Below are 114,725 nucleotides of genomic sequence, written 5' to 3'. Positions count from 1 at the left end.
CCTTCCAGCAATGGTGCTTTTTCCTTCTCCGGCACCTCAAGCAACGAGGCCTGGGCCGGGACTTTGTCGCCACGGCGCTGGAGGATCTTGTAATAGTTGTATTGGTATTCACGTTCCAGTCGCTGTGCGGCCAGGAACGGCCCGTCGCTGCTGGCGGCGGCTGTGCCTTCAATTTCCAGACGCAGGGCAGGGCGTTCTTTCAGCGCCTTGGCCAGGGTGTTCAGGGCGCCTTCGGCGTCTTTGTTCAGTTCACTGGAGCCTGCGGCGAACGACACATTGCCCAAGTCTTCAGAGCCGCCACCAGTGACCAGCCCACCAATGAACTTGAAGGGCGCGGTTGCCGCGCGCACCACGAGGTTGCGCAGGGTCTGCCATACAATCGGCATCACGCTGAATTGCGGGTTGTTCAGGTCGCCGCTTACCGGCAGTTCGATGGAGATCTTGCCGTCGGAGTCCTTGAGCAGGGCGACAGCCAGGCGAATCGGTAAGTCGACGGCATCAGAGCTGTCGACTTTTTCACCCAACTGCAGTTGCTCGACCACCACTTTGTTTTCAGCCTTCAATTGGCCTTTGGTGATCACGTAGTGCAGATCGAGATTCAGGCGGCCCTTGCGGATGCGGAAGCCTGCGAATTTACCTGAGTAAGGCGTCAGGTTGGTCAGCTCGACACGCTTGAAGCTGGTGGCGATGTCCAGCGCGGCCATCGGATCAAACGGATTCACGCTGCCTTTGATCGTCACTGGCGCGTAACGGTCCACCTTGCCTTTGATATCGACGCTGGCCGGTTTGGCCTGGCGACTGTCGATGGTGCCAATCTGGCCGTTGAGCTGTTGAATCGCGGTGGCAAAGTTGGGGGTGAGGCTGAAGTCGGCAAAGTTGGCCGAACCGTCGTTGATCGCGATCTGCCCGATATGAATGCCCAGGGGCTTGTCGTTACTGGCGGCAGGTTTGGCTGCCGACTTGCTGCCGCTGTCGGCCGGCTGCGGAATCAGCAGGTCGTCGATGTTAGTGGTGCGATCTTCGTTGATCATGAAACGCGCATACGGCTGCAACAGGTTGACCTTGTCGATCGACAGGCTTTGGCCGTGCTGGTAGTTCACGCCCTCTAGCACCAGGCGCTGCCACTTGAGGAAGTCGCGGGTCTTCAGGGTGTCCAGGGTATGCAACTGGTCAACCTGGGCGCGGCCGGTGACCTGGAGGGCCAATGGCTCGGTGCTTTTGAGGTTTACGTCCAGGTTGCTGCCCAGCATGCCGCTGCGCAATTCCAGGCGAATAAACGGGCTGATATAGGCCTGGGCGACCCGCAGGTCGATGTCCTGGGTGTTCACTTTCAGCTTGGCACTGACCGGGTTGAGGTTAACCTCGCCGGTTGCCTGGATCTTGCCTTGCTTACCCAGGCCGGTGTCGACCTTCAAGGCGAAGGGGCTCTGATTGAGGCTGTCGAAGTTCTGTACGTCGACATTCAACGGGCCCAGTTCCAGCGCGACCGCAGGTTTAGCCTGGCGGTCGGCCAGGTGCACCTGATAGTTACGCAGTTGCACGTCCTTGAGCAGCACTTGCCACGGCTTGCTCGGGGCCGCCGGTTGTGCCGACGGCGCGTCGGCAGCGGTTGGTTCCGGAGTCTTGGCCGGTTTGCTCGGTTGGCTGGCGAACAGCTTCTGCCAATCCAGTTGACCATCGGCCTCACGGGCGGCCCAGGTTTCCAGCTTGTTACTGCGGATTTTGCCGACAATGACCTGCTGCTTGGCCAGGTCTACCGTGGTTTCGCTGACGTCCAGGCGCTCCAGGCGTGCCAGTGGCCGGCCATCGGGGGCCTTTATAGCAAAGGGGGCGATGCTGGCGGCGGTGTTGGTCAGGTTCAGCTCGGTCTCTTTGGCCAGGCTGAATTTGTAGTCAGTGCTGAAGTTGAGCACCCCGTCTTCCAGCACCAGTGGCAGGGCGTCACGCACATACGGCCACCAGGCTTTCATTTTACCGTCGGTAACCTTCAAGGTGCCTTCGGAGGTGATCGGTACCAGGCTGAAGTTGCCTTTCCAGTCGATCTGCCCGCCTTCGGGGCCGGCAGCAACCAGGGTCATGTCGGCATTGTCGTCGGGCAAGGTGCTGAGGTTTTTCAGCTCGAAGTCGAGTTCGTCGTAGAGGAATTCGATGGGCTCGCTGGGGCGCAGGTCCTGGAAGTGCAGGTTACCGCCCGCCAGCTTGATGCTGTCGATACGCAGTGGGAACGGCTTGGCATCGGGATCGTCCGGGGTTGGCTCGCTCGGTGGCAGTTTGAACAACTGCGCCAGGTTCAGTTGGCCGGACTTGTCGAACAGCAGTTCGGTCTTGGGCTTGTCCAGTTGCACATCGGCCAAGTGCAGGGCGCGGGTCCAGAGGCTGTCGATCTGCAGGTTGGCGTAGAGGCGTTCGAAACCTACTTGCTCTTTGCCTGGCTCACCGATCTTCAGGCCCCACAGCGTCAGTTCCAGGCTGAAGGGGTTGAGCTCGATGCGCTCGATTCGCGACGGCACCGTGGCGTAATTGGCCAACTGTTGGTTGGCAATGCGAAGGGCGATGCCGGGTAATATCAGAAAGCCCAGCAAGCTGTACAAAGCAAGGGCGGTCAACAAGGCGCCTACGGCGCGGATCAATCCTTTGGGCATGGGTGAACGCCATCTATGTCGAACGAGAGTGCCTTGGAGTATGGCACGGGAATTCGGTTCCGAAGAACCGTGGGCGCTGGGAAACTTCCTACAAATGCAGGATCAGCGTCTTCAGCGGAGGCTGTTGGTCCCTGGAGGGAAAGTCGGCTCCGGGTGTCATAACCTGCCATTCGCGCACCGGGCGCCCGGCTTTTTCTGCGCAGCGCAGCACCTGTTCACGCCAGTCCTCCATGCTGACCTTTGCCAGGTTGTTGCAGCAAATCAGCACGCCATTGTCGGCGGTGGTCAGCAGTGCGGGTTTGAGCAGGCTTTGATAGTCGCGCAACAGGTCGACAGTGCCGAAAGCGCTCTTGGCCCAGGCGGGAGGATCGAGCAGTACCAGGTCGTACTGGCGCTGCTCCAGGCGTGGATAGCTCGGCAGCTTCTGCCCGCGCCGCTGGGTGATGGGCAGGCCCGCCAGTTGGCGAATCGCCGGGAAGTAATCGGACTGTACAAACTCCATGCTCGGCAACTGCGGGTTGAGCTGGCCGTTTTCACGCCCTACTGCCAGGTTGCCCTCGGCAAAATCCAGGTTGCACACCTCGCGTGCGCCGCCCGCTGCCGCGCTCAAACCTACACCGCAGGTATAGGCGAACAGGTTCAGCACGCTTTTGCCGGCGCTGTGGTCCTTGACCCAGCCCCGGGTGTTGCGCAGGTCGAGGAACAGCAGTGGGTCTTGCCCGGCGTGGCGCCCACGCACACGGTAGTTGAGGCCCCACTCGTGGCCGACCAGGTCTTCCAATGCGCCAGGCTCCGCGCGGTACACCGTGTCTTCGCGGTCGATGCGCGAGTTGCCGCGGGCACGGTCGTTGTACACCAGCAACAATTCCAGGCCCATGTATTGGTTGATCAGTTGGTGCAGGTCCAGCAGGTCTGCCGTTTCCAGGGACTGGTGGAAGCTTTGTACCAGCAATTGCGGACCGTAGCGGTCGATGGTCAAGCCACCGGCGCCTTCCTGGCTGCCGTGAAACAGCCGATAGCAGTCCGTACCCTGGGCGTGCAGCGTGTTGATCAGGTCTTGGCGGTGATCGAGGGCGGCGCGCAGCGCCTGATTCAAGGGAGTCATGGAGCGCGCCTTGGGTAAGGGTCAATAAAAAATGGGGCGCGAAGTTTAACAGCTAACCCCGGCCTGCACAGGCCGGGGATAATCCTGGCGCTATCGGTTGAGGCGTTTGTCGATCAAACCGTCCACCACGCTGGGGTCTGCCAGGGTCGAGGTGTCGCCCAGGCTGTCCAGTTCGTTACAGGCGATCTTGCGCAAGATGCGCCGCATGATCTTGCCGGAGCGGGTTTTCGGCAGGGCAGGGGCCCATTGGATCAATTCCGGTTTGGCGAAGCTGCCAATCTCCTTGCTGACCAACTCCAGCAGGTGCTTTTTCAACGCGTCGCTGGGTTCGACGCCATTCATGGGGGTGACAAAGGCGTAGATGCCCTGGCCCTTGACGTCGTGGGGGTAGCCCACCACGGCGGCTTCGGCGACCTGATCATGCAGCACCAGGGCGCTCTCCACTTCAGCGGTGCCGATGCGATGGCCCGAGACGTTGATCACATCGTCGATCCGCCCGGTGATCCAGTAGTCGCCGTCTTCATCGCGCCGTGCGCCATCCCCGGTGAAGTAGTAGCCGGGGTAGGGCTTGAAGTAGGTGTCGATCATGCGCTGCGGGTCGCCGTAGACGCTGCGAATCTGCCCCGGCCAGCTTGATCTGATGGCGAGTACACCACTGCCGGCGCCACTGATTTCCTTGCCATGTTCATCGAGCAACACCGGTTGTACGCCGAACATGGGCTGTGTCGCGCAGCCCGGTTTGATGCGCTGGGCGCTGACCAGCGGGCTGAGCATGATGCCGCCGGTTTCGGTCTGCCACCAGGTATCGACAATCGGGCAGCGCTGTTCGCCGACGGCGTTGAAATACCAGTCCCAGGCTTCCGGGTTGATCGGCTCACCTACGCTGCCCAGCAGGCGCAGGCTGGCGCGCGATGTGCTCTGCAGCGGGCCGTGTCCTTCACGCATCAGGGCGCGCAAGGCGGTGGGTGCTGTGTAGAAGATATTCACCTGGTGTTTATCGATGACCTGCCAGAAGCGCGAACTGTCCGGATAACTCGGCACGCCTTCGAACATCAGCGAGGTGGCGCCATTGGCCAGCGGGCCGTAGACGATATAGCTGTGGCCGGTGACCCAGCCCACGTCGGCGGTGCACCAGAACACTTCGCCTTCTTGGTAATCGAGCACGTACTTGAAGGTCATCGCCGCTTGCAGCAGGTAGCCAGCGGTGGTGTGCAACACGCCTTTGGGTTTGCCGGTGCTGCCGGAGGTATAGAGGATGAACAGCGGGTCTTCAGCGTCCATCGGCTCGGGTGGGCAGTTGTCGCTGGCGGCGTCCAGGGCAGCTTGGTACTTGAGGTCGCGGCCCTCGTGCCAATTCACGCCCGCCCCGGTGCGCTCCACCACCAGTACCGTGCTGACGTTCGGGCAACTGGCCAGGGCTTTGTCGACGTTCTGTTTCAACGCCACGGGCTTGCCACCGCGTACGCCCTCGTCGGCGGTGATCACGGTGCGGCAATCAGCGTCGAGGATGCGGTCGCGCAGGGCGTCAGGAGAGAAACCACCAAACACCACCGAGTGCACTGCGCCAATTCGCGTGCAGGCCAGCATGGCGTAGGCCGCCTCGGGGATCATCGGCATGTAGATGCACACGCGATCACCTTTGTTCACGCCACGGCTTTTCAACACATTGGCCAGGCGGCTGACGTTTTGGTGCAGTTGACGGTAAGTAATCGTGCAGGATTTTGACGGATCATCGCCTTCCCAGATGAAGGCCGGCTGATCGGCGCGTTGCGCCAGGTGGCGGTCGATGCAGTTGTAGCTGACGTTCAATTGGCCACCGGCAAACCATTGGGCGGCACCGGTGTGGATGTCTGACTGCTGGACGTTGTGCCAAGGTTTTATCCAGTCGAGAAAGCCCTTGGCCTGTTCGGCCCAGAAGGTGTCTGGCTGGTCGATGGATTGGCGATAGAGGCGCTGGTAGTCCTCTTGACTGAGTTGCGCAGCCCGGCGGACGGCATCGGCGGTGGGAAAGGTGCTGATATCGAACATGAGCGCTCCTTATTCTTGTTTTTGCGACAAGTCATAAAGATGCACCCTGGGGCGGGAGGGTTCAAGGCCAACGTCCAAACGCACGTTGGCCTTGAATGAACGGCTTCAGCCGCGGTGACGACCACGGAAGTAGTTGATCAAGCCCTGGGTCGAAGCATCTTCGGCCAAGGTTTCTTCGGCGCCGGTCAGGCGGTTGTACACGCCTTTGCCCAACTCCTTGCCCAGTTCAACGCCCCATTGGTCAAAGGCATTGATGCCCCACACCACGCTCTGCACGAACACCTTGTGTTCATACATAGCCACCAGCGCGCCAAGGCGACGCGGGCTGATGCGCTCGACCACCAGGGTGTTGCTCGGACGGTTACCCGGGATCACCTTGTGCGGTGCCAGCTTCTGTACTTCGGCTTCCGGCAGGCCCTTCTCACGCAGCTCGGTTTCGGCCTCGCTGCGGGTCTTGCCGAGCATCAGCGCCTGGCTCTGGGACAGGCAGTTGGCGTACAGCCACTGGTGATGATCAGAGACCGGGTTGAAGCTGACGATCGGCACGATGAAGTCGGCCGGGATCAGTTGAGTCCCTTGGTGCAGCAACTGGTGGTAAGCGTGCTGGCCGTTGCAGCCTACGCCGCCCCAGATCACCGGGCCGGTATCGGTGGACACTGGCGTACCGTCCTGGCGCACGCTCTTGCCATTGGATTCCATGTCCAACTGCTGCAAATGCTTGGTGATGTTACGCAGGTAATGGTCGTACGGCAGGATCGCATGGCTCTGCGCACCCCAGAAGTTGCCGTACCACACCCCCAGCAAGCCCAGCAGCACGGGCATGTTGGCTTCGAACGGCGCGTTCAGGAAGTGCTGATCCATGGTGTAGGCACCCGACAGCAGTTCCTTGAAGTTGGACATGCCGATAGCCAGGGCAATTGGCAAGCCGATGGCAGACCACAGCGAGTAGCGCCCACCGACCCAGTCCCACATTGGGAAGATGTTTTCTTCGCGAATACCGAAAGCCACGGCCGCGGCATTGTTGCTCGAGACGGCGATGAAGTGGCGATACAGCTCGGCTTCCGAGCCCCCCTGGGCCAGGTACCAGGCGCGGGCGGCCTGGGCGTTTTTCAGGGTTTCCAGGGTGTTGAAGGATTTGGACGAGACGATAAACAGCGTGGTCTCGGCGCGCAGCTTCATGGTCAGTTCGTGGAACTCGCTGCCGTCGATGTTCGCCAGGTAGTGGCAACGCACGCCTTTATGGGCGTAGGACAGCAAGGCCTCCGAGACCAGTTCCGGGCCGAGGAATGAGCCACCGATACCGATGTTCACCACGTCGGTGATCGGCTTCTCGGTGTAGCCGCGCCACAGGCCGTCGTGGATACGGCCGACCAGGTCAGTGATCTGGTTCAGCACCTTGTGCACGTCCGGCATGATGTTCACGCCGTTGACCGACAGCTTGTCGCCCACCGGGCGGCGCAGGGCGGTGTGCAGGGCAGGGCGGCCCTCGGAGGAGTTGACCGGTTCGCCAGCGTACTGCGCGTCGATCGCCGCCTTGAGATTGACTTCCTTGGCCAGGCCCACCAACAGGTCGCGGGTTTCGCTGGTGATCAGGTTTTTCGAGTAATCGAGGAAAAGTCCGCAGCTGCTCAAGGTGAACTGGGAAAAACGCTGAGGATCGGCATTGAACGCCTCGCGCATGCTGAAATCCTGCATGGCTTGGCGATGTTGAACAAGCGCTTGCCAGGCGGGCAGCGCGGTAACGTCATGAGGGGTGCGGTAGTACGCCATCGCTGCGGGTTTCCTTTTATTACGGGGACTGCCTTTAGGACATTTCAAAGCCCGGAACATCCAGTCTTATCGCAAGGATTGGGTTCCAGACAGCGCTAACCATAGCGCAGGGCAGTTACATTAAACCTAGCGTGTGGATATGTCTTGGCTTTGTCTGCGCTGTGGCCGGTACTTTTTTATACCGGCACAGCCGTCGGGGCAACAGGTTGAGGGGAAAGCGGGCGTCAGGCGAGGTTCAGGTGCAGGTTATCGATGAGGCGCGTTGCCCCCAGATAAGCGGCGACCAGGATCACCACATCACGATCTTCAGCCGTGGCCGGGCGCAGATGCACGCCTTGGCGCACTTCCAGGTAGTCCATGCGCAGCCCTGCGGCTTCAATCTGCTGGATGTGCTCGGCGCGAAGCCTGGCAAAATCGTGATTGCCGCCTTGGATGGCCGTGGCGATCTGGCTGAGCGCGCGGTACAGCACTGGCGCGACCGCCCGTTGCTCCTCGGAGAGGTAACCGTTGCGTGATGACAGCGCGAGGCCGTCCTCGGCGCGCACGGTGGGCTCGCCGATGATCTGGATCGGCATGTTCAGGTCGCGAACCATGGCGCGGATCACCGCCAACTGCTGATAGTCCTTCTGGCCAAATACGGCCATGTCCGGCTGGACCATGTTGAACAGCTTGCTGACCACTGTGGCCACCCCTTCGAAATGCCCTGGGCGGCTGGCGCCGCACAAGCCTTCGGACAGATTAGGTACGCTGACGCGGGTCTGGCCGTTCATGCCATCGGGGTACATTTCCTCGACCGTGGGCGCGAACAGCAGGTTGCAGCCGGCCTGCAGGAGCTTTTCCTGATCGGCGGCCAATGTGCGTGGGTATTTGTCCAGGTCTTCGCCAGCGCCGAATTGCAGTGGGTTGACGAAAATGCTCGCCACCACGAAATCCGCTTGCTGCGCGGCCTTGGTCACCAGGGTGGCGTGGCCGCTGTGCAGGTTGCCCATGGTGGGTACAAAGCCGATGCGCTTGCCGGCGCTACGGGCGTGGGTTACGGCAGCCCGCAGTTCGCGGACGGTTTTAACGGTGTTCATGCCGAGAATCCGTGTTCAACGCCTGGGAACGTCACGTTTTTGACTTCGCTGACGTAGGCGCTCAAGGCGGCGTGGATGCTGTCCTGGCCAGCCATGAAGTTCTTCACGAACTTCGGCACGTGGCCGGTGATCGACAGGCCGAGCATGTCGTGCAGGACCAGCACCTGGCCGTCGGTGGCGGAACCGGCGCCAATCCCGATCACGGGCACTTTGACGGCCTGGGTGATTTCGGCAGCCAGTTCGCTAGGCACGCACTCCAGCAGAATCATCGCTGCACCGGCCTGTTCCAGGGCGATGGCATCGGCGCGCATCTGGCGGGCCTGGGCTTCATTGCGGCCCTGCACTTTGTAGCCACCGAGGATATTCACCGACTGCGGTGTCAGGCCCATGTGTGCGCACACTGGCACGCCGCGCTCGGCCAGCAGCCGGATCGACTCGGCCAGCCACACGGCACCTTCGACTTTGATCATGTGCGCGCCGGCCTGCATCAGCTTGCCGGCGTTCAGGAAGGTTTGCTCAAGGGTGGCGTAACCCATGAACGGCAGGTCCGCGATGATAAAGGCGCCATCGTTGCCACGCTTGACGCTGGCGGTGTGGTAGGCGAGTTCATCGGTGGTCACAGGCAGCGTGCTGTCATTCCCTTGAAGAACCATGCCCAGGGAGTCGCCCACCAGCAGCACTTCGACTCCAGCCTGGCAGCTGGCGTGGGCGAAAGTGGCGTCATAGCAGGTCAGCATGGTGATTTTTTCACCTTTGAGCTTGAGGCTCTGCAAGGTGGTCAGGGTAATGTCTGGCATGAAAGGGTCCTCGTTCAGGCGCTTGGAAACAGCGAGTAACGCGCGTGAGTCTTCGTTTATACAGGCGCACTGTCTTGAAAGCAGTGCTTATATGGCCTGGATTGCGCCCTGTCGCGCCGGGTTGGCGGCAGCGGGACGCCTATAGTCGTGAGGAGGACACGGGAAGTCAATTGGATGTGTTACCGCATTGTTACGATGGCGGTGTTACCGCTGTTACTGACGCGATTCAGCAAGATGGGCACAGGTTGGGGGCGCACTGAATATCTGATGTGGGAGCTGGCTTGCCTGCGATGGCATCACCTCGGTGTGGCTGATACACCGTGTCGCTAGCATCGCAGGCAAGCCAGCTCCCACATTGACCGAGTCATTCTTGAGTGAGGCGTTCCAGGCCGACGAACGGGCAGGCGGTGAGCAGGTCGCTCAAACGCTGGCCGTCAGGTAGCTGCAGGTCGGCAGGCGCCAACTCAGCCAACGGATACAGCACAAACGCGCGCAGATGCATCTGGTAGTGCGGCACCTTGAGGCGCGGCTCGTCGATCAGGCGATCACCGAACAGCAGGATATCCAGGTCCAAGGTGCGCGGGCCCCAGCGTTCCAGGCGTTCGCGGCCCTGATCGTTCTCGATGGCTTGCAGCGCATCAAGCAGGTCCAATGGCGCCAGGTGACTGTCCAGCGCCGCAACCGCGTTGGTGTAGCGCGGTTGGCCTGGCAGCAACGAGTCGCTTTGATAGAAGGCGGACACACCGGCGAGGTGGGTGCCAGGCAGTTGCGCCAGCGCCTCGACCGCGCTGCGCAATTGTTGTTGCGGGGCAGCCAGGTTGCTGCCCATGCCGATGTAGATACGTTCCACGTTTATTCGCCCGCAGCGCCCGACGCATCGGCACTGCTGCGTTTACGCTTGGTGCCGCTACGGCGACGCTTTTTCGGCCCTTCGCCGGCGCTATCGCCTTTGCTGCCCAGCTCACGAATCATTTCGCGGCGCTGGCTGTCATTGGCGTCCTGATAATCGGTCCACCATTCGCCCAGGCCATCGGTCTGCTCGCCCGCGCTTTCACGTAGCAGCAGGAAGTCGTAGCCGGCACGGAAACGCGGGTTGTCCAGCAACAGATCGGCGCGTTTGCCGCTGCGGCGTGGCAGGCGCTCCTGCATGTCCCAGATTTCGCGGATCGGCATGGTGAAACGTTTGGGGATGGCGATGCGTTGGCACTGTTCGGCGATCAGCTCGTGAGCCGCTTCCTGCATGGCTGGGATCGGCGGCATGCCACGGTCCTGCAGGCGCAGTACGCGTTTGGGCAGGGCCGGCCACAACAAGGCGGCAAACAGGAATGCCGGGGTCACCGGTTTGTTCTGCTTGATGCGCAGGTCGGTGTTGATCAAGGCTTCGCTGATCAAGGTGTGGGTGTACGTCGGGTTGTACTCCAAGGCCTCGGCGCTGGCCGGGAACAGGGGGTCGAACAACTGCAGGTCCACCAGCATTTCAAAGGTGTCGGCGGCGTAGCCCGAAAGGAACAGCTTGAGCACTTCTTCAAACAGGCGTGCCGAGGGGATTTCCCGCAGCATCGGCGCCAGTTCGCGAATCGGCGCGGCGGTGTGTTTTTCGATGCCGAAGTTGAGCTTGGCGGCGAATCGCACGGCACGCAGCATGCGCACCGGGTCTTCCTGGTAGCGCTGCGTCGGGTCGCCGATCAGCCGGATCAGGTTGTTGCGAATGTCGTGTATGCCGTTGGCGTAATCGAGGATGCGCTCGCTGACCGGGTCGTAATACAAGGCGTTGATGGTGAAGTCGCGACGTTGCGCGTCCTCTTCCAGGGTGCCATAGACGTTATCGCGCAGGATGCGCCCGCTTTCGTTACGGGAAGACTGGTTAGTGTCCTCCTCTTCATCGTTTTGCGGGTGACCGGCGCGGAAGGTCGCGACCTCGATGATTTCGCGACCAAAGTGGATATGCACCAGCTTGAAGCGCCGACCGATGATTCGTGCATTACGAAACTCGGCGCGCACTTGTTCAGGCGTGGCGCTGGTGGCGACGTCGAAATCCTTGGGCGTGATATTGAGCAGCATGTCGCGTACGCAACCACCCACCAGGTAGGCCTGGTAACCGGCGTTCTGCAAACGTTCGACGATGTTCACTGCATAACGGCTGAATTGAGCGCGCTGCAGCGAATGCTGGCTGCTATTGAGCACTTCAGGCGTGCTGCGTTTGTGTTGCGTTCGACGCAAGGGAGAACGGAATGACTGGAACAACTTCTTCAGCATGGGATGCACTGTTTGAAGGAATGTTCGGCCATAACGAAGAATGACCGCATGATGGGCGGGGATTCTAGCATTTAGTCAGGGGATGGTGTAGGAACAAGCTAAAGGCATTGCGCCATAAGCGTTTGCAGGTCAAATCCCGGAAACTACAAGGGGAGCCGAAGCTCCCCCAGAAGTAGTTGCGTGCTCTATTTTTATTATTGATGTCGGGCTTCTTGTTTTTGTTGATCGCCCTCGCCACGAAGCTTCACCTTCATGACACTCCCAATCGGGAGCCAAGAGCAAACGGATTGCTTTGGTCGCTGTGTTGCTGATCTACGATCCAACCAGTTCAGGCTCTGCCTTAGGGCAGTTTTTGTTGTTCTCGGCCTGGTTGCGGGGCAAGCCCCAAATGCAACGCCTCTCCAAAAGAATCAGTTAGCTGCGCCTCCGCCGTGTTGTTTTTGTTATGCGTGAGTCGATTCGTCTTATTTTTATTGTCTTGTACAAAGCTTGTTATTGTTTTTGTACTAAGCATATAGCAGGGTGCGTGCCAACTTTTGCGCCGTCCAGCAAAACCGGGGGGTTGGGCTGGTTTGGCCAGATTGAGGGCCAAAAAAAAGCCGGGGCTTCGTTACCGTAAGCCCCGGCTTTTGTTACGTGAAAAGTCAGCGGTAACAGTTTTTTCACATCAGCAGGTGTTACCTGTGGGGCTGCACCCTCAGCTTTCGCTGGCCACCCCGGTCTTGCGCCGCGGAATGCCCAGGCGCTGACGCCGTTCCCACAGGCATTTGCGACTCACGCCCAGCTTGCGTGCCAGCTCTGTCTCGGTCATATGGTCCTGATGCTCGAGCACGAAGTGCTGGAAGTAGTCTTCCAGTGACAAATCTTCCGTCGGCTCATGGCTGGTATTGCTACCGCCGCCCTGCTGCGGGGCCAGGCCAATGAAGTCGTCGTCATCCAGGTCGCTGAGCTCAATGTCGATGCCCAGCAACTCGGCCGAGATCTCCGGGCTCTCCGACAGAATCACGGCGCGCTCGACGGCGTTCTCCAGCTCACGCACGTTCCCTGGCCACGAGTAGTGACGGATCGCCTGTTCGGCGTCCGCGGCAAACTTCAGGTCGGTGCGGTCAATGCGTGCGCCTTGGCGCAACAGGAACGCGTTGGCGATTTCGTTGACGTCGGCGCCACGCTCGCGCAGGGCCGGCAGTTTGAGCGCGATGACATGCAGGCGGTAATACAAGTCCTCACGGAACTGGCCGATCTTGGCCAGGCTCTTCAGGTCTCGGTGTGTCGCCGCGATCAATCGAACATCGACCTTCTGCGATTGCACCGAGCCGACCCGGCGAATTTCGCCTTCCTGCAGCACGCGCAGCAAACGCGCCTGTGCTTCCAGGGGCAACTCGCCAATTTCATCAAGGAACAAGGTGCCGCCGTCCGCGGCCTCCACCAGGCCCGCACGACCGGCGCTCGCACCGGTGAACGCACCTTTCTCGTGGCCGAACAGCTCGGACTCGATCAGGGATTCGGGGATCGCCGCGCAGTTCACCGAGATCATCGGCGCCTTGGCGCGCTTGGACAGGTTGTGCAGGGCGCGGGCCACCAGCTCTTTGCCGGTGCCCGACTCGCCCTGGATCAATACATTGGAGTCAGTCGGCGCCACCTTGCGGATCTTGCTGTACAAGTCCTGCATCGGAGGGCAGGAGCCGATAATGCCGATCTCGCCATTGCTGTTGTTGGCACCTGGTTTTTCGGCGCCGCTGGTCTTGCCGGTGGGGCGTGGCTCGGCAGGCGCGCTGCTGGCCGACACACGGTCACGCAGGATGCGGGCCACGGCCTGGAGCATCTCGTCGTGATCGAAAGGCTTGGCGATGTAATCCACCGCGCCCATCTTCATCGAGTCCACCGCCGAGCGCAGGCTGGCGTAGCTGGTCATGATCAGCACCGGGGTGCCCTGGCCCAGCTTGATCAGCTCGGTGCCCGGGGCGCCTGGCAGGCGCAGGTCACTGACAATCAGGTCGAACGTGGGAATGCTGAATCGCTCTTGGGCTTCCTGCACCGAGCCGGCTTCGCTGACCTGGTACTGATTACGTTCAAGCAGGCGACGCAAGGCAGAGCGGATAATGGTTTCGTCTTCGACGATCAAAATGTGCGGCATTGATTCAATTCTCTCGACGGTCTCAGTTCACAGCGGACGTCGCTTCGACATGACGCGGCAAGGTCACCCGGATACGGGTGCCGCGTTGGCTTTGTGTGTCAGCCGGGCTGTCGATGGTGATTTGTCCATAATGCTCTTCAACGATGGAATAGACCAGTGCAAGGCCCAGACCGGTACCTTCACCGGGGTCCTTGGTGGTGAAGAAGGGTTCGAACAATCGGTCCATGATGTTCTGCGGGATGCCGCTGCCTTCGTCTTCCACGATCAGGTCGACCGTGTGCTCGAAAGCCTCGCTCTTGACGCGTACAGCACTGCCGGCCGGCGACGCGTCGCGGGCGTTGGACAGCAGGTTGATCAGCACCTGGGCCAGGCGTTGTGAGTCGCCATCGACCCAATGGTCCGGGTCGCACAGGTTAAAGAACTGTACTTCGAAATTGCGCCGGTTCAAGGCCAACAGCCCAATGGCATCCTGGGCCACTTCGGCCAGGCACACCGCTTCGTCCTGATTCTGATGGGCGCCGGAGTGGGCAAAGCTCATCAACGACTGGACGATGCGTGAAACCCGCTTGGTCTGTTCAAGGATTTGCCCGCTGATTTCGGTGATTTCCCCGTCTTCTTCACGCTCTTCCCGCAGGTTTTGCGCCAGGCAGGCGATACCGGTGATCGGGTTACCGATTTCATGAGCCACGCCGGCCGCCAGGCGCCCAATGCTGGCCAGGCGTTCGGAGTGCACCAGCTTGTCTTCGAGCATCTGTGTATCGGTCAAATCCTCTACCAGCAGCACCAGGCCGCTGTTACCCGGCGCCAGAGGTTCGTCGATGGCCGCTTTGTGCAAGTTGAGCCAGCGGGTCTGGCCGTCGAGGGCCAAGTGCTGTTTGTGCAAGTGCTCGTCCGGCAGGTTGATGAAACCCTGCAGCAGCTCTTTCCAGGGATCGCCCAGGGTATTGAGGCGCGAACCCACCACCCGCTGGGCGGCGATGCCGGTGAGTTCTTCCATGGCCTTGTTCCACATCAGGATTTCCTGGTCCTTGGCCAGGGAACACACGCCCATCGGCAGTTCCTGCAGAGTCTGGCGGTGGTAACGGCGCAGGGCATCGAGTTCGGCCGCCAGGCCCGTGAGGCGCGAGTGGTAATCCTCCAGCCGGCTTTCGATGAAGTGGATGTCTTCGGTAACGTAGTTTTCGCCACCGGCCTTGTAGGGCAAGAAGGTTTCCACCATGTCCTGGGACACGCTCGGCCCCATCAACCCGGACAGGTTGGCTTCGATACGGTCACGCAGGCGGCGCAGGGCATAGGGGCGGCGCTCGTCAAATGGCAGGTAGAGGTCGCGCAGCGCCTGTTCAACTTCCTTTTGTGCGGCCTTGGCACCCAGGGGCTTGGCCAGTTGTGTGGCGAACTCCTGGGGCGAGGCCGCATGCAGTTCGCGGCGTTGCGGGCGGCGCACGTTATCCACCGCGCAGGCTTCGGCGGCGCTGGTTTCTTCGGCGCTGGCGTTGGTGAACAGCGAGATCAGGGTAAACATCAGTACGTTGGCGGCCAGCGAGGCGATGGCAGCCATGTGCCAACTGGTGTCGTCCAGCACGTAAATCATGTTCAGCAACGGGATATAGAAGCCCTGCAAGTTGCCGACCAGCGGTAGCAGCATGGTCACGGTCCACACCAGGATCCCGGCCAGCAGCCCGGCAATAAAGCCACGGCGATTGGCGGTCGGCCAGTACAGCACCGACAACACGCCCGGCAGGAACTGCAAGGTGGCGACAAACGCGACGATGCCGAGGTTGGCCAGGTCTTGCCCGGCGCCCAGCAGCAGATAAAACGCGTAGCCGGCCATGATGATCGCGACGATCAGCGCGCGTCGGGTCCATTTCAACCAACGGTAGATATTACCCTCAGCCGGCGGCTGGTACAGCGGCAGTACCAAGTGGTTGAGCGCCATGCCCGAGAGTGCCAGCGTGGTGACGATGATCAACCCGCTGGCGGCCGACAACCCCCCGACATAGGCCAGCAGCGCCAGAGCCGGGCTGTTGGCGGCAATACCGATGCCCAGGGTGAAATACTCAGGGTTGGTGGTGGCCCCCAGTTTCAGGCCGGCCCACAGGATCAGCGGCACCGCCAGGCTCATCAGCAACAGGAACAGCGGCAAGCCCCAGCTGGCGCTGACCAGCGAGCGCGGGTTGAGGTTCTCGGTGAAGGTCATGTGGTACATGTGCGGCATCACGATCGCCGAGGCGAAGAACACCAGCAGCAGCGTACGCCATGGTCCCTCCTGCAAGGGCGTATGCAAGGCGGCGAGGGCGGTCTGGTTTTGCAGCAGCCACAGCTCCAACTGTTGCGGCCCGTCGAACACGCCGTAAAGCGCATAAAGGCCGACGCCGCCGATGGCGATCAGCTTGATGACCGACTCAAAGGCAATCGCAAACACCAGGCCCTGGTGTTTCTCACGGGTGGCGATATGGCGAGAGCCAAAGAAGATGGTGAACAAGGTGATCAGCGCGCAGAACGCCAGGGCAACCCGATGTTGCACGGGCTCGCGGGTCAGGATGCTGATGGAGTCGGCCACCGCCTGGATCTGCAGGGCCAGCAACGGCAGCACGCCGATCAACATGAAGATCGTGGTCAGCGCGCCGGCCCAGGTGCTGCGAAAGCGAAAGGCAAACAGGTCTGCCAGGGAGGACAGTTGGTAAGTCCGGGTGATTTTCAGGATCGGATACAGCAGCACCGGCGCCAGCAGGAACGCGCCGGACACCCCCAGGTAACTGGAGAGAAAGCCGTAGCCGTACTGATAGGCCAGCCCCACCGTGCCGTAGAACGCCCAGGCACTGGCGTAGACGCCCAGGGACAAGGTGTAGGTCAACGGATGGCGAATGATCGCCCGCGGAATCATTCCGCGCTCACTGATCCAGGCCACGCCGAATAACGCAGCCAGGTAGGCGGCGCTGATCAGCAGCATCTGGGTGAGACTAAAGCTCATCGGCATCTTTTTGGCTCTGCAGGATGAAGGTCACGACGATCAGGATCAGCCATAGCAGATAAGGGCGATACCAGGCGCCCGTGGCGTCGATCCACCAATCCATGATGGCGGGGGAGAACAGGTAGATCCCGACGACCAGCAGCAGGACCAAACGATAGATGTACATGTTGGCCTCTGATTAAAAATCTGCCGCGATGTTAACGGATGATGGGCAACCTGCAAGCGCCTTCAACTCAATTGCGCTTCGGCCAGGGTCAGTGTGCGCGGGATGCGGGTGGCGTCCCAGTGTGCGATGCCCCAATCCAGCAGTTCTCGTGGGCTGGCGTACTGCAACTGCGCGTCGGGCTGTTGGCCAAGGGCACGCAGTGCTCTGAGCAGCAAAGGCGTGGCCTGGTCGGCTGTCAACGGTGGAGAGCGGTAGGACTTGCCCAGCTTGTTGCCGTCTGGCTGCACGATCAGCGGCACGTGCAAGTAGCGGGGTTGGCGCAGGCCGAGCAGTTCTTGCAAGTAAAGCTGGCGCGGCGTGGAGTCGAGCAGGTCGGCGCCGCGTACGATATCGGTTACACCTTGCCAGGCGTCGTCGAGCACCACCGCCAGTTGGTAGGCGTAGAGGCCATCGCGCCGACGAATGATGAAGTCGCCGGCATCGCGACCCAGATGTTGCCGGAACTCGCCCTGGACGCGGTCGACAAAGTGATATTCCAACTCGGGCACGCGCAGGCGGATCGCGGCATCCTGCTGTTCGTGGCCGGCATTGCGGCACAAGCCTGGGTAAATCCCGTTGTAGGGCTCCAATTGCTTGCGCGAGCAGGTGCAGGCGTAGGCCAGGCCGTGGTTGAAGAGGTCGTTGAGCACTTTAGCGTAGGCATCATGCCGCTCGCTCTGGCGAAGCAGTTCGCCATCCCATTCAAAGCCGTAGCTTTCCAGCGCATGCAGGATCGCCGCCTGAGCGCCGGGCTCTTCACGGGGAGGGTCAAGGTCTTCCATGCGCATCAACCAACGGCCGTGGTGGGCGCGTGCATCGAGGTAGGAGGCGAGGGCGGCAACCAGGGAGCCGAAGTGCAAATGGCCGCTGGGTGTGGGGGCGAAACGCCCAATATAGGTAGAGGCTGTCATGGGCCGGATACTACTGCATAACCGGTAAACGCCAGAAACAAAAATGGAGCGTTCGCACGCTCCATTCGTTCAACTCGGCAAAGTTACTTGCCGACCTGTTTTTCCTTGATTTCAGCCAAGGTCTTGCAGTCTACGCACAGGTCCGCGGTTGGACGGGCTTCCAGTCGGCGAATACCGATTTCGACGCCGCAGGATTCACACCAGCCGTATTCTTCGTCTTTGATCAGTTGCAGGGTCTTGTCGATCTTCTTGATCAACTTGCGCTCGCGATCGCGGGCGCGCAGTTCGAGGGCGAACTCTTCTTCCTGGCTGGCGCGATCGGCCGGGTCAGGGAAGTTGGCCGCTTCATCCTTCATATGGTCAACCGTACGGTCGACTTCCTGCATCAAGTCCTGTTTCCACTTGTTGAGGATCTTGGTGAAGTGCTCGCGCATGGGCTCGCCCATGTACTCCTCGCCCTTTTTTTCGACATAGGGTTCGAAGCCGCCGAGGCCTTGAGTCTGCTGTTGCTTTGCTTGGGTGGACATGAATAGACCGCCTCTCACTCTTCTAATCCATTGCGCAGGATTGCAACGTCACCGACACCTGCCGGCCCTGCGGCTGCAAGCGGGCGAACTTACCAGATAGATTCAGGGTGCGCTACTCCCGGTTGTCGAGGCCCAAGGCAAAGGGGTTGCAAACTGCAGCAGCCCGCCATGACTGGGTATGTATCGCCTCGAATGTTGATTTTAGCTGTTTTACGAGCGCGCGCAGGGTGCACTTGCAGCCCCAATCAGGCAATAGAGCATGTTTTACCGTGAGGGTTCGGTAGAATCCAGGTTTTGTCCTCACCGTCTAAGGAAGGCTAATGGCTCAGCCCTACAGTGCGCGTAGTCGCGCCATCGAACCTTTTCATGTCATGGCGTTACTGGCGCGTGCCAATGAGCTGCAGGCCGCCGGTCACGACGTGATCCACCTGGAAATCGGCGAGCCGGACTTCACCACCGCCGAACCGATCATCCAGGCCGGCCAAGCGGCGTTGGCAAACGGTAAGACGCGCTACACCGCCGCCCGCGGCTTGCCCGAGTTGCGCGAAGCCATCAGTGGCTTCTACCAGCAACGCTACGGTTTGAGCATCGACCCGCAGCGCATTCTGATCACCCCCGGTGGCTCCGGCGCGTTATTGCTGGCCAGCAGTTTGCTGGTGGATCCGGGTAAGCACTGGCTGCTTGCGGACCCAGGCTACCCCTGCAACCGACACTTCCTGCGCCTTGTGGAAGGCGCGGCGCAGTTGGTGCCGGTCGGCCCAGACGTACGCTACCAGTTGACCGCCGATCTGGTGGCCAGGCATTGGGACCAGGACAGTGTCGGCGCGCTGGTGGCATCGCCCGCCAACCCCACCGGCACGATCCTCACCCGGGACGAGTTGGCTGGGCTGTCGGGCGCCATCAAGGCGCGCAACGGTCACTTGGTGGTCGACGAGATTTATCACGGCCTCACCTACGGCACCGACGCCGCCAGCGTGCTGGAAGTTGATGATGACGCCTTTGTCCTGAATAGTTTTTCGAAGTATTTCGGCATGACCGGCTGGCGCCTCGGTTGGCTGGTGGCGCCCCCTGAGGCGGTGGGTGAACTGGAAAAATTGGCCCAGAACCTCTACATCAGTGCGCCAAGCATGGCCCAACATGCCGCCTTGGCTTGTTTCACCCCGCAAACCCTGGAGATTCTGGAGCAGCGCCGTGCCGAATTTGGTCGCCGCCGTGACTTCCTGCTGCCGGCTCTGCGTGAGCTGGGGTTCGGTATCGCCGTGGAGCCCGAAGGAGCCTTTTATCTGTATGCCGATATCAGCGCGTTCGGCGGCGATGCCTTCGCGTTTTGCCGTCATTTCCTCGAAACCGAGCATGTGGCCTTTACGCCCGGGTTGGATTTCGGCCGCTACCAGGCGGGGCACCATGTGCGTTTTGCCTACACGCAAAACCTCGATCGGCTGCAAGAAGCGGTGGAGCGGATTGCCCGTGGTTTGCGGAGTTGGCAAGCCTGATGCGTTTTAATCCTCCTCTTGAAGAAGGGCGGCTGATCCGCCGCTACAAGCGCTTTCTCACCGATATCGAAACCGTTACCGGCGAGTTGCTCACCATTCACTGCCCTAACACCGGTTCGATGCTCAACTGCATGGTCGAAGGTGGCCAGGTCTGGTTCAGCCGTTCTACGGATCCCAAGCGCAAGCTGCCGGGCACGTGGGAAATTGCCGAAACGCCCCAGGGCCGGCTGGCGTGCGTCAACACCGCGCGTGCCAACCAGTTGGTGGAAGAAGCCTTGCTGGCCGGTGTGATCACTGAGCTCAACGGCTTTACTGCGTTGAAGCGTGAGGTGCCTTATGGCCAGGAGAAAAGCCGCATCGACTTTCGCCTGGATTACCCCCAGGGCGCTGCGTTTGTCGAGGTCAAAAGCGTCACCCTGGGCTTTGATGGCAGCTCGGTAGCGGCTTTCCCCGATGCGGTGACGCAGCGCGGTGCCAAGCACTTGCGTGAGCTGGCCCACCTGGCGCGCGACGGTATACGGGCGGTGCAGCTGTATTGCGTGAACCTGTCGGGGATCGACGCGGTGCGCCCGGCGGTGGAAATCGACGCCGGTTATGCGGCGGCGCTACGTGAGGCCAAGGCCGCAGGTGTGGAGGTGCTGGCCTACGGCGTACGCGTCACGCCTCAGGAGATTTACGTCGAGCGTCGGCTGAAGGTGCTGCTGGGCGACTAGAGGTCGACCCACAATCCCTGTTCGTCTTCACGGCCGGGCAGGGCAGTGAGGTGTTGGCCTGCGCAGGGCCCGGCGATGCACTCGCCGCTTTCAATCAGAAACAATGCGCCATGGGTGGCGCATTGGATCAGGCTGGCGCTGTCGTCGAGGAAGCGATCAGGTTGCCATTCCAGCGGGATGCCACGATGGGGGCAGCGGTTGAGATAGAAGTACGCAATGCCGTCCCGACGCACCGCCAACAGCCTGTTGCCATCGATATCAAAACCGCGGCTGCTGTTGGGGGCGAGGTCGCCTGAGGTGCAGAGAAACTTCATTTCAATCCTTAAGTGCCTTGACGTTCAAATGCAAACAATTATCAAATGCCCGCTTCGCCCGTCAGTTGACTGGGTGCTCAATACGATGCCTGGCAGGGGTTATCTGTCACATCAATGAGTGCTTGAGTGGCCCTGCCCTAGGAAGGAAACCCTGTTATGCGCCTGAGTACCAGCGCTATTGCGCTTGTTGCCTCACTGCTGGTCAACCCTGGGGCGCACGCCTCTGAACTGCCGCAACGCTGGGTGAGTGCCGGTGGGGCGCTGTCGGAGTGGGTGACGGCCCTGGGCGGTGAATCGAAGTTGGTGGGAGTGGATACCACCAGTCAGCATCCCGCCTCGCTCAAGGCCTTGCCAAGCATTGGTTACCAGCGGCAGTTGTCGGCCGAAGGCATTCTCAGCCTGCGCCCGCAAATCCTTGTGGGCACGGAGGAAATGGGGCCACCGCCGGTGCTGGCGCAGATTCGCAGTGCCGGGGTGCAGGTGGATATGTTCTCGGCCCAGCCGGATTTGCCCACGCTCAAAGGCAACCTTGCACACTTGGGGAAACTGCTCGGCAGTGAGGCCCAGGCTAATGCCTTGTTTGCCGGGTATGAGCAGGCGCTGGCACAGCAAAAAAATTGGGTGGCCAAGGCCCAGGCCACACAAAAAGCTCCAGGCGTGCTGTTGCTGCTCGGCCATGCCGGTGGCAAGCCGCTGATCGCGGGTAAGGACACGGCTGCTGACTGGATGTTGCAGCAGGCTGGGGGGCGTAATCTCGCCACGCATGTGGGCTACAAGCCGTTTTCCGTCGAATCGCTGGCGGGGTTGAGCCCTGAGGTGCTGGTATTTGCCGATCGCGCCTTGACCGGTGACGCGGCGCGCGCAGCCTTGTTCAAGGAAAATCCGATCCTTGCCTCTACGCCGGCAGCCAAGAGTGGCCGTGTCTTCGAACTGGATCCGACCTTGCTGGTAGGCGGCCTTGGGCCCCGACTGCCGCAAAGCCTGGAGAAACTGTCTGCCGGTTTTTATCCGTCCCAGCCTAAGCCTGCTCCATGACCACTCTGGTTAAGCCAAAAACGCTGTTTATCGGGCTGTCGCTGCTGTGTGTATTGGCGATCTGGCTCTCATTGGCACTGGGGCCCGTCAGCCTGCCGTTAGTGGACACGCTCAGGGCTGCGTTAAGGCTGATGGGCGTACCGATTGAGGCCCAGGGGTTGGAGCAGGCCGAGTTGATCCTGGGGCAGATTCGCCTGCCGCGAACCCTGTTGGGGCTGGCGGTCGGCGGTGTGCTGGCGTTGTCGGGCGTGGCGATGCAGGGGTTGTTCCGCAACCCGCTGGCCGACCCTGGCTTGGTCGGCGTGTCCAGCGGCGCAGCGCTGGGTGCGGCGGTGGCGATTGTCGGTGGTTCGTTCTTTGGCGGGCTGCCGGATGCCTTCGGGCCGTATCTGTTGTCGCTGTGCGCATTTCTCGGTGGCCTGGGCGTCACGGCACTGGTCTATCGCCTGGGGCGTCGCAATGGCCAGACCAATGTCGCGACGATGTTGCTTGCCGGTATCGCGCTGACGGCCCTGGCCAGTTCAACCGTGGGCCTGTTTACCTATCTGGCAGACGATGCCACCTTGCGCACCCTGACGTTCTGGAACCTGGGCAGCCTCAATGGCGCAAGTTATTCGCGGTTGTGGCCCTTGCTGCTGGTGAGTGCGGGCGTGGCGCTATGGCTGCCGCGCCGGGCCAAGGCGCTGAACGCGCTGCTGTTGGGGGAGTCCGAGGCCAACCATCTGGGTATTGATGTTGAAGGGCTCAAGCGCGAGTTGGTTTTCTGCACGGCCCTGGGCGTCGGCGCCGCAGTGGCAGCGGCGGGCATGATTGGTTTTGTCGGTTTGGTGGTACCACATCTGGTGCGGCTGCTGGCGGGGCCGGATCATCGGGTATTGTTACCGGCCTCGGTGTTGGCGGGCGCGAGCCTGCTGTTGTTTGCGGACCTGGTGGCGCGCCTGGCGTTGGCGCCGGCGGAACTGCCAATCGGTATTGTCACTGCGTTTATCGGTGCGCCGTTTTTCCTCTATTTATTGTTACGAGGGCGCGCCTGATGTTGCGGGTAGAAGCGTTGCAGATCCGGCGCGGTGGTAAGACTGTGCTGGCCGATGTCACTTTGGACCTATTGCCGGGCGAAGTGCTGGGCGTGCTGGGCCCCAATGGCGCCGGCAAAAGTACCTTGCTTGGGGCGCTGTGCGGGGAGTTGCAGCCGGATCAGGGCAAGGTCTGGCTGGATCAGCAGGTGCTCAAGCACATGACCGGTGTGCAGCGTGCCCAGCGCCTGGCGGTGCTGCCGCAATCCTCCACCCTGGACTTTGCCTTTCGTGTCGAAGAAGTGGTGGGCATGGGCCGCTTGCCTCATCAGACCGGGCGAGTGCGCGACGACGAAATCATCAACGCCGCGCTGCAGGCTGCTGATGTAGGCCACCTGAGTGGCCGCAGTTACCTGGCTTTGTCGGGTGGCGAGCGGCAGCGTGTGCACCTGGCACGGGTATTGGCGCAGTTATGGCCGGGTGAGGCAGGGCAGACGTTGCTGCTGGATGAGCCCACATCAATGCTCGACCCTCTGCACCAACACACTACCTTGCAAGCTATCCGACATTTTGCCGACAGAGGCGCTGCGGTGCTGGTCATCCTGCATGACTTGAACCTGGCGGCGCGCTACTGCGACCGGATCCTGTTGCTGGAAAACGGCCGCCCCCACGCGTTGGATACGCCCTCTAAAGTCCTGCAACCAGAGCCACTGAAGGCTGTATTCGGTCTGGATGTATTGGTACAGCCGCATCCGGAGCGTGGGCATCCGTTGATCATTGCGCGTTAAGGCCGGTTAATTCGCGGGCAAAAAAAGACCCGGCAAGAGCCGGGTCAAATAACCGTGATTAGCCTGATGAGGAGATAATCTGAGAGTCCGAACCAATGGTCTTTCAGTTATCGGCTGATCTCGCGACCAGTTGTGATAATCATAACGATTCTCATTTGAGAGTCAACATTTGTTTTTCTGCGTCATCCAGTTTTCTCAAACGCACGTTTGTAATGCCCATCAACACTGGGTTTGAGCGCCACTCTAGTTCTTCTGATGCACTGAGATCGCTTCCAACTGACGGTTCAATGCCTCCTTGCGCTCCGTGGGTATGTCGTTCCAGTGCACATCCATCAATGCCCCTTCAATGGCATACAGCAGAACCTTCGAAGCTCGAAACCCGCGCGTGCGCACGGCTCGGTAGGCATCGACCGCCCCTAGCCGACGCAAGTCGGACGCGCTGTGGATGCCCACCGCATGCAGCCACTGTGCTGACGTCTTGCCAAGGTTTTTCAGGTGTTGCAGCTCATCGTTCATCAAGCCTCCTTGCGTTGGCCGAATGGTGCGGTGGGTGTCGTGACCAGGCAGCCTGAAAATGAGTGTAGCGCTCAGTAGGAAAAGCGTGGTTCTTTGGTCAGAAAGGGCTGAAAAGCTTATAAGGATGGCGCGACGGCGCTTGCTCGCAGGCAGGCGCAAAGTGCCCGGCAGGCAGGGGGGCTGGCCGGAACTCGGTGTGTGGGGTTACTTGGTGCGGTAGCGCAGGCGAGTACCGAAATTGACCGACATGAGTATTTCGTCAGCCGTGAGTTCGGGCGGGAAATAAGCCCCCGAAATCTGCGCATGGGCCAGGCTGGCGCCTTCCAGTGAGCAGCCACGCAAGTCCAGGCCGCGCAGGTCGGCAGAGCGAAAATAGGCGTCGGTGAAGTCAATACCGGTGGCGTTCAGGTCGCGCAGGTCCAGCCCTCGAAAGTCGCCACCGCGCATGTCGATCGTGCCGTTTTCAGGGCGCTCCTGGTTGAAGCCGCGAATGTCGTCCTTGTGCAGAAGGGCGTAGAGCGGGGTATCAAGAAGCTTTGGCTGACTCATGATCGCGACTCTGGCTGGCGTTATGGAGCCAGTATAGTGCCACTATCGCTGGGTCGCGCGCCGAAGACGACGACGCGACCAAGAAATATTTCTTACAGGCCCGGCAAGTGCTGACGGATATGCCCGACCAACGCGTCGAGCGTCCCGCTTTCATTGGTCTCCACACGCTTGCTGAGCAGCAGCTCCTCGGCAGTCAGCGGATCACGACTGGCTTGTTGTTCTTCGATAACGGCCAGTGTGGCGTCAGACGGATCGTTTTTATCCGCCTGACGTTGTGCCAGCCAACTGGTGATAACGGCTTGCGGGGCGTTGCAGTCGAGGATCAGGAACGGCGCGCCAGTGGCTTCGGCAACCTGGGCGGCGGCGTCACGCTGTGCGCGTTTCAGGAAAGTGGCATCCAGCACCACCGGGTAGCCGGCGCGCAGCACGGTGTCGGCAATCTCGTTCAGACGTGTGTAGGTGGCAGCGCTGGCGTCCTGATTGTAGATACCGGCCTGCAGGCTGTTCTCTACCTGTTGTTCGCCAAACAGGCGCTTGCGCTCTACATCCGAACGCAGGCGCACCGCGCCCAGGGCTTCGACCAGGCGCATGGCCACATGGCTCTTGCCCACCGCTGAAACGCCATGGGTGATTGCCAGGAAGCGCGAGGGGATGGTGCTGTAGCTTTCCGCCAGGTTGGCGTAGTTGCGGTACTGGCGCAGGGTGTTAGCGCGTTGCACCGGGTTGGCTTCGCTCGGCATGCTGAACAGCGCAACCTTGGCGCGCACCAATGCACGGTAGGCTTTATAGAAGTTCAGGAGTTCCAGGCCCTGGTAGTCTCCGGTCAATTCCAGGTACTGGCTTATGAAGCGCCGTGCCAGGCATTTCAGGCCGCGATCTTCCAGGTCCATCGCCAAAAAAGCGGTGTCGGCGTACACGTCGGTAAAGCGGAAAGGCTCGTTGAACTCGATGCAGTCGAAGATCACCACGCGGCCATCGATCAGCGTGGCGTTGCCCAGGTGAATGTCGCCGTGGCATTCGCGGGTATAGCCATCGAGCTTGCGCTGCGCAAGCAAAGGCTTGAGGCGTTCGAAGCTGCTTTCAGCCCAGGCTTGCAGAGCCTCCAACTGAGTCAGGTCGGCCTTGTCGCTGAGGAACGGGCGGATCTGGTCAAAGTTCTGGCGTACCGGAGCCATCACCTCTTCCGGCGTGCCGGCGGGGTGATCTTGCGGGACTTTGGGGGCGTTGAGGTGGAACTGGGCGATCTGCTTGGCCATCTCATCGATGTGCGCGCTGGTCAGTTCGCCGTTGGCTTGTAGGGTGCTGAGCATCTGGCTTTGCGGGAACTGGCGCATTTTCAGCGCGTACTCGATGGCCGGGCCGTCGCCACCCAGTTGCGGCGCCTCGGCAGTGCCGGTAATCGGCAACACTTCAAGATACAAATCTTCGGTCAGGCGCTGGTTGAGGCGCAGTTCCTCGCGGCAGAAATGTCCACGATCATCCAGGTGGGTGAAGTCCAGGAAGCCGAAGTTCATCGGTTTCTTCAGCTTATAAGCGTAGGGCCCCGTCAGTATCACCCAGGAAATATGGGTCTCGATGACTTGAAACGCTTCAACCGGATGAGGGTACAAGGCCGGGTTTTGCAGGGCAGCGATCAGGGTCTGGCTCACGGGCGATCCTTCAAAGTCTGGGGAAAATCATGGGGGGCATTATGGCTGCTGATGCCAGTCGTGCAAACCGCTGTCCGGCTCATGTTGATCATCAATAAAGTGCGTATAATCCGCCGCCATGACTCGAACCCGATCTCCCCGTTCCCGTAAAAAACCTCCTTCCCGCGGCCCGCGCCCTTGGCTGGGCTGGGTGATCAAGCTTGGCCTGGTGGGCCTTGTGGCGGTCGCCGGCCTTGCGGTGTACCTCGATGCCGTGGTGCAGGAAAAATTCTCCGGCAAGCGCTGGACGATTCCGGCCAAGGTGTATGCACGCCCGCTGGAGCTGTTCTCTGGCCAGAAGCTGAGCAAGGAAGACTTCCTTACCGAGCTCGATGCGCTGGGCTACCGCCGCGAACCCGTGAGCAATGGCCCTGGCGCTGCGGCGGTCAGCGGTAATACCGTCGACCTGAACACCCGTGGCTTCCAGTTCTACGAAGGCCTGGAAAAAGCCCAGCCGGTGCGCGTGCGTTTCTCTGGCGACTATGTGGCTGAGCTGTCGTCGCTCAATGGCTCCAAGCTGCCGGTGGTGCGTCTTGAACCGTTGCTGATCGGCGGTATTTATCCGAAGAATCTTGAAGATCGCATCCTGATCAAGCTCGATCAGGTGCCGCCGTATCTGCTGGAAACCCTGGTCGCTGTCGAAGACCGCGATTTCTATAGCCACTGGGGTGTGTCGCCGAAGTCGATCGCCCGTGCTATCTGGGTCAACACCTCCGGCGGCAAGATGACCCAGGGCGGCAGTACGCTGACGCAGCAACTGGTCAAGAACTTCTACCTGACCAACGAACGCAGCCTGACCCGTAAACTCACCGAAGCCATGATGGCGATGTTGCTGGAGCTGCATTACAGCAAGCAGGAAATCCTCGAGGCTTACCTCAACGAGGTATTCGTCGGTCAGGATGGCCAGCGCGCCGTGCACGGTTTTGGCCTGGCCAGCCAGTTCTTCTTCGGGCAGCCGTTGTCTGAGTTGAAATTGCATCAGGTCGCGTTGCTGGTGGGGATGGTCAAGGGGCCGTCCTATTACAACCCGCGCCGCAACCCGGAGCGTGCGCTTGAACGGCGCAACCTGGTGCTCGATGTATTGGAGCAGCAGGGTGTCGCCACCGCTGAGCAAGTGGCCGCTGCCAAGAAAATGCCACTGGGTGTGACAACCCGCGGCAAGCTGGCGGATAGCTCATTCCCGGGCTTTATCGACCTGGTCAAGCGCCAACTGCGCGAAGACTACCGCGACGAAGACTTGACCGAAGAGGGGCTGCGGATCTTCACTAGCTTCGACCCCATCTTGCAGATGAAGGCCGAAGCGTCGGTCAACGACACCTTCAAGCGCCTGACTGGCCGTAAGGGCTCGGATGAAGTCGAGGCCGCAATGGTTGTGACCAACCCGGAAACCGGGGAGGTCCAGGCCATGATCGGCAGCCGCCAGGCCAGTTTCGCCGGCTTCAACCGCGCACTGGATGCCGTGCGGCCGATTGGCTCGCTGGTCAAGCCTGCGGTTTATCTCACAGCACTGGAAAAACCCAGCAAGTACACGCTGACCAGTTGGCTGTCCGATGACCCTCTGTCGATCAAAGGCGCGGATGGCCAGGTATGGACGCCCAAGAACTTCGACCGCCGTTCCCATGGCACGGTGTTCCTGTATCAAGGATTGGCGCATTCCTACAACATCTCGACCTCGCGTCTGGGGCTTGAAGTGGGTGTGCCGAACGTGCTGAAGACTCTGGCGCGACTGGGAGTCGAGCGTGAATTCCCGGCGTTTCCGTCCATGCTCCTGGGCGCTGCGGCCATGACGCCGATGGAAGTGACCACCATGTACCAGACCCTGGCCAATGGTGGCTTCAATACGCCGATGCGCGGTATTCGCAGTGTGCTGACCGCCGATGGCGAACCGCTCAAGCGTTACCCGTTCCAGATTCAGCAGCGCTTCGACGCGGGCTCCATCTACCTGATCCAGAACGCCATGCAGCGCGTGATGCGCGAGGGTACGGGGCGTTCGGTCTACAGCGTGCTGCCGTCGAACCTGACCCTGGCGGGCAAGACCGGTACCAGTAACGACTCCCGCGACAGCTGGTTCGCAGGTTTCGGCCAGGATGTACTGGCCGTGGTATGGCTGGGGCGCGACGACAATGGCAAGACGCCGTTCACCGGTGCCACCGGCGCGCTGCAGGTATGGACCAGTTTCATGCGCAAGGCTGATCCGTTACCGCTCAACATGCCGCAGCCGGACAATATTGTGCAGGCCTGGATTGATCCGCACACCGGCCAAGGCTCCGATGCCAACTGTCCGGGCGCGGTGCAGATGCCGTATATTCGCGGCAGCGAACCACCACCCGGCCCTGCGTGCGGTGGCAGTGCCCCTGCTGACGCGGATTCGGTGATGGATTGGGTCAAGGGCTGGATGAATTAAGCAAAGAGGGTTTCAAGTGAACAAGTTGTGGATTCCAGCGATTGCGGCTCTGGCTTTGCTCGGCGGTTGCTCCAGCGTGCAGCGCGGCTCTATACCCGTGGTGGACGCGAGCACGTCCGTCTCCAACAACGACCGCATTTCGGCCAATGGCGGCTTCCGTCAGACCGTGGTCAAACGGCCTGCCCAGGCTGCAACCCAGGCAATTCCCCAGGATTCCGGCGTCGTAGTGATGGTGCCCGGCAGTGGGGCTGCAACCTCGGCGCCTATCAGTGCCGAGCCATGGACGCCAGGCCCGAGCACTTCCGGGCCGGTGAACTCCACGCCGATTCAAACTGCGCCGGTCAACCAGGGCACCTACAACATGCCTTCGACGCCGAGCGGTATTCCGCCATCGTCCAATGCGGGCGGGTTATCGGCGGACGAACAACTCGATGGCCCGGTGCTGGCGTTGCTCACCACCGCTCAGCAGCAGCAGGCGGGTGGCGATTTGAATGGCGCCTCGTCGAGCCTTGAACGTGCCCAGCGCGTGGCGCCGCGTGAGCCACAAGTGCTCTATCGCCTGGCCCAGGTGCGCATGGCCCAGGGCGATGCGCCCCAGGCGGAGCAATTCGCTCGCCGTGGCCTGAGCCTGGCCAATGGGCGCCCAGACCTGCAAGCCAGCCTGTGGGCCTTGATCGGGGATGCGCGTGCCGCCCAGGGCGATGCAGCGGGTGCCGCCCAGGCGCGGCAAAAAGCCAAGGTCAGCCTCTGATGGATGCGCGTTTTCCCGCGATTGCCGAGCAGTTATTGCTGATCGAGCGCGAACTGCGCGTGCAGGGCTGGTGGGATGAAGTATCCCCCAGTGTTGAAGCCCTCAGCAGTGTCGAACCCTTTTCTGTCGATACTCTGGACTTCCACCAGTGGCTGCAGTGGATCTTCCTCGCGCGTATGAAGCAGATCCTGGAACAGGACCTGCCCTTGCCGAATGCGTCGGGGATCCTGGAAATGGCCGAGATGGTCTACGCCGACCGGCCGCGGGAGAGCCTCGGCTTGCGTAACGCGCTGAAAAAGTTCGATCAATTGATCGCCGACGCTCGTTAATTGCCTGACTGCCGGTTTTTCCGGCAGTCTTGCGCACATTTCTACCGCTTGACGACATTCAGGCGAGTTTTATCCCTCCTCAAAGCCCTTTCTTCTGCGTTCTCATGCGCTTAGTTGGAAAAAAGCGCAATTATTGCTTGACTTGAAGGGCGTGAAACAGAAGAATCCAAAGTCCGCTGTATCGGGACTGCCAGAAGCAGGCCCGCTCAGCAGATCATGAGGCGCACATCCGCGCCGACCTGTAACACCCGCAACGCGTTACCTCGCGCTGGGTGGGAAAAGCCCGCAACACTTGGGACGATCCCAATACTTGCTCAGTCAGTGCTGACGTAGTCGGCGACCACCGTCGCTCATGCTCTGTTGAGAAGTAAACCTATTAAGACCCGTCGGTTTTTTAACGGACGGTATTCTGGCGTTTTAGAGGTGAACAACGTGGAGCTTTTATCTGGCGGTGAGATGCTCGTCCGCTTTTTGCGTGACGAAGGCGTCGACTATATCTACGGGTACCCAGGTGGTGCTCTGCTGCATGTCTACGACGCACTGTTCAAGGAACCGGCTGTTACCCACATCCTGGTTCGCCACGAACAGGCCGCGACCCATATGGCTGACGGTTACGCCCGTGCCACCGGTAAAGCCGGCGTGGTACTGGTAACGTCCGGCCCAGGCGCAACCAATGCCATTACCGGCATCGCGACTGCGTATATGGACTCCATCCCGATGGTGATCATCTCTGGCCAGGTGCCTAGCACCATGGTCGGCACCGACGCTTTCCAGGAAACCGACATGATCGGTATTTCCCGGCCGATCGTGAAACACAGCTTCATGATCAAGCACGCGTCGGAAATCCCGGAAGTCATGAAAAAGGCGTTCTACCTCGCACAGTCCGGTCGCCCGGGCCCTGTGGTGGTCGATATCCCGAAAGACATGACCAACCCGGCCGAAAAATTCGAATACGTTTTCCCCAAGAAAGCCAAGCTGCGTTCCTACAGTCCGGCCGTCCGTGGGCACTCGGGGCAGATCCGCAAGGCGGCAGAAATGCTCCTGGCGGCCAAGCGCCCCGTGTTGTACTCCGGCGGTGGCGTGATTCTGGGCGGCGGTTCCGCGCCACTCACCGAGCTGGCCAAGCTGCTCAACCTGCCGGTGACCAACACCCTGATGGGCCTCGGCGCATTCCCGGGTTCGGACCGTCAGTTTGTCGGCATGCTCGGTATGCACGGCAGCTACACCGCCAACCTCACCATGCACCACGCCGATGTGATCCTGGCCGTGGGCGCGCGGTTCGATGACCGAGTGATCAACGGCGCGAGCAAATTCTGCCCGAATGCCAAGATCATCCACATCGACATCGACCCGGCGTCCATCTCCAAAACCATCAAGGCCGATGTGCCAATCGTGGGGCCTGTAGAAAGTGTACTGACCGAAATGGTCGCTGCACTCAAGGACATCGGCGAAACGCCGAACAAGGAGTCCGTTGCCAGCTGGTGGAAGCAGATCGACGAATGGCGCGGTGATCGCGGCCTGTTCCCTTATGACAAGGGCGACGGCAGCATCATCAAGCCACAAACCGTGATCGAAACCCTGTGCGAAGTGACCAAGGGCGACGCCTTTGTGACCTCCGACGTGGGCCAGCACCAGATGTTCGCGGCGCAGTACTACAAGTTCGACAAACCTAACCGCTGGATCAACTCCGGTGGCCTGGGCACGATGGGCTTTGGTTTCCCTGCGGCCATGGGTGTGAAACTGAGTTTCCCGGATGCCGACGTTGCTTGCGTCACTGGCGAAGGCAGCATCCAGATGAACATCCAGGAACTGTCGACGTGCCTGCAATACGGTCTTCCAGTGAAGATCGTTTGCTTGAACAACGGCGTGCTCGGCATGGTTCGTCAATGGCAGGACATGAGCTACGGTAGCCGTCACTCCCATTCCTACATGGAATCGTTGCCGGACTTCATCAAGTTGGTTGAAGCCTATGGCCACGTCGGCATTCGCATCACTGATTTGAAAGATCTGAAGCCGAAGATGGAAGAAGCGTTCGCCATGAAGGACCGCCTGGTGTTCATCGATATTCAGGTGGATACCAGCGAGCACGTCTACCCGATGCAGATCAAAGACGGCTCTATGCGCGACATGTGGCTGAACAAGACGGAGCGTACTTAATCATGCGGCATATTATCTCCCTGCTTCTGGAGAACGAACCCGGCGCTCTGTCTCGTGTTGTCGGCCTGTTTTCGCAACGCAACTACAACATCGAAAGCCTGACCGTGGCCCCGACCGAAGACCCGACCCTGTCGCGCCTGACGTTGACCACCGTAGGCCACGATGAGGTGATCGAGCAGATCACCAAGAACCTCAACAAGCTGATCGAAGTGGTCAAGCTGGTCGACCTGTCGGAAAGCGCTCACATCGAGCGCGAACTGATGCTGGTCAAGGTCAAGGCCACGGGTGCCCAACGCGCCGAGATCAAACGCACTACCGATATTTATCGCGGGCAGATCGTCGATGTGAGCGCCAGCGTTTATACCGTTCAACTGACCGGTACCAGCGACAAACTGGATAGCTTCATCCAGTCGATCGGGACGGCCTCGATTCTGGAAACCGTACGCAGTGGTGTCACCGGGATTGCCCGTGGCGACAAAGTACTCAGCATCTAACCCAATTAGCGAATGGCCTTACGGCCTGGATATATAGAGGAACCTCATGAAAGTTTATTACGATAAAGATTGTGACCTGTCGATCATCCAGGGCAAGAAAGTCGCCATCATCGGCTACGGTTCCCAGGGCCACGCCCAAGCGTGCAACCTGAAAGATTCCGGCGTGGACGTGACTGTTGGCCTGCGTAAAGGCTCGGCCACTGTCGCCAAGGCTGAAGCCCATGGCCTGAAAGTGACTGACGTTGCTTCTGCTGTCGCGGCTGCCGACCTGGTCATGATTCTGACCCCGGACGAGTTCCAGTCTTCGCTGTACAAGAACGAAATCGAGCCGAACATCAAGAAGGGCGCCACCCTGGCCTTTTCCCACGGCTTCGCGATTCACTACAACCAGGTTGTGCCACGCGCTGACCTCGACGTGATCATGATCGCGCCGAAAGCACCGGGCCACACTGTGCGTTCCGAGTTCGTCAAAGGCGGCGGTATCCCTGACCTGATCGCGATCTACCAGGATGCGTCGGGCAATGCCAAGAACGTTGCACTGTCCTACGCTGCTGGCGTGGGTGGCGGTCGTACCGGCATCATCGAAACCACCTTCAAGGACGAGACCGAAACCGACCTGTTCGGTGAGCAAGCCGTTCTGTGCGGCGGTACCGTTGAGCTGGTAAAAGCTGGTTTCGAAACCCTGGTTGAAGCTGGCTACGCGCCGGAAATGGCCTACTTCGAATGCCTGCATGAACTGAAGCTGATCGTTGACCTCATGTACGAAGGCGGCATCGCCAACATGAACTACTCGATCTCCAACAACGCCGAATACGGCGAGTACGTGACCGGCCCTGAAGTGATCAACGCCGAGTCCCGCCAAGCCATGCGCAACGCCCTGAAACGTATTCAGGACGGCGAATACGCCAAAATGTTCATCAGCGAAGGCGCTACCGGCTACCCTTCGATGACCGCCAAGCGTCGTAACAACGCCGCTCACGGTATCGAAGTCATCGGCGAGCAACTGCGCTCCATGATGCCGTGGATCGGTGCCAACAAGATCGTCGACAAAGCCAAGAACTAAGTCGTACGCATCAAGGGAAAACGCGGCTTAGGCCGCGTTTTTTCGTTTGAGGGGTTGGTTCTGGTATAAAGCTGCATCGTTTGCAGGCGAACACTCGCTGCAAGTATCTGTCGAATTTTTTCACACCGTTGCAAGGTAAAGTCCATGAGCGAACGTCCCGAAGAGCCAAACCAGGCTTCCGACGCCGAAAGCATGCTGCCGATCGATGAACATGTCGAAGAAGGGCATGACGCCGAAGGCCGCAAGGTCCGGCATCGTGGCATCTATCTGCTGCCCAACCTGTTCACCACGGCGAATCTGTTCGCCGGCTTCTACTCCATCATCAACTCCATGAGTGCCCAGAGCGCGCTGGCGGCGGGTGATGCGGCGAGTGCCAGCAAATACTTCGGTTTTGCTGCTATCGCAATCTTCGTGGCCATGGTGCTCGACGGCCTGGACGGGCGCGTGGCGCGCATGACCAATACTCAAAGTGCTTTTGGCGCCGAGTACGACTCGTTGTCGGACATGGTTGCCTTTGGTGTTGCCCCCGCACTGCTGGCGTTTGCCTGGGCATTGGGTGACATGGGCAAGGTCGGCTGGATGGTTGCCTTCATCTATGTCGCGGGTGCCGCTTTGCGCCTGGCGCGCTTCAACACCCAGGTAGGGACTGCCGACAAGCGCTACTTCATCGGCCTTGCCAGCCCGGCAGCGGCGGGTGTTGTCGCGGGGATTGTATGGGCGTTCAGTGACTACGGGATTCAGGGATCGAAGATGTCGTTCCTGGTTGCCCTGATGGTGGCAGCGGCCGGCATGCTGATGGTCAGCAACATCAAGTACAACAGCTTCAAGGAATTTGACCTCAAGGGGCGCGTGCCTTTCGTGGCCATCCTTGTTGTGGTGCTGGTGTTCGCGGTCGTGTTCAGTGATCCGCCGCGTATCCTGCTGCTGGCGTTTCTGGCCTACGCGGCTTCGGGTCCGATTCAGTACTTGTTGCGTCTGCGTCGGGACAAAACATTGTCTTAATGTAATTTCCCCCATACTCCGCAGTCTATTGGTGCATCAGTTCTCCAACGCTGCGGAGTTACCATGTTAATCAAATTACCCAAAGCGTCCGATTGTCACGAATCGGATGTCACGCCTGAATCCTTCTATCTCTCTCGCCGCAGCCTGCTCGGTGGTGCGCTTGCCGGTATTGCCGCCAGCAGCTTGCCGCGTTGGGCCAGTGCCGGCGATGCTTCGCGGTATGCCGACGTCGAGCCGGGCAGCGCGCCCAACTGGTTTACGGAAAAACTTCCGAATGCGAAGTGGCAGTCGGTGACGGTCAAAGATGAGGCCATCACGCCATTCAAGGATGCAACTCACTACAACAACTTCTATGAGTTCGGGACAGGCAAGGGCGACCCGGCAACGAATGCGGGCTCGCTCAAGACGCAGCCCTGGAGTGTGGTGATTGATGGTGAAGTCGCAAAACCTGGGCGCTATGCCCTGGAGGACTTCATGAAACCCTATGCGCTGGAAGAGCGCATCTACCGCCTGCGTTGCGTCGAGGCATGGTCCATGGTGATTCCGTGGATAGGTTTTCCCATCTCGGCGTTGCTCAAGCAGGTCGAGCCAACCTCCAAAGCCAAGTACATCCGTTTTGAAACCCTCCAGGATCCCAAGAGCATGCCTGGGCAACGCTCAAGTTTCGGCTTGATCGACTGGCCTTATGTGGAAGGGCTGCGCCTGGATGAGGCGATGAATCCGTTGGCGATCCTCGCCGTGGGCATGTACGGACGGGAGTTGCCTAACCAGAACGGCGCACCGTTGCGCTTGGTGGTGCCGTGGAAGTATGGCTTCAAGAGTGTGAAGTCCATCGTACGTATCAGTCTGGTCAGTGAGCAGCCGAAAACGACTTGGCAGAGTATTGCTGCCGATGAGTATGGGTTTTATGCGAATGTGAATCCTACGGTCGATCACCCGCGCTGGACCCAGGCGCGGGAGCGCCGCCTGCCGAGCGGCCTGTTTAGTCCGAATGTGCGCGAGACGCAGATGTTCAATGGCTATTCGGATGAGGTCGCTTCTTTATATACAGGCCTCGATCTGCGGAAGAACTACTGATGCGCTATCCCATCTGGCGCACCGGCGTGTTTGTAGCCGCAGCAGTGTGGCCATTGCTCTGGCTGTATGAAGCGTGGAGTTCTGCGCTGGGGCCTGATCCAGGCAAGGTGCTCGTTGATCGCCTGGGTTTGGGGACGCTCATTTTATTGCTGATCACACTTGCTATGACGCCGCTGCAGAAGTTGAGCGGGTGGGCGGGGTGGATAGCGGTGCGGCGACAGTTGGGGCTGTGGTGCTTTGCTTATGTTGTGCTGCACCTGGCGGCCTATTGTGTGTTTGTCCTGGGGCTGGATTGGTCGCAGCTCGGCGTAGAGTTGAGCAAGCGGCCCTACATCATTGTGGGTGCGCTGGGGTTTGTTGCTCTCCTTATGTTGGCTGTCACGTCGAACCGCTATAGCCAGCGTCGGTTGGGGAGTCGCTGGAAGAAGCTGCATCGTCTGGTCTATGTGATTCTTGGGCTCGGTTTGCTGCACATGCTATGGATAGTGCGGGCGGATCTGAAGGAGTGGGCCATCTACGCTTCTATAGGTGCGCTACTTCTGTTGATGCGGGTGCCGCCGGTAATGCGTCGAATCCCTCACCTTATTGCTAAAAAAGCGCCTTCTGCCACAAAAGCGTAATTAAGCCTTGACGGCAGATTCTGGAAGCCTATAATTCGCCCCACTTCCGGCGCAGTCGAAACGGAAAACTCCTTGGTAAACAACGAGTTATGCAGTTTTCGGCAGCGGGTTGCTTCAGTTTATCGAAGCCGAAAGGGAGTTGAAAAAGAGGTGTTGACAGCAGCGTGTAACGCTGTAGAATTCGCCTCCCGCTTACGAGAGATCGCAAGCGCAAGTGGTTGAAGTTGTTGAAGAAATCTTCGAAAACTTCTGAAAATAACCACTTGACAGCAAATGAGGCTGCTGTAGAATGCGCGCCTCGGTTGAGACGAAAGATCTTAACCAACCGCTCTTTAACAACTGAATCAAGCAATTCGTGTGGGTGCTTGTGGGGTCAGACTGATAGTCAACAAGATTATCAGCATCACAAGTTACTCCGCGAGAAATCAAAGATGTAACCAACGATTGCTGAGCCAAGTTTAGGGTTTCTTAAAAACCCAAAGATGTTTGAACTGAAGAGTTTGATCATGGCTCAGATTGAACGCTGGCGGCAGGCCTAACACATGCAAGTCGAGCGGTAGAGAGAAGCTTGCTTCTCTTGAGAGCGGCGGACGGGTGAGTAATGCCTAGGAATCTGCCTGGTAGTGGGGGATAACGTTCGGAAACGGACGCTAATACCGCATACGTCCTACGGGAGAAAGCAGGGGACCTTCGGGCCTTGCGCTATCAGATGAGCCTAGGTCGGATTAGCTAGTTGGTGGGGTAATGGCTCACCAAGGCGACGATCCGTAACTGGTCTGAGAGGATGATCAGTCACACTGGAACTGAGACACGGTCCAGACTCCTACGGGAGGCAGCAGTGGGGAATATTGGACAATGGGCGAAAGCCTGATCCAGCCATGCCGCGTGTGTGAAGAAGGTCTTCGGATTGTAAAGCACTTTAAGTTGGGAGGAAGGGTTGTAGATTAATACTCTGCAATTTTGACGTTACCGACAGAATAAGCACCGGCTAACTCTGTGCCAGCAGCCGCGGTAATACAGAGGGTGCAAGCGTTAATCGGAATTACTGGGCGTAAAGCGCGCGTAGGTGGTTTGTTAAGTTGGATGTGAAATCCCCGGGCTCAACCTGGGAACTGCATTCAAAACTGACTGACTAGAGTATGGTAGAGGGTGGTGGAATTTCCTGTGTAGCGGTGAAATGCGTAGATATAGGAAGGAACACCAGTGGCGAAGGCGACCACCTGGACTAATACTGACACTGAGGTGCGAAAGCGTGGGGAGCAAACAGGATTAGATACCCTGGTAGTCCACGCCGTAAACGATGTCAACTAGCCGTTGGAAGCCTTGAGCTTTTAGTGGCGCAGCTAACGCATTAAGTTGACCGCCTGGGGAGTACGGCCGCAAGGTTAAAACTCAAATGAATTGACGGGGGCCCGCACAAGCGGTGGAGCATGTGGTTTAATTCGAAGCAACGCGAAGAACCTTACCAGGCCTTGACATCCAATGAACTTTCCAGAGATGGATTGGTGCCTTCGGGAACATTGAGACAGGTGCTGCATGGCTGTCGTCAGCTCGTGTCGTGAGATGTTGGGTTAAGTCCCGTAACGAGCGCAACCCTTGTCCTTAGTTACCAGCACGTAATGGTGGGCACTCTAAGGAGACTGCCGGTGACAAACCGGAGGAAGGTGGGGATGACGTCAAGTCATCATGGCCCTTACGGCCTGGGCTACACACGTGCTACAATGGTCGGTACAGAGGGTTGCCAAGCCGCGAGGTGGAGCTAATCCCATAAAACCGATCGTAGTCCGGATCGCAGTCTGCAACTCGACTGCGTGAAGTCGGAATCGCTAGTAATCGCGAATCAGAATGTCGCGGTGAATACGTTCCCGGGCCTTGTACACACCGCCCGTCACACCATGGGAGTGGGTTGCACCAGAAGTAGCTAGTCTAACCTTCGGGAGGACGGTTACCACGGTGTGATTCATGACTGGGGTGAAGTCGTAACAAGGTAGCCGTAGGGGAACCTGCGGCTGGATCACCTCCTTAATCGACGACATCAGCTGCTCCATAAGTTCCCACACGAATTGCTTGATTCATTGAAGAAGACGATAGAAGCAGCTTTAAGCTCCAAGCTGATAGCTCTTAGCTAATCAGTTACGCGCTCGAAATTGGGTCTGTAGCTCAGTTGGTTAGAGCGCACCCCTGATAAGGGTGAGGTCGGCAGTTCGAATCTGCCCAGACCCACCAATTTTGTTATGGGGCCATAGCTCAGCTGGGAGAGCGCCTGCCTTGCACGCAGGAGGTCAACGGTTCGATCCCGTTTGGCTCCACCATTAACTGCTTCTACTTGTTAGAGTTTAGAAATGAATATTCTGAAGTGAATATTGATTTCTAGTCTTTGATTAGATCGTTCTTTAAAAATTTGGGTATGTGATAGAAAGATAGACTGAACGTTACTTTCACTGGTAACGGATCAGGCTAAGGTAAAATTTGTGAGTTCTCTTAATTGAGAAATTCGAATTTTCGGCGAATGTCGTCTTCACAGTATAACCAGATTGCTTGGGGTTATATGGTCAAGTGAAGAAGCGCATACGGTGGATGCCTTGGCAGTCAGAGGCGATGAAAGACGTGGTAGCCTGCGAAAAGCTTCGGGGAGTCGGCAAACAGACTTTGATCCGGAGATGTCTGAATGGGGGAACCCAGCCATCATAAGATGGTTATCTTGTACTGAATACATAGGTGCAAGAGGCGAACCAGGGGAACTGAAACATCTAAGTACCCTGAGGAAAAGAAATCAACCGAGATTCCCTTAGTAGTGGCGAGCGAACGGGGACTAGCCCTTAAGTGGCTTTGAGATTAGCGGAACGCTCTGGAAAGTGCGGCCATAGTGGGTGATAGCCCTGTACGCGAAAATCTCTTAGTCATGAAATCGAGTAGGACGGAGCACGAGAAACTTTGTCTGAATATGGGGGGACCATCCTCCAAGGCTAAATACTACTGACTGACCGATAGTGAACTAGTACCGTGAGGGAAAGGCGAAAAGAACCCCGGAGAGGGGAGTGAAATAGATCCTGAAACCGTATGCGTACAAGCAGTGGGAGCCCACTTTGTTGGGTGACTGCGTACCTTTTGTATAATGGGTCAGCGACTTATTTTCAGTGGCGAGCTTAACCGAATAGGGGAGGCGTAGCGAAAGCGAGTCTTAATAGGGCGTCTAGTCGCTGGGAATAGACCCGAAACCGGGCGATCTATCCATGGGCAGGTTGAAGGTTGGGTAACACTAACTGGAGGACCGAACCGACTACCGTTGAAAAGTTAGCGGATGACCTGTGGATCGGAGTGAAAGGCTAATCAAGCTCGGAGATAGCTGGTTCTCCTCGAAAGCTATTTAGGTAGCGCCTCATGTATCACTGTAGGGGGTAGAGCACTGTTTCGGCTAGGGGGTCATCCCGACTTACCAAACCGATGCAAACTCCGAATACCTACAAGTGCCGAGCATGGGAGACACACGGCGGGTGCTAACGTCCGTCGTGAAAAGGGAAACAACCCAGACCGTCAGCTAAGGTCCCAAAGTTATGGTTAAGTGGGAAACGATGTGGGAAGGCTTAGACAGCTAGGAGGTTGGCTTAGAAGCAGCCACCCTTTAAAGAAAGCGTAATAGCTCACTAGTCGAGTCGGCCTGCGCGGAAGATGTAACGGGGCTCAAACCATACACCGAAGCTACGGGTATCACGTAAGTGATGCGGTAGAGGAGCGTTCTGTAAGCCTGTGAAGGTGAGTTGAGAAGCTTGCTGGAGGTATCAGAAGTGCGAATGCTGACATGAGTAACGATAATGGGTGTGAAAAACACCCACGCCGAAAGACCAAGGTTTCCTGCGCAACGTTAATCGACGCAGGGTTAGTCGGTCCCTAAGGCGAGGCTGAAAAGCGTAGTCGATGGAAAACAGGTTAATATTCCTGTACTTCTGGTTATTGCGATGGAGGGACGGAGAAGGCTAGGCCAGCTTGGCGTTGGTTGTCCAAGTTTAAGGTGGTAGGCTGAAATCTTAGGTAAATCCGGGATTTCAAGGCCGAGAGCTGATGACGAGTTACCTTTTAGGTAACGAAGTGGTTGATGCCATGCTTCCAAGAAAAGCTTCTAAGCTTCAGGTAACCAGGAACCGTACCCCAAACCGACACAGGTGGTTGGGTAGAGAATACCAAGGCGCTTGAGAGAACTCGGGTGAAGGAACTAGGCAAAATGGCACCGTAACTTCGGGAGAAGGTGCGCCGGTGAGGGTGAAGGACTTGCTCCGTAAGCTCATGCCGGTCGAAGATACCAGGCCGCTGCGACTGTTTATTAAAAACACAGCACTCTGCAAACACGAAAGTGGACGTATAGGGTGTGACGCCTGCCCGGTGCCGGAAGGTTAATTGATGGGGTTAGCTAACGCGAAGCTCTTGATCGAAGCCCCGGTAAACGGCGGCCGTAACTATAACGGTCCTAAGGTAGCGAAATTCCTTGTCGGGTAAGTTCCGACCTGCACGAATGGCGTAACGATGGCGGCGCTGTCTCCACCCGAGACTCAGTGAAATTGAAATCGCTGTGAAGATGCAGTGTATCCGCGGCTAGACGGAAAGACCCCGTGAACCTTTACTATAGCTTTGCACTGGACTTTGAATTTGCTTGTGTAGGATAGGTGGGAGGCTTTGAAGCGTGGACGCCAGTCTGCGTGGAGCCATCCTTGAAATACCACCCTGGCAACTTTGAGGTTCTAACTCAGGTCCGTTATCCGGATCGAGGACAGTGTATGGTGGGTAGTTTGACTGGGGCGGTCTCCTCCTAAAGAGTAACGGAGGAGTACGAAGGTGCGCTCAGACCGGTCGGAAATCGGTCGTAGAGTATAAAGGCAAAAGCGCGCTTGACTGCGAGACAGACACGTCGAGCAGGTACGAAAGTAGGTCTTAGTGATCCGGTGGTTCTGTATGGAAGGGCCATCGCTCAACGGATAAAAGGTACTCCGGGGATAACAGGCTGATACCGCCCAAGAGTTCATATCGACGGCGGTGTTTGGCACCTCGATGTCGGCTCATCACATCCTGGGGCTGAAGCCGGTCCCAAGGGTATGGCTGTTCGCCATTTAAAGTGGTACGCGAGCTGGGTTTAGAACGTCGTGAGACAGTTCGGTCCCTATCTGCCGTGGACGTTTGAGATTTGAGAGGGGCTGCTCCTAGTACGAGAGGACCGGAGTGGACGAACCTCTGGTGTTCCGGTTGTCACGCCAGTGGCATTGCCGGGTAGCTATGTTCGGAATAGATAACCGCTGAAAGCATCTAAGCGGGAAACTAGCCTCAAGATGAGATCTCACTGGAACCTTGAGTTCCCTGAAGGGCCGTCGAAGACTACGACGTTGATAGGTTGGGTGTGTAAGCGCTGTGAGGCGTTGAGCTAACCAATACTAATTGCCCGTGAGGCTTGACCATATAACACCCAAGCAATTTGAGTCGAAAGGCCAGATTGCGGTGTGTGAAGACGCAATGAACCGAAAGTTCGACGCTCACAAAACACCACGATCTATCACATACCCAATTTGCTGAAGCGAGGCCAACTGGCCACGACTCAGTACCCGAATTTCTTGACGACCATAGAGCATTGGAACCACCTGATCCCATCCCGAACTCAGCAGTGAAACGATGCATCGCCGATGGTAGTGTGGGGTTTCCCCATGTGAGAGTAGGTCATCGTCAAGATTAAATTCCGAAACCCCAATTGCGAAAGCAGTTGGGGTTTTGTTTTGGGCGCTCGAAAAGTGTCCAGCTTGTCCCCCTACACTTGTTCGCCTTGTGTTCGCCCCGTGCACCACAGTGCTAAAGTCCATCCCTCGATTTTGCTTTTCCCAAGGAAACCGTTATGCCGGACGCGACGTCCCTCAGTCCTGGATTCATGGTGGTTCATGGCAACCGCCTGGACGAGCTGCGAAGCCTGGTGGTCAGTTGGATGCGCCGCTACCCACTGGCGCCTTTGGAAAACGAAATCGCCCTGGTACAAAGCAACGGCATCGCCCAATGGCTCAAGCTGGCCTTGGCCGAAGACCCGCAAGCCGATGATATGGGCGGCTGTGGCATTGCCGCAGCCATCGACGTGCAACTGCCTGGCAGCTTTATGTGGCAGCTTTATCGTATGGTTTTGGGGCGTGACGAAATCCCGCCCAAGTCTCTGCTTGATAAAGCCCCGCTGACCTGGCGCCTCATGCGGCTGTTACCCGAGCTGATCGACCAACCGCACTTCGAGCCTCTGCAACGCTTCCTGACGCAAGACGCCGACCTGCGCAAACGCTACCAACTCGCCGAGCGCCTGGCTGACCTCTTCGATCAATACCAGGTCTACCGTGCCGACTGGCTGGAAGATTGGGCCGCAGGCCGGCACCAACTGCGCAATGGTCGAGGCGAGTCCAAACCGCTCAACCCAGCCAACTGCTGGCAAGCCGAGCTATGGCGCGCGCTGCTGCTGGATGTGGGTGAAGCAGGCATGGCCGAAAGCCGGGCCGGCGTGCATCAACGCTTCATCGAGCGCATCAACAACCTTGAACACGCACCGCCCGGCTTGCCTTCTCGGGTGATCGTCTTTGGCATCTCATCGCTGCCGGCCCAGGCGCTGGAAGCCTTGGCGGGCCTGGCCCGTTTCAGTCAAGTCCTGCTCTGCGTGCATAACCCCTGCCGCCATCATTGGTCGGACATCGTCGCCGACAAGGACTTGCTGCGTAACGAATACAAACGCCAGGCGCGCAAAACGGGCATGCCCGTCACTATCGACCCACAAACTTTGCACCAGCACGCCCATCCGCTGCTCGCTGCCTGGGGCAAGCAGGGCCGTGATTACATCAGTCTGCTGGACAGCTACGATGACCCCAACAGCTACCGCGCCGCATTTCGCGACGGTCGTATTGACCTGTTCAGCGACAGCGAACCCACCACGCTCCTCAACCAACTCCAGGACGATATCCTCGAGCTGCGCCCGTTGAATGAAACCCGTGAGCTCTGGCCCGCTGTCGACTTGCAACGCGATACGTCGATCCGTTTCCATATCGCCCACAGCGCCCAACGCGAAGTGGAAATCCTCCACGACCAATTACTTCATCGCTTCAGCGCTGACCCCACCCTGCGCCCTCGGGACGTCATCGTCATGGTCCCCGACGTCGACAGCTATGCACCGCATATTCGCGCGGTCTTCGGCCAGCTCGAACGGCATGACCCACGCTTCATCCCCTTCACCCTTACAGACCAAGGCCAACGTGGTCGCGACCCGCTGTTGATCGCCGTCGAGCACTTGCTCAAACTTCCCGACAGCCGCTTCCCTGTCAGCGAAATCCTCGACCTGCTCGACGTCCCGGCCCTGCGCGAACGCTTCGCCATCAAAGAGCGTGACCTGCCCACCTTGCATCGCTGGATCGAAGGCGCCGGCATCCGCTGGGGCCTGAACGCCGAGCAACGCGCCGGTTTGGGCCTGCCCACGGAACTGGAGCAAAACAGTTGGCGATTTGGCCTGCGCCGTATGCTGCTGGGCTATGCCGTCGGCACCGGCACGGCCTGCGACGGTATTGAGCCTTATGACGAAATCGGTGGCCTCGATGCGGCCTTGATCGGCCCACTGGTCGCCTTGCTTGACGCCTTGAACGATGCCCATCAAGCGTTATCGGAACCCGCGTCGCCACAAACCTGGGGCGAGCGTCTACAACGGTTGATGCAGCTGTTTTTCCTACCCAGCAGCGAGCACGATGACTACCTGCTGGGCCAGCTCGAACAATTAAGAGAAACCTGGCTGGAAACCTGCGAGTCCGTTGGTCTGCAAGACGAGTTACCCCTTACGGTCGTGCGTGAGGCATGGTTGGCCGGATTGGATCAGGGGCGCCTATCCCAGCGCTTCCTGGCGGGGGCGGTCAATTTCTGTACGCTGATGCCCATGCGTGCGATCCCGTTCAAGTTGGTTTGCCTGCTGGGCATGAACGACGGCGATTACCCGCGGGCCCAGCCTCCCCTGGATTTTGACCTGATGGGCAGCGATTACCGCCCCGGCGACCGTTCTCGCCGCGAAGACGACCGCTACTTACTGCTCGAAGCGCTGCTGTCAGCCCGTGACCAGCTGTATATCAGCTGGGTAGGCCGCAGCATCCGTGACAACAGCGATCGCCCGGCCTCGGTGCTGATCGGCCAACTACGCGACCACCTCGCCAGCGGCTGGCAGCACGCCAGAAACGATCTGCCGCTGATCGACGCAATGACCCAGGAGCACCCGCTGCAACCCTTCAGCGCCCGCTACTTCCACGAAGGCGATTCGCTGTTCAGCTATGCGCGCGAATGGCAATTGCTGCATCAGGCACCGGCGGTCATCACCCAAGAGCAAGGCTTGACTCCTCACCAACAGGAAGAACCCCTGAGCCTTGGCCAGTTACAGGACTTCCTGCGCAATCCGGTCAAACACTTCTTCAGCCAGCGCCTGAAAGTATTCTTCGAAGCCGCTGAAGTGCCCTTGGCTGACGAAGAACCCTTCGTGCTGGACGCATTGCAACGCTACAGCTTAAGCGACAGCCTGCTGAACGCGGCACTCACCCAACCCGACCAACTCGATCAGGCGCTCACCGCCCAGGCCCTGCGCCTGCAAGGCAGCGGGCTGCTGCCGATGGTGGGTTTCGGTGAATGCCTGCGTAACGAACTGATCGAGCCGCTGCCGGACCTGGTGCAACGCTATCAACACCTTCTGGCGTTGTGGCCCACTCCGCATACTGGCGCTGAACCGATCAGCTTTGCGTACCAGGGCATCCAGCTGGAAGGTTGGATCAGCGGTCTGCACCGACGCAGTGATGGCGGACTTTTAAGCGTCACCACCATCCCCAACAGTATTGGTTCGATCAAGACACGCAAGTGGCACCGCCTCATCCGCCCCTGGGTCAATCACGTGGTGGCCTGCGCCTGTGGCCTGCCCTTGAGTACCGGCCTGGTAGCCAGTGACGACACCTTGCTCTTGGCCCCACTGGACAAGGCCGGCGCCGAGGACATTCTCGGTAACCTGCTGTTGGCCTGGCACACGGGAATGAGCGCGCCGCTTCCGGTCGCAGTGAAAACCGCGTTCGCCTGGCTCGGCCAGGCTGATCCCGCCAAGGCCCAAGCGGCTGCGAGCAAAGCCTATGAAGGCGATGGCATCACCACTGACGGCGAACGCCGCGAAACGCCTGCCCTTACGCGGCAATTTCCCGACTACGCGGCCCTGGTCGCCAGTGAAGAGTTCGAAGGTTGGTGCGAAACCCTGTATCGCCCGCTGATCAACGCCCCCTGGCGATCGCTTTCCAGCACGGAGGCTGACGCATGATCGGCAAACCCTTGGCCCTGGCGTTCCCGCTCAAAGGCAGCCAGTTGATTGAAGCCAGTGCTGGCACCGGCAAGACCTTCACCATCTCCGCCCTGTACCTGCGTCTGGTGCTCGGCCACGGCGGTGATGAATCCGGTTTCGGCCGCGAACTGCTGCCACCGCAAATCCTCGTGGTGACGTTCACCGACGCCGCCACCAAGGAACTGCGTGAACGTATCCGCATCCGCCTGGCTGAGGCCGCGCGCTTCTTCCGTGACGAAATCGAACAGCCTGATGCGCTGATTGCCGACCTGCGCGAGCAATATGATCCGCAGCAATGGCCCGCCTGTGCCAATCGCCTGGACATCGCCGCGCAATGGATGGATGAAGCCGCAGTCTCCACGATCCACAGTTGGTGCCAGCGCATGCTGCGCGAACATGCGTTCGACAGCGGCAGCCTGTTCACACAAACCCTGGAAACCGACCATAGCGACCTGCTGGGCGAAGTGCTGCGCGACTACTGGCGATTGTTCTGCTACCCAATGCACGACGATGCCCTCAACTGGGTGCGCAACCATTGGGGCGGCCCCGCGGCGCTGATGCCACGGGTGCGTGCGTTGTTCGGCAGCGAGCGGCCCACCGACGAAACCCGCGAGCCAGCCGAACTGATCAACGCCTGCCTGCAAGAACGCCGTGCCGCGCTGGTTGCCCTCAAGGCACCCTGGCAACAATGGGCTGCCGAGCTGCGGGATATCTGCCTGCAAGCCGTCGCCGCCAAAGCGGTCGATGGGCGCAAGATGCAAGCGCGCTACTTCGAGCCCTGGTTCGAAAAGATCAGCGCCTGGGCCGCTGACGAAACCCTGGAACAACTGGACATCGGCACCGGCTTCACCCGCCTGACGCCCGACGGAATGGCCGAAGCGTGGAAAGGTGAGCCGCCGCAGCACCCTGGCATCGAGGCTATGGCCAGCCTCAAAGCCAGCCTCGACGCCTTGCCAACGCCCGACGCGGCGGTGCTGCAACACGCTGCCGGCTGGGTCGGCAAACGCTTCGAGGAAGAGAAACGTCGCCGCGCAGAGATGGGGTTTGACGATATGCTGATCCGCCTCAACGCCGCCCTCCAGGCAGACGGTGGCGAGCGCCTGGCCAGTGTGATCCGCGAGCAATTCCCGGTGGCCCTGATCGATGAATTCCAGGACACCGACCCGGTGCAATACAGCATCTTCGACAGCATCTACCGCATCGAAGAAAACCACCTCGACAGCGGCCTGTTCCTGATCGGCGACCCCAAGCAGGCGATCTACGCCTTTCGCGGCGCCGACATCTACACCTACCTGCGCGCCCGGCAGGCCACCACCGGCCGCCATCACACCCTGGGCACCAACTTCCGCTCCAGCCATGCGATGGTCGAGGCGGTGAACCATGTGTTCCAGCGTGCGGAAACCGGCCGTGGTGCGTTCCTGTTTCGCCAGCCTGATGGCGATAACCCGGTGCCGTTCCATTCGGTACTGTCCCAAGGCCGCAGCGAGCAGTTGCAGGTCGACGGCCACACGCTACCGGCCATGAACCTTTGGCACCTGCCCACCGACCAGCCGATTTCCAACGCGGTTTATCGTCAACACCTTGCCGCCGCCTGCGCCACGCAAATCGTTGCGCTGCTCAATGGTGGGCAGCAAGGCACCGCGGGCTTTGTAAAAGAGGGCACCCTCAAGGGCGTGTTGCCGTCAGACATCGCCATCCTCGTGCGCGACGGCAAGGAAGCCCAAGCTGTACGTGCCGAACTGGCAAGCCGTGGCGTGCGCAGTGTGTACCTGTCGGATAAAGACTCGGTGTTTGCCGCCCAGGAAGCCCATGACCTGTTGGCCTGGTTGAAGGCTTGCGCCGAACCGGATGTCGAACGCCCGCTGCGTGCCGCCCTGGCCTGCGTCACCCTGAACCTGTCCCTGTCGGAGCTGGAGCGTCTGAATCAGGACGAACTGGCGTGGGAGTCGCGGGTGATGCAGTTCCGTGGCTACCGTGCCATCTGGCGTACCCAAGGCGTGTTGCCGATGCTGCGTCGCCTGCTCCACGACTTCAAGCTGCCGCAAACCCTCATCGCCCGCAGTGATGGCGAGCGTGTGCTGACCAACCTGTTGCACCTCAGTGAATTGTTGCAACAGGCCGCCTCGGAACTGGATGGCGAGCAGGCGTTGATCCGTCATTTGGCCGAGCATCTGGCGCTGTCGGGGCAGGCCGGTGAAGAGCAGATCCTGCGCCTGGAAAGCGACGAGCAATTGGTCAAAGTGGTGACCATCCACAAATCCAAGGGCCTGGAGTACGACTTGGTGTTCTTGCCGTTCATCTGCTCGGCCAAGCCCGTGGATGGCAGTCGCTTGCCGCTGCATTACCACGATGAACAGGGCAAGTCCCACGTCAGCCTGCGACCCACGGCCGAGTTGATCGCCCAAGCCGACGATGAGCGCCTGGCCGAAGACCTGCGTTTGTTGTACGTGGCCTTGACCCGCGCCAAACACGCCTGCTGGCTGGGCGTCGCCGACCTCAAGCGCGGCAATAACAGCAGCTCGGTCTTGCACCTGTCGGCATTGGGCTATTTGCTCGGTGCCGGCGCGTCGTTGGGCGAATCAGCGGAGCTGGCGCGCTGGTTGCTGGACTTGCAGCAAGGCTGCGTGGCCATCGGTTATGACCTTGTGCCGGACGCCCAAGACATCTTGTTCCACCCGCCGCGCAACCAAGCGACCCTGCTCGCGCCGTTGCTGCCTGCACGCAAGGCCGCAGAAAACTGGTGGATTGCCTCCTACAGCGCCTTGCGCATTGGCGACAGCATGAGCGCCGCCAACCTCGAAGCCCCCGAAAGCCCACAGGCCCAGAAGCTGTTCGATGACGAACGCCTCGACCCCGATGCCCCTCGGGAAACGGTCGCGTCCGGCGGGGATATTCACCGTTTCCCACGCGGTCCCAACCCGGGCACCTTCCTTCACGGCTTGTTGGAATGGGCCGGTGAAGAAGGTTTCAACGTGACCCCGGAGGCGATCGAAAAAGCCGTGGGCGCACGCTGTAACCGCCGCAACTGGGAAGGCTGGATCGTCACTCTCAGCGGCTGGCTGGAGCACTTGCTGCACACGCCACTGCCCCTGTACAACGAGCGCTTCACCCTCAGTGGCCTGCAGCAGTACCAGATCGAGATGGAATTCTGGTTTGCCAGTCACACCGTCGACGTACTCGCCCTCGACAAACTGGTGTGCCAGCACACCCATGGCGGCGTGTCCCGTGTGGCCGCCGAACCGGTGCTGCTCAACGGCATGTTCAAAGGCTTTATCGACCTGACGTTCGAGCGCGATGGCCGTTACTACGTGGCCGACTACAAATCCAATTGGCTCGGCCCTGACGACTCGGCCTACACCCAGGACGCCATGGAGCACTCGATCCTCGAGCATCGGTACGACCTGCAATACGTACTTTACCTGCTGGCCCTGCACCGCCAACTCAAGGCGCGCCTGCCGCATTACGATTATGACCAGCACGTCGGCGGTGCCCTGTACCTGTTCCTGCGCGGTAGCCAGTCGGTGAGCCAGGGCGCGTATTTCACCCGACCGCCTCGTGAGTTGATCGAGAGCCTGGACCTGTTGTTCCAGGGCAAGCCCATCCCACCCAAGGTTGAGCCCGCCTGGGAACAAGGAGTGCTCTTATGAGCCTGTCGCCGTTACCGCTGGAGGCGCTTTTGCCCCTCGACCGTGCTGCCGACCTGCTGCAGTTGCTTGCACGTTGGGTCGAGCGGGGTTGGCTGCGGGCCTTGGACAAAGCCTTCGTCGGCTTCCTGTACGAGCTGGACCCAAAGGCCGATCCCCTGGTGCTGCTGGCGGCGGCCTTGACCAGCCATCAACTGGGCCATGGCCACGTCTGCCTGGATGTGTTCGAAACCCTCAAGGCGCCGGATTTCGCCCTGTCATTGCCGCCCGAAGGCGACCTGCACACCGGCGCCATGCTGCTACCCTCACAGTTGCTGCACGGCCTGGATGGTGCGCATTGGTGCCATGCCCTGGCTTCAAGCCCGTTGGTTGCGCTGGCCGTCGATGGCAGCGAGGAGGCTCGTAGCCGCCCGTTGGTGTTGTCCGGCAAGCGCCTGTACCTGCGCCGCTACTGGGCCTACGAGCGGCGTATCGACCGCGCCCTGCGCCTGCGCCTTGCCAGCGTGGAAGACACCGCCGCCGATCTGCCGCAACGGCTCAATCGCCTGTTCGACCAACCGGCGCCCGATGGGGTGATTGACTGGCAAAAGCTCGCCTGCGCCCTGGCGACCCGCGGCGCCTTCAGCATCGTCACCGGCGGCCCCGGTACCGGTAAAACCACCACCGTGGTGCGCCTGCTCGCGCTGTTGCAGGCGCCCGCCGTGGAGTCCGGCAGCCCGTTGCGCATTCGTCTGGCTGCGCCCACCGGTAAAGCCGCTGCGCGCCTGACCGAATCCATCAGTCAGCAAGTGCTGTCACTGACAGTGCCCGACAACGTGCGGGAAAAAATCCCGACCCAGGTCACCACAGTCCACCGCTTGTTGGGCAGCCGTCCGGGTACCCGGCACTTCCGTCATCACTTGGGCAACCCGTTGCCCTTGGATGTGCTGGTGGTGGACGAAGCCTCGATGATCGACCTGGAAATGATGGCCAACCTGCTCGACGCCCTGCCGCCCCATGCACGCCTGGTATTGCTGGGCGACAAGGACCAACTGGCCTCGGTAGAAGCGGGGGCCGTACTCGGCGACTTGTGCCGCGATGCCGAAGCCGGCTGGTACAGCCCGCAGACTCGCCACTGGCTACAAGCCGTCAGCGGTGAAGACCTCAGTTGCAGCGGCTTGCAAGAAGACCTCGATGGTAGCCATCCCCTGGCCCAGCAAGTGGTGATGCTGCGCTATTCGCGCCGCTTCGGTGAGGGCAGCGGTATTGGCCAACTGGCGCGTTGGGTCAACCAGCAAAACGCCGAAGAGGCCCGCCAGCTGCTAGCCGCAGGCCGTCACGACGACCTGTTCTGCGTCAGCCTCAAGGGCGAGCATGACCACGCCCTTGAGCGCCTGGTACTGGACGGGCAGGGCGATGGCGCCCAAGGTTATCGCTACTACCTGAACCTGCTGCAATCGGCACGCCCCTCTGCGGACACACCGCGTGACGATCCAGCCTGGACCGATTGGGCGCAACAGTTGCTGCAAGCCTTCGACGCGTTTCAACTGCTTTGCGCCGTGCGGAAGGGCCCGTGGGGCGTCGAAGGGCTCAACCTGCGCATCACTGCGGCGTTGCGCAAGGTACGTCTGATCGAGGGTGACGAGCAGTGGTACGAAGGCCGCCCCGTGCTGATGACCCGCAACGATTACGGCCTGGGCCTGATGAACGGCGACATCGGCATCGCGCTGAAATTGCCCGAAAGCGACGGCGGCCCCCACGTCCTGCGGGTGGCCTTTCCACGTAACGATGGCCAGGGCGGCGTGCGCTTTGTATTGCCCAGCCGCTTGAATGATGTGGAAACCGTGTACGCCATGACCGTGCACAAATCCCAGGGCTCGGAGTTCACTCACACCGCGCTGATCCTGCCGGATGCCCTCAACCCGGTGCTGACCAAAGAGCTTATCTATACCGGTATTACCCGCGCCAAGCGTTGGTTCAGCCTGGTTGAGCCGCGCGGCGGCGTGTTTGAGGAAGCGGTGCGGCGCAAGGTCAAACGTCTGAGCGGATTGATGTTGGAGTTGGACCTTCCGTCTGAAAAAAATGACTGGTAGGTCAGGCGATATTTCTTATTCAGACGTCTGATTTTTCTGAAAAAATAGCGAACCCCTCGAATGCTGTGCTTCGTGGGGATGTCCGCCGCTGTGCTATCGTTGCGGCATCATCCTGAAAACACTTGAGAGTATCGCTGCATGAACGTGGCTGTCTCGCCCAAAGCGCGCAGTTTGAGTTGGAGACGCCTGTTACTGGTGACAGTGCTGTGCCTGCTTGCGCCGCGCCTATTTGCGCAGACGCCCAGCCTGGCCGAGCACCGTGCGCAGGCGGTCACCCAAGTGGTGCTCGGTATCCTCAGCTACGCCCGTTGGCCGGTTGAGCCTGCGCAATTGCGGCTGTGCATTGTCGGGCCGACTCAGTACACCGATGATCTGGTCAAAGGCACTACCCAGGCCACCGGTCGTCCGGTGCGGGTGCGGCGCCTGCTGGTCGATCATCCGGATATCGTCAATGCCTGTGATGCCGTCTACATCGGCAAAATCACCCCCGACGAACGCAACCGCCTGTTTACCTCATTGATCGGCCATCCCGTACTCAGCATCAGCGAAGGGGGCGACCAATGCACGGTGGTCAGCCTGTTCTGCCTGCGCGTCAGCGATGAGCAGGTGTCGTTCGAGGTCAACCTGGATTCCGTCGCCCGTAGCGGCGTGCGCATCCATCCCAGTGTGTTGCAGTTGTCCCGTCGTCGAGCGCCTGGCTCATGAGTCGCGATAAAGTGCGGCCGACCCTGCGCTCGGTAATTGCCCGCGGGCATATGATCCTGGCGCTGGTAGCAGTGACCCTGGCCAGTGTGTCCCTGACCCTGCTGGGCGTACTTGCCCTGCGGGTTTACGCCGAGCACAACCTGCACCTGATCGCCCGCTCGATCAACTACACCGTGGAAGCAGCCGTGGTGTTCAACGACAGTGCGGCGGCCACCGAAGCCCTGAGCCTGATTGCCTCGACCGAAGAAGTGGCCCAGGCAGAAGTATTCGATATCAACGGCAAGCTGCTGGCGCGCTGGGTTCGCCCGGAAACCGGCATGTTGTCGCGGGTCGAGTTGCAAATAGCGCACGCCCTGCTCGAACAGCCCATCAGCCAGCCGATCCTGCGCCAGGGGCAAACCGTCGGTAGCATCCATCTGGTCGGCCACGGTGGCAGCCTGTTGCGCTTCTTGCTCAGTGGCTTGATCGGGATTCTGATCTGCACCGCCCTCAGCGCCTGGGTGGCGTTGCATCTGTCACGGCGTCTGTTAAATGGTATCACCGTGCCATTGCAACGCCTGGCTGCCGTTGCCCACGCCGCCCGCAGCGAGCGAGACTTCGACCGCCGCGTACCCTCGGCGCAGATCGCCGAACTCGACAGCCTGGGCAGCGACTTCAACGCCCTGCTCGGCGAGATGGAGGCCTGGCAGAGCCACTTGCAAAGCGAAAACGAAACCCTGGCCCACCAGGCCAGCCACGACAGCCTCACCGGCCTGCCCAACCGCGCGTTCTTCGAAGGCCGGCTGATCCGTGCCTTGCGCAGCGCGGCCAAGGTCAACGAGCGGGTGGCGGTGCTGTTCCTCGACAGCGACCGCTTCAAAGACATTAACGACAGCTTCGGTCACGCCGCTGGCGATGCCGTGCTGGTGGCCGTTGCCGACCGCGTGCGGGCGCAACTGCGCGAGGACGACCTGGTGGCGCGCCTGGGCGGTGATGAATTCGCGGTATTGCTGGCGCCCCTGCACAAGGCCGAAGACGCCCAGCGTATCGCCGACAAAATCATTGCCAGCATGGACATGCCGATTCCACTGCCTGGAGACACTCAGGTGTTGACCTCCCTCAGTATCGGCATTGCGATTTATCCCGAGCATGGTGCCACGCCAGGGACCTTGCTCAACGCTGCCGACGCGGCGATGTACCAGGCCAAACGATTGTCTTCGGGCGGCCAGCAAACGGCGGAGTCGGAGCACCCCGTCGCCAACGTTCAACACAGGAGTTGATTCCCTTGTTCGCTAACACACGCGTTTTATTTATTTCTTTGCTCGTCGCCTTCCTGGCCCTCAGCGGCTGCCAGACGCCACCCAAAGGCCTGACCCCGGCGCAAGTCGCCGTGCTCAAGCAACAAGGCTTTGAGCTGACCGATGAAGGCTGGGCCTTCGGCCTGTCCGGCAAAGTGCTGTTTGGCAGCGACGTCGAAACCCTCAACAAACCCAGCACCGACATCGTCGAACGCATCGGTAGCGCCCTGGTTGGCGCCGGCATTGAGCGCGTGCGCGTTGACGGCCACACCGACGCCTCGGGCAAAGAGCCCTACAACGTGGCCCTGTCCCTGCGCCGCGCCAAAAGCGTGGGCAAGGTGCTGACCCGCGTGGGCATGAAAGAAGAAAACATCCAACTGCGCGGCCTGGGCAGCAGCGAGCCGGTAGCGCCGAATACGACCACAGCAGGCCGCACCGAGAATCGCCGGGTGTCGATCGTAGTGATCGCAGACTAAGCGGGTTCACCTTTCCCAAGCTGAAATGCAATCCAATGTGGGAGGGGGCAAGCCCCTCTCACAGTTGTTCTGCGATGTGCTAGCAAGAATGTTCGCTCAACAGCTCGGTGTCATCGCCTGCGTCAAGTCATCCACCACGGCCTTGCCCCTCTCATACAGATAATGCGCGGCCCATGCGTATTGGTCGCCGCGAAAACCTACCAACGACCATTAGGAGTTTTCTCTGTAGGAAAGACCTGTCATGACGAATTTTAATGGCTGGGCTGATGAAGTTTCGCTTTTTCGCAAATGGTGGGCTTAGTTAAATGGACGCTATAAGTAACTACCGTAAAGGATTGCGATGACTATAAATGTCAGTCATTTTCGCCAGGAAGTATCTAAAGTCAGGCTTTCAAAAGATGCATTTGCTGAGCTATTGACGATAAGAGAGTTATTCGAGACGGTAAGTCAAGGTGTTAGATTCGATACCAAGGTCGCCTGCATTAATCCTTTACAGTCAAGCGTGCTGAGAGAGGAGCTGAATAGAATACGAAATATGATCGATCATGAAAGTCACGTCTTGATTCTCGATGGCTTTAAGGTGGATAAACTTTCAACGTTCAAATCTCTGGTGTGGACATTCGGTTCATTACTCGGTGTCCCAATGGTACAGAATCATCTTGGTCATAAAGTGATTGAGGTTTATGACCGAGGTGGCAAAAGCATTGAGGAAGGTGCGAGATACCATCAGACCCGTCAAGGCGCCTATGTACATAACGATGGTGTGAGCGACCCGTTGCCTATCGATTACTTGATCCTGGCCTGTGGACAGAAAGCACTTTTAGGAGGTGAGAGCATTCTCATCGATGCAAGCGCGGTATACGCCGAGCTGATGGCGTTCCCAGAAGTATTGGAAGCGCTCAAATGCGACTTCTTTTTTGAGAATCGCGGCATGTCAGAGGATGAAAAACTGTTTAAAGCCCCCATCCTCAGCTTTTCCAGTGAAGGTATTCCACTGATCAGATACTTTCGAGTCTACATTGAGTCAGCTCACCTTAAGGCAGGAGTGCCTTTAACAGCAGCTCAAACTCAGGCACTGGACTTTCTGGATACCGTTCTCGATCAGTCATCGGTTCAGCATCGAGTACTGCTGGAGCCAGGGCAAGTGCTTATTTCAGCCGATAACAAGTTTCTGCATACGCGCACGCACTTCATTGATATGAACGCTCCACGTTCCGAGATCAATGATGCTGAGTCTTTGAGTGGTCTCAATCGTTATATGCTACGGCTGTGGTTACGCAAACGATGATGCATCGGTATTCATAACGTAAGTCCTCCCATATCCGCCATAAGCCGAGCCCCATGGACAACTCCGATATCGCGATCACGTTGGTCTTGATTTCTGCCTTTATGCACGCCACTTGGAATGCCGTAGTTCGCGCCGGTAGCAGTCGCTTCATGACCTTGGCCATGGTCGACGGCACCGCGCTAGTGATATGTCTGCTGGCGTTGCCGTTTGTAAGTGTGCCTAGCCTGGAGGTATGGGGCTATATACTCGTCTCTGTGGTGCTCAATACGGTCTACCGGCTATTTTTGATTAAAGCGTACGAAACGGGTGACTTCGGTCAGGTTTACCCGGTGATGCGTGGGGTGCCGCCCGTATTGGTCGTGCTGTTTTCTTACTTTCTGCTGCATGAACAGTTGTCCTCCCAGGCGTTGACGGGAGTGTTGCTGATTTGTGCGGGGATTATCAGCTTGACCTTTGTGCGCAGGATGACGGCGCAGATGTTCAAGCCGATCCTGATGGCGGTGTGTGCCGGTGCGTTTATTGCGTCTTACACGGTGGTGGATGCTAAAGGTGTAAGAGCCAGTGAGACGGTGCTGCAGTACATTATTTACCTGACAGTATTCCAAAGTATCCCGATCCCGATGCTGGCGTTTTCCAAAGAACGTTCAACCTTGGCTCGTGCGATACGTGGGCACTGGCGAGTTGGGCTATTAGGCGGTGTTTTTTACCTGGCGTCTTACGGATTGGTGTTGTTTGCCTTGTCGCTGGACGCGGTGGCCAAGGTCTCAGCTCTGCGGGAAACCAGTGTTATTATCGGCGCCATTATTGCAGCGCTGTTCTTTCACGAACGGTTCGGTTGGCGACGGATGCTTTCGGCGTTCGTCATTGTTTGCGGGATCATTTTGATCAAAGTGAGCACCTGATGGCCCAGCGTCCGCCCCCCACACCTATGCTTCAGGCGTTCGTCAGCGCAGCGCAAACCGGTAGTTTCGCCCGTGCAGCGTCTGAGCTTAACCTCACCGCCAGTGCCATTAGCCATCAAATCGCGGGCTTGGAGGAATGGTGGGGCGTGTCGTTGTTTGAGCGGCACTCACGCGGCGTCAAGCTGACTGCAGCAGGGCAGGCTCTGTTGCCAGTTACCGATGAGTTTTTCAAGGCGCTGGATGAGGTATTGCATTCACTCAATCCCGGTAAGTCCCAACCGTTATACCTATCATGCACGTCTTCCCTCTGTTCGACGTGGCTAATCCCCAGGATGCACGGCTCTCACACGCAGGCTTCATTCAACCTGGATCTGGTGTTGACCAGCGCCGACATGAGCAGCACCAGCCTGGAGGCCCATCAATACGATGTCGCCGTGGTGATGGGGTACGGTGACTATCCGGATCATTATGTCGAACTGTTGATGCGCGACGCCGTATTCCCCGTGTGTTCGCCCGATTTTCTAAGGTTGAAGGGCGGCATTGTTCTGGAGGATGTCGCCCGCTATCCGCTGATTCATCGGGTGGACGATCAGGTATGTCCGGGGTGGGAAAGCTGGTTTGCGTTTCAGGGGCTGGCGCCGCCGCCTTATCACCACGGGCCGAGATTTCCGGATTCGAGCCTGGCGATCAGCCTGGCGGTGAAGGGCGGAGGGATTGCGCTGGGCAGGACTGCGTTGGTGTATGACCAACTGGAAGACGGTGCGTTAGTTGCGTTGAATAGCCCTGTGATGATGTCCCCTGCGGCCTACTACATCATTTGTCGAAACGGGCGTCAGTCGGAGCCGGATATTGCTCGGCTGATTGAATGGCTCAAGAACAGCGCGGGTGAGTTTCTGCGCGAAGTTCGGCTTCGGCATCCGCAAATTGCTGCAGCAGGAGCGGTCTAAATGTAGGAAGCCTCCGTTGCTCCTTTTAGCACCTCATTTCGCAAACCTGATCTCCCGCGTCTGCCCCATTAACAACCCCTGATTCTGCTCCGTCACTTCCCGAATGTAATCCCACAACAACGTAATCCGCTTCAACTTCCTCAAATCCTCCCGGCAATACATCCAGAACTGCCGCGTAATCGCAATTTGATCCCCCAGCACCGGCAGCAAGCGCGGGTCCTGCGCGGCCAGAAAGCACGGCAATATCGCCATCGACCGGCCTTGCTGGGCCGCCACGTACTGCGCGATCACGCTGGTACTGCGCAAACTCGCGCTGGCGCCGGGCACGACGTTGGCCAGGTACAGCAACTCCGAACTGAAGGCCAAATCATCCACATAGCTGATAAACGGATGCTCGGCCAAATCCGCAGGCTTGCGGATCGGCGGGTGTTGGTCGAGGTAGTCCTGAGTGGCGTACAACTGCAATTTGTAATCGCACAGTTTGCAGCACACATACGGCCCGTGTTCCGGGCGTTCCAGGGCGATGACGATGTCGGCTTCGCGCTTGGACAGGCTGATGAAGTGGGGCAGGGGCAGGATATCCACCGAGATCGCAGGATAAGTATCGACGAAGTGGCTCAGTTGCGGGGTGACGAAGAAGCTGCCGAAGCCTTCGGTGCAGCCCATGCGCACATGGCCGGACAGCGCCACGCCGGACCCGGACACCTGTTCGCAGGCCATGTGCAGCGTGCTTTCAATGGATTCGGCATAACCCAGCAACCGCTGGCCTTCGCTGGTGAGCACGAAGCCGTTGGTCCGGGATTTTTCGAACAGCAGCGTGCCGAGGGACACTTCCAGAGAGCTGATGCGCCGCGACACGGTGGTGTAGTCCACCGCCAGGCGCTTGGCGGCCACGCTGGCCTTGCGGGTGCGGGCAACTTCGAGAAAAAACTTCAGGTCATCCCAGTTCAGGGCGCCCAGGGAGGTGATGTTTTTTTGCATATTGGACCGGCTTTTATGTGCGTTCTTATTAGAGATTTGCACATCTATACTCCAAAAACAGTCCGAACGCCTCATTCTTCAAGGCGATTCAACGCCTTGGTTCTCTGCATAACTACAAGATTCTGGAGACCCCATGAACGCATCTGCCGATATTTCCGTGCAACAGGTCAAGTTGCTGATCAACGGCGAGTGGGTCGAGTCCAAGACCACCGAGTGGCAAGACATCGTCAACCCGGCCACCCAGCAAGTGCTGGCCAAAGTCCCGTTTGCCACGGCCGATGAAGTCAACGCGGCCATCGACGCTGCCCATCAAGCGTTCCAGACCTGGAAACTCACGCCGATCGGCGCGCGCATGCGCATCATGCTTAAGCTGCAAGCCTTGATCCGCGAACATTCCAAGCGCATTGCTGTAGTCCTCAGCGCCGAGCAGGGCAAGACCATTGCCGATGCCGAGGGTGATATTTTCCGTGGCCTGGAAGTGGTGGAGCACGCTTGTTCCATTGGCACCCTGCAAATGGGTGAGTTCGCCGAGAACGTGGCCGGCGGCGTGGACACCTACACCCTGCGCCAGCCTATCGGCGTGTGCGCCGGCATCACCCCGTTCAACTTCCCGGCGATGATTCCGCTGTGGATGTTCCCGATGGCGATTGCCTGCGGTAACACCTTTGTACTCAAGCCTTCCGAGCAAGACCCGTTGTCGACCATGCTGCTGGTGGAGCTGGCGCTGGAAGCCGGTGTGCCAGCCGGCGTGCTCAACGTGGTGCATGGCGGCAAGGAGGTGGTGGATGCGCTGTGCACTCACAAAGACATCAAGGCGGTGTCCTTCGTCGGTTCGACGGCTGTGGGCACCCATGTCTACGACCTGGCCGGCAAACACGGCAAGCGTGTGCAGTCGATGATGGGCGCCAAGAATCATGCGGTGGTGCTGCCGGATGCCAACCGTGAGCACACCCTCAATGCCCTGGTCGGTGCCGGTTTCGGCGCGGCGGGCCAGCGTTGCATGGCCACCTCGGTGGTGGTGCTGGTGGGCGCCTCCAAGCAATGGCTGCCGGACCTCAAGGCGCTGGCGCAAAAGCTCAAGGTCAATGCCGGCAGTGAAGCCGGCACGGACGTTGGCCCGGTGATTTCCAAGCGCGCCAAGGCACGTATCCTTGAACTGATCGAAAGCGGCGTGAAACAAGGCGCCAAGCTGGAGCTGGACGGCCGCGACATCCAAGTGCCGGGCTTTGAACAAGGCAACTTTGTCGGCCCGACGCTGTTCTCGGGCGTAACCACAGACATGCGCATCTACACCGAGGAAATCTTCGGCCCGGTGCTGGTGGTACTGGAAGTCGAGACACTCGATCAAGCCATCGCCCTGGTCAACGCCAATCCGTTTGGCAACGGTACAGGCCTGTTCACCCAGAGCGGTGCGGCGGCGCGTAAATTCCAGAGCGAAATCGATGTGGGCCAGGTCGGCATCAACATCCCCATCCCGGTGCCAGTGCCGTTCTTCAGCTTCACCGGCTCCCGCGGTTCCAAGCTCGGCGACCTGGGCCCTTACGGCAAGCAAGTGGTGCAGTTCTACACTCAGACCAAAACCGTCACCAGCCGCTGGTTCGACGATGACACGGTCAACGATGGCGTCAACACTACCATCAACCTGCGCTGAACTCGGGAGACGACCATGAAAATTGCATTCATCGGCCTGGGCAATATGGGTGCGCCCATGGCCCGCAACCTGATCAAGGCTGGGCACGCGCTTAACCTGTTCGACCTGAACCAGGCGGTACTCAAGGAACTCTCCGAACTGGGCGGCACCATCAGCCACTCACCGCGTGATGCGGCCCAAGGCGCCGAACTGGTGATTACCATGCTGCCGGCCGCCGCCCACGTGCGCAGCGTGTGGCTCAATGACGACGGTGTGCTCGCGGGCATCGGCAAAGGCATCCCAGCGGTGGATTGCAGCACCATCGATCCGCAAACCATCCGTGATGTCGCGGCAGCGGCGGCGAAACAAGGTGTGGCCGTGGCCGATGCACCGGTCTCCGGTGGCACCGGCGGTGCCCAGGCCGGGACGCTGACCTTTATGGTTGGCGCCAACCCGGAACTGTTCGCCACCCTGCAACCGGTGCTGGCGCAGATGGGCCGCAACATCGTGCACTGTGGTGATGTCGGCACTGGGCAAATCGCCAAGATCTGCAACAACCTGCTGCTGGGTATCAGCATGGTCGGCGTCAGTGAAGCCATGGCCTTGGGCGATGCACTTGGCATCGATACACAAGTGCTGGCCGGCATCATCAACAGCTCCACGGGGCGCTGCTGGAGTTCCGATACCTACAATCCTTGGCCAGGCGTGATCGAGACCGCGCCATCATCGCGTGGCTATACCGGTGGTTTTGGTGCCGACCTGATGCTCAAGGACCTGGGCCTTGCGACTGAGGCTGCGCGCCAGGCGCATCAGCCGGTGATTCTCGGCGCAGTGGCCCAGCAGTTATATCAATCGATGAGCCAGCGAGGGGAAGGGGGCAAGGACTTCTCGGCGATCATCAACAGCTATCGCAAGCCCAAATAAATACCTGTGGCGAGGGAGCAAGCTCCCTCGCCACAGGTTTTGCTGGGTCAGGCAAACACAAAATACTTACGCACTGTCTCGACCACTTCCCACGTCCCCTTCATCCCCGGCTCCACCACAAAGATATCCCCAGCGCGCAGATGGATCGGCTCCATGCCTTCAGGCGTGATCACGCAGTAGCCTTCCTGGAAATGGCAGTATTCCCACTTCACGTATTCCACGTACCACTTGCCCGGTGTGCAGATCCAGGTGCCCATGATCTTGCTGCCGTCTTCGCTGGTGTAGGCGTTGAGGTTGACAGTGTGCGGGTCGCCTTCGAGCTTTTCCCATTTGCAGGCATCCAGGACCGGCAGTGGGTGGGTGTCGCGCAGTACGGTGATGGGCTTGGACATGATGACTCCGAGGCAGGGAAGGGAAAGCTCAACCCTAAGGCCTCGGGCGTTGCGCCAGTGGTCTGAACTCGACATTGGGATGCCCAGAAGCGCAGTCACCTGAACACCGCAGTCCCCTGTGGGAGCCGGGCTTGCCCGCGATGACGCTGGCACAACAAGCATCTCCATTGCCTGACACTCCGCTATCGCGGGCAAGCCCGGCTCCCACAGGAGGTCTTGGTGTATCTGAGCGACAGATCTGTGCATCAAACCGCTGTTTCCTCGCAGTAACTGCGAAATATTTCCCGTGGCGCGCCAGAATTCGCAAGAAAATTCAGAGCTGGCCCTCGTATCATTCACCTCAGTACCCCGTGAGAGCCTTGCAATGAACCCAATAAAAACGTGGTGGGATATCAGCCCGCCCTTGAGCACGGCCACCCCGACCTGGCCGGGCGATACACCGTTCCAGGAAGAGCGCGTGTGGCAGTTCGGCCCGGAGTGCCCGGTGAATGTGGGGCGCGTGACCCTGTCGCCGCACACCGGCGCCCATGTGGATGCGCCGCTGCATTACAGCGCTGATGGCGCGCCGATTGGCGAGGTGTCGCTGGACGTGTACATGGGCCCTTGCCGCGTGTTGCATTGCCTGGGCAGCGGCGCATTGGTTGAGCCCCATCAGTTGCAAGGGCGTGTGGATAACCTGCCCGAGCGCGTGCTGCTGCGCACTTATCCACAAGCGCCACTCACCGACTGGGATTCGAATTTCACCGCCATCGCCCCCCAGACCATTGAGCTACTGGCCAGCCTGGGTGTGCGCCTGATCGGTATCGACACGCCGTCTCTGGACCCGCAACAGTCCAAGACCATGGATTCGCACAACGTCGTGGCGCGCCATGGCATGGCGATCCTCGAAGGCATCGTGCTCGATGACGTACCGGAGGGCGACTATGAACTGATCGCGTTGCCGCTGCGCTTCGCCAACCTGGACGCGAGCCCCGTGCGCGCCATTCTCCGCCCGCTCAAGGAGCCCACGCGATGAGCCAATGTCCTTTTTCAGCTGATTACCAACCGCCGGAAGAATGGCATAACGCCGAATTGAATTTCTCCGAGTCCATGAGCTATGGCGACTACCTGGACCTGGGCAAAGTCCTCAGCGCCCAGCACCCGCTGTCGCCAGACCACAACGAAATGCTCTTCATCATCCAGCACCAGACCTCTGAGCTGTGGATGAAACTGATGCTTCACGAACTCAAGGCCGCCCGCGAACATGTGCGCCTGGGTGAGCTGCCGCCGGCGTTCAAGATGCTGGCGCGGGTGTCGCGGATCTTCGATCAACTGGTGCACGCCTGGGCGGTGCTGGCCACCATGACACCCTCGGAATACAAGGCAATTCGCCCGTTCCTGGGGCAGTCGTCGGGGTTCCAGTCGTTCCAGTACCGCGAGATAGAATTCATCCTCGGCAACAAAAGCCCGGCGCTGCTGCGGCCCCATGCCCATCGCCCGGAGTTGCTGCAGCAATTGCAGGTGGCGATTGCCACGCCGTCGCTGTATGACGAGGCCGTAAACCTGATGATCAAGGCGGGGTTGGCGATTGATCCCAAACGCGCCGAGCGCGACCCGACCGCAGCCACGGTGCACGATGAATCGGTGGAAGCGGCCTGGCGCGAGGTGTATCGCGACCCGAGCCGTTACTGGGATTTGTATCAGTTGGCCGAGAAGTTTATCGACCTGGAAGATTCGTTCCGCCAGTGGCGCTTCCGGCATGTCACCACGGTGGAGCGCATCATCGGCTTCCAGCCGGGTACCGGCGGTACTGAAGGCGTGGGGTATTTGCGCAAGATGCTCGACACGGTGTTGTTCCCTGAACTGTGGCGAGTACGTTCCACCCTCTAAACAAAAAGCCCCGGATTACCGGGGCTTTTTCTATGTGAAATACACTCAACTGTGGGAGCTGGCTTGCCTGCGATGGCGGTGTATCAGTCGGCCACCCGTTGGCTGACACACCGCCATCGCGGGCAAGCCCGGCTCCCACAGAGGTTACTGGGTGACCGCAACTCTCGCGTTTCTGATCCGAAACCGATAGGCAACGTAGATAATCCCCACCCACACCGGCATCGCGTACACCGACTCACGAATTCCCGGAATCGCCAGCATCACCCCGATGATCATCACCATGAACGCCAGGCACAGGTAGTTGCTGAACGGGAACCAGAAGGTCTTGAACGATGGCGTCACGCCTTGCTCGCCCATGGCCTTGCGGAACTTGATGTGGGTCAGGCTGATCAGCGCCCAGTTGATCATCAACGAAGCAACCACCAAGGCAAACAGCAACTCCAGCGCACTGTGCGGCGCGACGTAGTTGACCACCACGCACAGCATCGTCACCAACGCCGAAATCGCCAACGCCCGCAGCGGCACGCCTTGCTTGTTGAGCTTCATCAGCGCCTTGGGCGCGTCACCTTGCTCGGCCAGGCCGAACAGCATGCGGCTGTTGCAGTACACGCCGCTGTTGTACACCGACAACGCCGCGGTCAGCACCACGAAGTTGAGGATGTGGGCGGCAGTGTCGTTGCCGATCAGCGAGAAGATCTGCACAAACGGGCTGCCGCTGTAGGCATCGCCTGACGCGCCGAGGGTTTGCAGCAGTTGATCCCACGGGTACAGCGACAACAGCACGGTCAGCGCACCGACATAGAAAATCAGGATGCGGTACACCACCTGATTGATTGCCTTGGGGATCACCTTGCGCGGTTCGCTTGCTTCGGCGGCGGTGATACCGACCAGTTCCAGGCCGCCGAACGAGAACATGATGAAGGCCATCGACATCAACAGCCCCATGCCGCCATTGGGGAAGAAACCACCGTGGCTCCACAGGTTGCTGACCGAGGCCTGGGGGCCGCCGGTACCGCTGAACAGCAGGTAGCAGCCGAGCACGATCATGCCGACAATCGCCACCACCTTGATGATCGCAAACCAGAATTCGGCTTCACCGAAGAACTTCACGTTCAGGGTGTTGATCAGGTTCACCGCGACAAAGAACACCAGCGCGCTGACCCAGGTTGGGATCTCTGGCCACCAGAACTGGATGTACTTGCCCACCGCCGTCAACTCGGCCATGCCCACCAGCACGTAGAGCACCCAGTAGTTCCAGCCCGCCAGGAAGCCCGCGTAACCGCCCCAGTATTTATGTGCGAAGTGGCTGAAGGACCCGGCCACCGGCTCTTCGACGATCATCTCGCCGAGCTGGCGCATGATCAGGAACGCGATAAACCCGGCCACCGCATAGCCCAGGATCATCGACGGCCCCGCCGACTTGAGTACCCCGGCCGAGCCGAGGAACAAGCCTGTACCAATCGCACCTCCCAAGGCGATCAGCTGAATGTGCCGGTTCTTCAGGCCTCGCTTGAGGCCCACCGGGTTAACCATGTCATCCGCCATTAACATTCCCTTCTACTTGTTTTTCTCAAGGGTGATTGCACGCCGCATCGGCCCCTCAGAACTGCTGAGGGTCAGATATTACTCTGCGTAAACTTTTCGTAATACAGCTGAACGCCATCAAGTGCCTGATCCGCCAGCCATTGCTGGATGGATTCGACCATCGGAGGGGGGCCGCACACGTACATATCCGCCGATCTGTCCCGCAGTTCGGCCAGGTCGAAATGCTCGGTGAGGTAGCCGCGTTTGCCCGTCCACTCGGCTGAGGCGTCGCTCAGCACTTCGGTGTAGCGAAAGTTCGGGATTTTTGCCGCGTAGGCGTGGATACGCGCCGCTTCACATAAATCTTCGGCGCCGCGCACGCCGTAGTACAGGTGCACAGGTTGCGTGCAGCCGTTTACGGCCAGCTCATCAAGCATACCCAGCAGCGCCGACAACCCGGTGCCGCCCGCCACCAGTACCAGCGGTTGGGTGACGTGCCGCAGATAAAACGCACCCAAGGGCGCTTCCATCAGCATTTCATCACCTACCTGGCAGCGTTCACGCAGGTAGTTGCTCATGACTCCATCGGGCAGCAGGCGTACCAGGAACTGCAACTGATTACCCGGCCGGTTGGCGAAGGAGTAGGAGCGCCAGCTATCGGTGCCGGGCACCGACAGACGCGCATATTGGCCCGGCAAAAAATCCAGTGGCTGGTCCAGTTGCACCTGCAAGATGGCGGTGCTGGTCGAGACCTGCTGCACCGCGCTCACTGTGCCGCGTACCTGCACGGGCCCGGGGGCGTTGCACAGGCTCGAATCGAAGTCGAAATAAAAGGTGGCGTCGGACTTCACCCGGGTCTGGCAACTGAGCATCTTGCGCTGTTGCAGGTCGAGGCTGGAGAGCGCTTCCTCGTCGACGTAGTCCTGGCTGTACTCGCCGGACTCACAGCGCCCCTGGCAGGTGCCGCACACACCTTCGCGGCAATCGAGCGGGATCTTGATGCCGTTGCGCAGGGCCGCGTCCAACAGGATTTCATGGGCGCCCACCGGGAAGAACAGGGTCTTGCCATCGGCAAAGCTGAAGGCCACTTTGTGATTCATTGATGAAACTCCAAGCGCTGGTTTTAAAGGTGATAGAAATCCAGCACCGAGTTGATGGTGTCGTTGAGCAGCAAGGCGTGCTTGCGCATGATCAGCCAGCTGTCGCCCGCAGGCTTGAGGCGGTACGTGGCATGCCCATAGAACTGCTCGGACGTGGCCAGGCGATAAAACAACGTGTGCCAGTTCAAACGCACCTCCAGCGTACCGTCGGCCTGCTCGGCAATGCGCACGTTGTTGATCAGGTGCAAGGTGCGCGGCATCGGCGTGGCGGAGGCGGCTTTGCCGGTGCGCAGGCGGAACACGCGGTCTTCCAGGCCCGAACGGTTGGCGTAGTAGATCAACGACATCTCGCGCTTGGGGTCTTGGGTGTAGACGTGTTCGGAATCCCATTGCGGCAGGTGGAATTCACTCTGCGGGTCGAACAATTGCACGTAGGCGTCCCAGTCCTGGGCATCGCACAGTTCGGACTTGCGGTAGAAGAACTGCTCGATCTGGTACTGCAATTGCGCATTCATCATTTCACCTCCCGCAGTGTCAGGGCTCGTTGGTCCAAACCCTTGAGCAGGAACTGCTGCCAGTTGCGATGCTGGTTGACGTACAAGCCTTCGTGGGTGAATTCGGTGCCGGTCATCGCCGGTTGGATGCCAATGGCCTCGCTGTTGGGCGTCGGCCCGGTCTCCCAGCGATGGCTGCCGCGAGAAATATCGCTCCAGCGCTCCAGGCGGCCCTGGAAACCGCGCTGGGCTTCGCGAAATTCCACCAGGTCGTCGGGCGTGCCCATGCCCGAGACGTTGAAGAAGTCCTCGAACTGGCGAATCCGGTTTTCGCGATCGGCGTCGGACTCGCCTTTCACCCCGAGGCACTGGCTGATGATCTCGGTCTTGTTCCAGGCCACCGGGCGGATGATGCGCAACTGCGAGCTGATCTGGTCGAGGAAGAACAGGCTGGGGTAGATGTTCAGGTTGCGCAGGCGGTGCATCATCCATTCGGCCTTCTGCTGGCCGTGCTCTTCAATCAGGCGCGGCATGATGATGGCGTAGCCGGAGCGCACGCTGGGGTTGGGCATGTCGCTGAACAGCACGCTGTGGCCGTTGTTGAAGGCGAACCAGCCGTCGTCGGTATTCGCGTCACCGGCGCCGAGCTTGCTGTAGTCCAGCGTGGTGCTGGAACCCGTGCCGTTTTCGGTGTTGACCTGCTGGCGATGCTGCACGGTGGCCACGTAGTTGTAGTGCACGGTGCTGACGTGATAACCGTCCAGGCCGTTTTCGTTTTGCAGCTTCCAGTTGCCGTCGTAGGTGTAGGCGGACTTGCCCGGCAGCACTTCCAGCTCACCGGTGGCCGATTGCGCCACCATCATGTCGAAGAACACTTTGGCGTCGCCCAGGAAATCTTCCAGGCTGTTGGTGCCGTTCACGTCCAGGCTGATAAACACAAAGCCCTTGTAGCTGTCGATGCGCGCTTTTTTCAGGCCGCGGGTGGCCTTGTCGAAACCTTCCGGGTATTCCCCTGGCGCCTTGACTTTCACCAGTCGGCCATCGCTCTTGTAGCACCAGGCGTGGAACGGGCAGGTGAAGGTGGATTGGTTGCCCTTGCCCACGCGGGTGAGGGTAGTGCCGCGATGCTGACAGGCGTTGATCAGCGCGTTGAGCCGGCCTTCGCCGTCACGGGTGATGATCATCGGCTGGCGCCCGGCGCGCATCGTCACGAAGTCGTGGTTATTGGCCAGTTCGCTTTCGTGGCAGGCGTAGATCCAGTTTTTCTCGAAGATCAGCTCCATCTCCAGGTCGAACAGCTCGGGCTCGGTGAACATGTCGCGGGCGATGCGGAACACTTCATCTGCCGGGCGAAAGTCCAGGCAGCTTTCGATAAAGGATTTCCACTGCTCGACGGTTCTTGCACCACTCATGGGAGGCACCTTTTGATCATGGCTAAACGGTGAGCCATTAAGCGGCTGCAATGCGGTAGCGGGCTATCCGCTTAATGGGGGAACGCAGGCCGCAAAGTTGGGCAGCAAATACCCATGGCGGTGCGCGCAGGTGACGGCATGCGCTACTGTGATGGTGGGCGATGGTCGTAGAACCCTGGGATTTATCCACATAGTCGACCCTTACTATCCACCCAGTGGCCACGCTGCTGGCGTGGCTTGGAACTTGCTGTCGATGTTCAACGACGCGCCGCCAGAGCGCGCAAACGCCTAACCGCCGTGGGTGCACCCTGATGAGTAGCCAGACACGCGATATTCATATTCAACGCTTCGACCTGGAAGGCGCGCGCAGCTGGATGTCCGGCATCTGCGGGCCCCATCGCCTGGCGACGGCCACCCCCGAACGCCTGCGCTTTCACCACAGCGCCAACGTGTTCAAATCCCGCGCCACCACCCTGGGCGTGATCGAGTACGGTACCGATGTGACCATCGACATCGAAGACGCCGAGCACTTCAGCAGCTACAGCTTGAGCCTGCCGTTGGTGGGGGAGCAGGAGTTGAGCAAGAACGGTGAACGTCTCAGTTCCAACCGCGACCAGGGCGTGATCATTTCCCCCAACGAGCATCAGGTGCTGGCGATTTCCGGTGACTGCCGCAAGTTGCAGGTGGTGATCACCCGCGCGGCGATGAGCGAGTCACTGGAAGGTTTGCTGCAACGGCCCATCGATGCACCGCTGCGGTTTGAGTCGGTGATGGATGCTGTGGACGGAGCACCGGCCTCGTGGTGGCGCATGGCGCGATACTTCATCGCCGAACTGGAATGCAGCAGCGAGTTGTACGAGCAGGCGGCGTTTACCCGTGACCTGGAAAGCTCGCTGATCAAGGGGCTGATCCTGGCCCAACCGAATAACTACTCTGAAGAGTTGCGTGAGGTGTTGGGGGTAAAACTGCCGCACTACTTGATCCGTGCGCGGCAATTCATCCACGACAACGCCCGTGAAGTGCTGCATCTGGAAGACCTGGAAGCGGCGGCGGGCGTGTCGCGGTTCAAACTGTTCGATGCGTTTCGCAAGTACTTCGCACTGTCGCCCATGGCGTATCTGAAGAAGCATCGGTTGGGGGCGGTGCGCCAGGAGATTCTGGAGCAGGGCTCAATGCGCACTATTTCTGAAATCGCCCTGGGCTGGGGGTTTACGCACCTGGGGCGGTTTTCGGCGGAATACCGCAAGCTGTTCGATGAGTCGCCCAGCCAGACATTGCAACGCAAGCGCCTGCGCATTACTTGAACTGGATGAAAAGCATTCTGTGGGAGCTGGCTTGCCTGCGATAGCGGTCGGCCGATCAATACGATGCCAACTGTTCCACCACCATCGCAGGCAAGCCAGCTCCCACATGGAATATGGGGCGCCTGGAGAATCTCAGATCAACTCTTCAACCAGTTGCAGGCAATGAGTCAGCCCCGGCGACTGGTCATTCACCCGCCGGCTCAGAATGATCGGCGAAGTCGCAGTGGCCTCCACAATCGGCGTATAGCCAATATCCGCCCGATGCAGCACCTGCACCGACGCCGGCACCAACGTCACCCCCATACCTGCGCCCACCAGGCCAATAGCGGTCTGCAATTCGTTGGTCCACTGCGCCACCTTCAGGCTCAAGCCATGGGCGTCGAACAGCGCGATCACATGGTCGGCATAACTGGGGCGCGGGTTGCCGGGGTAGAGCACAAAGGGTTCGCCGGCCAACTGGGCGAGGGTGGCCGGGGCGCCCAGCAACGGGTGACCACTGGGCAGCACTGCTACCAGGCGGTCCTCCACCAGTACGCGCTGGACGATGGCCGGGTCGTCGATGCGAATCCGCCCGAAGCCTACGTCAATGCGGCCAGCCTTGAGCGCTTCGACCTGCTGCAAAGTGGTCATCTCCGACAAATTCAGCTCCAGCTCCAGGGCCTCGTGAGTGCGCAGGCGCCGAATCAATTCCGGCAGCACGCCGTACAAGGTCGACGGCGCAAAGCCGATGCCCAGCCAGGTTTTCTCGCCTTGGCCGATGCGCCGAGTGGTGTCGCAGACCTTGCCCAGTTGTTCGAGCAGCACATTGGCATGCTCATAGAAAAACCGTCCGGCCTCGGTCAGCCGCAAGGGCCGGCTGCGCTCCAGCAGCAGCACCCCGAGTTCGTCCTCCAGTTGCTGGATCTGCCGACTCAAAGGCGGCTGGGCGATATGCAAGCGTTCGGCAGCTCGGGTGAAGTTGAGGGTCTCACCCAGCACCTGGAAATAGCGCAAGTGACGCAGTTCCATATCGACTCCTTTCATACCTTGAGAGTATTGCACGAGACCAATTCTATATTGGAAGCCCGAAAAAATGCGGAACAGAATCGACGCAAATTTATAAAGAACCCAACGGGTATTGCCATGCCGATTTGCACCATCGAGTCGATTGAAACTGTCATCGTCGACCTGCCCACCCTTCGCCCGCACAAGCTGGCGATGCACACGATGCAAAACCAGACCCTCGTCATCATCCGTCTGCGGTGCACCGACGGCATCGAAGGCATCGGCGAAGCCACCACCATCGGCGGCCTGAGCTACGGCAACGAGAGCCCCGACAGCATCAAGGTCAACATCGACCGTCACTTCGCGCCGCTGCTGATCGGCCAGGACGCGAGTAACGTCAACGCGGCGATGTTGCGCCTGGAGCGCAGTATTCGCGGCAACACCTTTGCCAAATCCGGCATCGAAAGCGCCTTGCTCGATGCGCTCGGCAAACGCCTGGGCCTGCCGGTCAGCGAACTGCTGGGTGGGCGTGTGCGTGATGCGTTGCCGGTGGCCTGGACCCTGGCCAGCGGTAATACCGAACAGGACATCAGCGAGGCCGAAAAAATGCTCGACCTGCGCCGTCATCGCATCTTCAAATTGAAGATCGGCGCCGGTGAAGTCAGCCGCGACCTGGCCCATGTGATCGCAATCAAGAAAGCCCTGGGCGAGCGCGCCAGTGTGCGCGTCGACGTCAACCAGGCCTGGGATGAAGCCGTCGCCCTGCGGGCGTGCAAGGTGCTCGGCGACAACGGTATTGACCTGATCGAACAACCGATCTCACGCAATAATCGTGGCGGCATGGCCCGGCTCAACCTGTCGAGCCCCGTGCCGATCATGGCCGATGAATCTATCGAATGTGTCGAAGACGCCTTCAACCTGGCGCGTGAAGGCTCGGCCACAGTGTTCGCCCTCAAGATCGCCAAGAATGGCGGCCCTCGCGCTGCATTGCGCACGGCGGCGATTGCCGAAGCGGCTGGCATCGGCCTGTACGGCGGCACCATGCTCGAAGGCGGCATTGGCACCCTGGCTTCGGCCCATGCCTTTCTCACGCTAAACAACCTGGCGTGGGGCACCGAATTGTTCGGCCCGCTGTTGCTCACCGAAGACATCCTCACCGAGCCACCGGTGTACCGCGATTTCCAGCTGCACGTTTCCAGCGCGCCGGGCCTGGGCCTGGCGCTCGATGAAGAGCGCCTGGCGTTCTTTCGCCGTGACAAACACTAAGAGGCCTCAGCCATGTTGTTCCACGTAAAAATGACCGTGAACCTGCCCCTCGACATGCACCCCGAGCGCGCCGCCAGCCTCAAGGCCGAGGAGAAAGCCTTGGCTCAGCGCCTGCAAGAGGAGGGCAAATGGCGTCACCTGTGGCGCATCGCCGGGCATTACGCCAACTACAGCGTGTTCGATGTCGACAGCGTGCAGGACCTGCACGACCTGCTGATGCAACTGCCGTTGTTCCCCTACATGGCCATCGAAGTGAACGCGCTGTGCCGCCATCCGTCGTCGATCCATGCGGACGACCGCTGAGCCGGCTTCCACCTATAACTACAAGATGAGGAATGCACCATGTCCATCCGCCTGTCCCAGACTGCCCACGCCCAACAGTTTCTCGAAGAAGCCAGCGGTAACCTCAATGACGCGGGCAACCCGCGCACCAAGGCGCTGATCTATCGGATCCTGCGTGACACCGTGAACATCATCGAAGACCTGGAAGTGACCCCGGAAGAATTCTGGAAGGCGGTCAACTACCTCAATGAACTGGGCAAAAACCAGGAGGCCGGCCTGCTTGCCGCCGGCTTGGGCCTGGAGCATTACCTGGACCTGTTGATGGATGCCGCTGACGAGGAGGCCGGCAAGTCTGGCGGCACGCCGCGCACCATCGAAGGCCCGTTATATGTGGCCGGTGCGCCGCTGTCCAAGTACGAGGCACGGCTGGATGACGGCAAGGACGACGCGGTGCCGTTGTTCATGCGCGGGCAAGTACGCGACACCGAGGGCAAGCCGTTGGCAGGGGCGATTGTCGATGTGTGGCAGGCCAACACGGGCGGGACCTATTCGTGGTTCGACCCGGCGCAATCGGAATTCAACCTGCGCCGGCGCATCGAGACCGACGCCCAGGGTAACTACCGTTTTCGCAGCATCGTGCCTTCGGGCTACGGCTGCCCACCGAGCGGGCCGACGCAACAGTTGCTCGACCAACTGGGGCGCCACGGGCAACGGCCGGCGCATATCCACTTCTTCATCTCGGCGCCTGGGCACCGGCACCTGACCACGCAGATCAACCTGTCGGATGACCCGTATCTGCATGATGACTTTGCCTATGCCACACGGGATGAACTGATTGCCGAGATTCGCTTCAGCGACGATCCGCAACTGGCGCGCGAATTTGGCGTGCAGGGGCGGTTTGCGCAGATTGATTTTGACTTTGAGTTGCAGGTGGCGGATGCGCCAGTGGAGCAGAAACGCATGCAGCGAGTCCGTGCTCTGGAAGACTGATCAGCTCGGTCAACTGTGGGAGCTGGCTTGCAGTGGCGAGGGAGCTCCCACATTGGTTTTTTGGTGATCTAGTTATTTGCGCACGACCAGGTCCAACACCTCATCCCGGTCTTTGATCTTCTGCAGCACTATCTCCGAGCGGATATCCATCACCCCCGCCGTGCGGTTCAGGTGGTTCACGATAAAGTCCGAAAAGTGCTTGAGGTTGCGCGCCTGCACCCGCAGCACATAGTTGCTGGCGCCCGTGATCACATAGGCGCTCGCCACCTCCGGCCAGCCTTGCACCTTTTTGATGAATGTCTCATGCCAGTCCTCCACATCCTGGCGCAACGACAGGTGCACGATGGCTTCCAGCTCGATCCCCAACTGCTCGGCGTTCAACACCGCGCGGTAACCGCTGATGATTCCCTCGCTCTCCAGCAGGCGCAAACGGCGCAGGCATGCAGACGGCGACAGCGCAACTTTTTCCGCCAGTTCCTGGTTGCTGATGCGGCCATCCTGTTGCAGGAAATGCAGGAGGCGCAGGTCGGTAGCGTCGAGAATCATGGTTGGAAGATATCCGCGTGTTTGGAGGTCAAATTCGAATTTTCTACAGCTTAAATAGCCCTTTGCCCATCACTTTGCACGAAAATTCTCTAAAAGTTCGTTCATTATTTGGTCCAGCCTCCCTTATAAAAACCAGGACGACCCATGACCACTCGAAGCCATTGCCAAGCCCTCGACGCCCAAGACCCGTTGGCCCCCCTGCGTGCCCAATTTGCCTTGCCCGAGGGTGTGATCTACCTCGACGGCAACTCCCTCGGCGCTCGCCCGGTGGCGGCGCTGGAGCGGGCACAACAGGTGATCGCCGAGGAGTGGGGCAATGGCTTGATTCGTAGCTGGAACAGCGCCGGCTGGGCGGATTTGTCCCAGCGCCTGGGCAACCGTCTGGCGCCGTTGATCGGTGCGCGTGAGGGCGAGGTGGTGATCACCGATACCACCTCGATCAACCTGTTCAAAGTGCTCAGCGCCGCCTTGAGTGTGCAGCGCCAACGTACACCTGCGCGCAAGGTCATCGTCAGCGAAGCGAGCAACTTTCCCACCGATTTGTACATCGCCGAAGGCTTGGCCGAACTGCTGCAACAAGGCTATTCCCTGCGCCTGGTTAACAGCCCGGCCGAACTGCCCCAGGCCATCGATGCGGACGTGGCGGTGGTGATGCTCACCCACGTCAACTACAAGACCGGCTACATGTATGACATGGCGGCGCTGACCGCACTGAGCCACGAGTGCGGCGCGCTGAGCCTCTGGGACCTGGCGCATTCGGCGGGCGCGGTGCCTGTCGATTTACACCAGGCCGGCGCGGATTATGCGATTGGCTGCACCTACAAATACCTCAACGGCGGCCCGGGCTCCCAGGCGTTTGTGTGGGTCAACCCGGCGTTGGTGGATGTGGTGCGCCAGCCGTTGTCCGGGTGGTTCGGGCATACCCGGCAGTTCGCCATGGAGTCCACCTACGCCCCCAGCGCCGGCATTGCCCGCTACCTCTGCGGTACGCAGCCGATTACCTCGTTGGCCATGGTGGAATGTGGCCTGGAGATTTTTGCCCAGACCGACATGGTGCGCCTGCGGACTAAGTCCCTGGCCTTGACTGACCTGTTCATTGCATTGGTCGAAAGCCGCTGCGCCGCCCACGGCCTGGAACTGATCACCCCGCGTGAACACGCCCGGCGCGGCAGCCACGTCAGCTTTGAACACCCCGAAGGTTACGCGGTGATCCAGGCCTTGATCGCCCGAGGCGTGATCGGCGATTACCGTGAACCGCGGATCATGCGCTTTGGTTTCACGCCGCTGTACACCAGCTTTACCGAAGTGTGGGACGCCGTGGAAATCCTCGGTGAAATTCTCGACAAGCGCACCTGGGACCAGCCGCAATTCAAAGTCCGCAACAGCGTTACTTAAGGGCAACACAGATCAAATGTGGGAGCTGGCTTGCCTGCGACAGCGTCGGTGCATTCACTACCGTTATCGCAGGCAAGCCAGCTCCCACCGGTTCAGCGTCAGCCACCATCACAATAATAAAGGGGCACACCCGTGACCACGCCAGACAACGGCTTTGCAGAAATTACCCACCGTGAACTGGGCCTGAGGCGCCAGCTCACTTCCGGCCAGATGAGCATGATCGCCATCGGTGGCGCCATCGGCACCGGGCTGTTCATGGGCAGCGCCTACGCCATCGGTTATGCCGGGCCGAGCGTGCTGGTGAGCTACGCCATCGGTGCGTTGATTACCTTGCTGCTGATGGGCTGCCTGGCGGAGATGACGGTGGCCCATTCCACCTCCGGCTCCTTTGGCGCTTACGCCGAGTTCTACATCAGCCCGTTGGCCGGGTTCCTGGTGCGCTATGCCTACTGGGCGGCGATTGTGCTGGCGGTGGGGGCCGAGGTCACGGCGGTGGCGATGTACATGAAGTACTGGTTCGCCAACGTGCCGGAGTGGGTGTGGATCGTGTCGTTTTCCAGTGTGTTGATTGTGCTCAATGCGATCAGCGTGAAGACCTTCGGCAACTTCGAATACTGGTTCTCGACGATCAAGATCAGCGCCATTGTCGGTTTCATCATCCTGGCGGTGTATGTGGTGTTCGGCTCCGGTAACCCTGACTACGGGGTGCAGAACTACACGGCCCACGACGGCTTTTTCCCCCATGGCTTGAGTGGCATGTGGATCGCGGTGATCGTGTCGATCTTCAGCTACCTCAGTGTCGAGATGATCGCCGTGGCCGCCGGTGAAGCCGCCGACCCGGAGCAGGCAGTGAAGAAAGCCTTCCGCGCTACCATCGTGCGGCTGGTGGTGTTCTACCTGCTGACCCTGGCGCTGATGCTCGCCATCGTACCGTGGAACCAGGCCGGCCAGGCCCAGAGCCCGTTTGTCACAGTGATGCAGACCATCGGCATTCCCGGTGCCACCGGGGTGATGAATTTCGTGATCCTGATCGCGGCGCTGTCGGCCATGAACAGTCAGCTCTACATCACCACGCGCATGATGTTCAGCCTGTCGCGCGCTGGTTTTGCGCCCAAGTCCATGGGCGCGCTGAGCAAGAACGGCATCCCGCTCAACGCATTGCTGCTGTCCAGCTCGGGCATTGCCCTGGCGACGTTGCTCAACGTGGTGTACCCGGAAAGTTCGTTCACCCTGATGATGGCGATCTCGATGTTTGGCGCAATCTTCACCTGGTTCATGATCTTCCTCACTCACCTGTTTTTCCGTCGCTATCGCAAGCGTCATGGCGGGGCGAAGTTGTCGTTCCAGTTGCGCCTGTTTCCCTACAGCACGTTGCTGGGGTTGGTGCTGATGGGGGCGGTGATGATCACCACCTATTTCACCGACGCCTTCAAGATGACACTGGTGTTTGGCGTGCCGTTCCTGCTGATTCTATCGGCTGTGTATTACGGGTTCTTCCGCAAGGGCAGGGCCAAGGCCTCGAACAAAGCCCTGGCATAGCCCGGCAATTGTTCGAACGAGCGTGCGCATAACAGCAGTTTGCGGCAGGCCCACTCCTCTTGCAGGGGGTGGGCCTTGAAACGACGTTCTGATGGCCAGCGCGCCAAGGCGGCCTGAGGCACGATGCCCAGGCCCGCACCGCCGGCGACCATGCGAATCACTCCATCAAAACCGTCGGCGCGAATGCGCGTCTGCAAGCGAAAGCCCGCGTGCAGTGCCTGTTCTTCCAGGTAAACCGCCAACGCGCTGTTGGCCGCCAGGCCCACGTAGTCGTATTGCAAGCTCTCGATAAAACTCGCGCTGGTCAACGGGTGGTCCAGGGGCATGATCAGCACCAGCGGGTCGTCGCGAAACGCCAGGGTCTGCAAGCCGTGGGTGTCTACCGCATCGGAAATAATCCCCAGGTCCGCCGTACCCTGGCGCAAGGCGTGTGTGATGCGCAGGCTGGGCAACTCTTGCAGGTCGATATCGAGGTTGGGGTGCTCGCGCAAAAACTGCGCGAGCAGTTCAGGCAGGTACTCGCTAAGGGCGGTGGTATTGCACAGCAGGCGTACCTGGCCTTTGAAGCCATTGGCGTATTCGGCCAGGTCTTGCTGCAGATGGTCGGCCTGCTGCAACAGCAGGCGAGCATGCCGCGCCAGGGCTTTGCCCGCGGGTGTCGGGGTCACGCCACGGCGGCCGCGCTCGAGAAACGCGATGCCCAGTGAAGACTCCATGGCTCGGATGCGTGCGCTGGCGGCAGCCAGGGACAGGTGGCTGCGGGCCGCGCCGGCGGTGATATTGCCGGTGTCCAGGATGTGCAGGTAGAGGCGCAGGTCGATGAGGTCAAAGTGCATGAAGTTTCCCAGTGACTGGAAGGGCCTCATCGCAGGCAAGCCAGCTCCCACACTTGAATGTATTCACAATTCCAAATGTGGGAGCTGGCTTGCCTGCGATAGCGTCATCAGCCTCACACAAAACAAGAGGCTACCTCAGTATATGGCGAATTTTCAGCCACTCTCCAGCCCTGCACAATCTGTGCATGAATACCTTCCTCGCGTTCTACCAAAACCTCGGCCCCGCCCTTACCGCGCTGGTCATCATCACCTTCCTGCTGGCCGGTACGGTCAAGGGCGTCATCGGCCTGGGCTTGCCCACTGTAGCCATGGGCATGCTTGGCCTGGCTATGCTGCCGGCGCAGGCTGCGGTATTGCTGATCATTCCTTCGACGGTGACCAACCTCTGGCAACTGTCCTTTGGCGGGCACTTGGGTGTCTTGCTCAAACGCCTGTGGCCGATGCTGTTGCTGATCTTCCTCGGCACCGGGCTGGGCACCTTGTGGCTGGGCATGGGTAGCGGACCTTGGGTGGTGCGTGCCCTGGGTGCGGCTTTACTGGTGTATGCGCTGAGCGGGTTATTCCTGCCGACCTTCAAGGTCGCGCCCCGAACCGAGCGCTGGCTGGGCCCCTTGTGCGGGGTGATCACCGGCATTATTACCTCGGCCACCGGTGTCTTCGTGATCCCGGCGGTGCCGTACCTGCAAGCGCTGGGCTTGAGCCGTGATCAGTTGGTGCAGGCGCTGGGGCTGTCGTTCACCGTGTCGACACTGGCGCTGGCTGCCGGGCTGGCCTGGCGCGGGGCTCTGGGCGGCGGTGAAATGGGCGCGTCATTGCTGGCGTTGGTGCCGGCATTGCTGGGGATGTGGCTGGGTCAGGTGGTGCGCCGACGCATTAGTGCGCTGTGGTTCAAACGTGGATTTTTTACCGGCATGGCGTTGTTGGGAGGCCATTTGTTGCTGGCTGGTTAATAATGAGCGGGCACGTGTCAGCCGATAAGTGAAGGACCGCCCGTGAAAGCCCGTTCCGATGAGCTACAGATCTTCGTCAGCGTGATTGAATGCGGCTCGATTTCGGCCGCCGCCGAAAAGGTCGGGCAAACGCCATCGGCAGTCAGCCGCACCTTGTCGCGCCTGGAAGCCAAGCTCGACACCACCTTGATCAACCGCACCACGCGGCGCATGGACCTGACCGAGGAGGGCAAGTACTTCTTCGAGCAGGCCAAGCTGATCCTGGCGCAGATGGATGAGCTGGAAGAGCGCCTGTCATCGCGCCAGAAAAAACCGGCCGGCCGCCTGCGTATCAATGCCGCCGTGCCGTTCATGTTGCATGGGGTCGTGCCGTACATCGCCGAATTTCGCAGCCTCTACCCGGATATCCAGTTGGAGCTCAACAGCGATGATTTGATCATCGACCTGCTGGAGCAAAGCACCGACATCGCCATTCGCATCGGCGCCCTTGCCGACTCGACCCTGCATGCGCGTTTCCTGGGCAGCACGCCGCTGCATGTCCTGGCCAGCCCCGGCTACCTCAAGCAATACGGCACGCCGACGACCGTTGCCGAGTTGGCTGATCACACCTTGCTGGGCTTCACCCACACCGAGACCCTCAACCACTGGCCGCTGCGTCACGGCGAAGGTGACCGCTGGCTGATTCAGCCCAGCGTCAGCGCCTCCAGTGGCGAAACCGTGCGTCAGTTAGCGCTGCAGGGGCAGGGCATTTGTTGCCTGTCGAATTTCATGACCGTCGCTGACATCGACGCCGGCCGCCTGGTGCCCATGTTGGAGGTGTTCAACAGCGGTTATCGCCAGCCGATCCACGCGGTGTTCTATCGCAACTCGCAATTGGCGCTACGCATCCAGTGCTTCCTGGACTTTATTCAGGCCAAGCTGGCGCGGTATGCGCGCTGATTCGTGACCTGAGCGCAAGAGTGAATTGGGCCGCACGGGCTTATTCGGCAGCCGTGGGGGCTGGATACTGGACGCATCACTTACCCAGTCAGGAGCAACCTCCATGAATGTATTCGTTACCGGTGCAGCAGGGTTTATCGGCGGTTCGATCGCCACCGGCCTGGTCAACGCCGGCCATCACGTCACCGGCCTCGTGCGCAACGCCGAGCAAGCCGCCGAAATGACTGCCCTGGGCATCACGCCGGTGATCGGCAACCTCGACGACGCAGCGGTATTGACCGAGCAGGCGCAGAAGGCCGATGCAGTGATCAACGCCGCCAGCAGCGACCACCGCGGCGCCGTGCAAACTTTGCTGGCCGCCTTGAAAGGCTCAAACAAGCCGTTCCTGCACACCAGCGGGTCGAGCATCGTCGGCGATGCGTCGGGCGGTAAAGCCAGTGAAGTCATCTACTTTGAAGACAACCTGCCTGAGCCGACCGTCGACAAGGCCGCACGCGTGGCGATCGACAACCTGATCCTCGCGGCGGCCAATGACGGTGTGAATTCGGCGGTGATCTGCAACACCCTGATCTACGGCCACAGCTTGGGCGTGAAGCGTGACAGCGTGCAATTGCCGCGCTTGCTCAAGCAGGCGCGCAAAAGCGGAGTAGTGCGCCATGTGGGCAGCGGGCAGAACATCTGGTCCAACGTGCACATTGAAGATGTGGTCGCCCTGTATCTGCTGGCGCTGACCAAAAACGTCCCGGGTACCTTCTACTTTGTGGAAAGCAGCGAAGCAGCATTCATCGACATGACCACGGCGATTGCCCAAGCGCTGAACCTGGGCGAGCCACAAGATTGGCCATTGGCCGAGGCTGAGGCCGAGTGGGGCTATGAAATGGCCAACTACGGGTTGGGCTCCAATAGCCGAGTGCGCGGCAAACACGCCCGTGAACTGTTGGGGTGGACGCCAAAGCGCACCTCGGTGGTGGAGTGGATTCGCAACGAGATGGTGTGATGTTCGCTTAGCACCGCGGTGCGGCCTTCGCAGGCAAGCCAGCTCCCACATTGTTCAGGTGCGAACCCTGTCAAATGTGGGAGCTGGCTTGCCTGCGAAAGGGGCGGCTCGGTACATCAGACCTGACACTTCACTAGCCCCACCCGCCGCAATTCCGTACCATTCCCCGCCTTATCCCCCGCACTTCCCTGGTACTCCATGAAGCTCACCCGTCTGCGCGCCGACGCCCTGGCCGGCCTCACCACGTCTTTCGCCTTGCTGCCCGAATGCATCGCCTTTGCGCTGGTGGCCCATCTCAACCCGCTGATGGGCCTCTACGGTGCTTTCATCATTTGCACCCTCACCGCTTTGTTCGGCGGCCGCCCGGGCATGGTCTCGGGCGCGGCAGGCTCCATGGCAGTGGTGATCGTCGCGCTGGTGGTGCAGCACGGCGTGGAGTATTTGCTGGCGACGGTGTTGCTGGGCGGGTTGATCATGGTCGCTTTCGGCCTGCTGCGCCTGGGCAAGCTGGTGCGCATGGTGCCGCATTCGGTGATGCTCGGCTTCGTCAACGGCCTGGCGATCATCATTGCGCTGGCGCAACTGGAGCATTTCAAGAGCGGTGAAACCTGGCTCAGCGGCACGCCGCTGTACGTGATGGCCGGGCTGGTGGCGGCGACCATGGCCATTGTGTATCTGTTGCCCCGCCTGACCCGTGCCGTACCGCCAGCGCTGGTGGCGATTCTGGGTGTGGGCCTGGCGGTGTACCTGCTTGGCCTGCCGACCCGCACCTTGGGCGATATGGCGCACATCGCCGGTGGTTTGCCGACTTTCGCCCTGCCGCAAATCCCCTGGACCCTGGAAACCCTCGGCATCATCGCGCCCTACGCGTTTTTGATGGCGATGGTTGGCCTGTTGGAAACCTTGCTGACCCTCAACCTCACCGACGAAATCACCGAGACCCGTGGTTATCCTGACCGCGAAAGCGTGGCCCTGGGCGCGGCGAATATGGTCTCGGGCCTGTTTGGCGGCATGGGTGGTTGCGCGATGATCGGGCAAACCGTGATCAACCTCAGCTCCGGCGGGCGTGGGCGTTTCTCCGGGGTATTTGCCGGGGTGATGATTCTGTTGTTCATTCTGTTTCTGTCGCCACTGATCGAGCGAATCCCGCTGGCGGCGTTGGTGGGCGTGATGTTCGTGGTGTCGCAACAGACCTTCGCCTGGGCATCGTTGCGGGTGATCAACAAGGTGCCGCTCAATGATGTGCTGGTGATCATGGCGGTGACGATCATTACGGTGTTCACCGACCTGGCCACCGCCGTACTGTGCGGTATCGTCATCGCCGCGCTGAATTTTGCCTGGCAGCAGGCGCGGGAGCTGTACGCTGATGAACACCTGGAAGCCGATGGCAGCAAGCTCTATCGGCTGCATGGCACGTTGTTCTTCGCCTCGACCACACCGTTTTTGAATCAGTTCGACCCGGCCAACGATCCGGCCCAGGTCACACTGGATTGCCGTCACCTGAGCTTTGTCGACTATTCGGCGATTGCCGCCCTGATGACCCTGCGCGAGCGCTACACCAAGGCTGGCAAGCACCTGCGGGTGCTGCATTTGTCCGAGCGCTGCAAAAAACTGCTCAAGCGCGCCAAGGTTCATCACGACTGATTGAGCCCCTGTGGCGAGGGAGCTTGCTCCCGCTGGCGTGCGAAGCGCGCCCAGGATTTTGGGGCCGCTGCGCAGCCCAGCGGGAGCAAGCTCCCTCGCCACAGGGGGGGAGCTGTAGCAGTTACGGGCCGACCAGGTCTTCCAGTTCCTGGGCGCGGGTCTGGGTCATGTCCAGCACGCAGCCTGAGCCGTTTACCTGATCAATCGTGCCGCCGGTGGCGCTGCCTGCGAAGGCGCAGTTGGCGTCGCGGTATTTGATCCACAAGCGCTGCACGTCTTGCAGTTGTTGTTTGCGCGGGCCTTCCTGGGCGGCGAGGGCGGTCTTGTAGGCGCGGTTCAGGCGGTCGTCCTGCACCTTGGTTTGCCTGGCGTTGCAATTGACCATGTCGGCGGTGGTATTGGCGCTGTCCATGCATTTTTTCAAGGCAGGGTTGTCGGCGGCATAAGCGCTGCCGCACAAGAGCAGGACGCTGGCGGCAATTGTGGTGCGAATCATGAGCGGGTTCCTGGGCAATGGATGCGCATTCTATGACTCAAGGGCAGCGATTGAGTTTCCGCCTTCTCTGATCTTCATGTAAGAACACCCCCCGAATTTTCATCGGCTCGCGTCGGGCGTATCCCCAAGCGACAGCGCTTATCCGTGGGCGAAAATTACTTTCATGAAAATTGAAAATGCTCCTCGGGAATGATTTATGAGTTTCACAACCAATTCGACGTGACCCTTTCCGAGGAGTACCGCATGGCCGCATCACCGGGCTTCGGGCTGTTGGCATACGCTGCCATCGCCATCATTGCATTGATCGTGCTGATTGCACGCTACCGACTCAACCCCTTTATCGTGATTACGCTGGTGTCCATCGGCCTGGCGCTGATGGCCGGGATGCCGGCGGACACCATCATGGGCTCGTACGAGGCGGGTGTCGGCAAGACCCTGGGGCATATCGCCCTGGTGGTGGCGCTGGGCACCATGCTCGGCAAGATGATGGCCGAGTCGGGCGGCGCTGAGCAGGTGGCGCGCACGCTGATCAACCGCTTCGGTGAGCGCAATGCCCACTGGGCGATGGTGTGTATTGCGTTTCTGGTGGGGCTGCCGCTGTTTTTCGAGGTCGGCTTTGTACTGCTGGTGCCGATTGCCTTTACCGTGGCGCGACGCGTGGGCGTGTCGATCCTGATGGTCGGGCTGCCGATGGTCGCCGGCCTGTCGGTGGTGCATGCGTTGGTGCCGCCGCACCCGGCGGCAATGATGGCGGTGCTGGCCTATAACGCCTCGGTCGGGCAGACGGTGCTGTATGCGATTTTGATTGGTATCCCCACGGCGATTATCGCGGGTCCCGTCTACGCCAAGTTCATCGTGCCGCACATCCATTTGCCGGCGCAAAACCCGCTGGAGCGCCAGTTCATCGAGCGTGAACCGCGTACACGCCTGCCCAGCTTTGCGCTGACCATGGGCACCATCCTGTTGCCGGTGGTGCTGATGATGATCGGCGGCTGGGCCAACGTGATTTCTACGCCGGGCAGCGGTTTCAACCAGTTCCTGTTGTTTATCGGCAACTCGGTGATCGCCCTGTTGGTGGCGACCCTGGTGAGTTTCTGGACCTTGGGCCTGGCCCAGGGCTTCAACCGCGAGTCGATCCTCAAGTTCACCAACGAATGCCTGGCGCCGACCGCCAGCATTACCTTGCTGGTGGGCGCGGGCGGTGGTTTGAATCGCATCCTGGTGGACGCTGGTGTTACTCATGAAATCCTTGGCCTGGCCCATGCGTTCCAGTTGTCGCCGCTGGTGATGGGCTGGCTGTTCGCCGCGCTGATGCGCGTCGCCACCGGCTCGGCCACGGTGGCCATGACCACCGCGTCCGGGGTGGTCGCGCCGGTCGCCTTGGGCCTGGGTTATCCACACCCTGAATTGCTGGTGTTGGCGACCGGTGCAGGCTCGGTGATCTTTTCCCACGTGAACGACGGCGGCTTCTGGCTGATCAAGGAATACTTCAATATGACGGTCATCCAGACCTTCAAGACCTGGACCGTACTCGAGACCCTGATTTCGCTGGTCGCCTTCGGCCTGACCTACGGTCTGTCCCTTGTGTTATGAGCCTGTAACCCGGAGCCCCCATGGACATCCTCTATCAGATCCGCGCCCGCCAGGACACTTTCAGTGCCGGCGAAGGGCGTATTGCCAAGCTGATGCTTGAGGATGTGGGCTTTGCCGCGTCCGCCAGCCTGGAGGAACTGTCGCAACGGGCTGAGGTGAGTACCGCCACCCTGTCACGCTTCGCCCGCAGCGTGGGCTGCCGTGACTTGCGCGATTTGCGCCTGCAATTGGCCCAGGCCAGCGGCGTGGGTAGCCGCTTCCTGGACCCGGCGGGCAAGCCTGAACAGTCAGCGTTTCATCGGCAGATTCTGGGGGATATCGAGGCGACGTTGCGTCAGCACCTGTTGGGCTTCAACCAGCGCAGCTTTGGCGATGCGGTCAAGCTGTTGGGCAAGGCGCGGATGATCCATGCGTTCGGCATGGGCGGGCCGTCGAGCCTGTGCAGCGATGAATTGCAGGTGCGCCTGGTGCGTCTGGGCTATCCGATTGCCGCCAGCCACGACCCTGTGATGATGCGTGTCACGGCGGCGACCCTTGGGCCCGAACATGCCGTGATCGCCTGCTCACTCACGGGCCTGACCCCCGAGTTACTGGAGGTGGTGACGCTGGCGCGCAACTACGACGCGCGGATCATTGCCATCACCCTTGCCGATTCGCCGCTGGCGCAGTTGGCGGATGTCGTGCTGCCGCTGCAATCGGCGGAAACCAGTTTTATCTACAAGCCCACTGCGGCCCGCTACGGCATGCTGCTGGCTATCGACCTGCTCGCCACCGAGTTGGCGCTGGCCCTGCCGGACGACAACCAGGAACGCCTGCGCCGGATCAAACTGGCTCTGGACGATTACCGCGGCGGCCCTGGCAGCCTGCCGCTTGGAGATTGATATGAAGTACGACACGCTGATTCGCCAGGCGCTGATCATCGATGGCAGTAACACCCCAGGGTATGTCGCCGATGTGGGTGTGCACGCAGGGCGCATCCGCACGATTGGCGACTTGTCCACAGCCCAGGCCGAGCAGATCATCGACGGCCATGGCCGGGTATTGGCACCGGGTTTTATCGACGTGCACACCCACGACGACACGGTAGTGATTCGCCAGCCGCAGATGCTGCCCAAGCTCAGCCAGGGCGTGACCACGGTGATTGTCGGCAACTGTGGCATCAGCGCTTCGCCGGTCAGTTTGCGCAGCGACCCGCCGGACCCGATGAACTTATTAGGCAACCGTGAGCAGTTCTGTTATCCGCGGTTCAGCGATTATCGCAACGCGGTGCAGGGCGCCCATCCGGCAGTGAACGTCGCGGCATTGATCGGTCACACGGCGCTGCGCAGCAACCATATGGATGACCTGCATCGCACCGCCACACCGTATGAAATCGCGGCCATGCGCGTGCAGTTGCAAGAGAGCCTGGAGGCCGGTGCCCTGGGGTTATCCACAGGCCTGGCCTACGCCAGCGCCTTCAACGCCGAGACCGATGAAGTGCTGCAACTCGTTGAGGAACTGACGGCCTACGGCGCGGTGTACACCACGCATTTGCGCAGTGAGTTCGAGCCAGTGCTGGAAGCAATGGATGAGGCGTTTCTGATCGGTCGACATGCCAGGGTGCCGGTGATCATTTCCCACCTTAAATGCGCCGGAGCCGGTAACTGGGGGCGCAGCCCGCAGCTGTTGGCGGCCCTGGAAGCAGCGGCAAAAGATCATCCGGTGGGTTGTGATTGCTACCCCTATGCCGCCAGCTCCTCGACCCTGGACCTCAAGCAGGTGACTGACGCGTTTCGCATCACCATCACTTGGTCCACACCGCACCCGCAAATGGGCGGGCGTGATTTGCAGGAGATTGCCGCCGAGTGGGGCGTTTCGCTGATGGATGCCGCCCGCCGTTTGCAACCTGCGGGGGCGGTGTACTACGGCATGGATGAGGCGGATGTGCGGCGCATTCTTGCGCATCCGTTGTCGATGGTGGGGTCGGATGGGTTGCCTGAAGATCCGTTTCCTCATCCGCGCTTGTGGGGCGCTTTTCCACGGGTGCTAGGGCATTTCAGCCGGGATGTCGGATTGTTCCCGTTGTACACGGCGATACACAAAATGACCGGGCTGTCGGCGGCGCGTTTCGGCTTGGCCCAAAGAGGAGAAATTCGCGAGGGGCACTGGGCTGACCTGGTGCTCTTCGACCCTGCGCGGGTGCGTGACATGGCGGATTTCAAGACGCCTCAGCGTGCGGCCGAAGGGATTGAGCGAGTATGGGTAAACGGCGTCTTGAGCTACAGCGAAGGGCAGGCGAACACACGGCGTGCGGGTCGTTTTCTGGCACGCAGCGGTGATTTGCGCCGAGGTTTTCAGCTTGCTGCGCGGGATGCGATCTGACAGTGCTCGGCCCGATAGCGTGTCTGAATATGGCCAATCAGCGCTTACAAAAAGCTAATTGATTGCAAAGGACGGCTCTCTAGCATGTGCAGGTCTTATTACGGAGAGCCTGTATGAACACTCAGTCTGTAAGCCCCAGCCAACTCGCTAACCGGGCCGGCAACGCCGTCATTTCATCTACCGTCACGCCGCCTGACGCAGCGGTGAATGGGGGCGTCGATGCGATGTCGGCGTTCCCTTTTCCGCGTGACACGATCAAAGGCTGGATCCAGGAAAAAGTCTGGAACCTGACCAATCAATGGATCGACCCCGACAAGGTATACCTGCATCAGTTTTCGCCTGCCAACAGTACCCACACTGGCAGCGCCGTGACCGGGTGGGAACATCGCGGAGTTCCCGAGTCGTCCATGACGTTGACCGATGCCGTGGCCAGTGATTTTTTCTCGGCGGAACGCTACGGCACGGCCGGCAAGGCTCAGGCGCTGGCGCATTTCGTGTCTTCGAATACCAGCCCGTTTTCGTTGCTGGACAGCGAAAGTGTGCCGGATTTTTTCAGCCGGCTGGGCAAGTTCATTTTCGACCGGACGGGGCCGGGATACCTCTACTCGAAAATTCACGATGATGTGCCCAACGCCGTGGAGACCTGGCGTGATCTGGACGCCGCCTATGGCCTGTACCTGGATGGGCCGGGAAAAGGCACCTACGACGCCGGCAACCAACTGCGTATGAAGCCCAGCGAGCTGCTGAACCTGGTGCGTGAGGGGGACCTGCAGAAAAAGGTGATGACCAGGCTGGACAATTTTTGGATGCAGCACGGCGACGAGTGGCGGATGCTGGCCAAGCAACAGTTTGTGATGGAGGCCCGTGCCGCGCGCGCCCTCAACCAACAAGACTCCAGCCAGGGCCTGAGCCCGCAGGCTTATGCCGAGGTGATGAAAGCGGCGGCGTCAGGTGTACCGCTCGAGGGGCCGATGTCCAAGGCCCAGTTACAGGCGCAGACGACGCCGGGTCCGGACACCAGGGTGTTTTGCTTCGACATCAATGGTTATAAGTCCAATGACATCCTGCGCTTCATCGCCAAGAGTGGTACCGAAACCCTCTATGTCCCCGGCGCAAAACCCGCGATCCAGACTTTCAAGGACCGAGCCGCCGTGGACCAGTGGGTGCTCGAACAAAGCAAGGACCCCGCCAAAGCCAAGGTGCTGGAGGAACATTTCTCGCTGCGTGATCGTCAGCAGGGCGTGTTTGGCGCCCTGAGTGCCAACGGCGTGGACGTCACCCTGGCCAAGCTGGGTGCAGGCACCCAGGCAGCGAATGACAGTGTTATCGATACTTTGAATTATCCAATCGGCGGGGACGTGTTTTCCTTCATGGCCAGCCAGACACGCCAACGCATCGACAATGATGCGGATACCGAAATGAAATCCAACGCCGAAGTGCGCAAGGACGACGCACTGGCTCTGTTGCAAGCCGGCAACGCAATATTCTCCATCCCCATGGCCTTGCTCGGGCCTATTGGTCTGGCGCTTGGCGCCGTCTCTTATACGGCACAGGTAGGAATGGAAATCGACCAGGCCGTGGAGGGTGACACTCAGGCCGAGCGCAAGAATGGGCTGCATTCGGCGGTGATGGACGTCGCGACGATGGCTTTTTTTCACGCCCTCGGCAAGGCCGGCCCTTCCACGGCCGACCCCGCTGTCGAGTCCGGCGCTCAACCGACGACGGCGCAAAAACCGTTTTTCAACTATCGCCGCGTGAACGGGCAGATCGGTGTGCTGATGAGTCCGACGGAACCTGCGCGGCTACCCGAAAAACCAGCAAACGGCTTGAATCCTGCGTGGGACCCATCCATGGAGATTTACCTGCAAGGGGGGGCCAAGCGTCCCTCAGTGCAGCCCCGGTATGAGATCGTCGAGGAGGGCCCGTCTACGGCGAAGAAGCCCAAACTCGAGGACTCGGAAAACGAACTGTCGGAGAATGAGGAGTCGCCGTCTTCGGTGGTTTCCGATGCCACGTCCTCCGGGGATTACGAGCCGTACGACGATAGCAACGTGCTCAAGGTCAATCCGTTCAAGGCCGGCGTCCAGGTGCCTGATGGTGGGTATTTCAACAGTCGAGGCATGATTGAACGTACCGATATACCCAAGTTGTACCGCGTCGAAAAGGCGGATCGCGTAGAGCGTCGCGGTGATCCGGCAAATTATGGTTTCCGGGACTCAAACTTCTTTTCCGGGGCTGAAAAAATGATGGACGGCAATGTCGTGATGGCGTCTCGCTCAAAGGCGGCGGCGATACATTTTGGTGATACTGCACTCGGCGGCAAGTACCACCTTTACGAAATCGACAGTCGCGGTGTTCCCGTCGTCTCTTTCAACGAAAATATCGAGGTAAACCCGCAGTTCGTCGAGGCTCGCCAGTGTGTGGCCCCCGGCACCATCGAGCGGATGCGCAAGTCGGGCCACTTGAATGAGTTTGCAGAAAGTTCCTATGAGTTCGATGAAGTGCATGTGGACAATGATCAACTGTCGAGCGCAAGGATCAGGGAAATTCACAACCATTGAGCGTGTTCACTTTGAGCGCTTGCTGAGCTAGGGTGGTCGCTCGCCAGCAACGAGCGACCGGAACTTGGAGAGTTATATGCACTTAGGAAAAGTCACCCCCATCCTGCGGATTTTCGACGAGGCCAAGGCGTTGGAGTTCTACGTCGATTTCCTGGGGTTCAAGGTCGATTGGCAGCATCGCTTCGAGGCGAATTTTCCGTTGTACGTGCAAGTGTCGCTGGGGGAGTGTGTGCTGCACTTGTCCGAGCATCATGGCGATGCTTCGCCAGGGGCGGCTGTGCGGGTCCAGGCCCAAGGGGTCGATGCGTATCAGCAGCAATTGCTGGGCAAGGAATACCGGTATGCCAAGCCTGGGGTTGAAGACACGCCGTGGGGGACGCGGGAGATGAGCATCAGAGACCCGTTTGGGAATCGGTTGGTGTTTGTTGAGGAGAGCGAGGGCTGATTCTCCCATTGGGCTGTTCGCAGGTAAGGCCCTTGTGACGAGGGAGCTTGCTCCCTCGCCACCATGGTTGTGGTGCTACACCCGGAAATGACTGACCATCTGCTGCAACTGGCTACCCAGGCGCGCCAGTTCAACACTCGACTTGGCTGTCTCATCACTGGCCGTAGCGGTCTGCTCAGACACGTCACGCACGTTCACGATACTGCGGCTGATCTCTTCCGCCACGGCGCTCTGTTGTTCGGCAGCCGCGGCAATTTGCTGGTTCATCGACTGGATATTGGACACCGTGCGGGTGATGTTTTCCAGGGACACACCCGCCTTGCGCGTCAGCTCGACACTGCTGTCGGTGAGGCTGCGGCTGTTGTTCATCACGTTGGCCACTTGTTGGGTACCGTTCTGCAAACCGGCTACAAGGTCTTCGATTTCTTCGGTGGACTTCTGTGTACGCTGCGCCAGGCCACGCACTTCGTCGGCGACCACGGCAAACCCACGGCCGGCTTCCCCGGCACGCGCAGCTTCAATGGCGGCGTTAAGTGCCAGCAGGTTGGTCTGTTCGGCCACGGCCTTGATCACGTCCATCACGCTGCCGATCTTGTTGCTCTCTTGTTGCAGGTGCGTCATGGCGTCGGTGGAGCGCGCCACTTCGGCCGCCAGGCGTTCGATCTGGGCGATGGCTTCAGCCACCACTTTATCGCCTTCGCGGGCCTGGCCGTCAGCGTCGGAAGCGGCTTGGGAAGCCTGTTCGGCATTGCGCGCAACTTCCTGCACAGTGGCGGTCATTTCATGCATGGCGGTGGCGACCTGATCGGTCTCGATCTTCTGGCTGTTCACGCCGGCGCTGGTCTGCTCGGTCACCGCTGACAATTCTTCGGCGGCGCTGGCGATCTGAGTGACGCCGTCGCGAATGCCGCTGATCAGCTCGCGCAGGGTGGTGCCCATGCGCTGGATGCCTTGCTGCAACACGCCCAGTTCGTCGCGACGGGTCACCTGGATATTGTGGCTCAAGTCGCCCGAAGCGATGCGCTCCACCACGGCCAGGGTGTCCTGGATCGGGCGGGTGATCTGGCGGGTGATCACCCACGCGGCAATCACGCCGACCAACAGGGCCAGCAAGGTGCTGATCAGTTGCAGGCTGCGGGCCTGGGTGCTTTCGGCGTCGCGACGTTCCAGTTGGATGTCGTACAGCTTGTCGCTGATTGTCACGATGTCGGCGCCCTGGGTGGTCATTTCGGCACGGGCGGTGACGATATTGGCATTGGCCGCCTTGTAGCTCTGCACGGCGCTGCGATAGGCGCCTAGCGCGGTTTCCAGTGCGGACAATGCGCTTTGCTGGCCAGTACCGAAGGCAACGCTGAGGCCTTTCAAACCAGTGACAGCTTTTTCCAGCTGTGTAGCAGCGCGGGCTTCGGTTTCTGCGTTGGGGCTATTGGTATAGCCGCGCACTTCGTAGCGAGCCTGCATGAATTCGTTCTTGGCCTGGGTCACGGCCAGGAACTGCGTGAAGCGTTCCGGGCTGTCGGATGACTGCTGCACACTGGTTTCCAGCGCGTTGATTTGCGCGTTGGCAATGTCGGCCTTGGCGCCCATGACATCGCGCGCAGCGTTGCCATTGCGGTAGGCCTCGCGCATTTTGTTCAGGGACTGGCGGTAAGCGGTAATGACGGCTTTCTGCTCATTGAGCAGCTTGAGGTTTTCCGGGCTCTTGAAGCTGTCGAGCAGCTTCTGTTGCTGGGCGGCGAAGGCATCGAGGCTGGTCTGCACGTTCTGCGCCACAGCTTCGTCGCCATTGGCCAGCATGTATTGCAAGCGCACGATACGCAGTTTGGTCAGCGAGGCATTGAGCTGGGTGATGTCGCTCATCCAATTGCTACGGTCGATCAAGCCGCCCAGGCTGGTCCAGCCAGTGAGTGCCAGGATCGAGGTGAGGACCAGCACCAGGCCGAAGCCCAGGCCGAGTTTGAGATTGACGCTGATGTTACCGAACCAGCTGTTCATCGAAAGCTCCTTGAAGAGTGATGTCTGTCTGCTGGACGGTGTGTTTTTGTTTGAGCCAGCCAAGATGTGTAGGGCTGTATCGGCGGGAAAGGATGATTCTGAAATACTTTTATTGTTCGTCGACGAAGGGTCGCCGGCGCGCAACGGCGATGCCGGGGTGGGGCTGATCACGGCCCGCTCATGTGTGCTAGTCTGCGGGCCCTTTTAGTTCTGGGCGGCGCGGGAAACCGTGGCGTCCTACAGCGGAGCCTCTTCATGTCCGAAGTTAATCTGTCCACCGACGAAACCCGCGTCAGCTACGGTATCGGCCGTCAGTTGGGCGACCAACTGCGCGACAACCCGCCACCGGGCGTCAGCCTGGACGCGATCCTGGCCGGCCTGACCGACGCATTCGCAGGCTCGCCAAGCCGTGTAGACCAAGAGCAAATGGCGGCCAGCTTCAAGGTGATCCGCGAAATCATGCAAGCCGAAGCCGCTGCCAAGGCTGAAGCTGCAGCGGGCGCTGGCCTGGCTTTCCTGGCGGAAAACGCCAAGCGTGATGGCATCACCACCCTGGCTTCCGGCCTGCAATTTGAAGTGCTGACGGCCGGTACCGGCGCCAAGCCGACCCGTGAAGACCAAGTGCGTACTCACTACCACGGCACCCTGATCGACGGCACTGTGTTCGACAGCTCCTACGAGCGCGGCCAGCCTGCAGAATTCCCGGTGGGTGGCGTGATCGCCGGCTGGACCGAAGCCCTGCAACTGATGAATGCCGGCAGCAAATGGCGCCTGTACGTGCCGAGCGAACTGGCTTACGGCGCTCAAGGCGTTGGCAGCATCCCGCCGCACAGCGTTCTGGTATTCGACGTCGAGCTGCTCGACGTTCTGTAAGGCCTGCTGGTTACCTGTTGGGACGAACGCGTTCGCCCCAACAGGTATTTGCCAGTTTCTTCATGGATGGAACTTGCCATTCAAGTCGGTCGCCGGGCGCAACGCTCGTGCATAACAGAACAGAAACAGATTCCTCACCACTTCCTTCAGCACCCCAGGCTCACTGGAACTCAGGCCATTCACGTCCAGATCGCCCTGGTCCTGCAGCTCGTTCAGCGCTTCTTCCTCAAGCACCGCACAGACTTCACCGGTTTCCCGATGCAGGATTCGCAGGTAAGGGTGGGGGCGATCCAGCCAGGCATCTATCAAATAAGTCATGGTCGTTCTCCTTGATGGGTTTCAATGAGAATAATTCTTATTCGTAGAATAGCAAGCGTCTATTGGCAATTTCTGGGTTTTTCTGTGTGGGTATTGCGTTCGATCAACGCAGAGGGCGAAACGCCATCCCGCGGCGGGCGCGGGATGGAATGCAGCAGGTTCAGACTTTGCGCACGAACTCGGACTTGAGTTTCATCGGGCCGATCCCGTCGATCTTGCAGTCGATATCGTGGTCGCCGTCGCACAGGCGGATGTTCTTGACCTTGGTGCCCACCTTGACCACCAGGGAAGTGCCCTTGACCTTGAGGTCCTTGATCACGGTGATGGTGTCGCCATCCTGCAGGACGTTGCCCACAGAGTCTTTCTTCACGGTCTCATCGCCGACCACTTCGGCCTCGCCGTTGGCGGACCACTCATGGGCGCATTCCGGGCAGACCAGTTGGGCGCCGTCTTCGTAGGTGTATTCGGAATTGCATTTTGGGCAGGGTGGCAACGTGCTCACTAAAGCTCCTAGAAAGTCAGGGATGGCTAAAAGTCGCACATTATATAGGGTTTTAAACGCGGGTGGGGTTGGACTCGTCCTAATGTGGGAGCTGGCTTGCCTGCGATAGCGGCAGTGAATTCACTCCCGTCATCGCAGGCAAGCCAGCTCCCACATTAAACAGCGCGGAATCAGTGAGTACGGGCGACCGCAAACTCACTCAGCTCAACCAGGGCATCCCGGTATTCACTGGCCGGCAGCGCTTCCAGGCATGTGATCGCCCGCGCCACGTAGTCACGCGCCAGTTGCGCGGTGTACTCCAGGGAACCGGAGGCTTCTACGGCGGCACGGATGGCTTCCAGGTCTTCGATCCCGCCTTTCTGGATCGCCTTGCGCACCAGGGCAGCCTGTTCCGGCGTGCCTTCGCGCATGGTGTAGATCAGCGGCAAGGTCGGCTTGCCCTCGGCCAGGTCGTCACCGACGTTCTTGCCCAGGGTTTCAGCGTCGCCTTTGTAGTCGAGCAGGTCATCCACCAGTTGGAACGCCACGCCCAGATGATCACCGAACGTGCGCAGGGCCTCAGCCTGTTCGGCGGTGGCGCCACACAGCGCGGCTGCACTGTGGGTAGAGGCTTCGAAGAGCATCGCGGTTTTGCCGCGAATCACTTCCATATAGGTTTCTTCAGTGGTGCTGGCGTCGCGGACTTTGGATAGCTGCAACACTTCGCCTTCGGCGATGATGCGTGTGGCCTGTGAAAGAATCTTCATCACGGGCATCGAGCCCAGCTCCACCATCATTTCGAACGAGCGCGAATACAGGAAGTCGCCCACCAACACGCTGGGCGCATTGCCCCACATCGCGTTTGCGGTCTCGCGACCACGGCGCATGCCGGACATGTCGACCACGTCGTCATGCAGCAGGGTGGCGGTGTGCAGGAATTCGATCGTGGCGGCCAGTAGGCGCAGGTCATCGCCTTGACGGCCCAGGGCCTTGCCGCACAGCAACACTAATAAAGGACGCAGGCGTTTGCCGCCCGCCGACGTAATGTAGTCGCCAATTTTGGAGACCAGCGGCACTTTAGACGTCAGCTGCTGCTTGATGATGCCGTCGACGGCGCTAAAATCGTCCGCGACCGCGCGGTAGAAAGCTTGGGGTTGCATCAGCGACAGTCGCTCCAGAAGGGTTGCGCGGCATGCTAGGACCCTGACCCCCGGGTGTCAAGGCGCGATAGACGGCCCCTTGCAAGCCTCCCATAGCTTGCGTACAATCGCGCACCCTGAACTTCCTGGGCAGCACCTGCCTTACGCAATTGCATTCGGGACGTCCATCCCATGCAGCCATGCCAGCCAATACCTCTTCTTATAAAGCGCTGGGTGAGCAGGATTATCGGAGAAATACCATGTCGTACGCAGTAATTGTTACTGGTGGCAAGCAATACAAAGTCGCCCCAGGTGAATACCTGAAGATCGAGAAACTGGAAGTCGCTACTGGCGAATCCGTTACTTTTGATCGCGTTCTGTTGGTCGCCAATGGCGATGACGTGAACATCGGCGCTCCAGTTGTTGCTGGCGCTACCGTTGTGGCTGAAGTGATCTCCCAAGGTCGTCACGATAAAGTCCGCATCATCAAGTTCCGTCGTCGTAAGCACCACATGAAGCGTATGGGCCACCGCCAGTGGTACACCGAGATCAAAATCACCGGTATTCAGGCTTAATTTCAGCCTAATTCCTCACTAGGAGAATTGACTCATGGCACACAAAAAAGCTGGTGGTAGTACCCGTAACGGTCGCGACTCAGAAGCCAAACGCCTTGGCGTGAAGATGTATGGCGGCCAGAAAATCATTCCGGGCAACATCATCGTGCGTCAGCGCGGCACCCAATTCCACGCCGGTTACGGTGTTGGCATGGGTAAAGATCACACCCTCTTCGCTAAAATCGAAGGCGTGATCAAGTTCGAAGTAAAGGGCGCGTTCAACCGCCGTTACGTGAGCGTTGTCGCAGCTTAATTGCGAGATCGCTGGAAAAGCCCTGTCTTGCGACGGGGCTTTTTCGTTTGTGGAGTGAGTCTCTTGCAAAGCTGTTTGTGATGAGCTCAGGCGCAGGTTTGCGGTCGCTGATTGAGGTCGCTGCGCTCATTTTTGCAAGAGTCTTATGTCTTGGTTTCTTAAGCTCGTCCATGCGGCGAGAGGCGTTTTGTTATGAAGTTCGTTGATGAAGTTTCCATCCGAGTAAAAGCAGGCGACGGCGGTAACGGTTGCATGAGTTTCCGTCGCGAAAAATTCATCGAAAACGGTGGTCCAAACGGCGGTGACGGCGGTGACGGCGGTTCCATCTACATGATGGCCGACGAAAACCTCAACACCCTGGTCGACTACCGTTACACCCGGCACTTCGATGCCGAGCGTGGCTCCAACGGCGGCAGCACCGACTGCACCGGAAAAAAAGGTGAAGACCTGGTACTGCGCGTACCGGTCGGCACCACGATCATCGACTCTGCGACCCAGGAAGTGATTGGCGACCTGACCAAGGCCGGCCAGAAGCTGATGGTTGTGCAGGGCGGTTGGCACGGTCTGGGTAACACCCGATTCAAGTCCAGTACCAACCGTGCACCGCGCCAGACCACGCCGGGCAAGCCGGGCGAGCAGCGCGACCTGAAGCTGGAAATGAAAGTACTGGCGGACGTGGGCCTGCTGGGCCTGCCGAACGCGGGTAAAAGTACCTTCATTCGCTCGGTGTCGGCTGCCAAGCCGAAAGTCGCCGACTACCCGTTCACCACCCTGGTGCCAAACCTGGGCGTGGTCAGCGTCGACCGCTGGAAGAGCTTCGTGGTTGCCGACATTCCCGGCTTGATCGAAGGCGCTTCCGACGGTGCTGGCCTGGGCATCCGCTTCCTCAAGCACTTGTCCCGCACCCGTTTGCTGCTGCACCTCGTCGACATGGCGCCGCTGGATGACACCAGTGCCGCCGATGCTGCCGAAGTCATCGTCAGCGAACTGACCAAGTTCAGCCCGGCCCTGGCCGAGCGCGATCGCTGGTTGGTACTGAACAAGTGCGACCAGATACTTGAAGAAGAGCACGAAGAGCGCGTCAAGGAGATCGTTGATCGCCTGGAGTGGGAAGGTCCGGTCTACGTCATCTCGGCCATCGCCAAAGAAGGCACCGAGCGCCTGACCCGCGACATCATGCGTTACCTGGAAGACCGTGCCGACCGCCTGGCGGCCGACCCGGTGTACAAGGCCGAACTCGCCGAACTCGACCAGCAGATCGAAGACGAGGCCCGTGCCCAGTTGCAGGCCCTGGACGACCAGCGTGCCCTGCGTCGCAGCGGCGTGAAGTCGGTCCACGACATCGGCGACGATGATTGGGACGAAGAAGACGTGGATGATGAAGACGGTCCGGAAATCATTTACGTGCGTGACTGATCCGTTGCGATAAACTTGAACGCCGCTCCCTGGAGCGGCGTTTTGGTATCCGGGTATAACGTTATGGGCAGCGCTGGGTCGCGCGGCCCTCACTCTAAGGTTGAAGATGATGCGGAGCAAAGTGACAGGTGCGCAGCGCTGGGTCGTGAAAATCGGTAGTGCGCTGTTGACGGCGGATGGCAAAGGTCTGGATCGCGCAGCCATGAGCGTCTGGGTCGAGCAGATGGTGGCCTTGCATGAAGCAGGCGTTGAGTTGGTGCTGGTGTCGTCCGGAGCGGTTGCCGCCGGGATGAGCCGCCTCGGCTGGACCGCGCGACCCAGCGCGATGCACGAACTGCAAGCCGCTGCCGCCATCGGCCAGATGGGCCTGGTGCAAGCCTGGGAGTCCAGCTTTGCCGAGCACGGCCGCCACACGGCGCAGGTGTTGCTGACCCACGACGACCTGTCCGACCGCAAGCGCTACCTCAACGCCCGCAGCACCTTGCGCGCGCTGGTGGAGCTCAAGGTCATCCCGGTCATCAACGAGAACGATACTGTGGTCACCGACGAAATCCGCTTCGGTGACAACGACACCCTGGCCGCCCTGGTGGCCAACCTGGTAGAGGCTGACCTGTTGGTGATCCTCACCGACCGCGATGGCATGTTCGACGCCGACCCGCGCAACAACCCCGATGCCCAGCTTATCTATGAAGCCCGCGCCGACGACCCGGCGCTGGATGCGGTCGCCGGCAGTGTCGGCGGTGCCCTGGGCCGCGGTGGCATGCAGACCAAGCTGCGCGCCGCGCGCCTGGCGGCGCGTTCGGGGGCCCACACCATCATCGTCGGCGGGCGCCTGGAGCGCGTGCTTGATCGCCTCAAGGCGGGTGAGCGCATTGGCACGCTGTTGTCGCCGGAGCGCGGCATGCTGGCGGCGCGCAAGCAATGGCTGGCCGGTCATCTGCAAACCCGTGGCACGCTGGTGCTGGACGCGGGGGCCGTATCGGCCTTGTCCCAAGGCAACAAGAGCTTGCTGCCGGTGGGTGTGAAGTTGGTGCAGGGCAGCTTCCGCCGTGGCGAGATGGTGGTGTGCGTTGCGCCAGACGGTCGTGAGATTGCGCGCGGCCTGGCCAATTACAGCGCCCTAGAAGCACAGAAGATTATTGGACAATCTTCCGACGCCATTGTCGGACTCTTGGGTTATATGGCGGAACCGGAACTGGTTCACCGCGACAACCTGATCCTGGTTTAACCATAGGAAATACACGATGCGCGTGATGAAGGGATTGCTCGGCCTGCTGTTGGCCATGCCGCTGCTGGCTTCGGCCGAAGAAGTCGGCCAGGTGTCGACGGTGTTCAAGTTCGTCGGCCCCAACGACCGGATTGTGGTTGAAGCGTTTGACGACCCCAAGGTCGATGGCGTGACCTGCTACTTGTCGCGTGCCAAGACCGGCGGGGTAAAGGGCGGCCTGGGCCTGGCTGAAGACCGTGCCGAAGCCTCGATCGCTTGCCGCCAGGTGGGCCCCATCCACTTCAAGGGTGAGCTCAAGGACGGCGACGAAGTGTTCAAGGAGCGCACCTCGCTGGTGTTCAAGACCATGCAGGTGGTGCGTTTCCTCGACAAGAAGCGCAATACCCTGGTGTATCTGGTCTATAGCGACCGTTTGATCGAAGGCAGCCCGCAGAATGCGGTGACGGCAATTCCGATTCTGCCCTGGCCGACCGCTCAGTAACCTGCAGGCGAGTTTTGTCACCGGCGTCTATGATTGCAGCTTTGCCGGTTGTAAGCTCCGAAGGGCTGCAATGCAAAGAACATGGGATATCTGGAGTTCGTCATGAGTGCTTTCCACGATCTGAAACTCAAAGCTCTGGACGGACAAGCGCTACCGCTGGCGCCTTTCAAGGGCCAAGTTGTGCTGGTGGTCAATGTGGCGTCCAAATGTGGTTTGACCCCGCAATACGCGGCGTTGGAAAACCTCTATCAGCAGTACAAGGACCAAGGGTTCACAGTGCTCGGCTTGCCATGCAACCAGTTTGCAGGCCAGGAGCCGGGCACCGAGGAGCAGATTCAGCAGTTCTGCAGCCTGAACTACGGCGTGACCTTTCCACTGGGCAGCAAGATTGAGGTCAATGGGCCTGATCGGCACCAGTTGTACCGTTTGCTGGCGGGCGAGGGCGCTGAATTCCCCGGCGATATCACCTGGAACTTCGAGAAATTCCTGTTGGGTAAGGATGGCCGGGTACTTGCGCGTTTTTCGCCGCGTACGCCTCCGGAAGATCCCTCCATCATCCAGGCCATCGAAAAAGCCCTGAGCTGACGTCAGTGAAGGCCTGATCGTTCCCACGCTCTGCGTGGGAATGCCACCCTGGGCGCTCCGCGTCCCGCTTTTACCCCTTAATCATTTAGATCAATAGTGCTACTCAGCGCTGCAAGCTCTCCATATTATCCGCATCATAAATTCACTCTCCCGTGGAGCGTTCCATGCCCGTCCAAGCCTTGTTCAAACCCTTCCAGCTCGGTGCATTGCAACTGTCGACCCGCGTGGTCATGGCGCCCATGACTCGCTCGTTCTCCCCAGGCGGCGTGCCCAATTCCAAAGTCATTGAGTACTACCGCCGCCGTGCCGCTGCCGGTGTGGGTTTGATCATCACTGAAGGCACCGTGGTCGGGCACCCAGCCTCCAATGGCTACCCCAACGTGCCGCATTTCTACGGTGAAGCCGCCTTGGCTGGCTGGAAGAAAGTGGTCGATGCAGTCCACGCCGAAGGCGGCAAGATTGTCCCGCAGCTGTGGCATGTGGGCAGTGTGCGCCGTATGGGCACCGAACCTGATGCCAGCGTGCCGGCTTATGGCCCGATGGAAAAGCTCAAGGACGGCAATGTCGTTGTGCACGGCATGACCAAACAGGACATCAAGGACGTGATCAACGCCTTCGCCCAGGCCGCCAAGGATGCCCAGGCCATCGGCATGGACGGCGTGGAAATCCACGGTGCCCACGGCTACCTCGTGGACCAGTTCTTCTGGGAAGGCAGCAACCAGCGCACCGACGAATACGGTGGCAGCCTGGCCAACCGTTCGCGCTTCGCCATTGAACTGATTCAGGCCACCCGCGCCGCTGTCGGCCCGGACTTTCCGATCATCTTGCGTTTCTCCCAGTGGAAGCAGCAGGACTACACCGCGCGCCTGGTGCAAACCCCTGAGGCGTTGGGTGAGTTTCTCAAGCCACTGTCTGACGCTGGCGTGGATATTTTCCACTGCTCCACCCGTCGTTTCTGGGAGCCGGAATTTGAAGGCTCCGACCTTAACCTGGCCGGTTGGACGCGTCAGCTCACCGGTAAGCCAACCATCACGGTAGGCAGCGTGGGCCTGGATGGCGAGTTCCTGCAGTTCATGGTCAACACCGACAAAGTTGCCCAGCCTGCCAGCCTGGAGAAACTGCTGGAGCGCCTGAACAACGATGAGTTCGACCTCGTTGCAGTGGGCCGTGCCTTGCTGGTGGACCCGGATTGGGCGGTGAAGGTGCGCGAAGGGCGCGAGAGTGACATCTTGCCCTTCAGTCGTGAGGCGTTGATGACTCTGGTGTGAGCGGTAAGAGGGCGGGCACCGGTTGGCCGTCCTCGCATACCCCGCGCAACTGGCGCTCGAACTGCTCGACAATCGCCGGCCAGCCCTGACGGCTGGCATGTTGTCGGGCATTCAAGCGCACTCTGCGCAACGTTTCGCGCTCCTCCAGCAGCCAGATGGCCGCGTCGCAAAATGCGTCTTCATCCCCAGGCATCGCCAGTGCGCCGCTATAGCCATGGCGCAGATGCTGGCTCGCGGCGGCCTGGTCGTAAGCCACCACGCCCAGGCCAGACGCCATCGCTTCAAGCACCACATTGCCGAAGGTTTCGGTCAGGCTGGGGAACAGGAACAAATCCCCTGAGGCGTAATGCCTTGCCAGCTCTTCGCCGCGCTGCGTTCCGCAGAACACTGCATCGGGCAAATCGTGTTCCAGCGACGAGCGCTGGGGGCCATCACCGACCACAATCAGCTTCATCCGCCGCATTGGATAGGCAGCCTGCAAGGCATCAAAGCAGCGCTTGAGCAGCCTCAGGTTCTTCTCTTGGGCCAGGCGTCCCACATGCAGCACGGCAATATCGTGGTTCTCCAACCCCCACTTTTCACGCATGGCGTTACCGCGTTTGGTCGGGTGGAACAATTGGCTGTCGACACCCCGGGATAACATATCCAGACGCTCAAAATGCCGGCGCTCCAGCTCCAGGCGCTGGCTGGCGCTCGGTACCAGGGTCAGGCTCGAGCGGTTATGAAACCAGCGCAGGTAATGGGTGACCACGCGGCTCAACAGGCTCAAGCCATACTGGTTCGAATACTGCTGAAAGTTGGTATGAAAGCCGCTGACTACGCCGATCCCCAGGCGCCGCGCAGCGCGCAGCGCCGAGAGCCCCAGCGGCCCTTCCGTGGCGATATACAGTACATCCGGGCGTTGGCGCGTCCAGCGGCGCAGCAACTTGCGCATTGACGATTGGCCCCATTGCAAGCCTGGATAGCCCGGCAGTGGCCAGCCGCGGCACAGCAGCAGTTCATCGTCGCTGGAGCGGTTTTGGTCGGCACTCTGGCGTGGGCGTACCAGCTCGACCTGATGGCCGCGTGAACGCAAACCCTCACACAGGCGGCCAAGGGTATTGGCCACCCCGTTGATTTCCGGCGGGAAGGTTTCGGTAATGAGGGTGATGTGAAGCGAGGCTGTCGTCATGACCCACAGTGTCGGCGTGGGCCATGTCGCCATTGTGTCAGGGCGATGATGGATTTATGACTTGGCCACCGCCGGCTGCGCCATCGCCTCGGCACCTTGCTCCCGCACCCAGAACAGCGTCGCCCCGGCCACCGCCGCTGGCATCATCAACAGGTTGACCACTGGCACCAGCAATACCAGGTAGACAATGCCGCCAAAACTCATGCTCTGCCAGCGTTTCTGGCGCAGCCACGCGAGCATTTCGTTCCAGCCCAGCTTGTGGTTGTCGGCCGGGTAGTCGATGTACTGGATCGCCATCATCCACACGCCAAATAGCAGCCACAACGGCGCCGCGATCAGGTTGACCACCGGGATGAACGACAGGATGAACAGGCCGATGGCACGTGGCAGGAAGTAACCCAGCTTGCGCATCTCCCGCGCCAGGGTGCGCGGGACCATGGCAGCCAGCTCACCCCAACTGAACGGCGGGAAGTCGTCGGTGCCGCGTACCACGACCTCGACCTTCTCGGCGAGAAACCCGTTGAACGGCGCGGCGATAATATTGGCGAGCATGGTGAAGGTGAAAAACACCATCAGCACCACCAGCACGACAAACAGCGGCCACAACAGGTAATTCAAAAAGCCTAGCCAGTGGGGCAGCGTCGGCATCAAGCTGTCGACCCACAGGCTGAACTGATGGCCGGCGAAATAGATCAACCCGACGAACAGCACCAGGTTGATCGCCAACGGCAACAGCACAAACAGGCGCAGGCCGGGGCTCAACACCAGTTTGAGGCCTTCACGCAGGTATTGCGGGCCGGAAAGGGCAGGGGCGGGCATGGGGTACTCCGAGCAAAATGGCGAACGCGCCGACCTTACCGGCTTTGCACCTGATGTGAAAGCGCGGGCAGGTAGGCGACATCCAGGGTTACAAAGGTGTCGATTAGCTTGATTGCACGCATAGAGAACACCTATGAGCTGGATTGTTATTGCGTATTTCCTTAATCTTGCCCCCCTCGATACGCTGCACCCATTATTTTTCAGGACCTGGCGAGTCAAAGCCTTCCCCAAGTGCTTCGCGGTCCTTTTTTATTCCCGCCGCCCTGTGGTCCGGGCGGTCGGTAGGAGTGAGTCATGTCTGATACCCGTCATTCCCGAGTGATTATTCTCGGTTCCGGCCCTGCCGGTTACAGCGCCGCTGTCTACGCTGCCCGGGCCAATCTCAAGCCGCTGCTGATCACTGGCATGCAGGCGGGCGGTCAGTTGACCACCACTACTGAAGTCGACAACTGGCCGGGCGATGTCCATGGCTTGACCGGCCCGGTGCTCATGGAACGTATGAAAGAGCACGCCGAGCGCTTTGAAACCGAGATCGTCTTCGACCATATCAACCAGGTTGACTTCTCGAAAAAGCCTTACAGCCTGACCGGTGACAGCGGTGTGTACACCTGCGATGCGCTGATCATTGCCACCGGTGCCAGTGCGCGTTACCTGGGCCTGCCGTCGGAAGAAGCGTTCATGGGCAAGGGTGTTTCCGCCTGCGCCACTTGCGATGGTTTCTTCTACCGCAACAAGCCGGTTGCCGTGGTCGGCGGTGGCAACACTGCCGTGGAAGAGGCGCTGTACCTGGCCAACATCGCCAGCACCGTGACCCTGGTTCACCGCCGCGAGACCTTCCGCGCCGAGAAGATCCTGATCGACAAGCTGCACGCCCGTGTCGCTGAAGGCAAGATCATCCTCAAGCTCAACGCCACCCTGGATGAAGTCCTGGGCGACAACATGGGTGTGACCGGTGCCCGTCTGAAAAACAACGACGGCAGCTTCGACGAACTGAAAGTCGACGGCGTGTTCATCGCTATCGGCCACACCCCGAACACCTCGCTGTTCGAAGGCGTGCTGGAAGCCAAAGACGGGTACCTGGTGGTGCAGGGCGGCCGTGAAGGCAATGCAACTGCGACCAACATCGAAGGTATCTTCGCTGCTGGCGACGTGGCAGACCACGTTTACCGCCAGGCCATCACCTCGGCCGGCGCCGGTTGTATGGCGGCCCTGGATGCCGAGCGTTACCTCGACGGTTTGAAGGACGCTTCGTTCTAAACCCGTTGACTCAAAAAAACCGGCGAAAGCCGGTTTTTTTATGCCTGCGATCTAACCTACTCCGCTAAACAAATGTGGGAGCTGGCTTGCCTGCGATAGCGGTGTGACAGTCACCACCGCCATCGCGGGCAAGCCCGGCTCCCACATTGAGCTGGGTTGGTTATTAAATCAGCGGCGAGTCAGAGGCTGTTCCGCAAACTTCACTGCGGCCAGCCCATGGGCAATCAGCGCTCGGATATTGCCATGGTCACTGCCCTCAGGCGTCGCCACCACCGACCGGTAATGCTCACCAAACGCCAGCAGTGCTTCCTTATCACTCAACCCTTCCAGCAGCGCCAAACCCAGGGTCTTGCACGACCCTTCATTCTGCCCAGCGGCATTTTCCACACCGCCGTTGATGAAAGCTTGCGGCTGGTAGTCGTAACCCGCCGCGACGAACGCCAAGGTATCGGCAAAGGCGTGTTCGCCGCTGTTGAGGCTGGCGCGCAGGGTGTTCAAATCAGTCATGAGGCTTTCCTTTGGCGAACGCGGCCTGTTGGTCTGCGTTGGCTTCTTGCTGGTATTGGGCTTTCCACTCGGCGTACGGCATGCCGTACACCACTTCACGGGCGTCATCGAGGCTGACCTCGATCTGGCGTTCGTCGGCCTCGGCCTTGTACCACTTGGACAGGCAGTTACGGCAGAAGCCGGCGAGGTTCATCAGGTCGATATTCTGCACATCCTTGCGGCTGTCCAGGTGGGCCACCAATCGGCGAAAGGCGGCGGCTTCGAGTTCGAGGCGTTGTTGGTCGTTCATAGGGCTCACTTAGTATCAGCGGCTGGCGGCCAGAGTGATCGAAACCGACTCGGCAAAGCGCAGCGCGTGGGGCTTGTCCACTTCGACTTCGGCGTACAGCACCGATTCGTTGCTCATCACCAGGTCCAGCAATTCCTGGGTCAGGCGCTCCAGCAGGGCAAAGCGATTGCCTTCGACGTGAGCGATGATGGCCTTTGTGATGGTGCGGTAGTTCAGGGCGTGGTCGATATCGTTGTCTCGCACGGCTTCCTGGGCGGCATACAGGATGGTCAGGTTGATCAGCACATCCTGCTTGTTGAGGATTTCGTCCTCGTTGATGCCGATAAAGGTGCGCAGGCACAGGTCCTTGACCCGGATACGCGCCATGCCTGGTTGAAGTTGTGGCATTGCTACTTGCTCCGTCCAATCAGTTGCAGGAACTCCATGCGGGTGGTGTTCGACTCGCGAAAGGCGCCGAGCATCACCGAGGTGTTCATGGTTGAATTCTGTTTCTCCACGCCGCGCATCATCATGCACATGTGCTTGGCTTCGATCACCACCGCCACGCCGGCGGCCTGGGTCACGTCCTGGATGGCGTCGGCGATTTGCCGCGTGAGGTTTTCCTGGATCTGCAGGCGCCGGGCGAACATGTCGACAATGCGCGCCAGTTTTGACAGGCCCAGCACCTTGCCGGTCGGAATATAGGCCACATGGGCCTTGCCGATGAAGGGCAGCAGGTGATGCTCGCACAACGAATACAACTCGATGTCCTTGAGGATCACCATCTCGTCATTGTCGGACGCGAACAGCGCGCCGTTGACGATTTCCTCCAGATTCTGCTCATAGCCATGACACAGGTACTGCATGGCCTTGGCCGCGCGCTTGGGCGTATCGAGCAGGCCCTCGCGCTGCGGGTCTTCGCCCAGGCCCTTGAGGATCTCGCGGTAGTGGTGGGGCAGGGATAAGGTCATACAACATCCTCGTAAACGGCTTACTTGATATGCCGCCCACCGTTGACGGTCAGGGTGGTACCGGTGACATAGGGATTGTCCAGCAGGTAACGCACGCTCTGGTAGATCACCTCGGGCCCGGGTTCGATGCCCAGGGCCGACTTGGCCAGGACCTTGGCGCGATAGGCCGCGTCATCGCCTTCGTTGAACATCACCATCGCCGGTGCGATGCCATTGACCTTGATCAGCGGCGCGAACTGTGCGGCAAACGATAACGTGAGGCTGTCGAGCCCGGCCTTGGTGGCGCAATAGGCGATGTGCTGCCGGCTGCCCTTGCGCACCACGTCGTCGCTGATATGCACGATATCGGCGGGTGTCGAGCGGTGCAGCAAAGGTGAACAATGCAGGTTGATCAGGTACGGCGCAAGCATGTGCACGCTGAACATGTCGATAAAGGCACGGCTTTCGTCGCCCGGGGTTTCGGCGACCCAGGCTGAAGCGTTGTGGATGATCGCTCGCAGGCTTTGAGTATGGGTTTTTACTGTGGCAATGAAAGCCAGCACTCCGGCTTCGCTGGAGAAGTCGGCAAACACGCCGACGGCGCCCCGTTCACGCAGCGCCTGCACGCCAGGGCGTTCGCTGCGGTAGCTGAAAATTACCGATTGGCCCTCATCTAGCAGGCGCTGGGCACAATGCAGGCCGACACGCTGGCCGGCACCGGTGATCAGGATCGGAGCGTTGGTTGCATTCATGGGAGGCTCAAGTCGCTGGCAGGCTCAAACTATACCAGCGCCCCGGCCTCCCTGTACTCAAGCGGCGGCTTCAGTGACTTTGCGAGGGGGCGAAGGGTGCAGCCAGTTCGCCAGCAGATGGGTCGACAGCGGTATAAAAAGGTAAACCATCAGCGGGGTCAGGGCTGCGGTGCTGACCAGTACGCGGCTGAACAGGTCCAACTCGTTGAGCAGCGGCCCCAGGCCGAAGTTGAACAGCAACGATACCGGGAAAAAAGCCAACCAGATGGCCACCGCCTGTTTCCAGCGTGGCGGGCGGGCACCCGCTGCGCCGAACCAGCCATCGATACCGCTGACACGGTGTTCCGACGGGTTGGCAAATAGCTCGCTGCCACGGCTCAGCCACGCGCTGCGCGAAGCGGAGAACTCCCATGCGTGCAGGGTTTTTTCATCGGCGAAGCGGAAGATGATCTGGAATTCATCATCATGGGGTGGTGGCGCCAGCACGCCGGAGCCCAGGTAACCGGGGAAGTCAGTCGCCAATTGCTCGCCTTCGCGCAGCCAGGCCATCAGTTCTTCGTAGCGACCTTTGGCCACGCGGCGCGCAACCATCAAGGTGACGGGTGAGGTAGACATCGTATATCTCCAAATCAGCAAGTGCGCCGAGCCGGGTAGGCGGCGCACGAACGAAGCTGCGGGGTGGTGCAGCAACGCAAAAGAACAGGCAAGGATTATTCCGGTTTTGCCCAAATACGCCAGAAACTTCGGATGGATCGCCGTAGATCTTGAATCATGCAGTTCAATCGGCGTTAAATGGGATCCAAATTCATACAAGTTTTTTGACTGCTGATGCCCGAAATCACTGCGCCTCTTCGCGAAACGACACCCGACAGCCACACTGACGGCGAGGGCCTGTTTCCGATTCGTGAAGTGGCAAGACTCACAGGCGTGAACCCGGTGACGCTACGTGCCTGGGAGCGTCGCTACGGTTTGATCCAGCCTGTACGCACCGAAAGTGGGCACAGGCTTTACTCAAGCACCGATATCGAAACCGTGCACCGCATCCTCGACTGGATCGAGCGTGGCGTAGCGGTGAGCAAAGTCGGCAAGCTTTTGGCGCGCGACCCACAGCCCAACGAGCCGGCTACAGCGTCACGCAGCGATACCGAGCTGGAGTGGCGCCAATGGCAGGCGCAACTGCGGCAGGCCATCAGTGCCTTTGATGATCGTGAGCTCGACCGGTTGTACGGTCAGATCTTCAGCGTCTATTCGACGACCGTGGTGTTCCAGGACATTTTGGTTCCGCTGTGGGAGCAATTGTTACGTCACCAAGGCCGCTTTGGCCAAGCCAGCGAGTGGCTGTTCTTCGACAATTTCCTGCGCTCGCGCGTCGCACGGTGCCTGCAAATGGCCTGTGCCTCGCCAGTGCCCAGGGTGTTGCTCTCAGCCATTGCCGGAGAGTGCCGTGAGCTGGAGTTGCTGGTGGCGGGCTTGTTGATGTCGAGCGAGAAACTGGCGGTCAAGGTCCTGGGCGTTGGCCAGCCACTGGATGAGTTGACGCTGATCTGCGAGCGCACTCGGCCGCAAGCCCTGGTGCTGTTTTCCAATCATGCCCCTGGCGCAGAGTTGGCGTCGCGGCTCAATCGCCTGGCCTTCACCCTCGATTGTCCGTTATTGCTGGCTGGTGAGGCGTCGGACCTGGCGGAACACAGCCTGGCAGGTTCGTCGATTGGTTGCCTGGGCAATGACGGACGCTGGATGCCGCGCCGCTTGCAGCAACTGCTCAGCGGCCATCTGGAGTCTCAGGCATGAACGTGAGGATGGACCAGGCGGTGCTGGTGCAGGATGAACTGGCGTAACCGTTCGATCTCATCAGCATCGCTTTGGCTCAGGCGGTAGGCGAACAGGCCGCGGGCGGTTACCCGCTCCAGCGTACCGCGCAGGGCGATGCGTTCGTAGCCGGAAGGGCTGAACCACAGGGAAAACGTCTTTGGCGGTTTGACCCGGCCACGCACCTCTACCAGCACCCCTTTGAATGACACTTCGTGCACCCACAGCGCGCTGGAGTAGCCCTTGATGTTTTCCAGCGCCACCGGCGTTTCAAGCGCCAGGCGCCACGGGCGGATCATCGGCCCATCTTCAAAAATGCTCGGTACGCCCAGGCGCAAATGCACAGCATGAAACTCATCTTCCACCAGGTGCAACGGGAAGGTGAGTTGCTGGTTGTCGAACTGCGCCTGGATGGTGACCTGGTCGTGAGCCGCTAGCCGCGTGAGCAAATCGCGAATCTGTGCCCCGCCATTAACCGTCAGGCTCGACCATGCATCCCGCAGGTTGAGCTGCGGGTTGTGCTGCATGTCCTGGATAAAATCCAGCTCGTCCTGCGTCAATAGCGTGTCGCGTTGCATTGATCTGGCTCAAGGCTGAGGCATTAAAAAGCCATTATCGCTCTAAAGACCGCGTTTTTTACAGTTTGTTAAATCCACTCGTCGCCTTGAGTGCGGCGAGCTCGCTCTTGAGCTCGGCCAACTGGGCTTCCAGTTGGGCGACACGCTGTTGTGCCTTGACTTGAGTGGTGACGTCTTTCTGCACCCCGACGAAATAGGTTTGCTTGTCGACCCCGTTGTACACGGTTGAAAGCGATAGCTCGTTCCAGAAAGGCGTGCCGTCCTTGCGGTAGTTGCGCAGGATTTCTCGGCAGGCGCCGCCGCTGTCGAGCGCATCACGAATGGCGATCAGGGCCGGTTGGTCGCGGTCGCCTGACTGCAGGAAGCGGCAGTCCTGATACAGGATTTCGTCCAGGGTATAGCCGGTCAGCCGTTCGAAGGCCGGGTTGACGTAGATCAGCGGTTTGTCTTTGCCTTCGCGCTCGGCAACGACGATCCCGTCGTTGGACGCATTGACGACCATTTGCAGCAGTTTGGCGTTAATCATAGAGCGGTCCATGGCCTGGTTTTGACCTTGCCAGTTTATGGCAAGTCTGGAATGTTGCACGGTGCGCACTGAAATATTGGCACAGGCTGCTAATATCCCACGCTTTCACTCAACTACAGGATCAGATTGATGAAAGTCGCCATCCTCTCCGGCTCGGTCTACGGTACGGCTGAAGAAGTCGCTCGCCACGCGGAAGAAATCCTCAAGGACGCAGGTTTCAACGCCTGGCACAACGCGCGTGCCACGCTGGCAGACGTGCAGGCCTTTGCTCCCGAAGCATTCCTGGCAGTGACCTCGACCACCGGCATGGGCGAGCTGCCCGACAATCTACAGCCTCTGTACTCAACCATCCGCGACCAACTGCCCGCCGCCTGGCGCGGCCTGCCGGGAGCGGTCATCGGCCTGGGCGACGCCAGCTATGGCGATACCTTCTGTGGGGGCGGTGAACAAATGCGCGAATTGTTCGCCGAACTGGGCATCCGCGAAGTGCAGCCGATGCTGCGCCTGGACGCCAGCGAAAGCGTCACCCCGGAAGCTGACGCCGAGCCTTGGCTGGCCGATTTGATCACCGCGCTGCGCGGTTGAACCCCAGGGAGCGCCGTTATTGACGGCGCTTGTTTGACACGTACTTGTACTATTCTCTTGACTGACTCGCTCAGTCATCAAGCTGGCTGCCAAGGAAACTCCTTGCGCCTCGGCGTCTGACTAGACTGGCTCTCACTTTAGACACCATAAGAAGTGCGCCAAGGAGGTCATTGCCATGAGCCTAGCCCCTGCACCATCGCCACAAAACGTCAAAGCCCAGGTCAGCGCCGCCGAATGGCAAACCCGCGTGGACCTCGCGGCTTGCTATCGCCTGGTGGCCATGCACGGCTGGGATGACCTGATCTTCACGCATATTTCGGCCAAGGTGCCGGGCACTGAAGATTTCCTGATCAACCCCTATGGGCTGATGTTCCATGAGATCACCGCGTCGAGCCTGGTCAAGGTTGACCAGGCCGGCAATAAGCAAATGGACAGCCCCTACGAGATCAACCCTGCGGGCTACACCATCCACAGCGCCATCCACGAAGTGCGCCACGACGTGACCTGCGTGCTGCACACCCACACCGCTGCCGGCGTGGCGGTGTGTGCGCAAAAGCAGGGTGTATTGCCCATCAGCCAGCAATCGCTGTTTGTGCTGTCCAGCCTGGGCTATCACGCCTATGAGGGCGTGGCGCTCAATCACGAGGAAAAGGCCCGCCTGCAAGCGGATCTGGGCCAGAACAATTTCCTGATGCTGCACAACCACGGCCTGCTGACCTGCGCCGGCACCATCGCCGACACCTTCCTGATGATGTTCACCTTCCAGCGCGCCTGCGAGATTCAGGTACTGGCCCAAAGCGGCGGCACCGAGTTGATCGCCATCGAGCCGCAGATTCTCGCCGGTGCCAAGGCGATGGTGGCAGCTGTCACAAAAAGCGCCCAAGGTATGGGCGGTGCGCTGGCCTGGCCGGCACTGCTGCGCAAATTGGATAATCAGGACCCCGGGTATAAAAGCTGATGCCACTCGCCGAGATACCGCTCAGAGCCTGGCGCAAGCGCGGCCAGGACTTCGTCTTTCGTGGCCACACCGTGCGGTATTGGGTGGCCGGGCAGGGCGAGCCGTTGCTGCTGATTCATGGTTTCCCCACGGCCAGTTGGGAGTGGCACTACCTGTGGCAACCCCTGGCCCAGCGCAACCTGGTGATTGCCTGCGACATGCTCGGCTTTGGCGACTCGGCCAAACCTTTGGACCACGACTATTGCCTGTTGGAACAGGCCGATCTGCAACAGGCGCTGCTTGAGCACCTGCGCGTAGAGCAGCCGGTGCATGTGTTGGCTCATGACTACGGCGACAGTGTCGCCCAGGAATTATTGGCCCGGCATTACGAGGGCCGGTTCCAGATGGCGAGCTGTGTATTTCTCAACGGCGGGCTGTTTCCGGAAACCCATCGGCCGGCGCTGGTGCAAAAGCTACTGCTCAGCCCGTTGGGCTGGATGATCGGTCGGGCCTTTGGGCGCAATGCCTTGGCCAGCAGTTTCAACCAGATCTTCGGCCCCCAGACGCGGCCCAGTGAAAGCGTGCTGGATGATTTCTGGAGTTTGATCAGTTGCAACGACGGCCCGCGTATCCTGCACAAACTGATCGCCTACATCCCCCAGCGCCGTCGCCTGCGTGAGCGCTGGCTCACGGCCATGCAGCGAGGCGAAGTGCCGCTGCGGGTGATCGACGGCGAAGTAGACCCGATTTCCGGGGCTCATATGGTCGAGCGCTATCGCCAACTGGTGCCCCAGCCCGACACGATAAGACTGGCCAATATTGGCCATTACCCGCAGATCGAGGCGCCGGTCCAGGTGCTCAAGCATTACCGGGCGTTTCGTGAGCGCATCGGCCAGCCTTCACCGCGCGCGGCCTATTCCTGAGCCTGCGCATCATCCCGCTGCCTTATCAAGCACCATTCAGCCCTGGCCGTCTTTATTGTGACCAAAGGCTGCTTGCGTGACACTCTGCCTATTCCCATTGTCGCCAGCGGAGTTCGGTATGAGTGAGTCAGTGCAGTTCCAGGATAAGGTGGTGATCGTCACCGGCGCCGGTGGTGGCTTGGGCCAGGCCCATGCGCTGCTGTTCGCCAGGCACGGAGCCAGAGTGCTGGTCAACGACCTGGGTGGCTCAACCCAAGGCGAGGGCGCCAACGCCTCGGCGGCCGACCGGGTGGTTGCACAGATCCGCGCGGCGGGCGGCGTTGCCGAAGCCAACCATGACTCCGTCACCGACGGCGACAAGATCGTACAGAACGCCCTGGATGTCTTCGGCCGGGTCGACGTGGTGGTCAACAACGCCGGCATCCTGCGCGATAAGACCTTCCATAAAATGGATGACAGCGACTGGGACCTGGTTTACCGGGTGCACGTCGAAGGCGCCTACAAAGTCACCCGCGCCGCCTGGCCGCATTTGCGCGAGCAGGGTTATGGCCGGGTGATCTTCACGGCGTCGACGTCTGGTATTTACGGCAACTTTGGCCAGTCCAACTACGGCATGGCCAAGTTGGGCCTGTATGGCTTGACCCGCACCCTGGCGCTGGAAGGGCGCAAGAACAACATCCTGGTCAACGCGATTGCCCCCACCGGTGGTACACGCATGACCGAAGGGCTGATCCCGCCGCAGGTGTTCGAGCGCCTCAAGCCGGAACTGGTCAGCCCACTGGTGGTGTACCTGGGCAGTGACGCCTGTGAGGAAACCGCAGGCTTGTTTGAAGTGGGTGGCGGCTGGATCGGCAAGACCCGATGGGAGCGCAGCCTGGGTGTGGGTTTTGATCCCGAGACCGGTTTTTCGCCGGAGGATGTGGCCGCGCACTGGCAGCAGATCTGCGATTTCGAAGGGGCTGCGCACCCCAAGGACAATATCGAGGCACTGAAGGAAATGATGGCCAACTTGCAGAAGTTCAGCCTCTGATCATTGCCGGTAAATCAATGAATCCCACGGGGCGTCGATGACGCCCCATTTTATTGCAGGCATAAAAAAGGCCGCTGCATAGGCAGCGGCCGAAGTAAGACGTTGGATCAAGGAGCGACAAATCAACGTCAGTGAACACCGGGAACAGACTGATTACAGGATCAATCCGTTATAAATCAGCTTTTCTCCCCAATGCGGGAGCGGGCCGTTTGCCCTGAAAGCCAGGCAAGAATAGTCGGTTGTAACAGAATGAGTAATAGCAGTTCGGGACAAGGACTGTTACCAAATCGACAATAATTGCCCGGCACCATCGATGCCTCTGGTAAGCCTTCATCCATCGCATGCATGGCCCGGTCCAGCGCCCGGCCAGCGAACCCCGTCATCCTTTCGAGCGACAACACGAATACCTCCTTGGTGCGCTTATCGCCCCTCAAGCGCGGCAGTAGGGTGGGGCCTTCTGTCACTCACCGGGGAAGACGCATGACAAAAACAATAATGCGCGCCATCTTCACGCCACAGGCGCTGGCCACTGCGGTTGCGCTGGGCTGCTGTGCCCAGGCGCAGGCTGTTTCGTTCAACATCGGCGAGATCGAAGGGCAATTCGACTCCTCGCTGTCGGTCGGCGCCAGTTGGGGCATGCGCGATGCCGACAAAAGCCTGGTCGGCACGGTCAATGGCGGGACGGGCCAGGCGTCCACCGGAGATGACGGGCGCCTCAACTTCAAGAAGGGCGAGACCTTCTCCAAGATCTTCAAGGGCCTGCACGACCTTGAGTTGAAGTACGGCGACACCGGCGTATTCGTGCGTGGCAAGTATTGGTACGACTTCGAGCTCAAGGACGAAGACCGCGAGTTCAAGCCCATCAGCGACCACAACCGCAAGGAAGGCGCCAAGTCCAGCGGTGCGCAGATCCTCGATGCCTTCGTCTACCACAACTACTCCCTGGGCGACCTGCCCGGCACCGTGCGCGCCGGCAAGCAGGTGGTCAGTTGGGGCGAAAGTACCTTCATTGGTAACTCCATCAACAGCATCAACCCGATCGACGTGTCGGCGTTCCGCAGGCCCGGTGCCGAGATCAAGGAAGGCTTGATTCCGGTGAACATGCTGTTTGCCTCCCAGAGCCTGACCAATCAACTGACCGTGGAAGGTTTCTATCAACTGGAATGGGACCAGACGGTGCTCGACAACTGCGGCACCTTCTTCGGCGGGGACGTGGCGGCGGACGGTTGCACCAATAATTACACCGTGGGCAGCCCGGCGATCCGACCGCTGCAACCGGTGGCGGCTGCCTTTGGCCAAGGGTTTGGCGTGACCAATGAAGGTGTGATTGTGCGGCGTGCCGGTGACCGCGATGCGCGCGACTCCGGCCAGTTCGGCGCAGCCCTGCGCTGGCTGGGCGATGACACTGAATACGGACTGTACTTCATGAACTACCACAGTCGCACACCGACAGTCGGCACCCTGACCGCCAATACCAACCTGGCCACCATCGGGCGCATCATCAACACCGCCAACGCCCTGGCGCCCGGTTCCGGGGGCGGTTTGGCGCAAAGCACCATGCTCGGCCGCGGCCAGTACTACCTGGATTACCCGGAAGACATCCGCCTGTTCGGCGCCAGTTTCTCCACCACCTTGCCCACGGGCACGGCGTGGACCGGCGAAATCAGCTATCGGCCCAATGCGCCGGTGCAGCTCAACACCACCGACCTGACCCTGGCCCTGGTCAACCCCATTGCGGGCCAACTCGCCTCACCCATCCGCAGCAATTTCGGCGATGACAACAAAGGCTATCGCCGCAAGGAAATCACCCAGATCCAGAGCACCATGACCCAGTTCTTCGACCAGGTACTGGGCGCCGAGCGCCTGACCCTGGTGGGCGAAGCGGCGGTGGTGCACGTCGCCGGCCTGGAAGACAAAACCAAACTGCGCTATGGCAGAGACTCGGTGTACGGCGCCTACGGTTTTCAAGGTGACACCGACGGTTTCGTCACCTCCACCTCCTGGGGCTACCGGGCGCGGGCGATCCTTGACTACAACAACGCGATTGCCGGTGTGAACCTCAAGCCCAACCTGTCCTGGTCCCATGACGTCGCGGGCTACGGCCCCAACGGCCTGTTCAACAAAGGCGCCAAGGCCATCAGCGTCGGCGTGGATGCGGACTATCGCAGCACCTACACCGCAAGCCTGAGCTACACCGACTTTTTTGGCGGTGACTACAACACCCTGACCGACCGCGACTTCCTCGCCCTCAGCTTCGGCGTGAACTTCTGATCTGGCTTAAAAGAAGGACAAGACCCTATGCGTAAGATGATTGCAGTGTTGGCCCTGAGCGTATTGGCCGCCAACGTAATGGCGGCGGTATCGCCCGAAGAAGCAGCCAAGCTCGGCACTTCCCTGACCCCGGTCGGCGCCGAAAAAGCCGGCAATGCCGATGGCTCGATCCCGGCCTGGACCGGTGGCATCCCCAAGAATGCAGGCACGGTGGACAGCAAGGGCTTCCTCTCCGACCCCTTCGCTAACGAAAAACCGCTGTTCGTGATCACCGCCGCCACGGTGGACAAGTACAAGGACAAACTCTCCGACGGCCAGGTGGCGATGTTCAAGCGCTACCCCGAGACCTACAAGATCCCGGTGTACCCCAGCCACCGCACGGTCAACTTGCCGGCGGACATTTACGAGTCGATCAAGCGCAGCGCCCTGAATGTGAAGGCGATCAACGATGGCAACGGCCTGGAGAACTTCACCGGCAACCGTTACTACGCGTTTCCTATCCCCAAGAATGGCGTGGAGGTGCTGTGGAATCACATCACCCGTTACCACGGCGGCAACCTGCGGCGCATCATCATCCAGGCCACGCCCCAGACCAATGGCAGCTACACGCCGATCCGTTTCGAAGAAGAAGTAGCGGTGCCGCAAGCCATCCCGGATATCGACCCGGCCAAGGCCGCCAACGTGCTCAGCTATTTCAAGCAATCGGTCACCGCGCCGGCGCGGCTGGCGGGCAACGTGCTGCTGGTGCATGAAACCCTCGACCAGGTGAAGGAACCGCGCCTGGCCTGGATCTACAACGCAGGCCAGCGCCGTGTGCGGCGTGCACCGCAGGTGTCCTACGACGGTCCGGGTACCGCCTCCGACGGCCTGCGCACAACCGACAACTTCGACATGTTCTCCGGCGCGCCCGACCGTTATGACTGGAAACTGGTGGGCAAGAAGGAGATGTACATCCCCTACAACAGCTACAAGCTCGATTCGCCGAGCCTCAAGTACGACGACATCATCAAGGCCGGGCATATCAACCAGGACCTGACCCGTTACGAGTTGCACCGCGTGTGGGAAGTGGTCGGCACCGTCAAGCCCAGCGAGCGGCATATCTATGCCAAGCGCCATATGTTCATCGACGAAGACAGCTGGCAAGTCGCCCTGGTG

The 114,725-nt window shown here is 59.9% G+C and carries 100 protein-coding genes, 2 tRNA genes, 3 rRNA genes and 2 pseudogenes (2 of these 107 only partly in view); 63 read left to right on the top strand and 44 right to left on the bottom strand.

Annotation, left to right across the window (positions count from 1 at the left end; genetic code table 11):
• The 13 genes from CLM72_RS23905 to dksA all read right to left on the bottom strand — a co-directional run.
• Positions 1-2,642: the 5' portion of a DUF748 domain-containing protein gene (locus CLM72_RS23905; RefSeq protein ID WP_105228508.1), read on the bottom strand. Its footprint begins 280 nt before the window's first position; 2,642 of the gene's 2,922 nt are visible here — the first part of the coding sequence; it begins with the start codon at positions 2,640-2,642; the stop codon falls past the left edge of the window.
• 88 nt (positions 2,643-2,730) lie between these two features.
• Entirely contained in the window at positions 2,731-3,747 is a 1,017-nt protein-coding gene (locus tag CLM72_RS23900; protein ID WP_056785043.1) for a class I SAM-dependent rRNA methyltransferase, read from the bottom strand.
• A gap of 90 nt (positions 3,748-3,837) precedes the next feature.
• Positions 3,838-5,775, bottom strand: a complete 1,938-nt coding sequence (gene acs / locus CLM72_RS23895) for an acetate--CoA ligase (protein WP_105228506.1) — start codon at positions 5,773-5,775, stop codon at positions 3,838-3,840.
• A 105-nt stretch (positions 5,776-5,880) separates the two neighbouring features.
• A complete protein-coding gene (gene pgi / locus CLM72_RS23890) occupies positions 5,881-7,545 on the bottom strand; it encodes a glucose-6-phosphate isomerase (protein WP_034127010.1) in 1,665 nt (554 codons plus the stop codon).
• A 224-nt stretch (positions 7,546-7,769) separates the two neighbouring features.
• Positions 7,770-8,621 (bottom strand): pantoate--beta-alanine ligase, encoded by an 852-nt coding sequence (panC, locus tag CLM72_RS23885; RefSeq protein WP_105228504.1) that lies wholly within the window; start codon positions 8,619-8,621, stop codon positions 7,770-7,772.
• Positions 8,618-9,418: a 3-methyl-2-oxobutanoate hydroxymethyltransferase gene (panB, locus tag CLM72_RS23880; protein WP_034127012.1), complete on the bottom strand. Its 801-nt coding sequence runs from the start codon at positions 9,416-9,418 to the stop codon at positions 8,618-8,620. The genes panC and panB overlap by 4 nt, the downstream gene beginning before the upstream one ends.
• Positions 9,419-9,782: 364 nt before the next feature.
• Positions 9,783-10,268, bottom strand: a complete 486-nt coding sequence (gene folK, locus CLM72_RS23875; protein WP_105228502.1) for a 2-amino-4-hydroxy-6-hydroxymethyldihydropteridine diphosphokinase — start codon at positions 10,266-10,268, stop codon at positions 9,783-9,785.
• Between the two features lie 2 nt (positions 10,269-10,270).
• Positions 10,271-11,674 (bottom strand): polynucleotide adenylyltransferase PcnB, encoded by a 1,404-nt coding sequence (locus tag CLM72_RS23870; RefSeq protein ID WP_105228500.1) that lies wholly within the window; start codon positions 11,672-11,674, stop codon positions 10,271-10,273.
• A gap of 697 nt (positions 11,675-12,371) precedes the next feature.
• The gene (locus tag CLM72_RS23865) at positions 12,372-13,808 is read right to left on the bottom strand and encodes a sigma-54 dependent transcriptional regulator (RefSeq protein WP_014719942.1); all 1,437 of its coding nucleotides are present in this window, start codon (positions 13,806-13,808) and stop codon (positions 12,372-12,374) included.
• A gap of 22 nt (positions 13,809-13,830) precedes the next feature.
• Positions 13,831-16,785 carry a sensor histidine kinase gene (locus CLM72_RS23860; RefSeq protein WP_003194154.1) on the bottom strand — a complete coding sequence of 985 codons (2,955 nt, stop codon included), beginning with the start codon at positions 16,783-16,785 and terminating at the stop codon, positions 13,831-13,833.
• The gene (locus CLM72_RS23855) at positions 16,769-16,945 is read right to left on the bottom strand and encodes a hypothetical protein (RefSeq protein WP_003176118.1); all 177 of its coding nucleotides are present in this window, start codon (positions 16,943-16,945) and stop codon (positions 16,769-16,771) included. Before CLM72_RS23855 ends, CLM72_RS23860 begins: the two co-directional genes overlap by 17 nt.
• Before the next feature lie 62 nt (positions 16,946-17,007).
• Positions 17,008-17,895 (bottom strand): tRNA glutamyl-Q(34) synthetase GluQRS, encoded by an 888-nt coding sequence (gene gluQRS, locus CLM72_RS23850; protein WP_105228498.1) that lies wholly within the window; start codon positions 17,893-17,895, stop codon positions 17,008-17,010.
• A gap of 83 nt (positions 17,896-17,978) precedes the next feature.
• Positions 17,979-18,422 carry an RNA polymerase-binding protein DksA gene (gene dksA, locus CLM72_RS23845; RefSeq protein ID WP_003194150.1) on the bottom strand — a complete coding sequence of 148 codons (444 nt, stop codon included), beginning with the start codon at positions 18,420-18,422 and terminating at the stop codon, positions 17,979-17,981.
• A 320-nt stretch (positions 18,423-18,742) separates the two neighbouring features.
• Here dksA and CLM72_RS23840 point away from each other — a divergent pair, with 320 nt between their 5' ends.
• Both CLM72_RS23840 and sfsA read left to right on the top strand, forming a co-directional pair.
• Positions 18,743-19,915, top strand: coding sequence for a pyridoxal phosphate-dependent aminotransferase (locus tag CLM72_RS23840; protein WP_105228496.1), 1,173 nt, complete (start codon positions 18,743-18,745; stop codon positions 19,913-19,915).
• Positions 19,915-20,628: a DNA/RNA nuclease SfsA gene (gene sfsA, locus CLM72_RS23835; protein WP_014719939.1), complete on the top strand. Its 714-nt coding sequence runs from the start codon at positions 19,915-19,917 to the stop codon at positions 20,626-20,628. The genes CLM72_RS23840 and sfsA overlap by 1 nt, the downstream gene beginning before the upstream one ends.
• Here the strand turns inward: sfsA and CLM72_RS23830 are convergent.
• A complete protein-coding gene (locus tag CLM72_RS23830; RefSeq protein WP_105228494.1) occupies positions 20,625-20,942 on the bottom strand; it encodes a Rieske (2Fe-2S) protein in 318 nt (105 codons plus the stop codon). The two genes, sfsA and CLM72_RS23830, sit on opposite strands and share 4 nt — an antisense overlap.
• A 156-nt stretch (positions 20,943-21,098) precedes the next feature.
• On the opposite strand from CLM72_RS23830, the gene CLM72_RS23825 reads away from it, so the two are divergent.
• The 3 genes from CLM72_RS23825 to CLM72_RS23815 are packed head-to-tail and all read left to right on the top strand — an operon-like array spanning position 21,099 to position 23,778.
• Positions 21,099-21,977 carry a hemin ABC transporter substrate-binding protein gene (locus tag CLM72_RS23825; protein WP_105228492.1) on the top strand — a complete coding sequence of 293 codons (879 nt, stop codon included), beginning with the start codon at positions 21,099-21,101 and terminating at the stop codon, positions 21,975-21,977.
• Positions 21,974-23,011 (top strand): iron ABC transporter permease, encoded by a 1,038-nt coding sequence (locus tag CLM72_RS23820; protein ID WP_105228490.1) that lies wholly within the window; start codon positions 21,974-21,976, stop codon positions 23,009-23,011. The genes CLM72_RS23825 and CLM72_RS23820 overlap by 4 nt, the downstream gene beginning before the upstream one ends.
• Positions 23,011-23,778, top strand: a complete 768-nt coding sequence (locus CLM72_RS23815; RefSeq protein ID WP_105228488.1) for a heme ABC transporter ATP-binding protein — start codon at positions 23,011-23,013, stop codon at positions 23,776-23,778. Before CLM72_RS23820 ends, CLM72_RS23815 begins: the two co-directional genes overlap by 1 nt.
• A gap of 243 nt (positions 23,779-24,021) precedes the next feature.
• Here CLM72_RS23815 and CLM72_RS23810 read toward each other — a convergent pair whose 3' ends face one another.
• The 3 genes from CLM72_RS23810 to CLM72_RS23800 all read right to left on the bottom strand — a co-directional run bounded on the left by CLM72_RS23810 (position 24,022) and on the right by CLM72_RS23800 (position 26,492).
• Positions 24,022-24,294, bottom strand: coding sequence for a TfoX/Sxy family protein (locus CLM72_RS23810; protein WP_003194139.1), 273 nt, complete (start codon positions 24,292-24,294; stop codon positions 24,022-24,024).
• A gap of 204 nt (positions 24,295-24,498) precedes the next feature.
• Positions 24,499-24,843 carry a pentapeptide repeat-containing protein gene (locus tag CLM72_RS23805; protein WP_105228486.1) on the bottom strand — a complete coding sequence of 115 codons (345 nt, stop codon included), beginning with the start codon at positions 24,841-24,843 and terminating at the stop codon, positions 24,499-24,501.
• Between the two features lie 92 nt (positions 24,844-24,935).
• Positions 24,936-26,492 carry a bifunctional aminoglycoside phosphotransferase/ATP-binding protein gene (locus tag CLM72_RS23800; RefSeq protein WP_105228484.1) on the bottom strand — a complete coding sequence of 519 codons (1,557 nt, stop codon included), beginning with the start codon at positions 26,490-26,492 and terminating at the stop codon, positions 24,936-24,938.
• Between the two features lie 118 nt (positions 26,493-26,610).
• Here CLM72_RS23800 and mrcB point away from each other — a divergent pair, with 118 nt between their 5' ends.
• From mrcB to CLM72_RS23700, 20 genes are all read left to right on the top strand, one after another.
• The gene (mrcB, locus tag CLM72_RS23795; RefSeq protein ID WP_105228482.1) at positions 26,611-28,935 is read left to right on the top strand and encodes a penicillin-binding protein 1B; all 2,325 of its coding nucleotides are present in this window, start codon (positions 26,611-26,613) and stop codon (positions 28,933-28,935) included.
• Positions 28,936-28,951: 16 nt separating this feature from the next.
• Positions 28,952-29,686 (top strand): M48 family metallopeptidase, encoded by a 735-nt coding sequence (locus CLM72_RS23790; protein WP_105228480.1) that lies wholly within the window; start codon positions 28,952-28,954, stop codon positions 29,684-29,686.
• The gene (locus CLM72_RS23785) at positions 29,686-30,015 is read left to right on the top strand and encodes a YqcC family protein (protein ID WP_057975454.1); all 330 of its coding nucleotides are present in this window, start codon (positions 29,686-29,688) and stop codon (positions 30,013-30,015) included. The genes CLM72_RS23790 and CLM72_RS23785 overlap by 1 nt, the downstream gene beginning before the upstream one ends.
• Before the next feature lie 432 nt (positions 30,016-30,447).
• A complete protein-coding gene (locus CLM72_RS23780) occupies positions 30,448-32,172 on the top strand; it encodes an acetolactate synthase 3 large subunit (protein WP_014719928.1) in 1,725 nt (574 codons plus the stop codon).
• A gap of 2 nt (positions 32,173-32,174) precedes the next feature.
• Positions 32,175-32,666, top strand: coding sequence for an acetolactate synthase small subunit (ilvN, locus tag CLM72_RS23775; RefSeq protein WP_003176102.1), 492 nt, complete (start codon positions 32,175-32,177; stop codon positions 32,664-32,666).
• A 46-nt stretch (positions 32,667-32,712) separates the two neighbouring features.
• Complete coding sequence (ilvC, locus tag CLM72_RS23770) at positions 32,713-33,729, top strand: ketol-acid reductoisomerase (RefSeq protein ID WP_003194132.1); 1,017 nt, start codon at positions 32,713-32,715, stop codon at positions 33,727-33,729.
• 144 nt (positions 33,730-33,873) lie between these two features.
• On the top strand, positions 33,874-34,731 hold the full coding sequence (gene pssA, locus CLM72_RS23765) for a CDP-diacylglycerol--serine O-phosphatidyltransferase (protein ID WP_014719927.1): 858 nt from the start codon (positions 33,874-33,876) through the stop codon (positions 34,729-34,731).
• Positions 34,732-34,794: 63 nt separating this feature from the next.
• Positions 34,795-35,808 (top strand): protein-methionine-sulfoxide reductase catalytic subunit MsrP, encoded by a 1,014-nt coding sequence (gene msrP, locus CLM72_RS23760; protein ID WP_034127028.1) that lies wholly within the window; start codon positions 34,795-34,797, stop codon positions 35,806-35,808.
• Positions 35,808-36,428: a protein-methionine-sulfoxide reductase heme-binding subunit MsrQ gene (gene msrQ, locus CLM72_RS23755; protein ID WP_105228478.1), complete on the top strand. Its 621-nt coding sequence runs from the start codon at positions 35,808-35,810 to the stop codon at positions 36,426-36,428. The genes msrP and msrQ overlap by 1 nt, the downstream gene beginning before the upstream one ends.
• A gap of 488 nt (positions 36,429-36,916) precedes the next feature.
• Positions 36,917-38,453: ribosomal RNA gene (locus CLM72_RS23750) — 16S ribosomal RNA — on the top strand.
• A gap of 124 nt (positions 38,454-38,577) precedes the next feature.
• A tRNA-Ile gene (locus CLM72_RS23745) sits at positions 38,578-38,654 on the top strand.
• A 10-nt stretch (positions 38,655-38,664) separates the two neighbouring features.
• Positions 38,665-38,740: transfer RNA gene (locus CLM72_RS23740), tRNA-Ala, on the top strand.
• Between the two features lie 238 nt (positions 38,741-38,978).
• Positions 38,979-41,870: ribosomal RNA gene (locus CLM72_RS23735) — 23S ribosomal RNA — on the top strand.
• A gap of 151 nt (positions 41,871-42,021) precedes the next feature.
• Positions 42,022-42,137 (top strand): 5S ribosomal RNA (rrf, locus tag CLM72_RS23730).
• Together the 16S, 23S and 5S rRNA genes with 2 tRNA genes alongside form the textbook arrangement of a ribosomal RNA operon.
• A 160-nt stretch (positions 42,138-42,297) precedes the next feature.
• A complete protein-coding gene (gene recC, locus CLM72_RS23725) occupies positions 42,298-45,750 on the top strand; it encodes an exodeoxyribonuclease V subunit gamma (protein ID WP_105228476.1) in 3,453 nt (1,150 codons plus the stop codon).
• The gene (recB, locus tag CLM72_RS23720; protein ID WP_105228474.1) at positions 45,747-49,418 is read left to right on the top strand and encodes an exodeoxyribonuclease V subunit beta; all 3,672 of its coding nucleotides are present in this window, start codon (positions 45,747-45,749) and stop codon (positions 49,416-49,418) included. The genes recC and recB overlap by 4 nt, the downstream gene beginning before the upstream one ends.
• Entirely contained in the window at positions 49,415-51,487 is a 2,073-nt protein-coding gene (gene recD, locus CLM72_RS23715; protein ID WP_105228472.1) for an exodeoxyribonuclease V subunit alpha, read from the top strand. Before recB ends, recD begins: the two co-directional genes overlap by 4 nt.
• Before the next feature lie 138 nt (positions 51,488-51,625).
• The gene (locus CLM72_RS23710; protein ID WP_105228470.1) at positions 51,626-52,192 is read left to right on the top strand and encodes a YfiR family protein; all 567 of its coding nucleotides are present in this window, start codon (positions 51,626-51,628) and stop codon (positions 52,190-52,192) included.
• A complete protein-coding gene (locus CLM72_RS23705; RefSeq protein ID WP_034128793.1) occupies positions 52,189-53,451 on the top strand; it encodes a diguanylate cyclase domain-containing protein in 1,263 nt (420 codons plus the stop codon). Before CLM72_RS23710 ends, CLM72_RS23705 begins: the two co-directional genes overlap by 4 nt.
• A 5-nt stretch (positions 53,452-53,456) precedes the next feature.
• Positions 53,457-53,945 (top strand): OmpA family protein, encoded by a 489-nt coding sequence (locus CLM72_RS23700; RefSeq protein ID WP_105228468.1) that lies wholly within the window; start codon positions 53,457-53,459, stop codon positions 53,943-53,945.
• A 96-nt stretch (positions 53,946-54,041) separates the two neighbouring features.
• Here CLM72_RS23700 and CLM72_RS23695 read toward each other — a convergent pair.
• Positions 54,042-54,137: pseudogene (locus tag CLM72_RS23695) on the bottom strand (DUF3077 domain-containing protein); the annotation flags it as partial.
• A 148-nt stretch (positions 54,138-54,285) separates the two neighbouring features.
• On the opposite strand from CLM72_RS23695, the gene CLM72_RS23690 reads away from it, so the two are divergent.
• The 3 genes from CLM72_RS23690 to CLM72_RS23680 are packed head-to-tail and all read left to right on the top strand — an operon-like array spanning position 54,286 to position 57,082.
• Positions 54,286-55,233, top strand: coding sequence for a TauD/TfdA family dioxygenase (locus CLM72_RS23690; RefSeq protein WP_105228466.1), 948 nt, complete (start codon positions 54,286-54,288; stop codon positions 55,231-55,233).
• Positions 55,234-55,286: 53 nt separating this feature from the next.
• Positions 55,287-56,135, top strand: a complete 849-nt coding sequence (locus tag CLM72_RS23685; protein WP_105228464.1) for an EamA family transporter — start codon at positions 55,287-55,289, stop codon at positions 56,133-56,135.
• Entirely contained in the window at positions 56,135-57,082 is a 948-nt protein-coding gene (locus tag CLM72_RS23680) for a LysR substrate-binding domain-containing protein (RefSeq protein ID WP_105228462.1), read from the top strand. The genes CLM72_RS23685 and CLM72_RS23680 overlap by 1 nt, the downstream gene beginning before the upstream one ends.
• Positions 57,083-57,115: 33 nt before the next feature.
• On the opposite strand, the gene CLM72_RS23675 is transcribed toward CLM72_RS23680, so the two are convergent.
• A complete protein-coding gene (locus CLM72_RS23675; RefSeq protein ID WP_105228460.1) occupies positions 57,116-58,063 on the bottom strand; it encodes a LysR family transcriptional regulator in 948 nt (315 codons plus the stop codon).
• A 133-nt stretch (positions 58,064-58,196) separates the two neighbouring features.
• On the opposite strand from CLM72_RS23675, the gene CLM72_RS23670 reads away from it, so the two are divergent.
• Both CLM72_RS23670 and mmsB read left to right on the top strand, forming a co-directional pair.
• The gene (locus CLM72_RS23670; protein WP_105228458.1) at positions 58,197-59,714 is read left to right on the top strand and encodes a CoA-acylating methylmalonate-semialdehyde dehydrogenase; all 1,518 of its coding nucleotides are present in this window, start codon (positions 58,197-58,199) and stop codon (positions 59,712-59,714) included.
• A gap of 15 nt (positions 59,715-59,729) precedes the next feature.
• Positions 59,730-60,617, top strand: coding sequence for a 3-hydroxyisobutyrate dehydrogenase (gene mmsB, locus CLM72_RS23665; protein WP_105228456.1), 888 nt, complete (start codon positions 59,730-59,732; stop codon positions 60,615-60,617).
• 47 nt (positions 60,618-60,664) lie between these two features.
• On the opposite strand, the gene CLM72_RS23660 is transcribed toward mmsB, so the two are convergent.
• Positions 60,665-61,009, bottom strand: a complete 345-nt coding sequence (locus CLM72_RS23660) for a cupin domain-containing protein (protein WP_003230905.1) — start codon at positions 61,007-61,009, stop codon at positions 60,665-60,667.
• Between the two features lie 364 nt (positions 61,010-61,373).
• Here CLM72_RS23660 and kynB point away from each other — a divergent pair, with 364 nt between their 5' ends.
• A complete protein-coding gene (kynB, locus tag CLM72_RS23655; protein ID WP_105228454.1) occupies positions 61,374-62,024 on the top strand; it encodes an arylformamidase in 651 nt (216 codons plus the stop codon).
• Entirely contained in the window at positions 62,021-62,878 is an 858-nt protein-coding gene (gene kynA, locus CLM72_RS23650; protein WP_105228452.1) for a tryptophan 2,3-dioxygenase, read from the top strand. The genes kynB and kynA overlap by 4 nt, the downstream gene beginning before the upstream one ends.
• Positions 62,879-63,022: 144 nt before the next feature.
• Here the strand turns inward: kynA and CLM72_RS23645 are convergent, their stop codons facing one another.
• The 4 genes from CLM72_RS23645 to antA form a co-directional block, all read right to left on the bottom strand.
• Positions 63,023-64,423, bottom strand: coding sequence for an amino acid permease (locus tag CLM72_RS23645; RefSeq protein WP_105228450.1), 1,401 nt, complete (start codon positions 64,421-64,423; stop codon positions 63,023-63,025).
• A gap of 71 nt (positions 64,424-64,494) precedes the next feature.
• The gene (gene antC, locus CLM72_RS23640) at positions 64,495-65,502 is read right to left on the bottom strand and encodes an anthranilate 1,2-dioxygenase electron transfer component AntC (RefSeq protein ID WP_105228448.1); all 1,008 of its coding nucleotides are present in this window, start codon (positions 65,500-65,502) and stop codon (positions 64,495-64,497) included.
• Between the two features lie 23 nt (positions 65,503-65,525).
• Positions 65,526-66,017 (bottom strand): anthranilate 1,2-dioxygenase small subunit, encoded by a 492-nt coding sequence (antB, locus tag CLM72_RS23635; RefSeq protein ID WP_034133666.1) that lies wholly within the window; start codon positions 66,015-66,017, stop codon positions 65,526-65,528.
• Positions 66,017-67,408 carry an anthranilate 1,2-dioxygenase large subunit gene (gene antA, locus CLM72_RS23630; RefSeq protein WP_105228446.1) on the bottom strand — a complete coding sequence of 464 codons (1,392 nt, stop codon included), beginning with the start codon at positions 67,406-67,408 and terminating at the stop codon, positions 66,017-66,019. The genes antB and antA overlap by 1 nt, the downstream gene beginning before the upstream one ends.
• 311 nt (positions 67,409-67,719) lie before the next feature.
• Between antA and CLM72_RS23625 the strand changes: the two genes are divergently transcribed.
• Positions 67,720-68,712, top strand: a complete 993-nt coding sequence (locus CLM72_RS23625; RefSeq protein WP_105228444.1) for an AraC family transcriptional regulator — start codon at positions 67,720-67,722, stop codon at positions 68,710-68,712.
• Positions 68,713-68,844: 132 nt separating this feature from the next.
• On the opposite strand, the gene CLM72_RS23620 is transcribed toward CLM72_RS23625, so the two are convergent.
• Entirely contained in the window at positions 68,845-69,720 is an 876-nt protein-coding gene (locus tag CLM72_RS23620; RefSeq protein ID WP_105228442.1) for a LysR family transcriptional regulator, read from the bottom strand.
• Between the two features lie 114 nt (positions 69,721-69,834).
• Between CLM72_RS23620 and CLM72_RS23615 the strand changes: the two genes are divergently transcribed.
• Genes CLM72_RS23615 through catA form a run of 3 tightly spaced genes read left to right on the top strand, consistent with a single transcriptional unit; the run spans position 69,835 to position 72,234 of the window.
• Entirely contained in the window at positions 69,835-70,962 is a 1,128-nt protein-coding gene (locus tag CLM72_RS23615) for a muconate cycloisomerase family protein (RefSeq protein WP_105228440.1), read from the top strand.
• 12 nt (positions 70,963-70,974) lie between these two features.
• A complete protein-coding gene (gene catC, locus CLM72_RS23610) occupies positions 70,975-71,265 on the top strand; it encodes a muconolactone Delta-isomerase (RefSeq protein ID WP_003194105.1) in 291 nt (96 codons plus the stop codon).
• Positions 71,266-71,304: 39 nt separating this feature from the next.
• Complete coding sequence (gene catA, locus CLM72_RS23605; protein WP_105228438.1) at positions 71,305-72,234, top strand: catechol 1,2-dioxygenase; 930 nt, start codon at positions 71,305-71,307, stop codon at positions 72,232-72,234.
• A 72-nt stretch (positions 72,235-72,306) separates the two neighbouring features.
• On the opposite strand, the gene CLM72_RS23600 is transcribed toward catA, so the two are convergent.
• Positions 72,307-72,780 carry an Lrp/AsnC family transcriptional regulator gene (locus CLM72_RS23600; RefSeq protein WP_003176072.1) on the bottom strand — a complete coding sequence of 158 codons (474 nt, stop codon included), beginning with the start codon at positions 72,778-72,780 and terminating at the stop codon, positions 72,307-72,309.
• Positions 72,781-72,924: 144 nt separating this feature from the next.
• Between CLM72_RS23600 and kynU the strand changes: the two genes are divergently transcribed.
• Positions 72,925-74,175 carry a kynureninase gene (gene kynU, locus CLM72_RS23595; RefSeq protein ID WP_105228436.1) on the top strand — a complete coding sequence of 417 codons (1,251 nt, stop codon included), beginning with the start codon at positions 72,925-72,927 and terminating at the stop codon, positions 74,173-74,175.
• Between the two features lie 132 nt (positions 74,176-74,307).
• Positions 74,308-75,714 carry an amino acid permease gene (locus CLM72_RS23590; RefSeq protein ID WP_003194101.1) on the top strand — a complete coding sequence of 469 codons (1,407 nt, stop codon included), beginning with the start codon at positions 74,308-74,310 and terminating at the stop codon, positions 75,712-75,714.
• On the opposite strand, the gene CLM72_RS23585 is transcribed toward CLM72_RS23590, so the two are convergent.
• Entirely contained in the window at positions 75,660-76,550 is an 891-nt protein-coding gene (locus tag CLM72_RS23585) for a LysR substrate-binding domain-containing protein (RefSeq protein WP_105228434.1), read from the bottom strand. The genes CLM72_RS23590 and CLM72_RS23585 overlap by 55 nt on opposite strands.
• A gap of 185 nt (positions 76,551-76,735) precedes the next feature.
• On the opposite strand from CLM72_RS23585, the gene CLM72_RS23580 reads away from it, so the two are divergent.
• The 4 genes from CLM72_RS23580 to CLM72_RS23565 all read left to right on the top strand — a co-directional run bounded on the left by CLM72_RS23580 (position 76,736) and on the right by CLM72_RS23565 (position 81,080).
• On the top strand, positions 76,736-77,500 hold the full coding sequence (locus CLM72_RS23580) for a sulfite exporter TauE/SafE family protein (protein WP_105228432.1): 765 nt from the start codon (positions 76,736-76,738) through the stop codon (positions 77,498-77,500).
• A gap of 42 nt (positions 77,501-77,542) precedes the next feature.
• Positions 77,543-78,439, top strand: coding sequence for a LysR family transcriptional regulator (locus CLM72_RS23575; RefSeq protein WP_057975038.1), 897 nt, complete (start codon positions 77,543-77,545; stop codon positions 78,437-78,439).
• Between the two features lie 103 nt (positions 78,440-78,542).
• Complete coding sequence (locus CLM72_RS23570) at positions 78,543-79,436, top strand: NAD-dependent epimerase/dehydratase family protein (protein WP_105228430.1); 894 nt, start codon at positions 78,543-78,545, stop codon at positions 79,434-79,436.
• Between the two features lie 198 nt (positions 79,437-79,634).
• On the top strand, positions 79,635-81,080 hold the full coding sequence (locus CLM72_RS23565) for a SulP family inorganic anion transporter (RefSeq protein ID WP_105228428.1): 1,446 nt from the start codon (positions 79,635-79,637) through the stop codon (positions 81,078-81,080).
• Between the two features lie 121 nt (positions 81,081-81,201).
• Here CLM72_RS23565 and CLM72_RS23560 read toward each other — a convergent pair whose 3' ends face one another.
• Positions 81,202-81,576 carry a lysozyme inhibitor LprI family protein gene (locus tag CLM72_RS23560; RefSeq protein ID WP_089042348.1) on the bottom strand — a complete coding sequence of 125 codons (375 nt, stop codon included), beginning with the start codon at positions 81,574-81,576 and terminating at the stop codon, positions 81,202-81,204.
• 189 nt (positions 81,577-81,765) lie between these two features.
• Between CLM72_RS23560 and CLM72_RS23555 the strand changes: the two genes are divergently transcribed.
• From CLM72_RS23555 to CLM72_RS23535, 5 genes are all read left to right on the top strand, one after another.
• Positions 81,766-83,169, top strand: coding sequence for a gluconate:H+ symporter (locus CLM72_RS23555; RefSeq protein ID WP_054896983.1), 1,404 nt, complete (start codon positions 81,766-81,768; stop codon positions 83,167-83,169).
• A 20-nt stretch (positions 83,170-83,189) separates the two neighbouring features.
• On the top strand, positions 83,190-84,050 hold the full coding sequence (locus CLM72_RS23550) for a MurR/RpiR family transcriptional regulator (RefSeq protein ID WP_105228426.1): 861 nt from the start codon (positions 83,190-83,192) through the stop codon (positions 84,048-84,050).
• A 1-nt stretch (position 84,051) separates the two neighbouring features.
• On the top strand, positions 84,052-85,530 hold the full coding sequence (locus CLM72_RS23545) for an amidohydrolase family protein (RefSeq protein WP_105228424.1): 1,479 nt from the start codon (positions 84,052-84,054) through the stop codon (positions 85,528-85,530).
• A gap of 113 nt (positions 85,531-85,643) precedes the next feature.
• Positions 85,644-88,091 (top strand): dermonecrotic toxin domain-containing protein, encoded by a 2,448-nt coding sequence (locus CLM72_RS23540; RefSeq protein WP_105228422.1) that lies wholly within the window; start codon positions 85,644-85,646, stop codon positions 88,089-88,091.
• 76 nt (positions 88,092-88,167) lie between these two features.
• Entirely contained in the window at positions 88,168-88,536 is a 369-nt protein-coding gene (locus tag CLM72_RS23535) for a glyoxalase superfamily protein (RefSeq protein WP_054896979.1), read from the top strand.
• A gap of 75 nt (positions 88,537-88,611) precedes the next feature.
• Here CLM72_RS23535 and CLM72_RS29660 read toward each other — a convergent pair whose 3' ends face one another.
• Positions 88,612-89,316 carry a methyl-accepting chemotaxis protein gene (locus tag CLM72_RS29660; protein WP_371920479.1) on the bottom strand — a complete coding sequence of 235 codons (705 nt, stop codon included), beginning with the start codon at positions 89,314-89,316 and terminating at the stop codon, positions 88,612-88,614.
• A 198-nt stretch (positions 89,317-89,514) separates the two neighbouring features.
• Positions 89,515-90,396 (bottom strand): annotated as a pseudogene (locus tag CLM72_RS29655) (methyl-accepting chemotaxis protein); the annotation flags it as partial.
• Positions 90,397-90,786: 390 nt separating this feature from the next.
• Here CLM72_RS29655 and CLM72_RS23520 point away from each other — a divergent pair.
• On the top strand, positions 90,787-91,404 hold the full coding sequence (locus CLM72_RS23520) for an FKBP-type peptidyl-prolyl cis-trans isomerase (RefSeq protein WP_034128752.1): 618 nt from the start codon (positions 90,787-90,789) through the stop codon (positions 91,402-91,404).
• 60 nt (positions 91,405-91,464) lie between these two features.
• Here the strand turns inward: CLM72_RS23520 and CLM72_RS23515 are convergent, their stop codons facing one another.
• The 3 genes from CLM72_RS23515 to CLM72_RS23505 all read right to left on the bottom strand — a co-directional run bounded on the left by CLM72_RS23515 (position 91,465) and on the right by CLM72_RS23505 (position 93,363).
• Complete coding sequence (locus CLM72_RS23515) at positions 91,465-91,722, bottom strand: hypothetical protein (RefSeq protein ID WP_005791321.1); 258 nt, start codon at positions 91,720-91,722, stop codon at positions 91,465-91,467.
• A 160-nt stretch (positions 91,723-91,882) separates the two neighbouring features.
• On the bottom strand, positions 91,883-92,224 hold the full coding sequence (locus tag CLM72_RS23510) for a zinc ribbon domain-containing protein YjdM (protein ID WP_034128750.1): 342 nt from the start codon (positions 92,222-92,224) through the stop codon (positions 91,883-91,885).
• 170 nt (positions 92,225-92,394) lie between these two features.
• Entirely contained in the window at positions 92,395-93,363 is a 969-nt protein-coding gene (locus CLM72_RS23505) for a polyprenyl synthetase family protein (RefSeq protein WP_003194086.1), read from the bottom strand.
• A 239-nt stretch (positions 93,364-93,602) separates the two neighbouring features.
• On the opposite strand from CLM72_RS23505, the gene rplU reads away from it, so the two are divergent.
• From rplU to CLM72_RS23470, 7 genes are all read left to right on the top strand, one after another.
• Positions 93,603-93,917: a 50S ribosomal protein L21 gene (gene rplU, locus CLM72_RS23500; protein ID WP_007950961.1), complete on the top strand. Its 315-nt coding sequence runs from the start codon at positions 93,603-93,605 to the stop codon at positions 93,915-93,917.
• A 34-nt stretch (positions 93,918-93,951) separates the two neighbouring features.
• On the top strand, positions 93,952-94,209 hold the full coding sequence (gene rpmA / locus CLM72_RS23495; protein ID WP_003176049.1) for a 50S ribosomal protein L27: 258 nt from the start codon (positions 93,952-93,954) through the stop codon (positions 94,207-94,209).
• 192 nt (positions 94,210-94,401) lie between these two features.
• Positions 94,402-95,625, top strand: coding sequence for an Obg family GTPase CgtA (cgtA, locus tag CLM72_RS23490; RefSeq protein ID WP_003194084.1), 1,224 nt, complete (start codon positions 94,402-94,404; stop codon positions 95,623-95,625).
• A 109-nt stretch (positions 95,626-95,734) separates the two neighbouring features.
• On the top strand, positions 95,735-96,853 hold the full coding sequence (gene proB / locus CLM72_RS23485; protein ID WP_019817476.1) for a glutamate 5-kinase: 1,119 nt from the start codon (positions 95,735-95,737) through the stop codon (positions 96,851-96,853).
• Between the two features lie 16 nt (positions 96,854-96,869).
• Positions 96,870-97,334, top strand: a complete 465-nt coding sequence (locus CLM72_RS23480; protein WP_003194082.1) for a CreA family protein — start codon at positions 96,870-96,872, stop codon at positions 97,332-97,334.
• Between the two features lie 102 nt (positions 97,335-97,436).
• The gene (locus tag CLM72_RS23475; protein WP_054896977.1) at positions 97,437-97,919 is read left to right on the top strand and encodes a glutathione peroxidase; all 483 of its coding nucleotides are present in this window, start codon (positions 97,437-97,439) and stop codon (positions 97,917-97,919) included.
• A 164-nt stretch (positions 97,920-98,083) separates the two neighbouring features.
• Positions 98,084-99,187 (top strand): NADH:flavin oxidoreductase, encoded by a 1,104-nt coding sequence (locus CLM72_RS23470; protein WP_034128747.1) that lies wholly within the window; start codon positions 98,084-98,086, stop codon positions 99,185-99,187.
• Here CLM72_RS23470 and CLM72_RS23465 read toward each other — a convergent pair.
• Together CLM72_RS23465 and cysZ are read right to left on the bottom strand one after the other, a co-directional pair.
• Entirely contained in the window at positions 99,156-100,358 is a 1,203-nt protein-coding gene (locus tag CLM72_RS23465) for a glycosyltransferase family 1 protein (protein ID WP_105228418.1), read from the bottom strand. The two genes, CLM72_RS23470 and CLM72_RS23465, sit on opposite strands and share 32 nt — an antisense overlap.
• Positions 100,359-100,412: 54 nt before the next feature.
• Positions 100,413-101,177 carry a sulfate transporter CysZ gene (cysZ, locus tag CLM72_RS23460; RefSeq protein WP_054896976.1) on the bottom strand — a complete coding sequence of 255 codons (765 nt, stop codon included), beginning with the start codon at positions 101,175-101,177 and terminating at the stop codon, positions 100,413-100,415.
• Between the two features lie 294 nt (positions 101,178-101,471).
• Between cysZ and trxB the strand changes: the two genes are divergently transcribed.
• Positions 101,472-102,434, top strand: a complete 963-nt coding sequence (gene trxB, locus CLM72_RS23450; RefSeq protein ID WP_010206474.1) for a thioredoxin-disulfide reductase — start codon at positions 101,472-101,474, stop codon at positions 102,432-102,434.
• 168 nt (positions 102,435-102,602) lie between these two features.
• Here the strand turns inward: trxB and CLM72_RS23445 are convergent, their stop codons facing one another.
• Genes CLM72_RS23445 through CLM72_RS23420 form a run of 6 tightly spaced genes read right to left on the bottom strand, consistent with a single transcriptional unit; the run spans position 102,603 to position 105,526 of the window.
• Positions 102,603-102,941: a HopJ type III effector protein gene (locus tag CLM72_RS23445; protein ID WP_054896975.1), complete on the bottom strand. Its 339-nt coding sequence runs from the start codon at positions 102,939-102,941 to the stop codon at positions 102,603-102,605.
• Positions 102,934-103,230, bottom strand: coding sequence for a DUF1244 domain-containing protein (locus CLM72_RS23440; protein ID WP_032879544.1), 297 nt, complete (start codon positions 103,228-103,230; stop codon positions 102,934-102,936). Before CLM72_RS23440 ends, CLM72_RS23445 begins: the two co-directional genes overlap by 8 nt.
• 15 nt (positions 103,231-103,245) lie before the next feature.
• Positions 103,246-103,617: a dihydroneopterin triphosphate 2'-epimerase gene (gene folX / locus CLM72_RS23435; RefSeq protein WP_003194073.1), complete on the bottom strand. Its 372-nt coding sequence runs from the start codon at positions 103,615-103,617 to the stop codon at positions 103,246-103,248.
• Between the two features lie 2 nt (positions 103,618-103,619).
• Positions 103,620-104,180, bottom strand: a complete 561-nt coding sequence (gene folE, locus CLM72_RS23430; RefSeq protein WP_003194072.1) for a GTP cyclohydrolase I FolE — start codon at positions 104,178-104,180, stop codon at positions 103,620-103,622.
• A 20-nt stretch (positions 104,181-104,200) separates the two neighbouring features.
• On the bottom strand, positions 104,201-104,911 hold the full coding sequence (gene folM / locus CLM72_RS23425) for a dihydromonapterin reductase (protein WP_105228416.1): 711 nt from the start codon (positions 104,909-104,911) through the stop codon (positions 104,201-104,203).
• Positions 104,912-104,968: 57 nt separating this feature from the next.
• Positions 104,969-105,526 carry an antibiotic biosynthesis monooxygenase gene (locus tag CLM72_RS23420; protein WP_105228414.1) on the bottom strand — a complete coding sequence of 186 codons (558 nt, stop codon included), beginning with the start codon at positions 105,524-105,526 and terminating at the stop codon, positions 104,969-104,971.
• 213 nt (positions 105,527-105,739) lie between these two features.
• Here CLM72_RS23420 and CLM72_RS23415 point away from each other — a divergent pair, with 213 nt between their 5' ends.
• The gene (locus tag CLM72_RS23415) at positions 105,740-106,702 is read left to right on the top strand and encodes a MerR family transcriptional regulator (protein WP_105228412.1); all 963 of its coding nucleotides are present in this window, start codon (positions 105,740-105,742) and stop codon (positions 106,700-106,702) included.
• Here CLM72_RS23415 and CLM72_RS23410 read toward each other — a convergent pair.
• Positions 106,693-107,298 (bottom strand): hypothetical protein, encoded by a 606-nt coding sequence (locus CLM72_RS23410; RefSeq protein WP_054921549.1) that lies wholly within the window; start codon positions 107,296-107,298, stop codon positions 106,693-106,695. The genes CLM72_RS23415 and CLM72_RS23410 overlap by 10 nt on opposite strands.
• Positions 107,299-107,356: 58 nt before the next feature.
• On the bottom strand, positions 107,357-107,824 hold the full coding sequence (locus tag CLM72_RS23405) for a PAS domain-containing protein (RefSeq protein ID WP_105228410.1): 468 nt from the start codon (positions 107,822-107,824) through the stop codon (positions 107,357-107,359).
• 129 nt (positions 107,825-107,953) lie between these two features.
• Between CLM72_RS23405 and CLM72_RS23400 the strand changes: the two genes are divergently transcribed.
• From CLM72_RS23400 to CLM72_RS23385, 4 genes are all read left to right on the top strand, one after another.
• Positions 107,954-108,409 (top strand): flavodoxin, encoded by a 456-nt coding sequence (locus CLM72_RS23400; protein ID WP_105228408.1) that lies wholly within the window; start codon positions 107,954-107,956, stop codon positions 108,407-108,409.
• A gap of 175 nt (positions 108,410-108,584) precedes the next feature.
• Complete coding sequence (locus CLM72_RS23395; RefSeq protein WP_060765090.1) at positions 108,585-109,367, top strand: class II aldolase/adducin family protein; 783 nt, start codon at positions 108,585-108,587, stop codon at positions 109,365-109,367.
• Positions 109,367-110,269: an alpha/beta fold hydrolase gene (locus CLM72_RS23390; RefSeq protein WP_105228406.1), complete on the top strand. Its 903-nt coding sequence runs from the start codon at positions 109,367-109,369 to the stop codon at positions 110,267-110,269. Before CLM72_RS23395 ends, CLM72_RS23390 begins: the two co-directional genes overlap by 1 nt.
• A gap of 118 nt (positions 110,270-110,387) precedes the next feature.
• Positions 110,388-111,299: an SDR family oxidoreductase gene (locus CLM72_RS23385; protein WP_105228404.1), complete on the top strand. Its 912-nt coding sequence runs from the start codon at positions 110,388-110,390 to the stop codon at positions 111,297-111,299.
• 176 nt (positions 111,300-111,475) lie between these two features.
• Here CLM72_RS23385 and CLM72_RS28860 read toward each other — a convergent pair whose 3' ends face one another.
• Positions 111,476-111,700 carry a hypothetical protein gene (locus CLM72_RS28860; RefSeq protein WP_146120470.1) on the bottom strand — a complete coding sequence of 75 codons (225 nt, stop codon included), beginning with the start codon at positions 111,698-111,700 and terminating at the stop codon, positions 111,476-111,478.
• Between the two features lie 79 nt (positions 111,701-111,779).
• On the opposite strand from CLM72_RS28860, the gene CLM72_RS23380 reads away from it, so the two are divergent.
• Positions 111,780-113,570, top strand: coding sequence for a DUF1302 domain-containing protein (locus CLM72_RS23380; RefSeq protein ID WP_014719872.1), 1,791 nt, complete (start codon positions 111,780-111,782; stop codon positions 113,568-113,570).
• 27 nt (positions 113,571-113,597) lie between these two features.
• On the top strand, positions 113,598-114,725 hold the 5' portion of the coding sequence (locus CLM72_RS23375) for a DUF1329 domain-containing protein (RefSeq protein ID WP_105228402.1). Its footprint extends 231 nt past the window's final position; only the first 1,128 of its 1,359 coding nucleotides appear in the window; the start codon lies at positions 113,598-113,600; its stop codon lies off the right edge, out of view.

This window comes from Pseudomonas sp. MYb193 (assembly GCF_002966775.1).
Taxonomy (GTDB): Bacteria; Pseudomonadota; Gammaproteobacteria; order Pseudomonadales; family Pseudomonadaceae; genus Aquipseudomonas; species Aquipseudomonas paracarnis.
Note: the sequence above shows the minus strand (reverse complement) of the source record. Positions and strands in the feature narration are given on the sequence as shown.

Bases quoted from the DNA above. Each gene is read 5' to 3' on its own strand.
- kynU (WP_105228436.1), top strand. From the start codon at position 72,925: ATGACCACTCGAAGCCATTGCCAAGCCCTCGACGCCCAAGACCCGTTG.
- CLM72_RS23505 (WP_003194086.1), bottom strand. From the start codon at position 93,363: ATGCAACCCCAAGCTTTCTACCGCGCGGTCGCGGACGATTTTAGCGCC.
- CLM72_RS23475 (WP_054896977.1), top strand. From the start codon at position 97,437: ATGAGTGCTTTCCACGATCTGAAACTCAAAGCTCTGGACGGACAAGCG.
- CLM72_RS23555 (WP_054896983.1), top strand. From the start codon at position 81,766: ATGATTTATGAGTTTCACAACCAATTCGACGTGACCCTTTCCGAGGAG.
- CLM72_RS23550 (WP_105228426.1), top strand. From the start codon at position 83,190: ATGGACATCCTCTATCAGATCCGCGCCCGCCAGGACACTTTCAGTGCC.
- CLM72_RS23405 (WP_105228410.1), bottom strand. From the start codon at position 107,824: ATGATTAACGCCAAACTGCTGCAAATGGTCGTCAATGCGTCCAACGAC.
- CLM72_RS23540 (WP_105228422.1), top strand. From the start codon at position 85,644: ATGAACACTCAGTCTGTAAGCCCCAGCCAACTCGCTAACCGGGCCGGC.
- mmsB (WP_105228456.1), top strand. From the start codon at position 59,730: ATGAAAATTGCATTCATCGGCCTGGGCAATATGGGTGCGCCCATGGCC.
- msrQ (WP_105228478.1), top strand. From the start codon at position 35,808: ATGCGCTATCCCATCTGGCGCACCGGCGTGTTTGTAGCCGCAGCAGTG.
- proB (WP_019817476.1), top strand. From the start codon at position 95,735: ATGCGGAGCAAAGTGACAGGTGCGCAGCGCTGGGTCGTGAAAATCGGT.
- CLM72_RS23545 (WP_105228424.1), top strand. From the start codon at position 84,052: ATGAAGTACGACACGCTGATTCGCCAGGCGCTGATCATCGATGGCAGT.
- mrcB (WP_105228482.1), top strand. From the start codon at position 26,611: ATGACTCGAACCCGATCTCCCCGTTCCCGTAAAAAACCTCCTTCCCGC.
- CLM72_RS23625 (WP_105228444.1), top strand. From the start codon at position 67,720: ATGAGTAGCCAGACACGCGATATTCATATTCAACGCTTCGACCTGGAA.
- recC (WP_105228476.1), top strand. From the start codon at position 42,298: ATGCCGGACGCGACGTCCCTCAGTCCTGGATTCATGGTGGTTCATGGC.
- folE (WP_003194072.1), bottom strand. From the start codon at position 104,180: ATGACCTTATCCCTGCCCCACCACTACCGCGAGATCCTCAAGGGCCTG.
- rpmA (WP_003176049.1), top strand. From the start codon at position 93,952: ATGGCACACAAAAAAGCTGGTGGTAGTACCCGTAACGGTCGCGACTCA.
- CLM72_RS23390 (WP_105228406.1), top strand. From the start codon at position 109,367: ATGCCACTCGCCGAGATACCGCTCAGAGCCTGGCGCAAGCGCGGCCAG.
- CLM72_RS23710 (WP_105228470.1), top strand. From the start codon at position 51,626: ATGAACGTGGCTGTCTCGCCCAAAGCGCGCAGTTTGAGTTGGAGACGC.
- cysZ (WP_054896976.1), bottom strand. From the start codon at position 101,177: ATGCCCGCCCCTGCCCTTTCCGGCCCGCAATACCTGCGTGAAGGCCTC.
- CLM72_RS23685 (WP_105228464.1), top strand. From the start codon at position 55,287: ATGGACAACTCCGATATCGCGATCACGTTGGTCTTGATTTCTGCCTTT.
- kynA (WP_105228452.1), top strand. From the start codon at position 62,021: ATGAGCCAATGTCCTTTTTCAGCTGATTACCAACCGCCGGAAGAATGG.
- CLM72_RS23900 (WP_056785043.1), bottom strand. From the start codon at position 3,747: ATGACTCCCTTGAATCAGGCGCTGCGCGCCGCCCTCGATCACCGCCAA.
- CLM72_RS23585 (WP_105228434.1), bottom strand. From the start codon at position 76,550: ATGCACTTTGACCTCATCGACCTGCGCCTCTACCTGCACATCCTGGAC.
- CLM72_RS23445 (WP_054896975.1), bottom strand. From the start codon at position 102,941: ATGACTGATTTGAACACCCTGCGCGCCAGCCTCAACAGCGGCGAACAC.
- trxB (WP_010206474.1), top strand. From the start codon at position 101,472: ATGTCTGATACCCGTCATTCCCGAGTGATTATTCTCGGTTCCGGCCCT.
- CLM72_RS23855 (WP_003176118.1), bottom strand. From the start codon at position 16,945: ATGTACATCTATCGTTTGGTCCTGCTGCTGGTCGTCGGGATCTACCTG.
- CLM72_RS23670 (WP_105228458.1), top strand. From the start codon at position 58,197: ATGAACGCATCTGCCGATATTTCCGTGCAACAGGTCAAGTTGCTGATC.
- CLM72_RS23615 (WP_105228440.1), top strand. From the start codon at position 69,835: ATGCCGATTTGCACCATCGAGTCGATTGAAACTGTCATCGTCGACCTG.
- CLM72_RS23870 (WP_105228500.1), bottom strand. From the start codon at position 11,674: ATGCTGAAGAAGTTGTTCCAGTCATTCCGTTCTCCCTTGCGTCGAACG.
- CLM72_RS23385 (WP_105228404.1), top strand. From the start codon at position 110,388: ATGAGTGAGTCAGTGCAGTTCCAGGATAAGGTGGTGATCGTCACCGGC.
- cgtA (WP_003194084.1), top strand. From the start codon at position 94,402: ATGAAGTTCGTTGATGAAGTTTCCATCCGAGTAAAAGCAGGCGACGGC.
- CLM72_RS23805 (WP_105228486.1), bottom strand. From the start codon at position 24,843: ATGAGTCAGCCAAAGCTTCTTGATACCCCGCTCTACGCCCTTCTGCAC.
- CLM72_RS23580 (WP_105228432.1), top strand. From the start codon at position 76,736: ATGAATACCTTCCTCGCGTTCTACCAAAACCTCGGCCCCGCCCTTACC.
- CLM72_RS23470 (WP_034128747.1), top strand. From the start codon at position 98,084: ATGCCCGTCCAAGCCTTGTTCAAACCCTTCCAGCTCGGTGCATTGCAA.
- antA (WP_105228446.1), bottom strand. From the start codon at position 67,408: ATGAGTGGTGCAAGAACCGTCGAGCAGTGGAAATCCTTTATCGAAAGC.
- CLM72_RS23480 (WP_003194082.1), top strand. From the start codon at position 96,870: ATGCGCGTGATGAAGGGATTGCTCGGCCTGCTGTTGGCCATGCCGCTG.
- CLM72_RS23395 (WP_060765090.1), top strand. From the start codon at position 108,585: ATGAGCCTAGCCCCTGCACCATCGCCACAAAACGTCAAAGCCCAGGTC.
- CLM72_RS23690 (WP_105228466.1), top strand. From the start codon at position 54,286: ATGACTATAAATGTCAGTCATTTTCGCCAGGAAGTATCTAAAGTCAGG.
- pssA (WP_014719927.1), top strand. From the start codon at position 33,874: ATGAGCGAACGTCCCGAAGAGCCAAACCAGGCTTCCGACGCCGAAAGC.
- CLM72_RS23815 (WP_105228488.1), top strand. From the start codon at position 23,011: ATGTTGCGGGTAGAAGCGTTGCAGATCCGGCGCGGTGGTAAGACTGTG.
- CLM72_RS23865 (WP_014719942.1), bottom strand. From the start codon at position 13,808: ATGCCGCACATTTTGATCGTCGAAGACGAAACCATTATCCGCTCTGCC.
- msrP (WP_034127028.1), top strand. From the start codon at position 34,795: ATGTTAATCAAATTACCCAAAGCGTCCGATTGTCACGAATCGGATGTC.
- CLM72_RS23680 (WP_105228462.1), top strand. From the start codon at position 56,135: ATGGCCCAGCGTCCGCCCCCCACACCTATGCTTCAGGCGTTCGTCAGC.
- panB (WP_034127012.1), bottom strand. From the start codon at position 9,418: ATGCCAGACATTACCCTGACCACCTTGCAGAGCCTCAAGCTCAAAGGT.
- CLM72_RS23380 (WP_014719872.1), top strand. From the start codon at position 111,780: ATGACAAAAACAATAATGCGCGCCATCTTCACGCCACAGGCGCTGGCC.
- CLM72_RS23520 (WP_034128752.1), top strand. From the start codon at position 90,787: ATGTCCGAAGTTAATCTGTCCACCGACGAAACCCGCGTCAGCTACGGT.
- CLM72_RS23535 (WP_054896979.1), top strand. From the start codon at position 88,168: ATGCACTTAGGAAAAGTCACCCCCATCCTGCGGATTTTCGACGAGGCC.
- CLM72_RS23515 (WP_005791321.1), bottom strand. From the start codon at position 91,722: ATGACTTATTTGATAGATGCCTGGCTGGATCGCCCCCACCCTTACCTG.
- CLM72_RS23830 (WP_105228494.1), bottom strand. From the start codon at position 20,942: ATGAAGTTTCTCTGCACCTCAGGCGACCTCGCCCCCAACAGCAGCCGC.
- CLM72_RS23675 (WP_105228460.1), bottom strand. From the start codon at position 58,063: ATGCAAAAAAACATCACCTCCCTGGGCGCCCTGAACTGGGATGACCTG.
- dksA (WP_003194150.1), bottom strand. From the start codon at position 18,422: ATGTCCACCCAAGCAAAGCAACAGCAGACTCAAGGCCTCGGCGGCTTC.
- CLM72_RS23560 (WP_089042348.1), bottom strand. From the start codon at position 81,576: ATGATTCGCACCACAATTGCCGCCAGCGTCCTGCTCTTGTGCGGCAGC.
- CLM72_RS23400 (WP_105228408.1), top strand. From the start codon at position 107,954: ATGAAAGTCGCCATCCTCTCCGGCTCGGTCTACGGTACGGCTGAAGAA.
- ilvN (WP_003176102.1), top strand. From the start codon at position 32,175: ATGCGGCATATTATCTCCCTGCTTCTGGAGAACGAACCCGGCGCTCTG.
- kynB (WP_105228454.1), top strand. From the start codon at position 61,374: ATGAACCCAATAAAAACGTGGTGGGATATCAGCCCGCCCTTGAGCACG.
- CLM72_RS23465 (WP_105228418.1), bottom strand. From the start codon at position 100,358: ATGACGACAGCCTCGCTTCACATCACCCTCATTACCGAAACCTTCCCG.
- sfsA (WP_014719939.1), top strand. From the start codon at position 19,915: ATGCGTTTTAATCCTCCTCTTGAAGAAGGGCGGCTGATCCGCCGCTAC.
- catC (WP_003194105.1), top strand. From the start codon at position 70,975: ATGTTGTTCCACGTAAAAATGACCGTGAACCTGCCCCTCGACATGCAC.
- CLM72_RS23645 (WP_105228450.1), bottom strand. From the start codon at position 64,423: ATGGCGGATGACATGGTTAACCCGGTGGGCCTCAAGCGAGGCCTGAAG.
- rplU (WP_007950961.1), top strand. From the start codon at position 93,603: ATGTCGTACGCAGTAATTGTTACTGGTGGCAAGCAATACAAAGTCGCC.
- CLM72_RS23410 (WP_054921549.1), bottom strand. From the start codon at position 107,298: ATGCAACGCGACACGCTATTGACGCAGGACGAGCTGGATTTTATCCAG.
- recD (WP_105228472.1), top strand. From the start codon at position 49,415: ATGAGCCTGTCGCCGTTACCGCTGGAGGCGCTTTTGCCCCTCGACCGT.
- folM (WP_105228416.1), bottom strand. From the start codon at position 104,911: ATGAATGCAACCAACGCTCCGATCCTGATCACCGGTGCCGGCCAGCGT.
- CLM72_RS23820 (WP_105228490.1), top strand. From the start codon at position 21,974: ATGACCACTCTGGTTAAGCCAAAAACGCTGTTTATCGGGCTGTCGCTG.
- CLM72_RS23860 (WP_003194154.1), bottom strand. From the start codon at position 16,785: ATGCCGATGAGCTTTAGTCTCACCCAGATGCTGCTGATCAGCGCCGCC.
- antC (WP_105228448.1), bottom strand. From the start codon at position 65,502: ATGAATCACAAAGTGGCCTTCAGCTTTGCCGATGGCAAGACCCTGTTC.
- gluQRS (WP_105228498.1), bottom strand. From the start codon at position 17,895: ATGACAGCCTCTACCTATATTGGGCGTTTCGCCCCCACACCCAGCGGC.
- folX (WP_003194073.1), bottom strand. From the start codon at position 103,617: ATGCCACAACTTCAACCAGGCATGGCGCGTATCCGGGTCAAGGACCTG.
- CLM72_RS23825 (WP_105228492.1), top strand. From the start codon at position 21,099: ATGCGCCTGAGTACCAGCGCTATTGCGCTTGTTGCCTCACTGCTGGTC.
- CLM72_RS23705 (WP_034128793.1), top strand. From the start codon at position 52,189: ATGAGTCGCGATAAAGTGCGGCCGACCCTGCGCTCGGTAATTGCCCGC.
- CLM72_RS23600 (WP_003176072.1), bottom strand. From the start codon at position 72,780: ATGATTCTCGACGCTACCGACCTGCGCCTCCTGCATTTCCTGCAACAG.
- CLM72_RS23810 (WP_003194139.1), bottom strand. From the start codon at position 24,294: ATGAACGATGAGCTGCAACACCTGAAAAACCTTGGCAAGACGTCAGCA.
- acs (WP_105228506.1), bottom strand. From the start codon at position 5,775: ATGTTCGATATCAGCACCTTTCCCACCGCCGATGCCGTCCGCCGGGCT.
- CLM72_RS23440 (WP_032879544.1), bottom strand. From the start codon at position 103,230: ATGAACGACCAACAACGCCTCGAACTCGAAGCCGCCGCCTTTCGCCGA.
- CLM72_RS23415 (WP_105228412.1), top strand. From the start codon at position 105,740: ATGCCCGAAATCACTGCGCCTCTTCGCGAAACGACACCCGACAGCCAC.
- CLM72_RS23785 (WP_057975454.1), top strand. From the start codon at position 29,686: ATGGATGCGCGTTTTCCCGCGATTGCCGAGCAGTTATTGCTGATCGAG.
- catA (WP_105228438.1), top strand. From the start codon at position 71,305: ATGTCCATCCGCCTGTCCCAGACTGCCCACGCCCAACAGTTTCTCGAA.
- pgi (WP_034127010.1), bottom strand. From the start codon at position 7,545: ATGGCGTACTACCGCACCCCTCATGACGTTACCGCGCTGCCCGCCTGG.
- ilvC (WP_003194132.1), top strand. From the start codon at position 32,713: ATGAAAGTTTATTACGATAAAGATTGTGACCTGTCGATCATCCAGGGC.
- panC (WP_105228504.1), bottom strand. From the start codon at position 8,621: ATGAACACCGTTAAAACCGTCCGCGAACTGCGGGCTGCCGTAACCCAC.
- recB (WP_105228474.1), top strand. From the start codon at position 45,747: ATGATCGGCAAACCCTTGGCCCTGGCGTTCCCGCTCAAAGGCAGCCAG.
- CLM72_RS23660 (WP_003230905.1), bottom strand. From the start codon at position 61,009: ATGTCCAAGCCCATCACCGTACTGCGCGACACCCACCCACTGCCGGTC.
- CLM72_RS23570 (WP_105228430.1), top strand. From the start codon at position 78,543: ATGAATGTATTCGTTACCGGTGCAGCAGGGTTTATCGGCGGTTCGATC.
- antB (WP_034133666.1), bottom strand. From the start codon at position 66,017: ATGAATGCGCAATTGCAGTACCAGATCGAGCAGTTCTTCTACCGCAAG.
- CLM72_RS23565 (WP_105228428.1), top strand. From the start codon at position 79,635: ATGAAGCTCACCCGTCTGCGCGCCGACGCCCTGGCCGGCCTCACCACG.
- CLM72_RS23840 (WP_105228496.1), top strand. From the start codon at position 18,743: ATGGCTCAGCCCTACAGTGCGCGTAGTCGCGCCATCGAACCTTTTCAT.
- CLM72_RS29660 (WP_371920479.1), bottom strand. From the start codon at position 89,316: ATGACCGCCACTGTGCAGGAAGTTGCGCGCAATGCCGAACAGGCTTCC.
- CLM72_RS23620 (WP_105228442.1), bottom strand. From the start codon at position 69,720: ATGGAACTGCGTCACTTGCGCTATTTCCAGGTGCTGGGTGAGACCCTC.
- CLM72_RS23420 (WP_105228414.1), bottom strand. From the start codon at position 105,526: ATGTCTACCTCACCCGTCACCTTGATGGTTGCGCGCCGCGTGGCCAAA.